This is a genomic window from Micromonospora sp. NPDC049203, from assembly GCF_043197215.1.
GTDB lineage: Bacteria > Actinomycetota > Actinomycetes > Mycobacteriales > Micromonosporaceae > Micromonospora.
This window is the reverse complement of record NZ_JBICSV010000002.1, coordinates 899,993-991,452: the sequence shown is the minus strand read 5'-3', so window position 1 is coordinate 991,452 and position 91,460 is coordinate 899,993. Positions and strand designations below refer to the sequence as shown.

Annotated in this window: 84 protein-coding genes, 1 tRNA gene and 1 pseudogene (1 of these 86 cut by a window edge); 62 read left to right on the top strand and 24 right to left on the bottom strand. The window is 73.3% G+C overall.

Annotated features, from left to right (window positions below; genetic code table 11):
* Positions 1-137 precede the first annotated feature (137 nt).
* The 9 genes from ACGFIA_RS08900 to ACGFIA_RS08860 all read left to right on the top strand — a co-directional run bounded on the left by ACGFIA_RS08900 (position 138) and on the right by ACGFIA_RS08860 (position 8,434).
* Complete coding sequence (locus tag ACGFIA_RS08900; RefSeq protein WP_393259305.1) at positions 138-872, top strand: hypothetical protein; 735 nt, start codon at positions 138-140, stop codon at positions 870-872.
* Positions 873-874: 2 nt separating this feature from the next.
* The gene (locus ACGFIA_RS08895) at positions 875-1,183 is read left to right on the top strand and encodes a DUF167 domain-containing protein (protein ID WP_357380801.1); all 309 of its coding nucleotides are present in this window, start codon (positions 875-877) and stop codon (positions 1,181-1,183) included.
* Between the two features lie 22 nt (positions 1,184-1,205).
* The gene (locus tag ACGFIA_RS08890; protein WP_393259303.1) at positions 1,206-2,711 is read left to right on the top strand and encodes a potassium/proton antiporter; all 1,506 of its coding nucleotides are present in this window, start codon (positions 1,206-1,208) and stop codon (positions 2,709-2,711) included.
* 224 nt (positions 2,712-2,935) lie between these two features.
* Positions 2,936-3,355, top strand: coding sequence for a TraR/DksA C4-type zinc finger protein (locus ACGFIA_RS08885; protein ID WP_091268039.1), 420 nt, complete (start codon positions 2,936-2,938; stop codon positions 3,353-3,355).
* Between the two features lie 67 nt (positions 3,356-3,422).
* The gene (gene lspA / locus ACGFIA_RS08880; RefSeq protein WP_393259301.1) at positions 3,423-4,046 is read left to right on the top strand and encodes a signal peptidase II; all 624 of its coding nucleotides are present in this window, start codon (positions 3,423-3,425) and stop codon (positions 4,044-4,046) included.
* Positions 4,043-4,987 carry an RluA family pseudouridine synthase gene (locus ACGFIA_RS08875; protein ID WP_393259299.1) on the top strand — a complete coding sequence of 315 codons (945 nt, stop codon included), beginning with the start codon at positions 4,043-4,045 and terminating at the stop codon, positions 4,985-4,987. Before lspA ends, ACGFIA_RS08875 begins: the two co-directional genes overlap by 4 nt.
* A 1-nt stretch (position 4,988) precedes the next feature.
* A complete protein-coding gene (locus ACGFIA_RS08870) occupies positions 4,989-5,834 on the top strand; it encodes a hypothetical protein (RefSeq protein WP_393259297.1) in 846 nt (281 codons plus the stop codon).
* A 140-nt stretch (positions 5,835-5,974) separates the two neighbouring features.
* The gene (locus ACGFIA_RS08865; protein WP_393259295.1) at positions 5,975-7,504 is read left to right on the top strand and encodes an ATPase; all 1,530 of its coding nucleotides are present in this window, start codon (positions 5,975-5,977) and stop codon (positions 7,502-7,504) included.
* A 162-nt stretch (positions 7,505-7,666) separates the two neighbouring features.
* Positions 7,667-8,434, top strand: coding sequence for a DUF2567 domain-containing protein (locus ACGFIA_RS08860; RefSeq protein ID WP_393259338.1), 768 nt, complete (start codon positions 7,667-7,669; stop codon positions 8,432-8,434).
* Here the strand turns inward: ACGFIA_RS08860 and ACGFIA_RS08855 are convergent.
* Entirely contained in the window at positions 8,400-9,104 is a 705-nt protein-coding gene (locus tag ACGFIA_RS08855) for an LON peptidase substrate-binding domain-containing protein (RefSeq protein WP_357476764.1), read from the bottom strand. The genes ACGFIA_RS08860 and ACGFIA_RS08855 overlap by 35 nt on opposite strands.
* A 108-nt stretch (positions 9,105-9,212) precedes the next feature.
* Between ACGFIA_RS08855 and hisD the strand changes: the two genes are divergently transcribed.
* The 12 genes from hisD to hisF all read left to right on the top strand — a co-directional run bounded on the left by hisD (position 9,213) and on the right by hisF (position 17,446).
* The gene (hisD, locus tag ACGFIA_RS08850) at positions 9,213-10,538 is read left to right on the top strand and encodes a histidinol dehydrogenase (RefSeq protein WP_393259293.1); all 1,326 of its coding nucleotides are present in this window, start codon (positions 9,213-9,215) and stop codon (positions 10,536-10,538) included.
* Positions 10,535-11,608: a histidinol-phosphate transaminase gene (locus ACGFIA_RS08845; protein ID WP_393259291.1), complete on the top strand. Its 1,074-nt coding sequence runs from the start codon at positions 10,535-10,537 to the stop codon at positions 11,606-11,608. The genes hisD and ACGFIA_RS08845 overlap by 4 nt, the downstream gene beginning before the upstream one ends.
* Entirely contained in the window at positions 11,605-12,216 is a 612-nt protein-coding gene (gene hisB / locus ACGFIA_RS08840) for an imidazoleglycerol-phosphate dehydratase HisB (protein WP_018785239.1), read from the top strand. Before ACGFIA_RS08845 ends, hisB begins: the two co-directional genes overlap by 4 nt.
* 58 nt (positions 12,217-12,274) lie before the next feature.
* Complete coding sequence (locus ACGFIA_RS08835) at positions 12,275-12,442, top strand: hypothetical protein (protein WP_393259289.1); 168 nt, start codon at positions 12,275-12,277, stop codon at positions 12,440-12,442.
* On the top strand, positions 12,442-13,062 hold the full coding sequence (hisH, locus tag ACGFIA_RS08830; protein WP_357380824.1) for an imidazole glycerol phosphate synthase subunit HisH: 621 nt from the start codon (positions 12,442-12,444) through the stop codon (positions 13,060-13,062). The genes ACGFIA_RS08835 and hisH overlap by 1 nt, the downstream gene beginning before the upstream one ends.
* Before the next feature lie 31 nt (positions 13,063-13,093).
* On the top strand, positions 13,094-13,414 hold the full coding sequence (locus tag ACGFIA_RS08825) for a hypothetical protein (protein ID WP_357380826.1): 321 nt from the start codon (positions 13,094-13,096) through the stop codon (positions 13,412-13,414).
* Between the two features lie 19 nt (positions 13,415-13,433).
* The gene (gene priA, locus ACGFIA_RS08820; protein WP_018785235.1) at positions 13,434-14,162 is read left to right on the top strand and encodes a bifunctional 1-(5-phosphoribosyl)-5-((5-phosphoribosylamino)methylideneamino)imidazole-4-carboxamide isomerase/phosphoribosylanthranilate isomerase PriA; all 729 of its coding nucleotides are present in this window, start codon (positions 13,434-13,436) and stop codon (positions 14,160-14,162) included.
* Entirely contained in the window at positions 14,159-14,575 is a 417-nt protein-coding gene (locus ACGFIA_RS08815; protein WP_393259287.1) for a Rid family hydrolase, read from the top strand. The genes priA and ACGFIA_RS08815 overlap by 4 nt, the downstream gene beginning before the upstream one ends.
* An 81-nt stretch (positions 14,576-14,656) precedes the next feature.
* The gene (locus ACGFIA_RS08810) at positions 14,657-15,103 is read left to right on the top strand and encodes a MarR family winged helix-turn-helix transcriptional regulator (protein WP_393259285.1); all 447 of its coding nucleotides are present in this window, start codon (positions 14,657-14,659) and stop codon (positions 15,101-15,103) included.
* Position 15,104: 1 nt separating this feature from the next.
* A complete protein-coding gene (locus tag ACGFIA_RS08805; RefSeq protein WP_091045350.1) occupies positions 15,105-15,530 on the top strand; it encodes an organic hydroperoxide resistance protein in 426 nt (141 codons plus the stop codon).
* A 52-nt stretch (positions 15,531-15,582) separates the two neighbouring features.
* Positions 15,583-16,590, top strand: a complete 1,008-nt coding sequence (locus ACGFIA_RS08800) for an NADP-dependent oxidoreductase (protein ID WP_393259283.1) — start codon at positions 15,583-15,585, stop codon at positions 16,588-16,590.
* Positions 16,591-16,678: 88 nt separating this feature from the next.
* Positions 16,679-17,446, top strand: a complete 768-nt coding sequence (gene hisF / locus ACGFIA_RS08795) for an imidazole glycerol phosphate synthase subunit HisF (protein WP_013287573.1) — start codon at positions 16,679-16,681, stop codon at positions 17,444-17,446.
* Between the two features lie 6 nt (positions 17,447-17,452).
* Here hisF and ACGFIA_RS08790 read toward each other — a convergent pair whose 3' ends face one another.
* Positions 17,453-17,914 (bottom strand): hypothetical protein, encoded by a 462-nt coding sequence (locus ACGFIA_RS08790; protein ID WP_393259281.1) that lies wholly within the window; start codon positions 17,912-17,914, stop codon positions 17,453-17,455.
* Positions 17,915-18,030: 116 nt separating this feature from the next.
* Positions 18,031-18,666: a YitT family protein gene (locus ACGFIA_RS08785; RefSeq protein WP_393259279.1), complete on the bottom strand. Its 636-nt coding sequence runs from the start codon at positions 18,664-18,666 to the stop codon at positions 18,031-18,033.
* Positions 18,667-18,725: 59 nt separating this feature from the next.
* Between ACGFIA_RS08785 and ACGFIA_RS08780 the strand changes: the two genes are divergently transcribed.
* Both ACGFIA_RS08780 and ACGFIA_RS08775 read left to right on the top strand, forming a co-directional pair.
* Positions 18,726-20,177 carry a PLP-dependent aminotransferase family protein gene (locus ACGFIA_RS08780; protein WP_357380840.1) on the top strand — a complete coding sequence of 484 codons (1,452 nt, stop codon included), beginning with the start codon at positions 18,726-18,728 and terminating at the stop codon, positions 20,175-20,177.
* A 108-nt stretch (positions 20,178-20,285) separates the two neighbouring features.
* Positions 20,286-21,560: a low temperature requirement protein A gene (locus tag ACGFIA_RS08775; RefSeq protein WP_393259336.1), complete on the top strand. Its 1,275-nt coding sequence runs from the start codon at positions 20,286-20,288 to the stop codon at positions 21,558-21,560.
* 53 nt (positions 21,561-21,613) lie between these two features.
* Here ACGFIA_RS08775 and ACGFIA_RS08770 read toward each other — a convergent pair whose 3' ends face one another.
* Both ACGFIA_RS08770 and ACGFIA_RS08765 read right to left on the bottom strand, forming a co-directional pair.
* Entirely contained in the window at positions 21,614-23,440 is a 1,827-nt protein-coding gene (locus ACGFIA_RS08770) for an AMP-dependent synthetase/ligase (protein WP_393259277.1), read from the bottom strand.
* Positions 23,441-23,706: 266 nt separating this feature from the next.
* Positions 23,707-24,336, bottom strand: a complete 630-nt coding sequence (locus ACGFIA_RS08765) for a TIGR03085 family metal-binding protein (protein WP_357476776.1) — start codon at positions 24,334-24,336, stop codon at positions 23,707-23,709.
* Positions 24,337-24,527: 191 nt separating this feature from the next.
* Here ACGFIA_RS08765 and ACGFIA_RS08760 point away from each other — a divergent pair, with 191 nt between their 5' ends.
* Complete coding sequence (locus ACGFIA_RS08760; protein ID WP_393259275.1) at positions 24,528-26,396, top strand: ABC transporter ATP-binding protein; 1,869 nt, start codon at positions 24,528-24,530, stop codon at positions 26,394-26,396.
* Positions 26,393-28,183 (top strand): ABC transporter ATP-binding protein, encoded by a 1,791-nt coding sequence (locus ACGFIA_RS08755; RefSeq protein WP_357380851.1) that lies wholly within the window; start codon positions 26,393-26,395, stop codon positions 28,181-28,183. The genes ACGFIA_RS08760 and ACGFIA_RS08755 overlap by 4 nt, the downstream gene beginning before the upstream one ends.
* A gap of 66 nt (positions 28,184-28,249) precedes the next feature.
* Here ACGFIA_RS08755 and rpsD read toward each other — a convergent pair whose 3' ends face one another.
* Positions 28,250-28,858 (bottom strand): 30S ribosomal protein S4, encoded by a 609-nt coding sequence (gene rpsD / locus ACGFIA_RS08750; protein WP_357380853.1) that lies wholly within the window; start codon positions 28,856-28,858, stop codon positions 28,250-28,252.
* Positions 28,859-28,925: 67 nt separating this feature from the next.
* On the opposite strand from rpsD, the gene ACGFIA_RS08745 reads away from it, so the two are divergent.
* Positions 28,926-29,657 carry a DUF2470 domain-containing protein gene (locus ACGFIA_RS08745; RefSeq protein WP_393259273.1) on the top strand — a complete coding sequence of 244 codons (732 nt, stop codon included), beginning with the start codon at positions 28,926-28,928 and terminating at the stop codon, positions 29,655-29,657.
* Positions 29,658-29,700: 43 nt separating this feature from the next.
* Here ACGFIA_RS08745 and ACGFIA_RS08740 read toward each other — a convergent pair whose 3' ends face one another.
* From ACGFIA_RS08740 to ACGFIA_RS08730, 3 genes are read right to left on the bottom strand one after another with little or no spacing between them, the layout of a single operon-like run.
* On the bottom strand, positions 29,701-30,297 hold the full coding sequence (locus ACGFIA_RS08740; RefSeq protein ID WP_357469518.1) for a TetR family transcriptional regulator: 597 nt from the start codon (positions 30,295-30,297) through the stop codon (positions 29,701-29,703).
* Positions 30,294-31,049, bottom strand: coding sequence for an ABC transporter permease (locus tag ACGFIA_RS08735; RefSeq protein WP_357380859.1), 756 nt, complete (start codon positions 31,047-31,049; stop codon positions 30,294-30,296). Before ACGFIA_RS08735 ends, ACGFIA_RS08740 begins: the two co-directional genes overlap by 4 nt.
* Positions 31,046-31,768 (bottom strand): ABC transporter ATP-binding protein, encoded by a 723-nt coding sequence (locus ACGFIA_RS08730; RefSeq protein WP_393259270.1) that lies wholly within the window; start codon positions 31,766-31,768, stop codon positions 31,046-31,048. The genes ACGFIA_RS08735 and ACGFIA_RS08730 overlap by 4 nt, the downstream gene beginning before the upstream one ends.
* Positions 31,769-31,878: 110 nt before the next feature.
* Between ACGFIA_RS08730 and ACGFIA_RS08725 the strand changes: the two genes are divergently transcribed.
* The 4 genes from ACGFIA_RS08725 (at position 31,879) to ACGFIA_RS08710 (ending at position 34,867) form a co-directional block, all read left to right on the top strand.
* Positions 31,879-32,268, top strand: coding sequence for a MerR family transcriptional regulator (locus ACGFIA_RS08725; protein ID WP_051611426.1), 390 nt, complete (start codon positions 31,879-31,881; stop codon positions 32,266-32,268).
* 81 nt (positions 32,269-32,349) lie between these two features.
* Positions 32,350-32,763: a phosphoribosyl-AMP cyclohydrolase gene (hisI, locus tag ACGFIA_RS08720; protein WP_357380864.1), complete on the top strand. Its 414-nt coding sequence runs from the start codon at positions 32,350-32,352 to the stop codon at positions 32,761-32,763.
* The gene (locus ACGFIA_RS08715; protein WP_357380866.1) at positions 32,760-34,313 is read left to right on the top strand and encodes an anthranilate synthase component I; all 1,554 of its coding nucleotides are present in this window, start codon (positions 32,760-32,762) and stop codon (positions 34,311-34,313) included. Before hisI ends, ACGFIA_RS08715 begins: the two co-directional genes overlap by 4 nt.
* Positions 34,310-34,867 carry a Trp biosynthesis-associated membrane protein gene (locus ACGFIA_RS08710; RefSeq protein ID WP_357380868.1) on the top strand — a complete coding sequence of 186 codons (558 nt, stop codon included), beginning with the start codon at positions 34,310-34,312 and terminating at the stop codon, positions 34,865-34,867. The genes ACGFIA_RS08715 and ACGFIA_RS08710 overlap by 4 nt, the downstream gene beginning before the upstream one ends.
* Here the strand turns inward: ACGFIA_RS08710 and ACGFIA_RS08705 are convergent.
* A complete protein-coding gene (locus tag ACGFIA_RS08705; RefSeq protein WP_357381168.1) occupies positions 34,860-35,135 on the bottom strand; it encodes a hypothetical protein in 276 nt (91 codons plus the stop codon). The two genes, ACGFIA_RS08710 and ACGFIA_RS08705, sit on opposite strands and share 8 nt — an antisense overlap.
* Before the next feature lie 444 nt (positions 35,136-35,579).
* On the opposite strand from ACGFIA_RS08705, the gene trpC reads away from it, so the two are divergent.
* The 3 genes from trpC to trpA are packed head-to-tail and all read left to right on the top strand — an operon-like array spanning position 35,580 to position 38,453.
* A complete protein-coding gene (gene trpC / locus ACGFIA_RS08700; protein ID WP_357381170.1) occupies positions 35,580-36,383 on the top strand; it encodes an indole-3-glycerol phosphate synthase TrpC in 804 nt (267 codons plus the stop codon).
* Positions 36,384-36,418: 35 nt separating this feature from the next.
* Positions 36,419-37,645 carry a tryptophan synthase subunit beta gene (gene trpB, locus ACGFIA_RS08695; protein ID WP_357380870.1) on the top strand — a complete coding sequence of 409 codons (1,227 nt, stop codon included), beginning with the start codon at positions 36,419-36,421 and terminating at the stop codon, positions 37,643-37,645.
* 4 nt (positions 37,646-37,649) lie between these two features.
* Positions 37,650-38,453: a tryptophan synthase subunit alpha gene (gene trpA, locus ACGFIA_RS08690; protein WP_013287551.1), complete on the top strand. Its 804-nt coding sequence runs from the start codon at positions 37,650-37,652 to the stop codon at positions 38,451-38,453.
* A gap of 110 nt (positions 38,454-38,563) precedes the next feature.
* Here trpA and ACGFIA_RS08685 read toward each other — a convergent pair whose 3' ends face one another.
* A complete protein-coding gene (locus ACGFIA_RS08685) occupies positions 38,564-39,100 on the bottom strand; it encodes an NUDIX hydrolase (RefSeq protein ID WP_357380873.1) in 537 nt (178 codons plus the stop codon).
* Between the two features lie 102 nt (positions 39,101-39,202).
* Here ACGFIA_RS08685 and lgt point away from each other — a divergent pair, with 102 nt between their 5' ends.
* Both lgt and ACGFIA_RS08675 read left to right on the top strand, forming a co-directional pair.
* The gene (gene lgt, locus ACGFIA_RS08680; protein WP_357469502.1) at positions 39,203-40,435 is read left to right on the top strand and encodes a prolipoprotein diacylglyceryl transferase; all 1,233 of its coding nucleotides are present in this window, start codon (positions 39,203-39,205) and stop codon (positions 40,433-40,435) included.
* An 11-nt stretch (positions 40,436-40,446) separates the two neighbouring features.
* Complete coding sequence (locus tag ACGFIA_RS08675; RefSeq protein ID WP_357380877.1) at positions 40,447-41,634, top strand: NAD(P)/FAD-dependent oxidoreductase; 1,188 nt, start codon at positions 40,447-40,449, stop codon at positions 41,632-41,634.
* A 28-nt stretch (positions 41,635-41,662) separates the two neighbouring features.
* On the opposite strand, the gene ACGFIA_RS08670 is transcribed toward ACGFIA_RS08675, so the two are convergent.
* Entirely contained in the window at positions 41,663-42,505 is an 843-nt protein-coding gene (locus tag ACGFIA_RS08670) for a GNAT family N-acetyltransferase (protein ID WP_393259266.1), read from the bottom strand.
* A gap of 145 nt (positions 42,506-42,650) precedes the next feature.
* On the opposite strand from ACGFIA_RS08670, the gene gltB reads away from it, so the two are divergent.
* From gltB to ACGFIA_RS08655, 3 genes are all read left to right on the top strand, one after another.
* Positions 42,651-47,315 carry a glutamate synthase large subunit gene (gltB, locus tag ACGFIA_RS08665; RefSeq protein ID WP_357380881.1) on the top strand — a complete coding sequence of 1,555 codons (4,665 nt, stop codon included), beginning with the start codon at positions 42,651-42,653 and terminating at the stop codon, positions 47,313-47,315.
* Positions 47,308-48,813 (top strand): glutamate synthase subunit beta, encoded by a 1,506-nt coding sequence (locus tag ACGFIA_RS08660; RefSeq protein ID WP_357380883.1) that lies wholly within the window; start codon positions 47,308-47,310, stop codon positions 48,811-48,813. Before gltB ends, ACGFIA_RS08660 begins: the two co-directional genes overlap by 8 nt.
* A 163-nt stretch (positions 48,814-48,976) precedes the next feature.
* On the top strand, positions 48,977-49,504 hold the full coding sequence (locus ACGFIA_RS08655; protein ID WP_357380885.1) for a hypothetical protein: 528 nt from the start codon (positions 48,977-48,979) through the stop codon (positions 49,502-49,504).
* Between the two features lie 52 nt (positions 49,505-49,556).
* Here the strand turns inward: ACGFIA_RS08655 and ACGFIA_RS08650 are convergent, their stop codons facing one another.
* On the bottom strand, positions 49,557-51,092 hold the full coding sequence (locus tag ACGFIA_RS08650; protein WP_393259264.1) for a M1 family metallopeptidase: 1,536 nt from the start codon (positions 51,090-51,092) through the stop codon (positions 49,557-49,559).
* A gap of 197 nt (positions 51,093-51,289) precedes the next feature.
* On the opposite strand from ACGFIA_RS08650, the gene ACGFIA_RS08645 reads away from it, so the two are divergent.
* The 5 genes from ACGFIA_RS08645 (at position 51,290) to ACGFIA_RS08625 (ending at position 61,563) form a co-directional block, all read left to right on the top strand.
* A complete protein-coding gene (locus tag ACGFIA_RS08645; RefSeq protein WP_393259262.1) occupies positions 51,290-52,075 on the top strand; it encodes an SGNH/GDSL hydrolase family protein in 786 nt (261 codons plus the stop codon).
* A gap of 113 nt (positions 52,076-52,188) precedes the next feature.
* The gene (locus tag ACGFIA_RS08640) at positions 52,189-54,867 is read left to right on the top strand and encodes a hypothetical protein (protein ID WP_393259260.1); all 2,679 of its coding nucleotides are present in this window, start codon (positions 52,189-52,191) and stop codon (positions 54,865-54,867) included.
* A gap of 176 nt (positions 54,868-55,043) precedes the next feature.
* On the top strand, positions 55,044-58,535 hold the full coding sequence (locus ACGFIA_RS08635) for a DEAD/DEAH box helicase family protein (RefSeq protein ID WP_393259258.1): 3,492 nt from the start codon (positions 55,044-55,046) through the stop codon (positions 58,533-58,535).
* Complete coding sequence (locus tag ACGFIA_RS08630; protein WP_393259256.1) at positions 58,532-60,064, top strand: restriction endonuclease subunit S; 1,533 nt, start codon at positions 58,532-58,534, stop codon at positions 60,062-60,064. Before ACGFIA_RS08635 ends, ACGFIA_RS08630 begins: the two co-directional genes overlap by 4 nt.
* Positions 60,061-61,563 (top strand): N-6 DNA methylase, encoded by a 1,503-nt coding sequence (locus tag ACGFIA_RS08625; protein WP_393259254.1) that lies wholly within the window; start codon positions 60,061-60,063, stop codon positions 61,561-61,563. Before ACGFIA_RS08630 ends, ACGFIA_RS08625 begins: the two co-directional genes overlap by 4 nt.
* Positions 61,564-61,574: 11 nt before the next feature.
* Here the strand turns inward: ACGFIA_RS08625 and ACGFIA_RS08620 are convergent, their stop codons facing one another.
* On the bottom strand, positions 61,575-61,814 hold the full coding sequence (locus ACGFIA_RS08620) for a hypothetical protein (RefSeq protein WP_393259334.1): 240 nt from the start codon (positions 61,812-61,814) through the stop codon (positions 61,575-61,577).
* A 26-nt stretch (positions 61,815-61,840) separates the two neighbouring features.
* Positions 61,841-62,203, bottom strand: coding sequence for a hypothetical protein (locus ACGFIA_RS08615; RefSeq protein WP_393259252.1), 363 nt, complete (start codon positions 62,201-62,203; stop codon positions 61,841-61,843).
* 207 nt (positions 62,204-62,410) lie between these two features.
* Here ACGFIA_RS08615 and ACGFIA_RS08610 point away from each other — a divergent pair, with 207 nt between their 5' ends.
* Complete coding sequence (locus ACGFIA_RS08610; protein ID WP_355096561.1) at positions 62,411-62,668, top strand: winged helix-turn-helix domain-containing protein; 258 nt, start codon at positions 62,411-62,413, stop codon at positions 62,666-62,668.
* A gap of 29 nt (positions 62,669-62,697) precedes the next feature.
* Here ACGFIA_RS08610 and ACGFIA_RS08605 read toward each other — a convergent pair whose 3' ends face one another.
* The 3 genes from ACGFIA_RS08605 to ACGFIA_RS08595 form a co-directional block, all read right to left on the bottom strand.
* Positions 62,698-63,279, bottom strand: coding sequence for a Fic/DOC family protein (locus ACGFIA_RS08605; RefSeq protein WP_393259250.1), 582 nt, complete (start codon positions 63,277-63,279; stop codon positions 62,698-62,700).
* Positions 63,276-63,863 (bottom strand): Panacea domain-containing protein, encoded by a 588-nt coding sequence (locus ACGFIA_RS08600; protein WP_393259248.1) that lies wholly within the window; start codon positions 63,861-63,863, stop codon positions 63,276-63,278. Before ACGFIA_RS08600 ends, ACGFIA_RS08605 begins: the two co-directional genes overlap by 4 nt.
* Positions 63,864-64,013: 150 nt before the next feature.
* Entirely contained in the window at positions 64,014-65,426 is a 1,413-nt protein-coding gene (locus ACGFIA_RS08595) for an alkaline phosphatase PhoX (RefSeq protein WP_393259246.1), read from the bottom strand.
* Between the two features lie 182 nt (positions 65,427-65,608).
* Here ACGFIA_RS08595 and ACGFIA_RS08590 point away from each other — a divergent pair, with 182 nt between their 5' ends.
* From ACGFIA_RS08590 to ACGFIA_RS08575, 4 genes are all read left to right on the top strand, one after another.
* Complete coding sequence (locus tag ACGFIA_RS08590; protein ID WP_357469463.1) at positions 65,609-68,128, top strand: FtsK/SpoIIIE domain-containing protein; 2,520 nt, start codon at positions 65,609-65,611, stop codon at positions 68,126-68,128.
* Between the two features lie 115 nt (positions 68,129-68,243).
* Entirely contained in the window at positions 68,244-69,020 is a 777-nt protein-coding gene (locus ACGFIA_RS08585; protein WP_357380909.1) for a hypothetical protein, read from the top strand.
* 148 nt (positions 69,021-69,168) lie between these two features.
* On the top strand, positions 69,169-69,432 hold the full coding sequence (locus ACGFIA_RS08580; protein ID WP_073830945.1) for a DUF6244 family protein: 264 nt from the start codon (positions 69,169-69,171) through the stop codon (positions 69,430-69,432).
* Between the two features lie 166 nt (positions 69,433-69,598).
* Positions 69,599-70,402, top strand: coding sequence for an alpha/beta fold hydrolase (locus ACGFIA_RS08575; protein ID WP_357469460.1), 804 nt, complete (start codon positions 69,599-69,601; stop codon positions 70,400-70,402).
* A gap of 114 nt (positions 70,403-70,516) precedes the next feature.
* Here ACGFIA_RS08575 and ACGFIA_RS08570 read toward each other — a convergent pair whose 3' ends face one another.
* Both ACGFIA_RS08570 and ACGFIA_RS08565 read right to left on the bottom strand, forming a co-directional pair.
* Positions 70,517-72,109, bottom strand: a complete 1,593-nt coding sequence (locus tag ACGFIA_RS08570; RefSeq protein WP_393259243.1) for a GMC family oxidoreductase — start codon at positions 72,107-72,109, stop codon at positions 70,517-70,519.
* Positions 72,110-72,199: 90 nt separating this feature from the next.
* The gene (locus ACGFIA_RS08565) at positions 72,200-73,066 is read right to left on the bottom strand and encodes an aldo/keto reductase (protein WP_357380915.1); all 867 of its coding nucleotides are present in this window, start codon (positions 73,064-73,066) and stop codon (positions 72,200-72,202) included.
* A 175-nt stretch (positions 73,067-73,241) separates the two neighbouring features.
* Between ACGFIA_RS08565 and ACGFIA_RS08560 the strand changes: the two genes are divergently transcribed.
* The 6 genes and pseudogenes from ACGFIA_RS08560 (at position 73,242) to ACGFIA_RS08535 (ending at position 80,690) form a co-directional block, all read left to right on the top strand.
* A complete protein-coding gene (locus ACGFIA_RS08560; protein ID WP_393259242.1) occupies positions 73,242-73,607 on the top strand; it encodes a YciI family protein in 366 nt (121 codons plus the stop codon).
* A gap of 278 nt (positions 73,608-73,885) precedes the next feature.
* Complete coding sequence (pyk, locus tag ACGFIA_RS08555) at positions 73,886-75,334, top strand: pyruvate kinase (RefSeq protein WP_357469450.1); 1,449 nt, start codon at positions 73,886-73,888, stop codon at positions 75,332-75,334.
* Positions 75,335-75,398: 64 nt separating this feature from the next.
* Positions 75,399-76,268, top strand: a complete 870-nt coding sequence (locus ACGFIA_RS08550) for an acyl-CoA thioesterase II (RefSeq protein WP_013287530.1) — start codon at positions 75,399-75,401, stop codon at positions 76,266-76,268.
* A 71-nt stretch (positions 76,269-76,339) separates the two neighbouring features.
* On the top strand, positions 76,340-76,810 hold the full coding sequence (locus ACGFIA_RS08545) for an Rrf2 family transcriptional regulator (RefSeq protein ID WP_357380921.1): 471 nt from the start codon (positions 76,340-76,342) through the stop codon (positions 76,808-76,810).
* Between the two features lie 132 nt (positions 76,811-76,942).
* Positions 76,943-77,899 (top strand): annotated as a pseudogene (locus ACGFIA_RS08540) (sulfite exporter TauE/SafE family protein); the annotation flags it as partial.
* A 523-nt stretch (positions 77,900-78,422) separates the two neighbouring features.
* Entirely contained in the window at positions 78,423-80,690 is a 2,268-nt protein-coding gene (locus ACGFIA_RS08535) for a cellulose binding domain-containing protein (protein ID WP_357469447.1), read from the top strand.
* 167 nt (positions 80,691-80,857) lie between these two features.
* Here ACGFIA_RS08535 and ACGFIA_RS08530 read toward each other — a convergent pair whose 3' ends face one another.
* Entirely contained in the window at positions 80,858-81,853 is a 996-nt protein-coding gene (locus ACGFIA_RS08530; RefSeq protein ID WP_357469443.1) for an LLM class flavin-dependent oxidoreductase, read from the bottom strand.
* A 61-nt stretch (positions 81,854-81,914) separates the two neighbouring features.
* Positions 81,915-82,394: an Lrp/AsnC family transcriptional regulator gene (locus tag ACGFIA_RS08525; RefSeq protein ID WP_357380927.1), complete on the bottom strand. Its 480-nt coding sequence runs from the start codon at positions 82,392-82,394 to the stop codon at positions 81,915-81,917.
* Positions 82,395-82,477: 83 nt separating this feature from the next.
* Here ACGFIA_RS08525 and ACGFIA_RS08520 point away from each other — a divergent pair, with 83 nt between their 5' ends.
* On the top strand, positions 82,478-83,653 hold the full coding sequence (locus tag ACGFIA_RS08520; protein WP_357380929.1) for a PLP-dependent aspartate aminotransferase family protein: 1,176 nt from the start codon (positions 82,478-82,480) through the stop codon (positions 83,651-83,653).
* 36 nt (positions 83,654-83,689) lie between these two features.
* On the opposite strand, the gene ACGFIA_RS08515 is transcribed toward ACGFIA_RS08520, so the two are convergent.
* Positions 83,690-84,373: a transcriptional regulator gene (locus ACGFIA_RS08515; protein ID WP_357380931.1), complete on the bottom strand. Its 684-nt coding sequence runs from the start codon at positions 84,371-84,373 to the stop codon at positions 83,690-83,692.
* Between the two features lie 98 nt (positions 84,374-84,471).
* A tRNA-Leu gene (locus ACGFIA_RS08510) sits at positions 84,472-84,554 on the bottom strand.
* Positions 84,555-84,635: 81 nt separating this feature from the next.
* Between ACGFIA_RS08510 and ACGFIA_RS08505 the strand changes: the two genes are divergently transcribed.
* The 7 genes from ACGFIA_RS08505 to ACGFIA_RS08475 all read left to right on the top strand — a co-directional run.
* Positions 84,636-85,256 (top strand): ANTAR domain-containing response regulator, encoded by a 621-nt coding sequence (locus ACGFIA_RS08505; RefSeq protein ID WP_013287522.1) that lies wholly within the window; start codon positions 84,636-84,638, stop codon positions 85,254-85,256.
* Between the two features lie 37 nt (positions 85,257-85,293).
* Entirely contained in the window at positions 85,294-86,505 is a 1,212-nt protein-coding gene (locus ACGFIA_RS08500; protein ID WP_357469440.1) for a hypothetical protein, read from the top strand.
* 257 nt (positions 86,506-86,762) lie between these two features.
* Positions 86,763-87,923 carry a branched-chain amino acid ABC transporter substrate-binding protein gene (locus ACGFIA_RS08495; RefSeq protein WP_357380935.1) on the top strand — a complete coding sequence of 387 codons (1,161 nt, stop codon included), beginning with the start codon at positions 86,763-86,765 and terminating at the stop codon, positions 87,921-87,923.
* Positions 87,924-88,028: 105 nt separating this feature from the next.
* A complete protein-coding gene (locus tag ACGFIA_RS08490; protein ID WP_135241219.1) occupies positions 88,029-88,979 on the top strand; it encodes a branched-chain amino acid ABC transporter permease in 951 nt (316 codons plus the stop codon).
* Positions 88,976-90,115: a branched-chain amino acid ABC transporter permease gene (locus ACGFIA_RS08485; protein WP_357380938.1), complete on the top strand. Its 1,140-nt coding sequence runs from the start codon at positions 88,976-88,978 to the stop codon at positions 90,113-90,115. Before ACGFIA_RS08490 ends, ACGFIA_RS08485 begins: the two co-directional genes overlap by 4 nt.
* Complete coding sequence (locus ACGFIA_RS08480; protein WP_393259241.1) at positions 90,108-90,953, top strand: ABC transporter ATP-binding protein; 846 nt, start codon at positions 90,108-90,110, stop codon at positions 90,951-90,953. Before ACGFIA_RS08485 ends, ACGFIA_RS08480 begins: the two co-directional genes overlap by 8 nt.
* On the top strand, positions 90,943-91,460 hold the 5' portion of the coding sequence (locus ACGFIA_RS08475; protein WP_393259239.1) for an ABC transporter ATP-binding protein. Its footprint extends 193 nt past the window's final position; the window shows 518 of its 711 coding nt (coding positions 1-518); its start codon is at positions 90,943-90,945; its stop codon lies beyond the right edge, outside the window. The genes ACGFIA_RS08480 and ACGFIA_RS08475 overlap by 11 nt, the downstream gene beginning before the upstream one ends.

The window sequence follows — 91,460 nt, the reverse complement described above, 5'->3', positions numbered from 1 at the left end:
CGGCCCGGGGCGCCGGCGCCCCGCGGCCGCGGCGCGGGGGGCGCGCGCCCGGCCCGCCCCCCCCCCCCCCCCCCCCCCCCCCCCCCCCCCCCCCCCCCCCCCCGCCCAGACCGACACGACGCGGCCGGGGGTGAGCCGTGGTAGCCGCCAGCATCCTGCTCATCCTCGTCGCGGTCGTGCTGCTGATCGCCGGCCTCGCCGGCGGATCCAGCCTCCTTCTCATCGTCTCGATCGCGGCCAGCCTGCTGTCCGCCGTCGCCTTCGTCGCGTTCGCCCGCCAGGCCGCCGCGGCGCGGGCCACGGCCGGCCGGGAGACCGGGCCGCGGCTGCGGACCCCGCACACCGTTCCGTCCCCTGACGAACCGGTGAGCCCGGTCCCGCACCACACGTCCACGGTCGGCGCCGGCGGACCCGGGTGGCGGCAACCGCCCGGGTCGCCGGTGACCGAGCCGGACGACCCACCGCCGCCGGCCGCGTACTCGCCGCCGTTCGACGCCGGGCCGGACGAGCGCGCCACCGCGCCGTACCCGCCGCCGTTCGACGCCGGGCCGGACGAGGAACCCGCGCCCTACTCGCCGCCCGGCCCACGCGTCCCGGAGGCCCCGCGCCCCACCTCGCCCGCACCCGGCGAGGCGTTCGACGGCGACCCGCCGGCCGAGTTCCTCTCCGCAGGGGAGGTCGCCCGGCTGGTCCGGCTGCCCGCCGACGTCCTGGTGGTGGACGGGCACCCCCGCTTCCATCTGCCCGACTGCCCGCACCTGGTGGGCCGGGACGACGAGCCACTGCCGGTGGCCGAGGCGGTCGGTCTGGGCTTCACCCCGTGCGCGCACTGCGCCGCCGCCACCACCCTGCTCGCCGAGGCTCCGCGCTGACCATGACGACCGCTGACGACACGCTCACCGTCGCGGTGCGGGTGAAGCCCGGGGCGGCCCGCGCCCGGGTGGGCGGCCGGTTCGACGGCCCGTACGGGCCCGCGCTCGTCGTCGCGGTGCACGCGCCGGCGGTGGACGGCCGCGCCACCGAGGCGGCCCGCCGGGCACTCGCCGACGCGCTCGGCGTCCGGCCGGCGACCGTGTCGCTGCGCTCCGGCGCGGCGAGCCGGGACAAGCTCTTCCTGGTGGAGCGCCCGCACGACGGGCTGCCGGAGGTGCTGCGCCGGCTGCGCGACGGCAGCACGGCGTGAGGTCCGGTCGGGCCGGCCGGCGATGACCCCGGGGCTCGACGTCGCGTTGCTCGTGGGCGCCGCCGTGCTGCTGGTCGCGGTGGGCGCGGTGCGGTTCTCCACCCGGCTCGGCGTACCGAGTCTCCTGGTCTACCTGGCACTGGGCGTGCTGCTCGGGGAGGCCGGTCTGGGCATCCGGTTCGACGACGTCGAGCTGACCCGGGTGCTCGGCTTCTGCGCGCTCATCGTGATCATCGCGGAGGGTGGTCTGACCGCGCGGTGGAGCACGTTACGGCCGGTGCTCGGCCTGGCCGCGGCGCTGTCCACTGTCGGTGTCGTGGTCAGCATCGTGGTCGTCGGCGTGGTGGTGCACCTGCTGCTCGGCCTGGACTGGCGGCTGGCGCTGCTCTACGGCGCGGTGCTCTCCTCCACCGACGCGGCGGCCGTGTTCGCCACGCTGCGCCGGCTGCGCCTGCCGCCCCGGCTGGTGGCCGCGCTGGAGGCCGAGTCCGGGGTGAACGACGCCCCGGTCGTGCTGCTGGTGCTGCTGCTGTCCCGCGCCGGGGCCGAGGCGGCCCACCCCTGGTGGTACGAGGTGCTGCTGCTCGGCTACGAGCTGAGCGCCGGCGCGGCGGTCGGGGTCGGCGCCGGGCTGGCCGGCCGGTACGCGCTGCGCCGGGCGGCGCTGCCGTCGGCCGGCCTGTACCCGATCGCTGTGGTCGGTTTCACCGTGCTGGCGTACGCGGCCGGGTCGGTGCTGCACGCCTCGGGTTTCCTCGCCGTCTACGTCGCGGGCGTGCTGCTCGGCAACTCCAGGCTGCCGCACCGGCAGGCCATTCTCGGCTTCGCCGACGGGCTGGCCTGGCTGGCCCAGATCGGCCTGTTCGTGCTGCTCGGCCTGCTGGTGTCGCCGAGCCGGCTGGATGCGGCGGTGCTGCCGGCCGTGATCACCGGGCTGGCGCTGCTGCTGCTCGCCCGGCCGTTGTCGGTGGCGATCTCCGCGCTGCCGTTCCGGGTGAACCTGCGCGAGCAGCTCTTCCTGTCCTGGGCCGGGCTGCGCGGCGCGGTGCCGGTGGTGCTGGCGACCATCCCGTTGTCGTTGCACGTGCCGGGGGCGGGCCGCCTGTTCGACGCGGTCTTCGTCCTGGTGGTGATCTTCACGTTGCTCCAGGCGGGCACGCTGGCGCCGGCGGCCCGCCGGCTGGGCGTGACCGCGCCGGCCGAGGCGAGCGAGATCCTGCTGGAGACCGCCCCGCTGGAACGGATGCGAGCCGACCTGCTCCAGCTCGAGGTGCCCGCCGGGTCGCGGATGGCCGGGGTGCACGTGGACGAGCTGCGCCTGCCGGTCGGGGCCGCCGTCACCCTGGTGCTGCGCGACGGTGTCGGTTTCGTGCCCGGCCCGGACACCCGGCTCAAGATCGGGGACAGCCTGCTCATCGTCGCCACGGCGGGCGTGCGGGACGAGACCGAGCGGCGGCTGCGTGCGGTGAGCCGCCGCGGCCGGCTGGCGAGGTGGTTCGGGGAGTACGGCGAGGAACCGGCCCGCTGATCTGCTACGGTTCCTTTTGCCCCGATTGATGGCAGTCCGGGGCGGATACGTGGGACGACGGTGCGGCACGTTGTCGGACGCCTGTACGTTCCGTATTCTTGCCAACCTCCGGAGTGCACGGCGGTCCCGTTCGCCGTGCACCCTTCCGTACGCGGAGACGCCGACGAGGGCGTCCCCGCCCACGTACCGCTGACCGCCGCGCCATGCGGCTGAGGGAGCTGACGATGGCGAAGCCAGCCGACACCAGGACCGCCGGTCGCAAGCCGGTGGCGAAGGCCACCCGCAGCGCGGCGGAGACCGAGAAGATCCGGGCCGCCCTGGCGGCGCGGCGGGACGAGCTCAACGCCGAGTACGATCAGACGCTGAGCGAGATCACCGAGCTGCAGCGCGACCGCTTGACCGACTCGGCCGGGGACGACCAGGCCGACACCGGGACCAAGACGTTCGAGCGCGAGCAGGAGATCTCACTCGCCAACAGCATCAAGGAGCGGATCACGCAGGTCGAGCGCGCGCTGGAGCGGCTCGACGAGGGTGGCTACGGCTGGTGCGAGCGGTGCGGCAACCCGATCCCGGTGGAGCGGCTCGCCGCGTTCCCGTCGGCCACCCTCTGCGTGAGCTGCAAGCAGCTGGAGGAGCGGCGCTGATCACCGCTCCCCGGCGGCCGAACGGCAGACGGTGACCGCCACCGTCGCGAGCGTCGATGGGGAGCAGATGACCGCAGCACCGCCCGCCGGGTCCGGCACCACCGAGACAGGCGCCGGCACGCCCCGCCGCAGGGCGGTCACGCTGCTGCTCGGCGTCTCCCTGTTCTCGCTCCTGGCGGACCTGGGCACCAAGCAGCTCGCGCTCAGCGAGCTGCCCGGCCGGGAGCCGGTGTCGGTGCTCGGCGGCGCCGTCTACTTCACGCTCACCCGCAACAGCGGCGCGGCCTGGAGCATCGGTTCCGACCACACCTGGGTCTTCCCGATCATCACGTTCGTGGTGATCGGGTGGATCGCCTGGATGGCGCTGCGGCTGCGCTCGCTGCCGTGGGCGGTGTCGCTGGGCCTGGTGCTGGGCGGCGCGCTGGGCAACCTGATCGACCGGATCTTCCGCGCGCCGGGGCACTTCGTCGGCCACGTCGTCGACATGATCAGCTTGTTCGGGCCGTACGGCGAGTACTACCCGGTGTTCAACCTGGCCGACAGTTCGCTGGTGTGCGGCGTGGTGCTCGCGGTCTTCCTGGAGCTGACCGGCCGCCAGCGCGACGGCTCCCGGCTGCGTGACCAGAAGCGCGACAAGCGCGATGACAAGCGCGACGACGCCGCCACGGCCGAGCAGCGGGAGAGCGCATGACCTCCGCCTTCGCCGCCGGCGGCGACACCCGCTCCCTGCCCGTGCCCGACGGCCTCGACGGCATGCGCCTGGACCAGGCCGTGTCCCGCCTGTTCGGGCTCTCCCGCACCGCCGCCGCCGGTCTGATCGACGCCGGCGACGCGTTCGTCGACGGCGTCGCCCGGCCCAACTCGCACAAGGTCAAGGCGGGCTCGTGGCTGGAGGTCACGCTGCCCGCGCCGCCCGCCCCGCCGACTGTGGTGCCGCAGGCGGTGCCCGGCCTGACCGTGGTGTACGCCGACGACGACATCGTGGTGGTGGACAAGCCGGTCGGGGTGGCGGCGCACCCGAGCCCGGGCTGGACCGGCCCCACCGTGATCGGCGGGCTGGCCGGCATCGGCCACCGGATCTCCACCAGCGGCGCCGCCGAGCGGCAGGGCGTGGTGCACCGGCTCGACGTGGGCACCACCGGGATCATGGTGGTGGCCAAGAGCGAGCGCGCGTACACCTCGCTGAAGCGGGCGTTCAAGTACCGCGAGGTGGAGAAGCGCTACCACGCCGTGGTGCAGGGCCACCCGGACCCGTCGAGCGGCACCATCGACGCGCCGATCGACAGGCACCCGCACCACGACTACCGCTGGGCGGTGGTCTCCGGCGGCAAGCCGAGCATCACCCACTACGACACGATCGAGGCGTTCCCGGCGGCCAGCCTGCTCGACGTGCGGCTGGAGACCGGGCGTACGCACCAGATCCGGGTGCACTTCTCCACGCTGCGGCACCCCTGCGTGGGCGACCTGACCTACGGCGCGGACCCGACGCTGTCGGCCCGGCTCGGGCTGTCCCGGCAGTGGCTGCACGCCCGCTCGCTGAGCTTCGCGCACCCGGGCACCGGCGACGCCGTGACGTTCGTCAGCGAGTACCCGGACGACTTGGCCCGGGCGCTGGAGATCCTGCGCGACTGATGTGAGCGACCATCCCGCGCCGCCGCGCCGGTCCCGGTCTGCCGCGCTGACCTGGCTCGCGCTGGCCTGCGCGCTCGTGGTGCTGGTGGTCGCCGTGGAGCAGCGGCGGGACCGTCCGGCGAGCGACCGCACGGTCGGCGAGGTCACGAGGGTGGGCGTGACCGGCGGCGCGAGCATCCCGGAGTACCTGCGCGCCGCCGGGGACGAACTGGCCCGCCTCGACACGCCCGACGGCTACGCGCTCGTCTCGTTCGCCGACTATCTGACCCCGGCGCGGGCGGCCGCCGCGCTGGACGGCACGCGGGTCTCGGCGGTGGTGGCGCGGGTGCCGCTGCCCGGCCGGCAGACCGAGATCGTCCGGATCGCGGCGCTGCGCCTGCCGCGGGACGTGGTGGCCGGGATGGCCGGCGTCGCCGGGCGCAAGGACCGGGAGGCCGCCGACTACCGCTCCCGCGCCGCCGCCACCGCCGATCCGGAACTGCGCCGGGTGTACGACAGTGGCGCCGACGTCGCCGTCCGCGAGGCGGCGGCGTACCGGACGGGCTGCGCCTGCGTCTACGCCGCGGTGGTGAGTGCCACGCCGGACGCCCTGCGGGCGCTCGCCGGCCGGCCCGGCGTCCGGGTGGTGGACCCGGCGCCGGAGGTGCGCCGCCTGGACCGGAGCGTGTTCACCCCGCCGCTGCCCGAGCAGCGTGACGTGGCCCGGCCACCGGCCGACACCTGGCACGCGGAGGCAGGCGGAATGGGCGATTCGTCGGAAGCCGCACGGACGGTGAGCGGACCTTCACCGACCGCCCCCGCGCCACCCGCCGGTTCCGGGGCACCCAATCCCGCTCCCACCTCCTGAGACGTCCAGGCACGCGGCGACCCGGCGGATCCCATCGTGCGGCGGGCCGACGGGCGATGTGCGGCGCGGGGAGTGGTCCGAATAGGGTTTCGTTCGTAGCCTGTCAGGCGGAGATCGATGGGCTGGGGGAGGGCGAATCCTTGGACGGCAGCGAGACCGGCTGGGGTCGGCAGGGCGAGCCGGCACCGCGGTGGCGGGCGCTGCTCGACCGGGCCCGGCTCGGCGGTCGCGGCGCGGAGCACGCCGACGCCGACCGGCACGTCGAGGAGCAACCGGCCCCGCCGCCCGACCCGCTGCCGCGTCGTGGCGCGGGCACCGGCTGGACCGGTCGCGCCGCAGCCGTCGGTCGCGCCCCCGACGGGTCGTACGGCGCCGAGCCCGGTTACCGGGCCGAGGCCACGTTCCGGGTCGACCCGGCCTTCCGCGCCGATCCCCGCCGCGACGGCGAGCCGGCCTACCGGGCCGACCCGGCTTACCGCAGCGACCCGGAGCCGTCCTGGCGTGCCGGGCAGCCCTACCCGCCCGACCCGCCCCGGCGTGCCGACCCGTCGCTCGCGCCCGAGCAGCCCTTCACCGCCGAGCCGCGCTCGGAGCCGTCCTGGCGGCCCGAGCCCGCCCGCCCGGAGCCGCTCGGCCGGGCCGAGGCGCCGGCCGAGTCCCGGTACTCCCTTCTCGACGGTGGCTACCGGCCCGCGCCGCCGCCGGCCGAGTCCCGCTACGCGCTGCTCGACCGGGGCCGCTACCGGCCCGACGCGCCGCCGGCCCCGGAGCCGGTGGTGCCCGCGCCACGCCGCCCGCTGGAGGGGCGCTCCGGCCGGGCCGAGGCGTCCCACGCGCAGTGGCGTGCCCCGGAGCCGGACCCGGAGGTGGAACGGGCGACCGGCGTGCTGCGCCGCGAGCTGGGCACCCCGAGGGTGCTCGCCTTCGCCAACCCCAAGGGCGGGGTGCACAAGACCACGGCGACGGTGCTCGCCGCCGCCACGGTGGGCAGCGTACGCGGGCGCGGCGTGCTCGCCTGGGACGACAACGAGCTGCGCGGCACGCTCGGTCTGCGGGCCGGCAGCGCCCGGCACGCCCGCACCATCCGCCACCTGATCCACGACCTGGCGCAGATCGAGATCCTCGAGGGCAACACGCTGCTGTCGCACCTCGACGACTACCTGCGGCACGCCTCCGACGGCTCGTACGACGTGCTGGCCGGTGAGGAGAGCCCGCGCTTCGCCCAGCGGCTCGACCAGTTCACCGTCAAGCGGGTGCTGGAGCTGCTGCGCCGCACCCACGAGGTGGTCTGCGTGGACACCGGCAACAACGTGGAGAGCCCCAACTGGCGCACCGTCATGCAGGCCGCCGACCAGCTCGTGGTGACCACCGTGCCGCGTGAGGACGCGGCGTTCAGCGCGGACTGGATGCTCGACCTGCTGCACGAGGTGGGCATGGGCGAGCTGGCCGACAACGCGGTCACGCTGATCTCCTGCCCGACGCCGGGGCGTACCTCGCTGCAGGACGACCTGGAGCGGCACTTCGCCACCCGTACCCGCGCGGTCGCCGTGGTGCCGTACGACCCGGCGCTGGAGACCGGCTCCTCGATCGAGTACCACCAGCTCCAGGCCGAGACCCGTGACGCCTGGCTCAAGGCGGCAGCGGTGATGCTGGAACCGTTCGCACGCTGAGCGCCGACCACCGCCCCGCGTCGTGCCCGGGCCTGAGAGGATCAACGCGTGAGTCCGGACACCAGTGAGCCCGAGCGGGCGCGCGAGCGCGGCGACGGCGACGCCCCGCAGCCGGGCGACGCCCCGCGTCCCGGCGAGGCCCCGCAGCCGGGCGAGGCCCCGCTGCCCGGCACCGCCCCGCGTCCCGGCGGCGACGTGTGGCCCGGGGCCGCTCAGCCGCCCGGCTGGCCCGGCGGCCTGCCGGTGCCGGCCGGCACACCGGTCACCGCCCCCGGCGCCGACCCGCTCGCCGGGCATCCGTTCGTGACGGCGGCGCTGCCCGGCGCCGACCGGTCGCGCCGCCCGCTGCTCACCGCGCTCGGCGTGGTCGGGCTGCTCACCGCGCTCGGCGTACCGCTCGGCCTGCTCTGGGCGTGGCTGGCGCCGGCCACCCCGGTACGCCAGACCCCGGCCGGCGCGGTCTACACCACGCCGCAGCCGGAGCAGCCGATCGCCGCGGACGGCTGGTTCAGCCTCCTGACGCTCGGCTTCGGCGTGCTCGCCGCCATCGCCCTGTGGGTGCTGCTGCGCCGCCGGCGTGGCCCGGCGGGCCTGCTCGCGGTGACGCTCGGCGGCATCGGCGCGGCGGTGGTGGCCTGGCAGGTCGGCCGCCGGATCGGGCTGTCGACGTTCCAGCGGCTGGTGGAGACCGCGCCGCCGGGCACCGCGTTCACCAAGCCGGTCGACCTGCGCGCCGGTGGCGTCGACTGGTACGGCCCGTTGCCGCTGCCGCACGGTAACCTGCTGCTCGCCGCGTTCGGCGCCGCGGTCACGTACACGCTGCTGGCGGGCTGGTCGCGGTGGCCGTCGCTGCGGCCGGAGCCCGACGCCGCCTGGCCGCCGCCCCCGCCCGGGTTCAGTTCGGCGCCGGGGGACCAGCCAGCTCGCTGAGCGGCACCGGCACCGCGCGCACCCGCCGCAGCAACGCCGTCTCCCGGTTGAGCAGGCGCAGCTCGGCGCGGAGCCGGCCGGCCGTGTCGTCGACGGCGAGCAGCCGCTGCCGGTCGGCGACGGTCAGCGCGGCGGTCGCCGCGACCAGGTGCGACAGGACCGTGGGATCCTCCGGCAGCTGCTCGGTGATCTCCTGCTGCTCGGGCCGGATCAGCCCGAGATACTGCCGGAACACCGAGATCACCCGGGCCGCGAGCAGGTCGGCGGTCTCGTCCGGGCCGTCCGGCTCCGGCAGCCACTCCACCTCGGCGGTGAGGTACGGCTCGGTGGAGGCGTCGACCTCGGCGACCCGGAACCGTCGCCGTCCCACAGTGACGATGTCGAAGCCGCCGTCGGCAAGCTCGGTGACCTGCCGCAGCTCGGCGGTGCAGCCGACCTCGTGCAGCGTGACCTCGCCACCGGCCGGCCCGGAAAGCCCCGGCGGCCCGGCCGGCGCCACCTCCCAGCCGGCCCGGATCGCCACCACGCCGAACTCGCGCGGCGCGCCCTCGGGCAGCCCGACGAGGTGGCGCACCAGCGCCTTGTAGCGCTCCTCGAAGATGTGCAGCGGAAGGACCAGCCCGGGGAAGAGGACGGTCCCGAGCGGGAACACCGGCAGCCGTGCGCTCACGTGATCGAGCGTATCGCCAACGCGCCCGCCCGCGCGTGTCCCGGCTCACCGTCCCGGCGTGCGGGCGGGCCCGGCCGGTGGCCCGGTCGGCGGCCTAGACTCGCAGGCGTGTTGAATCGGATCGACCTGCGCGGCGGGGTCCGTGACCCGCGCCGCCTGCTGCCCCGTGCCCAGCTCGACGTCTCCGTGGCGGTCGAGCGGATCCGCCCGCTCGTGGAGGCGGTCCGGGACCATGGGTACCCGGCGATCCGGGAGGCCAGCGAACGGTTCGACGGCGTCTCCCCGGAGCGGCTGCGGGTGCCGGTCGAGACGATCCGCGCCGCCGAGGGCGAGCTGGACCCGCAGGTCCGCGCCGCGCTGCTGGAGTCGATCACCAGGGCCCGCAAGGTGCACGCCGACCAGCGCCGCACCGACCACACCACGACTGTGGTGCCCGGCGGCACGGTGACCGAGCGGTGGGTGCCGGTCGACCGGGTCGGCCTCTACGTCCCGGGCGGCCTGGCCATGTACCCGTCGACGGTGGTGATGAACGTGGTCCCGGCCCAGGCGGCCGGGGTGCGCTCGCTGGTGGTGGTGAGCCCGCCGCAGAAGGACAACGACGGCCTGCCGGACCGCCGGGTCCTCGCAGCCTGCGCGCTGCTCGGCGTGGACGAGGTGTACGCGGTGGGCGGCGCCCAGGCGGTCGCCATGCTCGCCTACGGCGCGGGCGTCGACCCGACCGGCGACGAGCGCTGCGAGCCGGTCGACATGATCACCGGTCCGGGCAACATCTGGGTCACCGCCGCGAAGCGGCTGCTGCGCGGCGTGGTCGGCATCGACGCCGAGGCCGGCCCGACCGAGATCGCGATCCTGGCCGACGACACCGCCGACCCGGCGCACGTCGCCGCCGACCTGATCAGCCAGGCCGAGCACGACCCGCTGGCGGCGAGCGTGCTCGTCACCCCGTCCACCGCGCTGGCCGACGCGGTCGACGCCGAACTGGCCCGGCAGGCGCCGGCGGCCAAGCACGCCGAGCGGATCGGCACCGCGCTGCGCGGCGAGCAGAGCGGCGTCGTCCTGGTCGACGACCTGGAGGCCGGACTGCGGGTGGTCGACGCGTACGCGGCCGAGCACCTGGAGATCCAGACCGAGAACGCCCGCGAGTGGGCGCTGCGGGTCCGCAACGCCGGGGCGGTGTTCGTGGGCGCCTGGTCGCCGGTGTCGCTCGGCGACTACTGCGCGGGCTCCAACCACGTGCTCCCCACCGGCGGCTGCGCGCGGCACTCCTCGGGGCTGTCCGTGCAGTCGTTCCTGCGCGGCGTGCACCTGGTCGAATACACGCAGGACGCGCTGCGCGACGTGGCGCCGCACGTGGTGACGCTGGCGACGGTGGAGGACCTGCCCGCGCACGGCCAGGCGGTCAGCGTCCGGTTCCCCGAGGGCGGCGCGTCGTGACCACGCTCGACGAGCTGCCGATCCGCGACGACCTGCGCGGGCGTACGCCGTACGGGGCGCCGCAGCTCGACGTGGCGGTACGGCTGAACACGAACGAGAACTCCTACCCGGTGCCCGAGCCGGTGGTCGAGGCGATCGGCAAGGCGGTCGCCGCCGAGCTGCGTGACCTCAACCGCTACCCGGACCGGGACGCCGTGGCGCTGCGCGCCGACCTGGCCGCCTACCTCGGCCACGGGCTCACCGCCGAGAACGTGTGGGCGGCGAACGGCTCCAACGAGATCCAGCAGCAGCTGCTCCAGGCGTTCGGCGGTCCCGGGCGCACCGCGCTCGGCTTCATCCCGGCATACTCCATGCACCCCCTGCTGGCGCTCGGCACCGGCACCCGGTGGGTGCCCGCCCCGCGCGGCGCGGACTTCGGGCTCACCGCCGACGAGGCGGTGGCCCAGGTCCGCGAGCACCGGCCCGACGTGGTGTTCCTCTGCTCGCCGAACAACCCGACCGGCACCGCGCTGGACCCGGCGGTGGTCGCCGCCGTGCTGGACGAGGCACCAGGCATGGTGATCGTGGACGAGGCGTACGCCGAGTTCGCCCGCCCCGGCACGGTCAGCGCGCTCGCCGTGCTGCCCGGCCACCCGCGGCTGGTGGTGACCCGCACCATGAGCAAGGCGTTCGGCTTCGCCGGCGGCCGGCTCGGCTACCTGGCCGCCGACCCGGCGGTGGTGGACGCGGTGCAGCTGGTCCGGCTGCCCTACCACCTGTCCGCGCTCACCCAGGCCGCGGCCCGCGCGGCGCTGGCGCACCGGGGCGCCCTGCTCGGCACCGTGACCGCGATCAAGGAGCAGCGGGACCGGATTGTCGCCGAGCTGCGCGCCCGGGGCCACCGGGTGGCCGACAGCGACGCCAACTTCGTGCTGTTCGCCGTCGCGGGGGACCAGGCGGTGGCCTGGCGTACCCTGCTCGATGCCGGCGTCCTGGTACGCGACGTCGGCCTGCCCGGCTGGCTGCGCGTCACCGCCGGCACCCCGACCGAGACCGACGCCTTCCTCACCGCGATGGAGAGAGTTTCATGAGCCGGATCGCCCGGATCGAGCGGGTCACAAACGAGACGAAGGTGCTCGTCGAGATCGACCTCGACGGCACCGGCAAGGCCGACATCTCCACCGGCGTCGGCTTCTACGACCACATGCTCAACCAGATCGCCCGGCACGGGGGCTTCGACCTGACCGTGCACACCGTCGGCGACCTGGAGATCGACGCGCACCACACGATGGAGGACACGGCGCTCGCGCTGGGCGCCGCGTTCGACCGGGCGCTGGGCGACAAGGCCGGCATCCGGCGGTACGGATCGGCGACCGTCCCGATGGACGAGGTGCTGGTCCGGGCCGCCGTCGACCTGTCCGGCCGCCCGTACGTGGTGCACGACGAGCCGGCGCTGGCGCCGTACATCGGGCCGGTCTACCCGACGAGCATGACCCGGCACATCTGGGAGTCGTTCGGCCAGTCGGCCCGGATCACGCTGCACGTGGACGTGCTGCGCGCGGCCCGGCCCGGCGGCCACCCGGACGCCCACCACGTGGTCGAGGCGCAGTTCAAGGCCGTCTCCCGCGCGCTGCGGGAGGCCACCGCCCTGGACCCGCGGAACGCGGGTGTGGTGCCCTCCACGAAGGGCGCTCTCTGATGAGCGCGAGGAACGCAGCGCGGCGGAGTCCCGCAGTCGCGGATGGAAGGCGGCTCTGATGAAGGTGCTGCCCACTCTTCTGCTGATCCTGGCCGGCCTGCTGCTCGGCGGGACGTGGTCGCTGCTCAAGCAGGGCGCCCCCCGCGCCGCCGTGGTGATCACCGGCCTGCTGGCCGTGCTCGCCACCGCCGCCGGGGTGCTCTGGCTGCTGCCGGGGGAGAGCTGATGGCACGGGTGGTGGTGCTCGACTACGGCTCGGGCAACCTGCGTTCGGCCGAGCGCGCGGTGGCGCGGGCCGGCGCCGACGTGACAGTCACCGACGACCTGGACGCCGCCGCGTCGGCCGACGGCCTGGTGGTGCCGGGCGTCGGCGCGTTCGCCGCGTGCATGGCGGGGATCGAGGCGCTGGGCGCCGGGCCGGTCATCGCCGACCGGGTCGCCGCCGGGCGGCCGGTGCTGGGCATCTGCGTCGGCATGCAGATCCTCTTCGGGCACGGCGAGGAGCACGGCGTGGTCACCAAGGGGCTCGGGCTGCTGCCCGGGGGCGTGACCCGGCTGCCCGCGCGGCGGCTGCCGCACATGGGCTGGAACACCGTGCGGCCGCCGGCCGGCTCGGCGCTGTTCGCCGGCCTGCCGGAGGACACCCGGTTCTACTTCGTCCACTCCTACGGGGTGACCGACCCGGCGGCGCTGGCCGAGGCGGGCGCGACGGTGACGACCGCGCACCACGGCGCGGACTTCGTCGCGGCGGTGGAGCGGGGGCCGCTCTCGGCCGCGCAGTTCCACCCGGAGAAGTCGGCCGACGCCGGGGCCGCGCTGCTGCGCAACTGGCTCGGCACGTTGTGACCGGCCCGCTGGCGGGCACGCGGGCGTCGGCGTGAGCAAGGAGCGGGCCCGCCGCCGCGCGGAGCGCGAGGCCGAGCAGGAGCGGGCGCGCGCCGTCCGCGCCCGCCGGGTGGCACGCCGGGAGCGGCGTCGTTCTCTGGTACGCCGCCTGACGCCGTCGCTGCGGCGCGGGCGTACCGGCCGGCTGCGCCGGCACACCCGCCGCGAGCGGGCGACGATCCTGGTGCTCACCGCGACCGCGGTGGTCGCCATCTGGAGTCTGGTGGACGACCTCGCGCTGCGGCTGGTGCTGGTCGTGTTGTTGTTGCTGGTCCTGCCCGCGATCGTGGTGATCGCGCTGGACCGTCGTTGAGGACCCGAGGAGAGAAGCGTTGAGCCTCACCCTGTTGCCCGCCGTGGACGTCGCCGACGGCCAGGCCGTCCGGCTCGTGCAGGGCGCCGCCGGTAGCGAGACCGCGTACGGCGACCCGCTGGACGCGGCTCTGGCCTGGCAGTCCGACGGTGCGGAGTGGATCCACCTGGTCGACCTGGACGCCGCGTTCGGGCGGGGCTCCAACGCCGCGCTGCTCGCCGAGGTGGTCGGCAAGCTGGACGTGAAGGTGGAGCTGTCCGGCGGCATCCGCGACGACGAGTCGCTGCGGGCGGCGCTGGGCACCGGGGCGGCCCGGGTCAACATCGGCACCGCCGCGCTGGAGGACCCGCAGTGGTGCGACCGGATCTGCGGCGAGTACGGCGACCGGGTGGCGATCGGGCTGGACGTGCGCGGCCGTACCCTGTCGGCGCGCGGCTGGACCCGCGACGGCGGTGACCTGTACGAGGTGCTGGCCCGGCTCGACGCCGCGGGCGCGGCGCGGTACGTGGTCACCGACATCACCAAGGACGGCACCATGCGCGGGCCGAACCTGGACCTGCTGCGCGAGGTGTGCGCCCGCACCGACGCCCCGGTGATCGCCTCCGGCGGCGTGTCCACGCTGGACGACCTGCGGGCGCTGGCCACGCTGGAGCCGGTGGGCGTGGAGGGCGTGATCGCCGGCAAGGCGCTCTACGCGGGCGCGTTCACCGTCGCCGAGGCGCTGGCGACGCTGCGGGCCGGCGCGTGACGGCCGAGCCGCCCGCCGACGCCGGGGTGGTGACCCGGCTCGGTTCGGGCGGCCCGTGGGAGGCGCTGTACGGCTACTCCCGGGTGGTGCGGGCCGGCGCGCTGGCGATCACCGCCGGCTGCACCTCCACAGTGGACGGCCGGGTGGCGCACGCGGGTGACGCGGCGGCGCAGACCGCGCAGGCGATCCGGATCGGTCTGGACGCGCTGGCCGAGGTCGGCGCCGGGCCGGCGGACGTGGTGCGGACCCGGATGTACGTGACGGACCGGCTCTACGCCGACGAGGTGGGCCGGGCGCACAACGCGGTGTTCGGCCCGGTGCGCCCGGTGGCCACGATGGTGGTGGTGGCCGGGCTGATCGACCCGGATCTCCTGGTCGAGGTCGAGCTGGAGGCGTATCTCCCCGTCGGCTGACGGTGTTCCGGGGCGCGTCGCGCGCCCCGGACCACGCGCCGATCGGTTGTGCACAACTTAGTTGTGCGTTACGGTTTCACGGTGACCGATGATCTGGTGCTGCGCCGGCAGGTGTGCTTCGCGCTCTACGCGGCGTCGCGCGCCCTGACCGACGTCTACCGGCCCATCCTCGACGAGCACGGCCTGACCTACCCGCAGTACCTGGTGCTGCTGGTGCTCTGGGAGCGCGACGACGACGCCCCCACGGTCTCCGAGCTCGGCGGTCAGCTCCGGCTCGACTCCGGCACCCTCTCCCCGCTGCTCAAGCGGCTGGAGGCGGCCGGTCTGGTGGTGCGTACCCGATCGGCGGCGGACGAGCGCCGGGTCGAGGTGGGCCTCACCGGCCGGGGCCGGGCCCTGCGGGAGCGGATGGGTGACGTGCCGCGGCGGGTGGCCGCCGCCACCGGGCTCACCGAGGACGAGCTGGTCTTCCTCCACGGCATCCTCACCCGGGTCACCGAGACGATCCACCGACAGAAGGAGCAGTGACATGCAGGTGCTCTACACCGCCTCCGCCCGCGCCACCGGCGACGGCCGCGACGGTCACGTCCGGACCTCCGACGGCACGGTCGAGCTGGACCTCGCCGTACCGAAGGAGATGGGCGGCGCCGGCGGCGCGGCCAACCCGGAGCAGCTCTTCGCGGCCGGCTACGCGGCCTGCTTCCACTCCGCGCTGCGCGTGGTGGCCCGCCAGGCCAAGGCGGACGTCTCCGGCTCGGTCGTCGAGGCCGAGGTGGGCATCGGCCCGAACGGCAGCGGCGGTTACGGCCTCGCCGTGACGCTCGTGGTGGACCTGCCCGCGGTCGAGCGCGCGGCCGCCGAGCAGCTGGTCGACGCGGCCCACCAGGTCTGCCCCTACTCCAACGCGACCCGTGGCAACGTCGAGGTGACGCGCACGGTCCGCGAGGCCCGGTGAGCACGAGGAGCGCGGCGCAGCGGAGCCCCGCAGTGCGAACCGAGGAGGTCTGGTGAGCGAGGCGAGCGTCAACAGGGAGATCCACCTGGCGTCCCGGCCGGACGGCTGGCCGACCGCGGAGAACTTCCGGCTGGTCACCACCGAGGTGCCGACGCCGGGCCCGGGACAGGTGGTGGTCCGCAACCGGTTCATGTCCGTCGACCCGTACATGCGCGGGCGGATGAACGACGTCAAGTCGTACGTGCCGCCGTTCGCGCTCGACGCCCCACTGGAGGGCGGCGCGATCGGTGAGGTCGTGTCCGGTGAGGCCGGGGGCGTCAAGCCCGGTGACACGGTGCTGCACGGGCTCGGCTGGCGCGAGTACGCGCTCGTGGACGCCAAGGGCGTACGTACTGTCGATCCCGACCTGGCGCCGGTCACCGCGCACCTGAGCGTGCTCGGCATGACCGGGCTGACCGCGTACGCCGGGCTGCTCGACGTGGCCGCGATGAAGCCGGGGGAGACCGTGTTCGTCTCCGGCGCGGCCGGTGCGGTGGGCAGCATGGTCGGCCAGATCGCGAAGCTGCGCGGCGCCGGCCGGGTGATCGGCAGCGCCGGTTCGGCGGCGAAGGTCGAGCGGCTCACCGCGCTCGGCTTCGACGCCGCCTTCGACTACCACGACGGGCCGGTGTCAAAGCAGCTCAAGGCCGCCGCCCCGGACGGCGTCGACGTGTACTTCGACAACGTCGGCGGCGAGCACCTGGAGGCGGCGATCGGGGCGATGAACCCGCACGGCCGGGCCGCCATCTGCGGCATGATCGCGCAGTACAACGCCACCGAGCCGCCCGCCGCGCCGCGCAACCTGGCGCTGGTGATCGGCAAGCGGCTGACGCTGCGCGGCTTCCTCGTCAGTGACCACGGTCACCTGCGGGAGCAGTTCGTGCGGGAGGTGGCGGGCTGGCTGCGCGAGGGCCGGCTGTCGTACGACGAGACGATCGTCGACGGCATCGAGCAGGCCCCCGAGGCGTTCCTCGGCCTGCTGCGCGGCGAGAACCTCGGCAAGATGCTGGTCCGTCTCTGACCGGCGCGAACGCACACACCGCAGCGGGCGGTGGTGACCGGCCTCACCGGCGGGTCACCACCGCCCGCGCGTTCGTTAGGCTCGGGGCATGACGGTGGCGGTACGGGTCATCCCGTGTCTGGACGTGGACGCCGGGCGCGTGGTCAAGGGGGTCAACTTCCTCGATCTGCGCGACGCCGGCGACCCGGTGGAGCTGGCGGCGGCGTACGACCGGGCCGGCGCGGACGAGCTGACCTTCCTCGACGTCACCGCCTCGTCCAGCGACCGGGGGACCATGCTCGACGTGGTGCGGCGCACCGCCGAGTCGGTCTTCATCCCGCTCACCGTGGGCGGTGGTGTCCGCCGGGTCGCCGACGTCGACACGCTGCTGCGCGCCGGGGCGGACAAGGTCGGCGTGAACACCGCCGCCATCGCCCGGCCGGAGCTGATCGCCGAGATCGCCGACCGGTTCGGCCGGCAGGTGCTGGTGCTCTCGCTGGACGTGCGCCGCGCACCGGACGGCACGACGCCGAGCGGCTTCGAGGTGACCACGCACGGCGGACGGCGGGGCACCGGCCTGGACGCGGTCGAGTGGGCGGCGCGCGGCGCCGAGCTGGGCGCGGGCGAGATCCTGCTCAACTCGATGGACGCCGACGGCACCAAGGCCGGGTTCGACCTGCCGCTGATCCAGGCGGTCCGCGAGGTGGTCGACGTGCCGGTGATCGCCAGCGGCGGCGCGGGCGAGGTGGCCCACTTCCCGCCGGCCGTCGGCGCGGGTGCGGACGCGGTGCTCGCGGCGAGCGTCTTCCACTTCGGCGAACTCACCGTCGGCGAGGTCAAGGACGCGCTGCGCGGCGCCGGGCACCCGGTGCGCTGAGGCGGGTCACTGCCGGCCGGGGTGCCCCTCGGGGGAGCGGCGCGGCATCGGGATCGACCGGACCACGTACTCCTGCACGGCGGCGGCGTGGTCGTTCTCGTCGAGGTGCCACTCGCTCTCGGCGGGCGGGTGCCGCCGGGTCAGCACGCCCTGCACCGTGTCCACTGTGGTGCCGAGCCCGGCGCTGGGGCGGGTGCGCCAGAGCCGCTCACCGTCGGGGGTGACCCGGAACCAGCCGTCGGCGACGCTGACCAGACCCGCGCCGACCAGCCGCCGGACCGCGCCCTCCACCTCGTGCCGTTCGGGGATGGCCTGGTTGAGGTGGTCGGCGGTGGAGAGGACGTCGGCCAGGCGGACACCCTCCGGCCGGCGTGTCGCGGCGGCCCGCCGGTGCCGGCCGGCGCCACTGGCGATGACAAGCGCGACGAAGATCCAGGCGTCGCTCCAACGCCATCCGTTCTCCCCCATGCAGGAATGATGCCCGGCCGCGACGGCGGAGGAAACACCTGGTTTCCCGCTTGTGTGTCGCCGCAGCTCAACGCGTTGCGCGGCGTCCCGGACCGTGGCGGTCGGCCCGGTGATGATCACGTAGCGTAAGCACCGGCCGCCGGGCGTGGCGGCAGCGCGAAGACCGGGATGAAGAACTGGGCCAGCGAGCCGATGGTCAGCGCGTACGCCACGGTGCCGAGACCGACGGTGCCGCCGAGCAGCCAGCCGAGCGCCAGCACGGTGACCTCGATGACGGTGCGGACCAGCCGGACCGAGAAGCGGGGGTGGCGGGCGACGAAGCCGGTCATCAGCCCGTCGCGTGGGCCGGGGCCGAGCCCGGTGCCCAGGTAGAGCCCGGTGGCGGCGCCGTTGGCGACGATCCCGGCGACGAGCAGCGCGACGCGGGCCGGCAGGCCGTCGCCGGCCGGCAGCACGGCCAGGGCGGCGTCGACGACCAGGCCGATCACCACGACGTTGCTGACCGTGCCGAGGCCGGGTCGCTGCCGCAGCGGGATCCAGAGGACGAGCACGAGGGCGCCGACCGCGATGGTGACGGTCCCGAAGGACAGGCCGGTCTGCCGGGCGAGTCCCTGGTGGAACACGTCCCACGGGTCCAGTCCCAGCTCGGAGCGGATCATCAGCGCCATGCTCAGGCCGTAGAGGACCAGTCCGGCGTAGAGCTGGGCGAGCCGTCGTACCGGCCGGTGCCGGAGATTGCCAAGCTGTGCCATGCATGCCACCCTAGGTGCCAATCGTGGTTGTCGAGGGTGCCAATTTCGGGGGTGTGGCCATGACCAGCCAGGTGCGCGGCGTCCAATTGGCGCGACTCCTCGGTCAGTGGCACGCACTGCCAGGCCGTCGGCGCAGCCCCGACTACGCCGCGCTCGCCGGCGCCGTCCGCGGGTTGCTCGCCGACGGGCGGCTCCCCCTCGGGGTACGCCTGCCGGCCGAGCGGGAACTGGCCGAGGCGCTGCGGATCAGCCGGACCACTGTCACCGCCGCGTACCGGGAACTGCGGGAGAGCGGCCACCTGGCCAGCCGCCGGGGCGCGGGCAGCTGGACCATGCTGCCCGGCGGGCACCGGGTGGCCAGCACCGGGCTGTGGACGCCGCTCGACGACCGCGACATGATCGACCTCGGGGTGGCCGCGCTGTCCGCGCCCCCGCAGCTCGTCCCCGCCGCCCGGGCCGCGGCCGAGGACCTGCCCCGCTACCTCAGCGGCGCCGGCTACCACCCGACCGGCATCATCGAGCTGCGCGAGGCGGTGGCGCGCGGGTACACCGAGCGTGGCCTGCCCACCAGCCCGGAGCAGATCATGGTCACCAACGGCACCCAGCACGCGCTGGACCTGGTGCTGCGGCTGGCCCTGTCGCCCGGCGGCGCGGTGCTCGTCGAGTCGCCCACCTACCCCAACGCGCTGGCCGCGCTCTCCGCCCGGCGGGCCAGGATCGCCACGCACGGCCTGTCCGACGAGGGCTGGGACGCCGAACTGCTGCTCGGCAGCCTGCGGCAGACCCGGCCGAAGCTCGCGTACGTGATCCCTGAGTTCCAGAACCCGACCGGCCACCTGATGGCGGCCGACCTGCGCGAGCGGCTGGTCGGGACGGCCCACGCGGCCGGCACCGACCTGGTGGTCGACGAGTCCTTCGTCGACCTGCCGCTCGACGACACCACGCTGCCGCCCCCGGTGGCGGTCTTCGACAGGCACTCCCGGGTGATCAGCATCGGCGGCATGAGCAAGCCCTACTGGGGTGGGCTGCGGATCGGGTGGGTGCGCGCCTCCGCGCCCCAGGTGCAGCGGCTGGCCGCGGCCCGGGTCGGGGTGGACATGGCCAGCCCGGTGCTCGACCAGCTCGTCGCAGTGCACCTGCTCACCGAGGCGCCGGCCATCGTGGCCGCCCGCCGGGCCCAGCTCGTCACACAGCGGGACGCCCTGGTCGCGGCGCTCGCCGACCGGCTGCCCGACTGGCGGGTGCGGGTGCCCGGCGGCGGCGTCACGCTCTGGGCCGAGCTGGACGGTCCCATCTCCAGCGCGCTGGCCCGCGCGGCCGAGGAGGTCGGCGTACGACTGGCGCCCGGACCCCGGTTCGGCCTGGACGGGACGCTGGAGCGCTTCCTGCGGCTGCCCTTCACGCTTCCCGCCGCCGAGCTGGTGGAGGCGGTCGGGCGGCTCGCCGCGGTCCGTTACGACCTGGACCGGACCAGCCGCCCGCAGTGGCGGGAACCCAGCGTCATCGCCTGACCGCCCGCCCGATCCGGTGGTGATCCGCTCGAACCCCGGCTGAGGGCGGGCCGGTGCCCGCACACTGCCCGGGTGGGAGACGGGGACGCGGTCCGGTGGTCGCTGGCGGTGCGGCGCAGCGCGCCGGGTTCCCGGACCACCTCGGTGGAGCTCTTCTACGACCTGGTCTTCGTCTTCGCGTTCCTGAGCGTCACCACGCTCACCGCGTCGGTGTTCACGCCGGTCAACCTCTACCGGTTCCTGCTGGTGCTGGCGCTGCTCTGGTGGTCCTGGACCGGCTTCGCCCGGATGGGCAACGCGTTCCGCGCCGACCAGGGGATGCTGCCGCTGGTCGGCGTCGTCACCGTGGCGGCGACGTTCCTGCTCGTGCTCAGCACACCCAGCGCGTTCGCCACCAACCGCGAGGGCTGGCTGCCCGGGCCGCTCGTCTTCGCCGCGTGCTACTTCGTGATCCGGACCGCCCAGCTCACCGTCTTCGCCTGGGCCGACCGCGCCGACCCGGCCCGGCGCCGGGGACTGCGGATACGCTTCCTGGCCCCGACAGTGGCCACGGTGCTGCTGGTCGTCGCCGGCACCCTGCCCGGCCGGCTGGCGCACGGGCGGTTCGCGGTGGGGCTGCAACTGGCGCTCTGGACCCTGGCGCTGCTCGTCGAGTACATCGCCGGGGCGATCCTCGCCCGCCAGTGGTGGGTGGTGATCTCGGCCGGGCACTGGGCGGAGCGGCACGCGCTGATCGTGCTCGTCGCGCTCGGCGAGTCGCTCATCGCGCTCGGGCTCGGCCCGAAGCGCGGGCTGCCGCTCACCGGCCCGGTGGCGGTCGCCGCGTTGCTCGGCGTGGTGATCGTGGCGGCGCTGTGGTGGGCGTACTTCGACACGCTGAGGTTCGCGCTGGAACAGGCCCTGCACCAGGCCCGGGACCCCGCCGCACGGCTGCGGCTGGCCCGCACCGTCTACACGTTCCTGCACCTGCCGATGGTCGCCGGGATCATCTTCTTCGCCCTCGGCCTCAAGGATCTGCTGGCCGAGGCCGCCTCACCGACGACGCCCGCGTGGGGTCCGGAGCTGGGGGTCCTCTGGGCCGGGGTCCTGTTCGGCGGCGTCGGGATCTACCTGCTCAGCCTCGCCGGGTGCTGGTGGCTGGCGGAGCGCCGGGCACGGACGCCGCTGCTGGTGACGGTGCTGGTGCTCGCCGCAGCCGTCCCGGCCGTCGCCCGGCTCCACGAGCTGAACGCGCTCGCCGCGCTGGCGGTGCTCACCTGCGCCGGCGTCGCCTGGGAGACCCGGGGAAAGGACGACCGCCGGCGCCGGGTACGCCGGCTCGCGCTGGAGGAGCAGATCGCCGCCGAGGCCGAGCAGAGCCGGTGGCGGGAGGGGCACCTCTGAGAACGCACGCGGCCGTGCCCCGGGACGGTGGGGCACGGCCGGCGCGGTGCGGACTACAGCTCGGCGAGCGTCCCCTCGTACATCTTGTCGATCTCGAAGGCGAAGTTCGTCTCCACACTGCGGCGCTTGATCTTCAGCGACGGCGTGACCTCGCCGTCCTCGATGGTGAGGTCGCGGGGAAGGATCGTCACCTTCTTGATCGTCTCCCAGCGGTTGAGCTTGGCGTTCAGCTCGGCCACGTATCCCTCGATCATCTCCCGCGCCTGCGGCGAGGTGACGATCGTGGTGTAGTCGCTGCCCTCGAGCGGGGTGCCGGCGGCCCAGCCCTTGATCGCGTCCGGGTCGAGCGTGACGAGCATGGTGCAGTAGTTGCGGGCCTGCCCGATCACCACCGCCTGCGAGGTGTACGGGCACACCGCCTTGAACATGCCCTCGATGTGCGACGGCGCGACGTACTTGCCACCGGACGTCTTGACCAGGTCCTTCTTCCGGTCGGTGATGCGCAGGTAGCCGTCGGCGTCGAGCGTGCCGATGTCGCCGGTGCGGAAGAAGCCGTCATCGGTGAACGCGGCGGCGGTCTCCTCCGGCAGGTTGTGGTAGCCGCGCATGACCGGCTTGCCGCGCAGCAGGACCTCACCGTCGGTGTCGATCCGGCACTCCAGGTCGCCCATGGCCCGGCCCACGCTGCCGATCTTCAGCCCGTCGGGCGGGTTCACGAACGCGCCGGCGCTGGTCTCGGTCAGTCCGTAGCCCTCGGAGATGGGCAGGTTGGCGGCGGCGAAGAAGGTGGCGATCTCCTTGCTCAGCGGTGCCGCGCCGGAGACCAGCACCCGCATCCGGCCGCCGAGCCGTGCCTGGAGCTTGCTGAACACGAGCTTCTCGGCGAGCGCGTACTTCATCCGCAGCCCGGCCGGGACCGGCTTGCCGGCCTGCTCCAGCGCGACCTTCTCCTTGCCCACCGCGACGCCCCAGGCGAAGATCTTGGCCTTGGCGCCACCGGCGCCCTGCGCGGTAGTGACCGCCTTGTTGTAGACCTTCTCGAAGACCCGGGGCGCACCGCACATGAGCGTCGGCTGCACCACGCCGAGCAGGTCGACGAGCTTGTCCACCCGGCCGTCGACGTAGGTGGGCAGGCCGACGTGGGTGGCGCCGCAGAGAAGCGTCTTGCCGAACGAGTGCGACAGCGGCAGCCACAGGTATTGCAGGTCGTCGACGCGCAGCAGGCCCAGGTCGGCCTGCGCCACGCCCTCCCAGCACCAGCCGCCGTGCAGCAGCTCAACGCCCTTCGGGCGGCCGGTGGTGCCCGACGTGTAGATGAGAGTGGCCAGGTGGTCCGGGCCGATGCCGGCGACGAGCGTGTCGATCAGGTCCGGCTCGGCGCTCAGCGCCGCGGCGCCGCGCTCCTCCAGCTCGGCCAGGGTGAGCTGCGGGACGGCCGCCGCCGGGTCGGGGGTGCCGTCGAAGAGCACCACGTGGGTCAACGCGGGCAGGTCCGCCCCGGCGATCTTCGCCGCCTGCGCCTGGTTCTCCGCGAACAGCACCTTCGAGCCGGAGTCGGCGATGATGTAGACCGCGTCCTCGGGCTCGGTGGTGGGGTAGACGGTGGTGGTGGCACCACCGGCGCACATGATGCCGAAGTCGGCGAGCACCCAGTCCAGGCGCGTGTTGGCCAGAATCGCCACCGGGTTCTCCAGGCCGACACCGAGCCCGTGCAGCCCGGCGGCTATCGCCTTGGCGCGCTGCCCGACCTGCTCCCACGTCAGCCAGACCGGGCCCGAGTCGTCGGGTGCGGGGTGGGCGAAGGCGTGCCGGTCGGGGGAGTCCGCCACGCGCTTGAGGAACATGTCCGGTACGGAACGGTACGGTACATCGAGAGCCATCGCTGTAGCCGCCTTCAGGGGTGGAGGGACGTGACGGGGGTCACGTCGGTCTGCGGTTACCGAAGGGTATTGCCTGCACCCGGCCAGCGGCTAGCCCTGATCGGCCGCGTAGCCACCGGTCCCGCCTGCTGGAACCGGCTCAGGCGTGCCGGCCGGGCGGCACGGAACCGGTCGCCGGTGGCCCGGGCGCGGCGTCGCGCTGACAGGCGTCGATCTCCCGGCGTCCACCTCCGACAGCCGGCGGGCGAGCGGTCACCGCTCGTCGGTCACAGGCCCAGTGCGGCGGTACGCAGACGCTCGGCGCTCTCGGCCGGGCCGTCCACCTGCACCCGGGCCACCCGCTGCCGCCCGGTGAGGAACAGCACCAGCTCACCCGGCGCGCCCACCACCCGCAGTCGTTCGCCGCCACCGCCGGCCCGCAGTTCGCCGTGCCCCGGCGCCTGCACCAGGACCTCGGCCGGGAACCGCCGCAGCGCCATCCGGGCCAGCAGGGACGCCCGCTTCCACAGCACCGCCTGCTGCCCGGCCGGCAGCTCGCGCGGGTGCCAGCCGGGCCGGGCCCGTCGCACGTCCTCGTGGTGGATGAAGAACTCCATCCCGTTGGCGAGCTCGTCGGTGAGGGGGTTGCTCACCGGGCTCCACACCGGGGGGCGGCGTACCCGGGCGATCAGGTCGGCGTACGGCCCGGCGGCGATCCGCCGGCGCACCGACTCGCCGTAGCCACGCAGCGGCGGCAGCAGGATCCCGCCGGCCGCGTCCGGCCGGCGCTCCCGCACCAGCAGGTGCGCCGCCAGGTCACGGGTGGTCCACCCCTCGTTGACGGTCGGCGCGTCCGGTCCCAGTTCGAGCATCAGGTCGGCGAGCGCCTCGCGCTCCGTTCGGGCGTACCGCGGCATCCCCTGATCGTAGGCCCGTCCCGGCCGATCGGCGCGCCACGCCCGGCCGGACCCCGCCGCGCGATCGATCCGGCCGGTGTCCGCCCAGCTCCGTGCGAACGTGACGGCGGACATATCCCGGCCGGGTCGGCGTGAGCGCCGGGGAACGGTAAGGATGGGGGAGAAAACTGCGGCTTACGGCGGGGGACAGCGTGGCGAGCGGGACAAGTCGGGACGTGCTCGGCAGAGGGCTACGGGTGCTCGGCCGGGCCATCCGGGAACAGCCGCGGATCTTCGCGGTCGCGGTCAGCGGCAGCGTGCTGTTCGGCCTCCTGGTGATCGCCAGCGCGTACGTCGTCGGCGCGGTGGTCGGCGAGGTGGTCGTGCCGGCCGTGGAGCGCGGCGAGGTGGCCGGCGGAGGGCTGGCGCTCGCCGCCGCCGCGCTGTTCGGCATCAGCGTGCTGCGGGTCGTCGGCATCTTCGGCCGCCGCCTCGGCGCCGGCTACATGCAGTACCGGCTCCAGGCCGCCTACCGCCGCCGGGTCACCCGCCGCTACCTGGAACTGCCGCTTTCCTGGCACCACCGCAACTCCACCGGCACGCTGCTCTCGAACGCCAACTCCGACGTGGAGGCGGCCTGGTACCCGATCGCGCCGCTGCCGTTCGCGGTCGGCACGCTGGTGATGCTCGTCGGCGCGGTGGTCTCGCTGTTCTTCACCGACTGGGCGCTGGCTCTGGTCGGCCTCGCGGTGTTCCCCGCGCTGTTCGCGCTCAACGTGGTCTACTCCCGCCGGATGGCACCCCGCCAGGCCCGGGCGCAGCGGCTGCGGGCCGAGGTCAGCGGCATCGCGCACGAGAGCTTCGACGGCGCTCTGGTGGTCAAGACGATGGGCCGCGAGGCACAGGAGACGGCCCGCTTCGCCTCCCGCGCCGGCGAGCTGCGCGACGCGCTGATCTCGGTCGGCCGGCTGCGGGGCGTGTTCGACCCGATGCTGGAGACGCTGCCCAGCCTCGGCACGCTCGCCGTCCTGGTGGTCGGCGCGCTGCGGCTGCGGCAGGGCGCGCTCACGGTGACCGAGCTGGTCAGCGTCGCGTTCCTGTTCACCGTGCTGGCCTTCCCGGTCCGTGCCATCGGCTGGGTGCTGGCCGAGCTGCCGCGCAGCGTCGCGGGATGGGACCGGGTCCGCCGGGTGCTGGACGCGACCGGCGAGATGCCGTACGGCACGAGGACGCTCGACCGGTCCACCCGGGAGCCGGCCACCCTCGCCTTCGACGACGTGCACTTCGCGTACGAGCCGGCCGAGGCGCACCTGCCCGGCGCCCAGGTGCTCGGCGAGGTGACGTTCACCGTGCCGGCCGGGAAGACGGTCGCCCTGGTCGGCCCCACCGGCGCGGGCAAGTCCACGATCACCTCGCTGGCCGTGCGCCTGGTCGACCCGGGCGCCGGGCGGGTCATGCTGGACGGCGTAAACGTGCGGGAGCTGACCGCCGCGTCGCTGGCCGAGACGGTGGCGCTCGTGGCGCAGGTGCCGTTCGTCTTCGACGACACGGTCCGGGCCAACATCGCGCTGGACCGGGCCGGCATCGGCGACGACGAGGTGTGGGCGGCGCTGCGGCTGGCCGAGGCGGACGGCTTCGTGGCGGCGCTGCCGGACGGGCTGGACACCATGGTCGGCGAGCGGGGCACGTCGCTGTCCGGCGGGCAGCGCCAACGGCTGACGCTGGCCCGGGCGCTCGCCGGGCGACCCCGGCTGCTGGTGCTCGACGACGCCACGAGCGCCGTCGACCCACGGGTCGAGGCGGCCATCCTGGCCGGTCTGCGCGCCCCGGCCGACGGCGGCGCCCCGGCGTCCATCCTGGTGGTGGCGTACCGCCGGGCCACCATCGCCCTCGCCGACGAGGTGATCTACGTGGAGCAGGGCCGGGTGGTGGCGCGCGGCACCCACACCGAGCTGCTGGCCACCGTGCCCGGGTACGCCGACCTGGTCACCGCGTACGAGCAGGCCGAGCAGGAACGCGAGCAGAATCGGACGTACGACGAGGTCACCCCGTTGACCTCGGGCCTGGAGGTGGACCGGTGAGCGCGACGACGGCGGAGGCGGACCGGAACACCGAGGCCGCCGAGTCGACCTGGCGGACGCTGCGGCGCGGGCTGGCGCTCTCCCCGGAGCTGCGTACCGGCCTGGCCGGCACGCTGGCGCTGGCGCTGGTCTACATGGTCGGCCGGGTCGCGGTGCCGGTGGCGGTGCAGCGCGGTATCGACCACGGCATCGTCGGCGGCCTCGACCTGAACGTCATCTCGCTCACCGTGGCGATCACCGCCGGGGTGCTGGTGCTCACCACCGCGTGCGGCTACCTGATGATGCGCCGGTTGTTCACGGTGAGCGAGACCGCGCTGGCCGGGGTGCGTACCCGGGCGTTCCGGCACGTGCACGACCTGTCCATGCTGCACCAGCAGTCCGAGCGGCGCGGTTCGCTGGTCTCCCGGGTCACCAGCGACGTCGACCAGATCACCCAGTTCCTCCAGTGGGGCGGCGTGATCCTGATCGTCAACCTGGGTCAGTTGCTGGTGACCACCGCCGTGATGCTCGCGTACTCCTGGCAGTTGACGCTCGTGGTGCTCGTCGCGTTCGCGCCCGCGGTGCTGGTGATCCGGCAGTTGCAGCGCCGCCTCGCCGGAGCGTACGGGCTGGTGCGGCAGCGCACCGGCACGCTGCTCGGCGCGATCGGCGAGAGCGTGGTGGGCGCGCCGGTGATCCGGGCGTACGGCATCGCCGGGCGCACCGCGCGGCGGCTGGACACGGCCATCGACGGGCAGCGGGTGGCCCAGCAGCGGGCGATCCGGATCAGCATCATGGGCAGTTCGGTGGGGGAGCTGGCCGCCGGGCTGGCGCTGGCCGGCGTGGTGGTGGTCGGGGTCAGCCTCGGCGTGGACGGCACGCTCACTGTCGGCCAGCTCACCGCGTTCCTGTTCCTGGTCACGCTGTTCATCCAGCCGGTGCAGATCGCCACCGAGGTGTTGAACGAGGCGCAGAACGCGATCGCCGGCTGGCGCCGGGTGCTCGACGTGCTGGACGTCTCGCCGGACGTGGCAGACCCGGGCGAGCAGGGCCGGAAGCTGCCGCCCGGGCCGCTGGACGCCCGGTTCGCCGGTGTGACGTTCGCCTATCCCGGGGGGCCGCCGGTGCTGCACGGCGTGACGCTCGACATCCCGGCGAAGAGCCGGGTGGCGGTGGTGGGCGAGACCGGAAGCGGCAAGACCACGTTCGCCAAGCTGCTCACCCGGCTGATGGACCCGACCGAGGGGGCGGTGCTGCTGTCCGGGGTGGACCTGCGTCAGGTGCGCTTCGACTCGCTGCGTTCCCGGGTGGTGATGGTGCCGCAGGACGGTTTCCTGTTCGACGCCACGGTCGGGGAGAACGTCCGCTTCGCCCGCCCGGACCTGACCGACGAGCGGCTCACCGCCGCCTTCGCCGAGCTGGGCCTGTCGGACTGGCTGGACGGGCTGCCGTCCGGGCTGGACACGCCGGTCGGCGAGCGCGGGGAGGCGCTGAGCGTCGGCGAGCGGCAGCTCGTGGCGCTGGCCCGGGCGTACGTCGCGGACCCGGACCTGCTGGTGCTGGACGAGGCGACGAGCGCGGTCGACCCGGCCACCGAGGTCCGCCTGCAGCGGACGCTGGACGCGGTGACCCGGGGCCGGACCACGCTCGCCATCGCGCACCGGCTGTCCACCGCGCAGGCCGCCGACGAGGTGATCGTGGTGGACCGGGGCCGGATCGTGCAGCGCGGCCCGCACGAGGAGCTGGTCCGCGACCCGGACTCGGTGTACGCGCTGTTGTACGCGTCCTGGTTGGAGCAGACCCGCTGATTCTGGCGGGTCCACCAGGGTTGGAGCAGACCCGCTGATCCTGGCGGGTCTGCTCGGGAGCGGCGGTCAGCGGGAGTAGAACTCCACCACGAGCTGCTCGTCGCAGACCACCGGCACCTCGTGCCGGGCCGGTTCGCGCACCAGCGTGGCGCGCAGCTCGGCCGGCTGCGCCGACAGGTACGGCCGGGGCTGCGCGTCGGCGTGCGCACCGGTGGCGGCGAGCTGGAACGGCGGCAGCGCGCGGCTGCGCTCGCGTACGCCGACCACCTGGCCGGGCCGCAGCCGGTACGACGGCCGGTCGACCTTGCGCCCGTCGACGGTGATGTGGCCGTGTGCGACGAGCTGGCGGGCCTGGTAGACGCTGCGCGCGAGCCCGGCCCGCAGCACCACCGCGTCGAGGCGCCGCTCCAGAAGCGCGACGAGCGTCTCGCCGGTCTTGCCGGCGCCCCGGGCCGCCTCGTCGAACAGCCGGCGGAGCTGGGCCTCGCTGACGTTGTACTGGTGGCGCAGCCGCTGCTTCTCCAGCAGCCGTACCTGGTAGTCGGAGGTGGTGCGGCGGGAGCGGCCGTGCACACCCGGCGGGTAGGGGCGTCGCTCGAAGTACCGCACGCACTTGCGGGTCAGCGGAATGCCGAGGGCGCGGGAGAGCCGGGCCTTGGGCCGGGGGTGGTTCACGCGGAGGTCTCCGATCGTCTAGCCTTCTACTTAGGCAAGCCTAACCTATGTTGAGGAGGTCGGGATCATGCGACCCAGCCCGGCGGAGATCGTGCGAACCCTGGTCGCGGGCCGGTTGCCCGCCCTCATCCACCTGGCCCGGCAGCCCGGCCCGCACCAGGCCCGGCACGCCGTCGACGCCGACGGGCGGGTCCTACTGCTCGTGCCCGTCGTCAGTGACCTCGCCGCGGCGCTCGTGCCGCTGTCCGGTGACACCGACGTGGCCACCGTGCTCGACGTGCTCGACCTGCCGCCCGCCGCCGGGGCGCCCTCGCTCGGCCGGGCCTGGGTGTCCGGCTGGGCGACGCGGCTGGACGGGGACGAGGCGCGCGACGCGGCGGTCGACTTCGCCACCACCGACCCGGTCGGTGACCTGCTCGACGTGGGCAGCCGGTTCCACCTGCACCGATTCGAGGTGGCCGAGGCCCGCTGGGAACGCGCCGGGCGCGTGCGCCGGATCGACCCCGAGGCGTACGCGGAGGCCGAACCGGACCCGCTGCACCCGGTCGAGGCCGAGCTGCTGGCCGACCTGACCGATCACCACGGCGAACAGGTCGGCGACTACCTGCGGCGGCGGCTGGCCCTGACCGGCGACCGCACGCCCCGGGTGGTCCGGATCGACAGGTACGGGCTGGTGGTCGCGCACGGGCGGCCCGGGGCGACCCGGCGGGCCCGGCTCGCCTTTGCCCGGCCCGTCGCCGACGTGGCGGAGCTGTCCCGCCTGCTCCACCCGATGCTCTGCCCCCGGGCCGCGGCCTGAGCCGGCCGGACCGGCCGTCGGCGCCGCACGGCACGGGGGCGGCTCAGGCGATGTCGCCGGTGAGGTAACGCTGGACCGTCGGGCCGACGGCGGCCACCAGCGTCGCCGGCTCGGCGCCGGCCACCGCGTCGAGGCGGAGCACGTACCGCATCATGGCCAGCCCGGCGAGCTGGGTGGCGACCAGCCCGCCGCGCAGCGCGCGCTGCGCCGGGTCGACGTCGAGATGGTCGAGCACCCGGCGCAGCACCTGCGTGACCAGGAACTCGCGCAGCAGCCGGGCGGTCCAGTCGTTGCTCACCGCCGAACGCAGCAGCGCCACCCCGGCGGTGCCGGCGGGGGAGTCCCAGACCTCCAGGAACACCCGGACCATCCGCTCGCCCACCGCTTCCGGGCTGCCGTCGAGCACCACAGGCAGCAGCCGCCCCGGGTCGGCCGGGAACGCCGTCGCGGCCCGGAACAGCTCCTCCTTGCCGCCGAAGTAGTGGTGCACGAGCGCCGGGTCCACGCCGGACGCGGTGGCGACGGCCCGGATCGACGTGGCGTCGAAGCCGCGCTCGGCGAAGGCCTCCCGCGCCGCGGTGAGGATGGCCTCGCGGGTGTCCGGGTTGCCGGGCCGCCGCCCGGTGCGCCGCGCGTTCACCCGCTGCGCCGGCGCAGCGTCGCGGCGGCAAGCACCAGCGCCGCCACCGCCGCCCCGGCCACGATCGCCACGTCCCGCCACATCGTCCCGGTCGGCTCGGCGTGCGCGCCGACCTCCTGCAACGCCTCGACCGCGTACGACAGCGGCAGCGCGTCGCTGACCGCCTGGAGCCAGCCGGCCATCTCGCCGCGCGGCACGAACAGGCCGCACAACAGCAGCTGCGGGGCCACCACCACCGGCATGAACTGGACCGCCTGGAACTCGGTGCGGGCGAACGCCGAGCAGAACAGGCCGAGCGCCACCGCCAGGACCGCGTTCACCCCGGCGATCAGCACGACCAGCCACGCGCTGCCCGCGGTCTCCAGGCCGAACACCCGGTACGCGACCACCGATGCCACTGTGGACTGGAGCACCCCGGCCAGGCCGAACGCGATGCCGTACCCGAAGAGCAGGTCGAGCTTTCCCAGCGGCGTGGTGAGCAGGCGCTCCAGCGTGCCGGTGGTGCGCTCGCGCAGCATGGCGATGCTTGTCACCAGGAACATGATGATGAACGGGAAGAAGCCCAGCATGATCAGGGCCACCCGGTCGAACGTGCTGGGCGCGCCGGGCGGGGCGGGCTGGTCGACGTACATGAAGTAGACGAGCGTGAGCAGCACCGACGGCACCACCACGAGCAGCGCCACGGTCCGCCGGTCGTGCCGGAGCTGGCGCAGGATGCGCCCGGTGGTGGCGGCCAGGATGCGTCCGTTCATCGCGCCTCTCCCTCGGCGTCGCGGATCAGGCGCAGGAACGCCTCCTCCAGGTCGTCGGTCCCGGTGGTGGCGCGGACCGCCGCCGGGGTGTCGTCGGCGATCAGCCGGCCCTCGCGGATCAGCAGCAGCCGGTCGCAGCGGGCGGCCTCGTCCATCACGTGGCTGGAGACCAGCAGCGTGGTGCCGTTCGCGGCCATGGCGTGGAACCGGGCCCACAGGTCGGCCCGCAGCACCGGGTCCTGGCCCACTGTGGGTTCGTCGAGGACGACAAGCTCCGGTTCGCCGACGAGCGCGCAGGCCAGCGAGGCGCGGCTGCGCTGGCCGCCGGAGAGCGTGCCGACGAGCTGGTCGGCGGCGGTCGCCAGGCCGACGTCGGCGACCGCGCGGTCGGCCTCGGCGCGGCCCCGGCCCTGGAGCACCGCGAAGTAGCGGGCGTTCTCCCGCACCGTCAGGTCGGCGTAGACGCTCGGCGCCTGGGTCAGGTAACCCACCCGGCGGCGCAGGTCGGCCGAGCCGGCCGGGCGGCCGAGCACGTCGACGGCGCCGGTGCCGATCGTCTGCACGCCGACCACCGCGCGCATCAGCGTGGTCTTGCCGCTGCCGCTGGGCCCGAGCAGTCCGGTGACGCTGCCCCGGGGCACCGCGCAGGTGATGCCGTGCAGCACCCGCCGTCCGCCCCGGTCGACCACCAGCTCGCGGACCGACACCGTGTCGTCCATGCTCGCCTCCGTCAATTCATCACCCGTTGAACTCAACGGTAGGTGAATTCCCCGTCCCTGGCAATGAGGGACTTGACTTCGAGTGCGCTCGAACTGGAAGCCTGAAGGGCGTGGACATCAGCACGCGGGAGATGAGCCTCACCGTGGGTGAGGCGGCGGAACGGGTCGGCCTGACCACCTACACGCTGCGCTGGTACGAGCAGGAGGGCCTGGTGGGCCGCGTCGGGCGGGACTCGTCCGGCCGCCGGCGCTACACCGAGTCCGACGTCAACTGGCTGTTCCTGCTCACCCGGCTGCGGCGCACCGGGATGCCGGTGCGCGACATGCGCCGCTACGCCGAACTGGCCCGGCACGGGGACAGCACGCTCGGCGCGCGGCGGGCGCTGTTCGAGGCGCACCGGGCCCGGGTGCTGGCCCGGATGGCCGAGCTGGAGGAGGACCTGAAGGTTCTCGAATACAAGATCGACGCGTACCGCCGGGCGGAGGAGGAATCCGGCTGAACGCCCCGCCGGAGGCGCGAGCCGCCCGTCTCCCGGGACACGTCGGCGCGGCCCGGGCCGCGTGCGGGAGAATGGTCAACCGTGCCCGCTCCTGACGCGCCGCTGACCGGCGCCCCCACTCCCGGACCGGCCCGCCCGTCCCGGCTCGACCCGGCCATCGCCGCGAAGCTCCGCCGCACCCCGGACGGCCTGGTCGCCGCCGTGGTCCGCGCCCACGACACGGGCGAGGTGCTGATGGTCGCCTGGATGGACGACGAGGCGCTGCACCGCACGCTCACCACCGGGCGGGCCACCTACTGGTCGCGCAGCCGCGGCGAGTACTGGGTCAAGGGCGCCACCTCGGGCAACCACCAGTACGTGCGCTCGGTGGCGCTGGACTGCGACGGCGACGCGCTGCTGGTCGGCGTGGAACAGGTCGGCGCGGCCTGCCACACCGGGCAGCGCACCTGCTTCTTCACCGAACTGCCGGTCAGCTCCCCGGAGGCGACCCCGTGACCGACGGCACGGTCCACCCGGACCGGTCCACCTTCGCCGACCTGGCCGCCCGCTGGCGGGTCGTACCGGTGACCCGGCGGCTGCTCGCCGACGCGGAAACACCGGTCGGGGTCTACCGCAAGCTGGCCGGCGGCCCCGGCACGTTCCTGCTGGAGTCCGCCGAACAGGGCGTCGGCTCGGCGGGCACGGCCTGGTCGCGCTACTCGTTCATCGGCGTACGCAGCAGCGCCACGCTCACCGAGCGCGACGGCGCGGCGAGCTGGACCGGCACCCCGCCGGCCGGCGTGCCCACCTCCGGCGACCCGGTCACCGTGCTGCGCGAGTCGGTCGCGGCGCTGGCCGGGCCGGCCTGGGACCCGGCCGGCGACATGCCGCCGCTGACCGGCGGCCTGGTCGGCTACCTCGCGTACGACCTGGTCCGCCGCTTCGAGCGCCTGCCCGAGCTGACCGAGGACGAGCTGGACGTGCCCGAGCTGGGCATGATGCTCGCGACCGATCTGGTGGTCCTTGACCACTACGAGGGTTCGGCGATCCTGGTCGCCAACGCGGTGCTGCCGCCGCTGGACACCCCCGGGCGGGACGAGCGGGTCGAGGCCGCGTACCACCACGCCGTCGGTCGCCTCGACGCGATGACCACAGCGCTGTCCCGACCGATTCCGCCCATGGTCTCGACGGTGGGCCGGCCCGGCGTCGGCGAGGTGGTCAGCCGTACCCCCGAGGGCGGCTACCCGAAGGCGGTGGAGACGGCCAAGGAGGCGATCCGGGCCGGCGAGTGCTTCCAGATCGTGCTCAGCCAGCGCTTCGAGCGCCCCACCGACGCCGACCCGCTCGACGTCTACCGGGTGCTGCGCACCACGAACCCCAGCCCGTACATGTACCTGCTGCGCTTCGACGGCTTCGACATCGTCGGCTCGTCGCCGGAGGCGCACCTCAAGGTCAGCGCCGGCCCGGACGGGCGGCGACGGGCGCTGCTGCACCCGATCGCCGGCACCCGTCCGCGCGGCGGCTCCCCGGACGGCGACGCCCGGCTCGCCGCCGAGCTGCTCGCCGACCCCAAGGAGCGCGCCGAGCACGTGATGCTCGTCGACCTGGGCCGCAACGACCTGGGCCGGGTGTGCCGGCCGGGCACCGTCGAGGTGCCCGAGTTCGCCACCATCGAGCGCTACAGCCACGTCATGCACATCGTCTCCACTGTCGTGGGCGAGCTGCGCGACGACCGCACCGCGTTCGACGCGCTGGCCGCGACGTTCCCCGCCGGGACGCTCAGCGGGGCGCCCAAGGTGCGTGCCATGGAGATCATCGAGGAGCTGGAGCCGGTCCGGCGCGGTGTCTACGGCGGCACCGTCGGCTACTTCGCCTTCGGCGGCGACCTCGACATGGCCATCGCGATCCGTACCGCGCTGATCCGCGACGGCCGCGCCTACGTCCAGGCCGGGGCCGGCATCGTGGCCGATTCCGACCCCGCCGCCGAGGACCGGGAGACGCGCAGCAAGGCCGCCGCCGTGCTCGCCGCCATCGCGGCCGCCGAGACGCTGCGGGCGGCCCGGTGAGCGCGCCCGGCGCCACCGCGCCACCGGCCCGCGGCCGGCGCGAACTGGCGTACGCGGTGCTGCTCTGCCTGGCCGGCGCCGGCCTGGCCTGCTGGGCGGTGACCCGGACCTGGGCGGTGGAGGTGACCGCCCGGGGGTCGCTGCCGTCCGGGCGGGCCGAGCGCACCGGTACGGAGCTGCTGCCGTGGGTGCTGGCGCTGACCTACGTGGGGCTGGCAGGTGGTGGCGCGGTGCTCGCCACCCGGGGACGGCTGCGCCGCCTGCTGGGGGTGCTGCTGGCCGGCATCGGCGTGGCCGTGGCGGTCGGCGGCGGGATCGGCCTGACCGAGGGCGGGGTGAGCCGGCAGTGGCCGGCACTTGTGCTGGCCGGCGGCCTCGCCCTGGCGGCCGGCGGCGCGTTCACCGCGCTGCGCGGCGACGGCTGGCCGGCGATGGGCGCCCGGTACGAGCGGCGGCCCGCTCCGGCGGACGAGCCCGGCCGGCCAGCGGTCGAGCGCGGCACCCGGGACGCGTGGGACGCGCTGGACCGGGGCGAGGACCCGACGGTCAGCTGACCGGCTGCGCCTCGCGCGCGTCGCGGCGCCTCCGGGCCGCGGCGCGCGCGGCGGTCAGCTCGGCCACCAGCCGCTCCAGCTCGCGGCGCTGCTCGGCGCGGGCCCGGTCGGCGCACACCGCCTCCCAGGCGTTGCCCCGGGCGGTACGCGTCCGGCCGTCCCCGGCCACCGCGCGCTCCAGCGTGTCCACCACGCCGACGGCGAGGGAGGCGACGGTACGGGAGATGGTGGTCAAGCCGATGCCCTGGGTCGGCCCGTTGGCGTTCATGGTCACCCCACACGAGATCGTTTGCGACGGTCGGCAGCCGCCGGCGTCGAGTGTGCCCGACGACGATGCTTCCGGGCACACGTTTCGCCGTCGTGAAGCACAGGTCAACGGTGTCGCACCGGGTACTACCTGGGCAGGGCCGGAGGTCCTTGACCTTGGTCACAGCCGCCCGCCGGAGCCCGTCCTGCGGGCCCGGAACGATCGTGGTGAGATAGGGATGGGTGACGGTCGATGCCAGTGGTGGCGCTGCGTGACATGGCGTTCACCGCAAGTCGGCCATCATGCCACAGCCCATGTCGTGAGGTGCGCCATACCCCCCGGCACTCGTCGCCAGGTGGCGCCCCCTAGCATCGGCCCATGACGCCCGGAGAGGGGAGTCCGTTGGTGACTGCTGAGCATGCGCACGCGGAGGGGGACGACGCCGGAGCGGCGCCGTCCGCAGGGGTGCTCGACGAGATCCTGGCCGGCGTACGTGAGGACGTGGCCCGGCGCCAGGAGCAGGTTCCGCTGGAGCGGATCCGTGAACTGGCCGCCGCGGCGCCACCACCGCTCGACGCGTACGCGGCCCTGCGCCGGGCCGGCGTGGCCGTGATCGCCGAGGTGAAGCGCTCGTCGCCGTCCAAGGGGCGGCTGGCCGAAATCGCCGACCCGGCCGACCTGGCCGGGGACTACGCGGCAGGTGGCGCGCGGGCGATCAGCGTGCTGACCGAGGGCCGCTGGTTCGGCGGGTCGCTCGACGACCTGGCGGCGGTGCGGGCCGCGGTGAACGTGCCGGTGCTGCGCAAGGACTTCGTCGTCTCCAGCTACCAGGTGCACGAGGCCCGCGCGCACGGCGCCGACATGGTGCTGCTGATCGTCGCCGCGCTGGAGCAGAACGCGCTTGTCGGCCTGCTGGAGCGGATCGAGTCGCTGGGCATGACCGCGCTGGTCGAGGTGCACACCGAGGAGGAGGCGGACCGCGCCCTGGAGGCCGGCGCGCAGGTCATCGGCGTGAACGCCCGCGACCTGCGTACGCTTGAGGTCGACCGCTCGGTGTTCGAGCGGATCGCGCCCGGCCTGCCCAGCAGCGTCGTCAAGATCGCCGAGTCCGGGGTGCGCGGTCCGCACGACCTGATCCGGTACGCCTCCGCCGGCGCCGACGCCGTGCTGGTGGGCGAGGGCCTGGTCACCCAGAAGAGCCCACGCGAAGCCGTCGCCGAGCTGGTAAACGCCGGTAACCACCCGGCCACGCCCCGCCCGGTGCGCTGAGCCGCCGGGCCACCCGATCCGAGAGGACGCCCGCGATGAGCGCCGCACCCGCAGCCGGCCAGGTCCCCGACGCCGCCGGTCACTTCGGCCGGTTCGGCGGCCGGTTCGTCCCCGAGGCGCTCGTCGCCGCGCTCGACGAGCTGGACGCGGCGTACCGCAAGGCGATGGGCGACGAGGAGTTCCTCGCCGAGTTCGACGCGCTGCTGCGCGACTACGCCGGCACGCCCTCGCTGCTCTACGAGGCCCGGCGGTTCTCCGCGCAGATCGGCGCGCGGGTGCTGCTCAAGCGGGAGGACCTCAACCACACCGGTGCGCACAAGGTCCGCAACGTGCTGGGCCAGGCGCTGCTCACCAGGCGGATGGGCAAGCGGCGGGTGATCGCGGAGACCGGCGCCGGGCAGCACGGCGTGGCCACCGCCACCGCCGCCGCGCTGTTCGACCTGGAGTGCGTCGTCTACATGGGCCAGGTGGACACCGAGCGGCAGGCGCTGAACGTGGCGCGGATGCGGATGCTCGGCGCCACTGTCGTCCCGGTGACCACCGGCTCGCGCACGCTCAAGGACGCGATGAACGAGGCGATGCGGGACTGGGTCGCCAACGTCGAGGACACCCACTACCTGATCGGCACCGCCGCCGGGCCGCACCCGTTCCCGGAGATGGTCCGCGACTTCGTGCGCGGCATCGGCGTGGAGGCCCGCCAGCAGTGCCTGGACCTGACCGGCACGCTGCCGGACGCGGTAGCGGCCTGCGTCGGCGGCGGCTCCAACGCGCTGGGCATCTTCCACGCGTTCGTGCCGGACGCCGGGGTCCGTCTCTACGGCTTCGAGGCCGGTGGCGAGGGCGTCGACACCGGCCGGCACGCGGCCAGCATCACCGGCGGGTCGTCCGGCGTGCTGCACGGCACCCGCACGTACGTCCTCCAGGACGCCGACGGGCAGACCATCGAGTCGCACTCGATCTCGGCCGGTCTGGACTACCCGGGCGTCGGGCCGGAGCACGCCTGGCTGCACGACGCCGGCCGGGCCACCTACCTGCCGGTCGACGACGCCGACGCGATGGCCGCGTTCGAGCTGCTCTGCCGCACCGAGGGCGTGATCCCGGCGATCGAGAGCGCGCACGCGCTCGCCGGCGCCCGCGCCATCGCCCCCCGGCTCGCCGAGGAACTGGGCCGGGAACCGTTGATCGTGGTGAACCTGTCCGGCCGGGGTGACAAGGACGTGCACACCGCCGGCGCGTACTTCGGCATCCTCGACAAGGAGTGACAGCGTGAGCCGCATCGGGGTCGCCTTCGACAAGGCGCGGGCGGACGGACGGGCCGTCCTGGTCGGCTGCATGCCGGCCGGCTTCCCGACCGTCGAGGGCAGCATCGCCGCCATGAAGGCGATGGTCGAGGCGGGCGTGGACGTCATCGAGGTGGAGATCCCGTACTCCGACCCGGTGATGGACGGCCCGGTCATCCAGAAGGCCAGCGACATCGCGCTCGCCGGCGGGGTCCGCGTCGCGGACGCGCTGCGCGTCGTCGAGGCGGTCGCCGCGACCGGGGCGAGCGTGGTCACCATGACCTACTGGAACCCGATCGAGCAGTACGGCGTGGACGCGTTCGCCCGCGACATGGCCGCCGCCGGAGGCACCGGCCTGATCACGCCGGACCTGATCCCGGACGAGGCCGCCGAGTGGCTGGCCGCCTCCGACGCGCACGGCCTGGACCGCACGTTCCTGGTCTCGCCGTCCTCGACCGACGCGCGGCTGCGGATGACTGTCGAGCACTGCCGCGGCTTCGTCTACGCCACCGCGATCATGGGTGTCACCGGCGCCCGGGCGCAGACCTCCGAGGCGGCCCCGATCCTGGTCTCCCGGCTGCGCGAGGTCACCGACATCCCGGTCGGTGTCGGGCTGGGCGTGGGCACGGGCGCGCAGGCCGCCACCGTCGCCGGGTACGCCGACGCGGTGATCGTGGGCAGCGCGCTGGTCCGCTGCGTGCTGGACGCCCCGGACCAGGCCGCCGGCCTGACCGCCCTGCGCAAGCTCAGCGCCGAGCTGGCCGAGGGCGTCCGCAACCCCGCTCGCTGACGGCCGGTCCGCTCCACCCGCTCCCGGCGAGACCGGGACACCGCCCACCGCGCCGGGGGCCGAAACCTACCAAGATCTTGAGAGAGTCCCGCGTCGAGCGGGAAGGACGGTCAGCGGCTGCTGCTGTCGGCCTGCTCGGACGCGCGCTGGCCGGGCGGGGCGGGCTGCCCGTCGCCGGGTGGCGTGAGCGGGTCGGCGGCCGTGGTGTGGCGGAGCACGCCGGAGCGGCCGGCCAGCGCGTCCGCGACCGCCGCGCGCGTGGTGGGGGTCAGCGCGCCGGGCATCCCCTCCGCGGACCACCACTCCACCAGGCATCCGGCCACCGGATCGCCCGTGGGCCCGACGCCGGCCGGCGCGGCGCGGAACACGTGCACCAGCACGTCCGGTCGCCCGCCGCACCGCCCGGCCGGCGGCGGAGGCGCCTGCGGATCGGTGACCCGGTAGAGGCCGACCAGGTCGGCCGGCGCCACCGCCCAGCCGGTCTCGGCGCGGACCGCCCGGACGACGGCGTCCGCCGGACTCTCGTCGTGACGCAGCCGCCCGCCCGGCAGGCCCCAGCGCCGGGCTCCCTCGGACCGGCGGCAGAGCAGCAGCCGGCCGGAGCCGTCGGTGACGACAGCGGCGACCGCCCAGGTGAGCGGGGTCATGGACAAAGAGCCTACGACCGTGCAAACCAGATGTCATCCGACCCGCGCGGCAGGCGGCCCGGGGTGCCGCGCACACAGTCCGCACCGGTACCGTGTGCACCCGTGACCCTCGCCCCGATGACCCCACTGGCGGCCATGCCCAGCCCCAGCACCGCCGTCTGGCAGCTCGGTCCGGTTCCGATCCGGGCGTACGCGCTCTGCATCATCCTCGGCATCGTGGTGGCCTGCGTGGTCACCGAGTACCGGCTGCGCCGCCGCGGTGTGGCGCCGGGCGCGGTGCTCGACATCGCCGTCTGGGCCGTGCCGGCGGGCATCATCGGCGCGCGGATCTACCACGTGATCACCTCGCCGGAGAAATACTTCGGCGCCGGCGGTGAGCCGATCAAGGCGCTCTACATCTGGGAGGGCGGGCTCGGCATCTGGGGTGCGGTGGCCGGTGGCGCGGTCGGCGCGTGGCTCGCCGCCCGGCAGCTCGGCATCCCGCTGACGGTGATCGCCGACGCGCTGGCGCCGGGGCTGCCGCTGGCGCAGGCGGTGGGCCGCCTGGGCAACTGGTTCAACAACGAGCTGTACGGCGGGCGGACCACGCTGCCGTGGGGCCTGGAAGTGCACGTGATGGACCCGGACAATCCGGGTCACGCGCTGCGTGACGACGCCGGCAACCCGGTGCTCCAGCCCGGGCTCTACCACCCGACGTTCCTCTACGAGGCGCTGTGGAACGTCGGCGTCGCCGCGCTGGTGCTGTTCCTCGACCGGCGCCTGCGGCTCGGTCGCGGCCGGGCGTTCGCGCTGTACGTGATGGGCTACACGGCGGGCCGGTTCTGGATCGAGCTGATGCGCACCGACGAGGCGAACCTGATCCTCGGCGTACGGCTCAACGTCTGGACCGCCGTGCTGGTCTTCCTCGGCGCGCTCGCCTACTTCATCCGGGTCCGCGGGCCCCGCGAATACCTGGTGCCGGTGGGCGAGCCCGCTCCCGTGGCCGCCCCGGCCGGCGACGTGTCCCAGGTCGACCTCTCCGCCCGGGAGGCCGGCGCGCAGCCGGTCGCGCCGGAGGGCTACCGGGTGGTGACCGAGGAACAGTTCGACGCGTACCGGGAGACCGGCGTGCTGCCACCGGCGGAGCCGGCCGCCGACGACGAACGCCCGGACGCCTCCGACGACGTCACGAAGGCCGACGACGACGCCACTGGCGACGCCGGACGCGCGACTACCGACGCCGCCACCACCGGGAGTGCGGACGAGGCCGACGAAAGCCCGGAACGGGCGGACGCCGGGCGCACGAACGCCGGCCGGGCCGACGGCGGCGGGCGCCCGGCGGACCGGGACAGCTGAGCGGGGGAGTCATGCGCAGCGCGGTGGTGGTCGGCGCCGGCCTCGGCGGAATGGCGGCGGCCGGTGTGCTGGCCCGGTCGGGCTGGCAGGTCACGCTGCTGGAACGCGCCGACCGGGTCCGCCCGGAGCCGACCGCCGTGGTGCTCTGGCCCAACGGGGTACGCGCGTTGCGCGCCCTCGGGCTGGGCGACGGGCTGGACGCGATCGCCACCCCGCTGCCCGACGGCGGCGTGCGCCGCCCGGACGGCCACTGGCTGGTGCAGCCCCGGTCCACACCGGCCGAGCGGATGCCGGTGGTGGTGCACCGGGAGGATCTGCACGACGCGCTCATCGCCGGCCTGGGCGAGCGGGTCGAGCTGCGTACCGGCGTGGCGGTGCGGACGGTGCGCGCGGCCTCCGGTGAGCGTCCGGCGGTGGGCGACGGCCGGCACACCTACGAGGCGGACCTGGTGGTGGCCGCCGACGGCACGGACAGCGAGATCCGCCGGCACCTCGCCCCGGAGACCGCAGTGGTCAGCTCGGGGTGCGCCGCGTGGCGGGCGGTCATCCCCTGGTACCGGGCCCCCCAGCTACCCGATGACCAGCCGGTGCACGGCGAGACGCTCGGCGCCGGATACCGCTTCCTGGCCGCCTCGCTCGGCGAGCGGGGCACCGCCGGCGCCTCCCGCCGGGGTGGCGTCTACTGGGTCGCCACCGCAGCCGGCGCGCCCCGCCCGGAGCCGCCGGAGATCCAGCTCGCGCTGCTCAAACGCTGGTTCGCGGGCTGGCCCGCGCCGATCGGCACGCTGCTGGAGGCGACCGACCCGGAGGACGTGGTCCAGCAGGAGATCCGCGAGCTGCGCCCGCTGCCGAAGGCGTACGGCTTCCCGGCCGGCCCGGGCGGCGTGGTGCTGCTCGGCGACGCGGCGCACGCCATGCCGCCGCACCTCGGGCAGGGCGCCTGCCTGGCGTTCGAGGACGCGGCGACGCTGGCCGGGCTGCTGCGGGAGTCGCGGCTGCCGGACGCGGTGGCCGCGTACGACAGGTTGCGCCGTCCCCGCGCGGCCACCATGGTCCGGCAGACCCGGCGGATGTCGGCGGTCCTGCAGGCCCGGGGCCGGCTGGCGTTGCGGGCGCGGGACGCCGCCCTGGGGACGATCAGCCCGCGACTGCGCAACACCGCCGCCGCAGCCGCCGCCGCCTGGCAGCCGCCGTCCTGACCGTCCGCGTGCGGCGTCGGGTCGGTGCTCAGATGACGGCGGCGGGCTCGGCGACGCAGGCGGTGCCCACCCGGCGGAACCCGACCCGCAGATACACGCGGGCGATGTCCTCGCTGCCGGCGCTCAGGAAGATCAGGCCGGTGCCGGCGGCGAGCAGTTCCCGCGCCAGGGTGGCGGTCACCGCCGCGCCCAGCCCGCGCTGGCGGGCGGACGGCAGCGTGGCCACGCCGGCGATCTCCGCCACGTCGTCCACCCGCATGGCCATCCCGCTGGCGACCGCGCCCTCCTCGGACAGCTCGGCGAGCACCGAGACGCGCCGTCCGTCGGCGACCCGGGTCGCCTCCTCCTCCAGCGCCGCCATGTCCAGTTGGGCGAGGGCGGCGTCCCGCTCGGCCGGTCCGGCGTCGCCGCGCGCGGTGCCGCCGTTGGCGAAGCCGACCGCGGCGACCGCCCGCCGCAGCGCGATGTCGGTCGCGAAGCCGGGGTCGCCGGGGTCCAGCACCCGCACCGGTACGTCACTGAACGTCCCCGGCTCGGGCAGCCGCTCCGGCTCCAGCAGCATCAGCGGCGCCTCCAGCACGCCGAGCCCGGCCGAGCGGGCCACCGCCAGCAGGTCCGGCTGGTGCTCGTGCACCCATTCGAACGCCTCCGGCAGGCCCAGCTCCCGCTGCCGGGCGCGGACGGCTGTCACGTCGGCGAGCGTCGGCGGCTCGGTGGCGTCGGGGCGGGGGCGGGCGTAGAACGGCCATCCGGCGCCGTCCCGGACGAACAGCACCAGGGCACCGTGTTCCTCGGTTCGCGCCCCGTCGCGGGGCACCGCGTCGTAGAACCGCTCCAACCGGGCGAGTACGTCAGCGCGTGCGAGATCCACCGCGCGAGACTACACGTCCCAGCATCTGGAAGTGTGATCAATCTGAACTGGCCTTGCGCCGGAAGCCCTAACGTAGACTCAATAAACCGCAGAGGGCCGACGTCGTCCCCGTCATGATCCATCCTGAGTGACGACAGGAGGCCCGGTGGCCTTTCCGTACCCTCACAGCCCGCAGTCGGCCCCGCAGACCGGGCTCTACGACCCCGCGTACGAGCACGACGCCTGTGGCGTGGCCTTCGTGGCCGACCTGCACGGGCGGCGCTCGCACCAGGTCGTCGCGAACGGCCTCGGGGCGCTGTGCCGGCTGGACCACCGGGGCGCCCGGGGCGCGGAGCACAACACCGGCGACGGCGCCGGCATCATGATCCAGGTGCCGGACGCGTTCCTGCGCGCCACCGTCGACTTCCCGCTGCCCCCGGCCGGCCAGTACGCCACCGGTCTGGTGTTCCTGCCCGACGACGACGCGGCCGAGGCCCGCGCCCGCCGGGTGGTCGACAAGTACGCGCTGGTCGAGGGCGCCGACGTGCTCGGCTGGCGGGAGGTGCCGACCGACGCGTCCGGCCTGGGGGAGACCGCGCTCGCGGCGATGCCCCGGGTCCGGCAGCTGTTCGTGGCCGCGCGCCGGCTGACCGATTCGCCGGCCGGCCCGGCCGGCTCCCCGCTGACCGGGCTCGACCTGGACCGGGTGGCGTTCTGCCTGCGCAAGCAGGTCGAGCGGGAGACCGCCGAGCGGGGCGTGCCGGCCTACTTCCCGTCGCTGTCCGGCCGCACCATGGTGTGGAAGGGCATGCTCACCCCGGACCAGCTCCCGGCGTTCTACCCGGAGCTGACCGACGAGCGGGTGGTCAGCGCCATCGCGCTGGTGCACTCGCGCTTCTCCACGAACACGTTCCCGTCCTGGCCGCTGGCGCACCCGTACCGGTTCATCGCGCACAACGGCGAGATCAACACGATCCGGGGCAACCGGAACTGGATGCAGGCCCGCGAGGCGCTGCTGCGCAGCCCGAGCATCCCGGGCAACATCCGCCGGGTCTTCCCGGTGTGCACCCCGGCGGCGTCCGACTCGGCCAACTTCGACGAGGTGCTGGAACTGCTGCACCTGGCCGGACGGAGCCTGCCGCACGCGGTGCTCATGATGATCCCCGAGGCGTGGGAGAACGACCCGGACATGCGCGCCGACAAGCGCGCGTTCTACCGCTTCCACGCCAGCCTGATGGAGCCGTGGGACGGCCCGGCGTCCGTCGCGTTCACCGACGGCGAGATCGTCGGCGCGGTGCTGGACCGCAACGGCCTGCGCCCGGGCCGCTGGTGGCACACCGCCGACGGCCTGGTGGTGCTGGGCAGCGAGGCGGGTGTGCTCGACCTGGACCCGGCCAGCGTGGTCGCGAAGGGCCGGCTCCAGCCGGGCAAGATGTTCCTGGTCGACACCGTCAACGGCCGGATCGTCTCCGACGACGAGATCAAGACCGAGCTGGCCGCCGAGCAGCCGTACCAGGAGTGGCTGCACGCCGGCCTGATCGAGCTGGACGACCTTCCGCCGCGCGAGCACACCGTCTACACCCACGACTCGGTACGCCGCCGCCAGCAGACGTTCGGCTACACCGAGGAGGAGCTGAAGATCCTGCTCGGCCCGATGGCCCGCAGCGGCGCGGAGCCGATCGGCTCGATGGGCACCGACACGCCGATCGCCCCGCTGTCGACCCGGCCGCGGCTGCTCTACGACTACTTCCACCAGCTCTTCGCCCAGGTCACCAACCCGCCGCTGGACGCCATCCGGGAGGAGCTGGTGACCAGCCTGGCGTCCACGATCGGGCCGGAGGGAAACCTGCTCGACCCGGGGCCGGCGAGCTGCCGGCAGATCGTGCTGCCGTACCCGGTGATCGACAACGACGAGCTGGCCAAGATCCTGTCCATCGACGAGGACGGCGACCTGCCCGGCTTCAAGGCGGTCCGGGTGTCCGGCCTGTACCGGATCCGTGACGGCGGCGCCGGCATCAAGGCCCGGCTGACCGAGATCTGCCGGCACGTCTCCGAGGCGATCGAGGACGGCGTGCGCATCCTGGTGCTCTCCGACCGGGACTCCAACGCCGACCTGGCGCCGATCCCGTCGCTGCTGCTCACCGCCGCGGTGCACCAGCACCTGGTCCGCGAGCAGACCCGCACCCAGGTGGCGCTGATCGTCGAGTCCGGCGACTGCCGCGAGGTGCACCACGCGGCGGTGCTGATCGGGTACGGCGCGGCGGCGGTCAACCCGTACCTGGCCTTCGAGTCGGTCGAGGACATGATCTCCACCGGCGTCCTGGCCGGCGTCGATCGGGTGAAGGCCGTCCGCAACTACGTCAAGGCGCTCGGCAAGGGCGTCCTGAAGATCATGTCCAAGATGGGCATCTCGACCGTGTCGTCCTACTGCGGCGCGCAGGTCTTCGAGGCCGTCGGCCTGGACACCCGCCTGGTCGACAGATACTTCCGGGGCACGCCGAGCACCATCGGCGGCATCGGCCTGGCCGAGATCCACGCCGAGGTCGCGGCCCGGCACGCGCGGGCCTGGCCGGCGCCGGGCGCGCAGGCCACCGACCGGCTGGAGGTCGGCGGCGAGTACCAGTGGCGCCGCGAGGGTGAGCTGCACCTGTTCAACCCGGAGACGGTCTTCCTGCTCCAGCACGCCACCCGCAGCCGCCAGTACGACGTGTTCCGGCAGTACACCGCCAAGGTCGACGAGCTGGCCGCGCGGGCGGGCTCGCTGCGCGGGCTGTTCACGCTGCGCACCGGCGTACGCCCGGCGGTGCCGCTGGACGAGGTCGAGCCGGCCACCGAGATCGTCAAGCGCTTCGCCACCGGCGCCATGTCGTACGGGTCGATCTCGGCGGAGGCGCACGAGACGCTCGCCATCGCGATGAACCGGCTCGGCGGCAAGTCCAACACCGGTGAGGGCGGCGAGGACGTCGAGCGGCTGCACGACCCGGCGCGGCGCTCGGCGGTCAAGCAGATCGCCAGCGGCCGGTTCGGCGTGACGAGCGAATACCTCGTCAACGCCGACGACCTCCAGATCAAGATGGCGCAGGGCGCGAAGCCCGGCGAGGGCGGGCAGCTGCCCGGCAACAAGGTCTGGCCGTGGATCGCCCGGACCCGGCACGCCACCCCCGGCGTGGGCCTGATCTCCCCGCCGCCGCACCACGACATCTACTCGATCGAGGACCTGGCCCAGCTCGTCCACGACCTGAAGTGCGTCAACCCGGCCGCCCGGGTGCACGTCAAGCTGGTCAGCGAGGTGGGCGTGGGCACCGTCGCGGCGGGCGTGGCCAAGCTCAAGGCCGACGTCATCCTGATCTCCGGACACGACGGCGGCACCGGCGCGTCCCCGCTCAACTCGCTCAAGCACGCCGGCACCCCGTGGGAGCTGGGCCTGGCCGAGGCGCAGCAGACGCTGCTGCTGAACAAGCTGCGTGACCGGGTGACGGTGCAGGTCGACGGTCAGCTCAAGACCGGCCGGGACGTGCTGATCGCGGCGCTGCTCGGCGCCGAGGAGTTCGGCTTCGCCACCGCGCCGCTGATCGTCGAGGGCTGCGTGATGATGCGCGTGTGCCACCTGGACACCTGTCCGGTCGGCATCGCCACCCAGAACCCGGTGCTGCGCGAGCGCTTCACCGGCAAGCCGGAGTTCGTGGAGAACTTCTTCCTGTTCCTCGCCGAGGAGGTCCGCGGCTACCTGGCCGAGCTGGGCTTCCGCAGCATCGACGAGGCGATCGGCCACACCGAGCTGCTCGACGTGGCCGGCGCGATCGACCACTGGAAGGGCCACGGGCTCGATCTGAGCCGCGTGCTGCACCTGCCGGAGCTGCCCGAGGGGGCGTCCCGCCGGGGCGTACGCGCGCAGGACCACGGCCTCGACGCGGCGCTGGACAACCGGCTCATCGAGCTGGCCGGGCCGGCGCTGCGCGACCGTACCCCGGTCCGGGTCGAGGTCGAGGTCCGCAACGAGCACCGCAGCGTCGGCGCGATGCTCGGCGGCGAGGTGACCCGCCGCTTCGGCGGCGCCGGCCTGCCCGACGACACAGTCGAGTTCCGGCTGCGCGGCACCGCCGGCCAGTCGTTCGGCGCGTTCCTGCCGCGCGGGGTCACGCTGCGCCTGTACGGCGACGCCAACGACTACGTCGGCAAGGGCCTGTCCGGCGGGCGGATCGTGGTGCGCCCGGACGCCGCCGCGCCGTTCGTCGGCGTGGACGCCACGCCGGGCCGCCGCGCCGAGGACCAGATCATCGCCGGCAACACCATCCTGTACGGCGCCACCGGCGGCGAGGTGTTCCTGCGCGGCCGGGTGGGGGAGCGGTTCGCGGTGCGCAACTCCGGCGCGGTGGCGGTGGTCGAGGGCCTCGGCGACCACGGCTGCGAGTACATGACCGGCGGCACCGTCGTGGTGCTCGGGCCGACCGGGCGCAACTTCGCCGCCGGCATGTCCGGCGGCACCGCGTTCGTGCACCGGCTCGACGAGCGGCTGGTGAACGCGGAGCTGGTCGACCTGTCGCCGCTGCGCGACGAGGAGCGCGACCGGCTGCACGAGCTGGTGCAGCGGCACTTCGCCGAGACGGACTCGGCGGTCGCCGAGGACCTGCTCAAGCGCTGGCCGCAGGCGGTGGAGGAGTTCACCGCCGTGGTGCCCCGGGACTACCGCCGGGTCATGGAGATCATGCGGGCCGCCGAAGCCGCCGGCCGAGACGTCGACGACGCGGTGATGAGCGCGCTCAGCGTGCCGTCGGCCGCGCCGGTACCGCCCGCGCCCCGGGCGGTCGCCCAGGAGGTGGCTCGTGCCTGACCCGAACGGTTTCCTGCGCTACGACCGGCGGCTGCCGGCCCGCCGTCCGGTGCCGGTGCGCATCTCCGACTGGCGGGAGGTCTACCCGCCGGCCGGTGAGGAGCTGATCCGCGAGCAGGCCACCCGGTGCATGGACTGCGGCATCCCGTTCTGCCACGACGGCTGCCCGCTGGGCAACCGCATCCCGGACTGGAACGACCTGGTCCGTACCGGCAACTGGGACGCCGCTGTGGAGTCGCTGCACGCCACTAACAACTTCCCCGAGTTCACCGGGCGGCTCTGCCCGGCGCCGTGCGAGGCGGCGTGCGTGCTCGGCCTGGGTGGCCAGCAGCCGGTCACCATCAAGCAGGTCGAGGTGGAGATCGCCGACGCGGCGGTGGCCCGCGACGGCCTGCGGCCCCGGCCCGCCTCCGCCCCGACCGGCCGGTCGGTGGCGGTCGTCGGCTCCGGCCCGGCCGGGCTGGCCGCCGCGCAGCAGCTGGCCCGCGCCGGTCACACGGTCACCGTGTACGAGCGCGACGACGCGATCGGCGGCCTGCTCCGCTACGGCATCCCCGACTTCAAGCTGGAGAAGCAGCACATCGACAGGCGGCTGGCCCAGCTCACCGCCGAGGGTGTGCGGTTCCGGACCGGCGTCGAGGTCGGCGTCGACGTGACCGCCGAGCAGATGCGCGCCGAGCACGACGCGGTGCTGCTCGCCTGCGGCGCGTTGCAGGGCCGGGACACCCCGGAGACGGCGGGCCGGGCCCTGCGCGGCGTGCACCAGGCGATGTCGCACCTGGTCGCCGCGAACCGGGTGGTGGCCGCTGCCGGGGACGGGCGGCCCGCGCTCGCCACGCTGCCCGACGGTACGCCGATCGACGCCGCCGGCAAGCACGTGGTGATCATCGGTGGTGGCGACACCGCCGCGGACTGCCTCGGCGTGGCGCACCGGCAGGGCGCGGCCGGCGTACACCAGCTCGACCTCTACCCGCAGCCGCCCACGGAGCGCGACGCGGAGCGCGACCCGTGGCCGACCTGGCCGTGGCTGCTGCGCAACTACCCGGCGCACGAGGAGGGCGGCGAGCGCGTCTTCGCGGTCGCCGTGCAGGAGTTCGTGGACGACGGCACCGGCCAGGTCCGCGCGGTCCGGATCGCCGAGGTGACAGTGGAGAAGGTGGACGGCCGGCGCATCGTCACGCCGCTGCCCGGCTCCGAGCGGGAGATCCCGGCCGACCTGGTGCTGCTCGCCATCGGCTTCGAGGGCACCGAGGAGCAGCCGCTGCTGGCCCAGTTCGGGGTGACCCGCAACGGCCGGGGCGCGATCGACTCCGGCCCCGACTGGCAGGCCGCCGACGGTGTCTTCGTCGCCGGTGACATGCACCGGGGCGCGTCGCTGATCGTCTGGGCGATCGCCGAGGGACGCGCCGCCGCGGCGGCGATCCACTCCTACCTGGGTGGGGTGGGCGACTTGCCCGCCCCGGTCGACCCGGCCCGCCAGCCGCTCGCCGCCAGGTGAAAGGAAGGGCCCCCTTTTAACGCCTCAGGTAGAGGAGGGGGCCCTTCTTAACACCCGCCGCCACCGCCGCGCGGCGCGGCGCCCGCGCGGCCGTCCGGGAGGGTGGCCCAGGTCATGCCGAACGGGGTCCCGACGGCACGACGACCGTCATTAGGCTGCGGCCATGGACGTCGAGGTACGCCTGCGGCGCATCCGCCGCTGGCTCTGGCTGGTGGTGGCGGGGCTCTTCCTCAGCGGGGTGACCGCGTTCCCGCTGGAGGTCGAGGTGCGCTGGCTGCTGGCGGCGACCGATCCGCTCGCCGGGCAGTTCCCGGCGCTTGTCGACTGGATCGAGCGGGTCCACGTCGGACTGGTGGCGGCCGGTGACGACTACCCGTTCCTGCGGTACGGCACCGACTGGCTGGCCTTCGCGCACCTGGTGCTCGCGGTGGCGTTCTGGGGGCCGCTGCGTGACCCGGTCCGCAACGTGTGGGTGGTCCAGGTCGGCATGATCGCCTGCGCCGGCATCGTGCCTCTGGCGGTGATCTGCGGCCCGATCCGGGACATCCCCTGGTTCTGGACGCTTGTCGACCTCTCGTTCGCGGTCGGCGCGTTCCCGCCGCTCTGGTTCGCCTACCGACACATCCGCGCGGTCGAGGCGGCGCAGCCCTGGACGGCGTCGGCCGCTGCACCGCTACCGACCGCCCGTTGACCGGCCGGCCGGGTCGCTCCCGCGATGGCAGAGCGGCCCGGCCGGCGCCCGGTCAGCGGCCGAGCAGGTCTTGCGCCGCGCGGATCTTCGTCCACGAGGCCGGCTGCGCCGGCGCGGCGCTCGTCCGCGCGGCGGTGGCCACGGTGGGCCGACCCGGCGTGAACAGCCAGGTGGTGAACACCGCGTCGAGATCCCGCCCGGAGATCCGCTCGGCGAGCGCCTGGAACTGCGCGACGGTGCCGTTGCCGTACTGCCGCTTGGCGGTCCAGGTACGCAGGATGCGGAAGAACGCGGCGTCGCCCACGGTGAGCCGGATCTGGTGCAGTGCCATCGCGCCCCGGTCGTATACCGCGTCGTCGAAGATCCCGCTCGGGCCCGGGTCGCCGGGGCGCACCTGCCAGAACTCGGAATCGGCCGGGTAGCTGTCGTAGGTGAAGTCGAACAGCTCCTGCGCGGTGCCCTCGCCCTGCTCCTCGGACCAGAGCCACTCGGCGTACGAGGCGAAGCCCTCGTTGAGCCAGATGTGCCGCCAGTCCGCCACCGACACCGAGTCGCCGAACCACTGGTGGGCGTTCTCGTGCACCACCACGTACGGGTTGGCGCCGCGTCGCCAGAAGCCGGGGCCGTACACCGGGCGGGTCTGCGTCTCCAGCGCGAAGCCGATGCCGTCGACCGGCCCGGCCACGCCGCCCTGCGCCTCGAACGGGTACGGGCCGAACAGCCCGCTCTCCCAGTCGACGATCTCGGCGGTGCGCTCGATGCTGGCCCGGGCGGCCGGCAGGCGCTCGCCGAGCGTGGTGCTGTACGCGTTCACCACCGGCTGCCCGTTCGGCGCGGTGTCGGTGACGATGTCGTACTGGCCGATGGCCAGGAACGCCTGGTACGTGGCGCCGGGCTTGACGCTGCGCCAGCTCCACCGGGTGCGGTTGCCGGCCTCGGGCAGCGGGTCGCGCGGCTGCACGCCGTTGCTGATCACCTCGACGCCGGTCGGCACCGAGACGGAGATGTCCCAGGTGGCCTTGTCCTTCGGGTGGTCGTTGCTCGGGAACCACCACCAGGCCGACTCGGGTTCGTTGACGGCGAGCGCCCCGTCGGCGGTACGGGTCCAGCCGGTGTAGCCGTAGACGGTGGTCTGCGACGGCACGCCGGCGTACTTCACCACGACGGTGAGCTGCTGGCCGGTGGTCAGCGGCCGGGCCGGGGTGATCACCAGCTCGTGGTCGCCGGCCCTGGTGAAGCCGGCGACCCACCCGTTCACCCGCACCGACTCGACGGCGAGCGCGAAGTCCAGGTTGAACCGGGACAGGTCCTTCGTGGCGGTGGCGAGGATCGTCGTGGTGCCGCTGAGCCGGTCGGTGGCCGGCTCGTAGCGCAGCCGGATGTCGTAGTGGCCGACGTCGTAGCCGCCGTTGCCGTAGTCGGGGAAGTAGCTGTCGCCCAGGCCGGGGCCGCCGGGCGTCGGGGTGGCCGCCGCGGTCTGCGGCCGGCCCCAGCCGGTGGGTGCGGCCTGGCCGGGTGCGCCGGTCACTGTGGTGCCGGCCGCGGTGAGGGTCAGGGCGGCGATGGCCGCCGTGAGTGCGCGTCGCACTGTGGGACTCCCTCCGTCGGGTGTCGTCACCGCCAACCTAATCGACAGATGTGAACATATCGCTCCCGTCCGGCCGATCTCGGCTATTCAATTTCGGCAAATGTTTCGATAGCATTACCGCCCAGTAACACCACCGATCCCTCGGCCACGCGCGCGGTCAACGGGCTCCACCACCCCCTGCCCCGTGGAGGTTCTGCATGTCCCGTCGCGTCCATACCGTGCTCGCCGCCGTCCTGGCGGCCGTGCTCGGCGCCGTGCTCCTGCCCGGCGCCGCCCGCGCGGCCACCGTCAACTACGTCGCCCTCGGCGACTCCTACTCCTCCGGCGTCGGCGCCGCCCCGTACGACCTGTCCACCTGCCTGCGCAGCCAGAAGTCGTACGCCCCGCTCTGGGCCGCCGCCCACTCGGTGACCAGCTTCAAGTTCCCGGCCTGCGGCGGCGCGGTCACCGCCGACGTGCTGAACAACCAGGTCGGCCAGCTCAGCAGCAGCACCACGCTGGTCACCATCACCATCGGCGGCAACGACGCCGGTTTCGCCGACGTGATGACCAGTTGCCGCTTCGGCAGCACGTCGAGCTGCGAGAGCGCCGTCAACGAGTCCAAGGCGTTCACCACCGCCACGCTGCCCGCCCGGCTCGACGCCACGTACACCGCGATCCGCAACCGGGCCCCGAACGCCCGGCTGGTGGTGCTCGGCTACCCGCGGCTGTTCGAGACCGGCTCCTGCGGCCTGCTCGCGATGAGCAGCTACAAGCGCACCATCCTCAACCAGGCCGCCGACACGCTCAACGGCGTCATCTCCGGCCGGGTCGCCGCCGCCGGGGGCACCTTCGTCGACGCGCGGCCGTTCTTCGCCGGGCACGGCGTGTGCGCCGCCGAGCCCTGGATCCGCGACGTCAGCGGCGTCATCGAGGCATACCACCCGAACGCCGACGGCTACCGCTACGGCTACCTGGCCGCGCTGACCGCCGCCATCGGCTGATCGGCGTGTGAGCAGAGGGCCCCGCTCGACATCCGTCCGTCGAGCGGGGCCCTCTGCCGGGTTGCGTCGAACGTCGACAATGGTGCGACACCGCATGTGACCCGGAGGTGACCATGCGTGAACCGGCGACCCGGCCGCGGCCGGTCCGTGAGCAACTCCCGGCCGGCGGCCCGGAACTGCTCACCCTGCTGGCCCGGCTGCTGCGGCGCCCCCGCCGCGGCGACCGCCGGCTTCCGCTGCTCTGGCTGGTCCGGCCCGCCGGGGACGGCGCCGTCGCGGCCCTGCTACGGCGTTTCGCGGCACGCCGGGCCGGGCGGCGGGTACCGCACGCGGTGCTGGACCTGACCGCCCGGCCCGACGGCGACGACGTCGCGGCCGTGCTGCGCGAGCTGCACCGGCAGCTCTCCGTGGAGGCGTTCGGCGCGCCCCGGCTGCGGTTCCGGCACTACCCGCTGGCCGACTGGCTGATGCACCAGACGCTCGCCGTGGACCTGGACGCGGCCGACAGCGGCCGGGCCGCGCTGGTCCGCCGGCTGCGGGACTGGCGAGGACGGCGGACCGGTGACGACCCCCAGGTCGGCGGTGACTCCGGCCTCGGCACCGCACTGCACCTGCTGCTCTGGCTGCTCTGGCGGGCCGTGCCCAGCGTCCTGTTCCGGATCGCCGTCTCCGGCCGGGTGCCGCTGGTGGGACGGCAGTACCGCTGGTTCATGCGTCAGCAGTACCTGGCGCCCCGGCAGTCGGTGACGTTCCTCGGCTTCGCCGAGCGGCTCACCGCCGGCTGGCGCGACGGCGAACACCCGGCCCAGGTGGAGAAGCTGCTGCTGCACGCGTTCCTGGAGGATTTGCGCCTGGCGTACCGGCGGCGGTTCTGGCGGCCCGGGGACTGGCGCCGCACCGCCTATCCGGTGCTGGTGCTCGACGGCGCGCGGCCGGACAACGTCGGGCACACGCTGGTCCGGCTCGTCGACGAGGTACGCAACGAGACCGGCCGCAACGACCCGCTGCTCGTCGTCGCGGTCGCCGCCGGCCCGCCGCCGGAACCGGCAGCGACCCGGCCGCTGGCCCAGGCCGAGGAGGCGTACGAGGAGTGGGCCGAGGCGCTGCCGGAGAACCGAAGGCTACGCCGCCCCGGCGCCTGGCTGATGCTGCTGGAGGCGGACGACCGGGACGTCGACGTCCCGGTGGGAGGCGTCCCGCCCGCCCTGGTCGCGCCCGACCCGCCCTGGTGGGCGCGGCGGTTCCTGCCCGCTGCGGTGGCCCTGGCGCTCGTCGCCGGGCTGGGCGTGTGGGCGCACGGGCGGTGGGCGCCGGACTGCCGCCCCTGGCCCGCCGACCGGGTCGCCGTCCGGCTCGTGGGCGGGGAGTGCGTCGGCTACAGCGACACCGCCGGGCAGGTCTTCAACAGCGAACCCGGGCAGGACCGGCTGCGCGCCGTGCAGCGGCGCATCTTCGCCCAGAACCGGGCCGCCGAGGAGGTGTGGCGGCGCAGCGAGCACCGCCGCCCCTACCTGACGCTTGTCTACCTGGGCAGCCTCACCGGCAACCGGACCCGCGCGGACGAGGAGTCCTACGTCTCCGAGCGGGAGGAGCTGGAGGGCATGGCCACCGCCCAGTACGCCCTGCTCCAGGAGTCGGCGGCGGCGGACGACGCGGCGCTGCTGCACATCGTGGTGGCGAACGCCGGGCGGCAGATGCGGCACGCCGACGACGCGGTACGGATGCTGGAGGGGCTGGCCCGCGACGACCCCACAGTGCTCGGCGTGGTCGGGCTGGTGGACAGCCGCACCAGCACGGCGGCGGCGCTGCGCGAACTCAACCGGGTCGGCCTGCCGGTGCTCGCCCCCACGCTGTCGGCCGACCGGATGGACGCCAACTCCAGCCTCTACCTGGCCATGTCGGCGCCGAACCGGGACCAGGCCCGGATGGTCGAGGCGTACGCCCGGCAGGTGCTGCGGGTGGGGGAGGCGCACGTCTACTGGACCACCGGCGAGGGCAGCTCGCTCACCGACGACCTCTACGTCGCCACCCTCGTCGACGGCCTGCGGGAGCGCTTCGGCGACCGGATCACCCGGCTCGACGAGTGGCGCAGCGGGCGGCGGCTCACCCAGGAGTGCGGCTACCCGGGGATGCTCTTCTTCGCCGGCCGCTGGTCGGAGTTCGACGGGTTCATGCGCGCGCTCAAGGAGTGCGGCGCGAACCCGCCCCGGCACCTGGTCGCCGACGACTCGGTGAACCGCTTCATGGCCAACCCGGGGCTGCGCGCCAGCGCGCCGGGCAACCTGCCGGTCACGTACGTGTCGAAGGCAGCGCTGGCCACGTGCGCGTCGCTGCGGACCGCGCAGGCCGGGCGCGACGACGCCCGGGGCAGTTTCCTCACCTGGATCGGCGCGGACGGCCTGCTCGACCCGCCCCGCTGCCGCGCCGGGGCCGGCCCGCCGGTCGGCGAGCGGGTCAGCCTGTCCTACGACGCCACGATGATGACGGTACGCGCGCTGGAGAGCCTCGCCGCCCGTCTGCGCCACGCCGACACCGGCCGCCGCTGGGAACCCCGCTCGGTCAACCCGGTCGGGGTGCACGCCGAGGTGTTGCGGCAGAACGCCGCCGGCGGCTACCCGGGGGTCAGCGGCCTCATCCGGTACGCCCCGGACTCCGGTGAACCGGTCGCGAAGCGGCTGGCGCTGCTCACCGTCGCGAAGGTGCCCGACGTGGACGCCGCCCCGGTCGAGGTGTTCCACTGCGGTGTCGCCGACACCGGCCCCGACCCCGGCTGCCGGGTCGCACCACGCTAGGACAGATCTTGGTACGCGCACGCCCCGCAAGGGGCGTCCCCGTACCAAGATCCACGGGAACGAAGGGTTCAGCGGATTCTGTCGGATACCTGATTCCGGCGCTCGACTGTGCTGCGTGAAGCATCGATCGTTCCTATCCTGACGTGTTCATTCCCCGGCGACGCGCGTGGAGAGCTGTGGATCAGCGACAGGTACGACGGCTGGCGGAGCAGTCCGCCAACTTCGGATTCCTCAAGGATCATCCGCTCCTGGTCTGGTACGGCGCCGGCGCCGAACTGCTCGTGTATGCCGACGCGCAGGCGGCGATGTTCAAGCTCCGCGCCTTCGGCGACGAGCTGGCGAAGGACCTGGTGCGCCGCACCGACGCACGGCCGCAGTCGGAGAAGTTCTTCCACCGGGTGCAGGCGCTCCAGGCCAACGGCACTCTCGTCCCGGAGATCTACCGCGCGTTCGACCGGCTGCGTGACCAGGGCAACCGCGCCGTACACGATCATCTGGGTGAGGTGCGCGCGGCGCTGGAGCTGCTGCGGACCTGCTTCGAGTTGGGCGTCTGGTTCCACCGCGCGCTGACCGGCGACCGCTCGCCGATCGGCTTCGTCCCGCCCACGCCGCCTCCCCAACAGGTGCCCCAGAGCGTCGCCGACGCGCTCGCGGCCGAGCTTGAGCGCTACAAGAACGAGCTGGCGCAGACCAAGCTGTTGCTCGACGGCAAGCTGTCCCTGGTGCAGGCCCAGGCCGACGCGCAGGCGGCGGCGGAACAGGCGGTGCGCGCGGCGAGCGCCCGCCAGGGCGAGGCCGCCGCCCTGGTGGCGAGCCTGGAGCCGGCGGCGCACGAGGCGCAGCGGGCCGCCGAGCAGCGGAAGCCGGAACGGGTCTCCGCCGCCCGGCGGGAGGAGTTCATCGCCCGTGCCCGCCGCGCCTCCCGCGAACCACTAAACGAGGTGCAGACCCGGGCCGAGATCGACAGGCAGTTGCGGGCCGCCGGTTGGGTGGTGCAGGACGAGAACCAGATCAACCTGTTCGCGGCCACCGGCGTCGCCGTCCGCGAGGTGACGCTCGCCAGCGGGCGAGCCGACTACCTGCTCTACGTCGACCAGCGGCTGGTCGGGGTGATCGAGGCGAAGCGGGAGGGTACCGCCCCGCGCGGAGTGGAGGCGCAGCTCGACCGCTACCTGAACGGGCTGACCCCGGCGCAGAAGCTCAGCGCCTGGCGGCGGGACGAGCCGTTGCCGTTCGGGTACGTCGCCACCGGCACGGAGACCGCCTTCGTCAACCGGCTGGACCCGTTTCCGCGTACCCGGGAGGTCTTCGCCTTCCACCAGCCGACGACCCTCGCCCGGTGGATGCGGGAGGCCGACGACCACCGAGCCGCGCCGACGCTGCGGGCCCGGTTGCGGCGGATGCCGGCGCTGGACCGGCTCGGTCTGCGACCGGCCCAGGTCGACGCCGTCGCAGGACTGGAGCGATCGCTTGCCGAGGACCGCCCGCGGTCGCTGATCCAGATGGCGACCGGTGCGGGCAAGACCTTCACCGCGGTGACCGCCAGCTACCGGCTCCTCAAGCACGCCCGCGCCGCCCGGATCCTCTTCCTGGTCGACCGCAACAACCTCGGCAAGCAGACGCTGCGGGAGTACGCCGGTTATCAGGCTCCCGACGACGGGCGTAAGTTCACCGACCTCTACAACGTCGACCGGCTCTCCGGCACCGGCATGCTCGACTCGTCCGCCGTGGTCATCTCCACCATCCAGCGCCTCTACGGCGCGCTGCGTGGCGTCGAGCTGCCCGATGTCGACCTGGACGACCGCGACTACGACAGCTACGACCTGGACGAGCCGGCCGAGGTGGCCTACAACCCGCAGCTCCCGCCGGAGACGTTCGACCTGATCGTGGTGGACGAGTGCCACCGCTCGATCTACGGCAAGTGGCGGGCGGTCATCGAATACTTCGACGCGTTCGTGGTCGGGCTGACCGCCACGCCGGTCAAGCAGACACTCGGCTTCTTCCAGCAGAACCTGGTGTCCGAGTACACATACGAGCAGGCCGTCGCCGACGGGGTCAATGTCGACTTCGACGTCTACCGGATCAAGACGGAGATCACCGAGAGCGGTGCGGACATCGAGGCCGGCACCGTCGTGCCGCTGCGGGACCGGCGGACCCGCGCCGAGCGCTACCAGGAGCTGGAGGACGACTTCACGTACGGCGGCAGCCAGGTCGGCCGGTCGGTGATCTCGAAGGGCCAGCTCAAGCTGGTGCTGGAGACGTTCCGAGACAAGCTCTTCGAGGAGATCTTCCCGGGTCGCTCGACGGTGCCGAAGACGCTGATCTTCGCGCGGGACGACAACCACGCCGAGGAGATCGTGCAGATGGTCCGGCTCGTGTTCGGCCGGGGCAACGACTTCGTCAAGAAGATCACGTACGCCTCGCGCCGCGAGGGCGACAACCCGGACACGCTGATCCAGGCGTTCCGCAACAGCCCGGAGCTGCGGATCGCGGTGACCGTGGACATGATCGCCACCGGCACCGACGTCCGGCCCCTGGAGTGCGTCTTCTTCCTGCGCCCGGTGCGCAGCTCCACCTACTTCGAGCAGATGAAGGGGCGCGGCGCCCGGACCATCGATGCCGCCGACTTCCAGGCCGTCACGCCGGACGCCGAGGTCAAGGACCGGTTCGTCATCGTCGACGCGGTCGGCGTCACCGAGGCCGACCTGGACGAGGCGGTCCCGCTGCAACGCCACACCGAACGGCAGATCTCGCTGCGCGACCTGCTCCGCAAGGCCGGCACGCTGACCGCCGACGCCGACGAGGTGGCCACGCTCGCCTCGCGGCTGTCCCGGCTCAACCACCAGCTCACCGACGACGAACGCGCCGAACTGGCCGACCTCGCCGGTCAGCCGCTCAAGGACATCGTGCGCGGCCTCACCGACGCGGTGGCCCCGGAACAGCTCAACCCGGCCACCCAGGCCGGCCCGGCTGCGGTGCGGGACCTGCTGGCCGGCGCGCTGCGCCCGCTCGCCGCGAACCCGCCGCTGCGGGAACGCATCCTGGAGATCCGCCGGGCACACGACATCACCATCGACGAGGTGAACACCGACCGCCTCATCTCGGCACAGGGCGTGCCGGCCGAGGAACGCGCCCAGGTCACCGTGAAGAGCTGGCACGACTACCTGGAGGAGCACCGCGACGAGATCACCGCGTTGCAGGTCTTCTACGAGGGCCGGGGCCGGGTGGGCTACGAGCAGCTCAAGGAGCTGGCCGCGCGGATCGCCCGGCCGCCGCAGGCGTGGACGCCCGAGTCGCTGTGGAAGTCGTACGTGCTGCTCGGGCGTACCGCCGAGGCCCCCGGCAACCGGGGCATCACCGACCTTGTCAGCCTCGTGCGGTATGAGTTGGGGCTGGACCAGGAGCTGCGCCCGTACCGCAGCCTGGTCGAGGAACGCTTCCGTGGGTGGCTGCTGCGACAGGAGCAGGCGGGCGCTACGTTCACTGCCGATCAGGCGTGGTGGCTGGAGAGGATCAAGGACGTGATAGTGGTCAGCGTGGAGATCAGCCCAGACGACCTGGAGGGCGCGCCGTTCACGGAGCGAGGCGGCATCGACGGGTACGCGGGCGCATTCGGTGAGCGCGCCGAACCACTGCTGACGGAGCTGAACGAGGAGCTGTCAGCATGACCGACCTGCCAGTCGGCTGGACCGCTGCAAGACTCGGCGATTTGGTAGCGATCAATCCGCGCAAATTCGACCAACAGCCAGGCGATGATGATCTCATCTCGTTGGTGCCGATGGCTGCTGTCGAGGCGGAGACGGGCCGCATGGACGTGTCTCAGGTAGTGGCATATGGCGAGGCCAAGAAGCGCTCGTTGACGCCATTTCAAGATGGCGATGTGCTGTTCGCTAAGGTAACCCCCTGCATGGAGAACGGCAAGGTTGCTGTGGCTCAGCACCTTGAGTCCGGTCGAGCCCTTGGAAGCACGGAACTTTTCGCTCTTCGCTCGGAGGGTGGGATTGACCCCCACTTCCTTGCGTACTACCTCCTGTGGCCGTCGTTTCGCAAAACCGCACAGAATTCCATGACCGGTGCGGTCGGGTTGCGAAGAGTCCCTAGGCGGTATCTAGAAAATTACTTGCTACCAGTTCCGCCTCTGTTGGAGCAGCGCCGCATTGTCGCCGTCCTTGAAGGTCACCTGCTTCGGCTTGCTTGTGCCGAGCAGGCGCTAACACAAGCAATGGCTCGCCAAACCCAATTCGTGCGGTCGGTGCACACCTTCGCGGTGCAGGGATCAGGCTTCGGGGATGCGCTCAGCGGGGAACTGTTCGCCGAGCAACTTCGGCGACGTCGACGAGAGGTCTGGTTGCAGGCCAATCCCTCCGGCGATTATAGAGACCCAGTTCTGCCTGACCTTTCGCTTTCGCCTCCATGTCCACCAGGTTGGTCAATATTGAGCCTGGAGGCAGTCACTGACCCTGTTAGGGTTATCCGTTATGGCATTCTTAAGCCCCGAGTGAGATCGCTCGGAGTGGTTCCCTACGTCGAGGTGAAGGATCTCGCGGGGGGATCGCTGAGTGGAAAGTCTTTGCACCTCACCAGCAGGGAGTTGGACGAAGCGTTTTCGGGTGCAAGAATTAAGCCCGGCGACATTGTCATGGCAGTGCGCGGTTCCTATGAACGCTCAGCTATTGTCCCGGCGGAAATTCCCTCCGCGAATATTAGCCGGGACGTGGCAAGGATTGCGCCACTCGACGGGGTTGATGCGGGGTACTTGCACAATTATCTACAGAGTGCATTCTCGCAGAATTACTTCAAGCGGCACGCGCGTGGCGTGGCCGTGAAGGGAGTGAATATCTCGACGTTGCGTCAGCTTCCTGTCGTTGTGCCTCCGCCGGAGAGGCAGGCGGCGCTGGTGGAAGATGCCGCAGGTCAACTCTTGGCTATCGAGCGCCTTGCGGTATCGCTTCGAGTCGCCAAGAAGCGCTCGCGAGCCCTGCGCGACTCACTGATGGCGCAGGCCTTCGCTGGGCGGCTCGTGCCGCAGGATCCAGACGACGAGCCGGCGACAGAGTTGCTTGGCCGGATTCGGGCCGAACGGGCAACCGCCGCGCCGAAGCAGAAAGCACGCGCCGCGCGTACCCGCAAAGAGCTGGCGGCACCGCCGACCAGGGTGACCGGCGACAACTATCAGCAGGAGGCGCTGCCGCTGTGAGCACTGTGGATTCGCGCCGTCTGGTGCGGAAGCTGTGGAACTACTGCGACGTGCTGCGCGACGACGGCGTCTCGACCATCGACTACGTGGAGCAGTTGACCTACCTGCTGTTCCTCAAGATGGCCGACGAGCGGGCACGTCGGCCCATGCGGCCCGAGAAGATCGTGCCCGACGAGTTGAGCTGGCAGACCCTCCTCGATGCCGAGGGCGACGCGCTGGAGGTGCAGTACCGGCACATCCTGACCGGGCTGGGCAAGGAGGGCGGCACCCTCGGCACCATCTTCCGCAAGGCGCAGAACAAGATTCAGGACCCGGCGAAGCTCAAGCGGCTGATCGTGGACCTGATCGGCAAGGAGTCCTGGTCGGGCACCGGCGTCGACGTCAAGGGCGACGCCTACGAGGAGTTGCTGGCCAAGGGCGCCGAGGACGCGAAGTCCGGCGCGGGCCAGTACTTCACGCCCCGCGCACTGACCGCCGCGATGGTCGACTGCATGTTGCCCACGCCGGACGACACAATCACCGACCCGGCCTGCGGCACCGGCGGCTTCCTGCTCGCCGCCTACGAGCACATTCAGCGGCACTACGGCGGCGCACTGACCCCCGACCAGCGGCGGCGGCTCGCCAATGGCGCGATCACCGGCACCGAGCTGGTCGACGGCACGGCCCGCCTGGCCGCCATGAACATGCTGCTGCACGGCATCGGCACGCCGAACGGGCCGTCGCTCATCACTGTCGGGGACGCACTCGGCAAGGAACCTGCCAGGCGGGTGAGCCTGGTGCTGGCCAACCCGCCGTTCGGTCGCAGCTCCTCGATTCGGGTCGTCGGTGAGGACGGCCGGTCCAGCCGCGAAGAACGCGAGATCGAGCGGGGCGACTTCTGGGCCACCACCGCCAACAAGCAGCTCAACTTCGTCCAGCACATTGCCTCGCTGCTGGAGATCGACGGTCGGGCAGCCGTCGTCCTGCCCGACAACGTGCTCTTCGAGGGCGGCGCGGGGGAGACGATCCGCCGCCGGCTGCTCAAGCAGTACGACCTGCACACCCTGCTGCGCCTGCCCACGGGCATCTTCTACGCGGGCGGTGTGAAGGCCAACGTGCTCTTCTTCGAGCGCAAGCGTGCCCGTGAACAGCCGTGGACCCAAAAGCTCTGGGTGTACGACTTCCGCACCAACCAGCACTTCACGCTGAAGCAGAACCCGCTGCGGCGCGAACACCTTCAAGACTTCGTCGACTGCTACCTGCCCGGCAAGGACCGCGCCGAGCGGGTAGAGACCGAGCGCTTCCGCGCGTTCTCGTACGACGAGTTGATCGCCCGGGACAAGGTCAACCTCGACATCACCTGGCTCAAGGACGCCTCGCTGGAGGATGCCGACTCGCTGCTGCCCCCCGAGGTGATCGCCCAGGAGATCGTCGACGACCTGCAAGCAGCTCTTGCGGAGTTCGCCGCCATCGTCGAAGCGCTCGGGTCGAGGTCGAAGGATCGAGCCGTGGAGGCGTAGCGCATCCGTCCTCAGGAGAGCGGCGGCGAGCGCAACGGAGCCCAGCCGACGAAGCGGGCGAACAGCGCCTGCGGGCTTGGGGCCTCGTGCGGGTTGAGGCGATGCAGCTCCTGAGCTGCGTCGTACAGTTGCCCGCACAGATAGACCGACAGGGCAAGCCGGTCACTCGCGTACTCGGCGAGCAGCGCCAGCCGGGCTTCCGCGCACGGCCACGGGTGAGCGCAGCGCCTGCAGATCCAGAGCGGTCGCATCGGTAGATGTGGACGGGTGCCGGTGCTCACGCCGGCACCCGTGTCCGCGTGGCCGTCCGAACACGGCGGCCGACGACCGCGCCTTCACTTGCCCCGCTGTCCAGCCAGCGCAGCCCGGCCGGCTGCACGAACAGCTCCCGCTTGGCGACCGCGTCGCCCTTGGTGTTCAGCTGGTACGCCTCGATCCACGTCCAGCCGTCGTACGTGTGGCGATCTCCGATCTCCCGGATCACGCGAACGGTGATCGGGCGACAGAACTGCACGCTCGCTGTGCGGTCGAGGCGGAGGAGATCTCCTGCCGTGATCGGACGAGCGCTCGGTGACGTCCTCGATGTCCCGCATCGAGGCGAAGGCTCATCGGCGGCTGCGGCGTCGGTGCGCTCGCCCATCGGGTCTCCCGTCGGTGCGACGTGCGGGTGACGAGTGCGCACGCTCGGCCGTCCGGGATGGTCGGCCGAGCGCTCTGCGCGGTGGGAACAGACCAGCTCCGGGTTTGCAGACCTGGGAGCCAGCCGTGCATGACCTTATATAACAGGTATCGATCATGCAAGGGTCGGACCGAACATTGCTTGCTATATAAAGTTTCACGTGATCGAATGGCCGGGCAGACCTGGGAGTTGTCCATGCCCGCCAAAGCGAAGTGGGCGCAGATCGCCGATGGCATCCGCGCCGATATTCAGTCCGGTGCGCTCGCGCCGGGCGACAAGTTGCCGTCGACCTCCGAGCTGTGTCATCAGCACGGCGTATCGGCCATTGTGGTGCGCCAAGCGATCAACGCCCTGAAGATTGAAGGCTTACTGGAAGGGGTGGGCGGCGTCGGTGTGTTCGTCGCGGAGCGCTCGACGTCTCATTGATTAGCGGGATGGTTCGGGTACCGGGGCCGTCAGCTGATCCGCCGGACGACCGGATCGAGCGCTGCCGTCAGGAGGTGCGTCTCGCCGGTGTTCAGGTGCTGGACGCAAGCGGCGATGTTGTCCGCCGCGTCGAGTTCCGACCAGTCGAGCAGGTAGCCGGCCGCGGCGCCGAGCTGGCGCAGGAAGGCGCGCAGGGTCCGTCCGTTGCCCTCCCGGAACGGATGGCAGACGTTCAGCTCCCCGTAGTAGTGGGCGAGCGACTCGACGAACGCCTCGCGCCTCAACCCGAGCAGGAAACCGTCCTCGGACAGTCCGGTGAGGACGGTACTCACCTGGTCGTCGATGAACCGCCAGTGGCAGAAACGGGCCCCGGGCTTGCTGATGTCGACCGTACGGGTCTGGCCCGCCCACTTATACAGGTCACCGAAGAGATGGCGGTGGAACGCCTGGAGGTGACCCAAACCGTAGTTGCCAGGGATGATGGTACGAGCGGCCTGCACGTCCCGGATCGAGACGAGGCGGAACTCGGCGTCGCGTAGGGCGGCGGCATCCCTCAGGCCCAACTTGTTGGCCAGGCAATCCGTACCCGGCCAGCAGTACGGATCGGTCATCCGCGCAGGCGGGCGATCTCTTCGGCGATCAGGTCCTCGGCGCTCACCAGACCTGAGGCCACATCGCGAAGGCGCTCCTGCCAGTCCTCGTCGAACTCCTCGCCCTCGATCGCGGCGTTCGCAGTGGCCAGGGCGACCGCTGTCTCCGTGCTCGCCATCTGCCTCGCGTAGTAGGTACGCATCAGGTCGACGTCGAGATGTTCGGAGGAACTGGCGGACTCGGGCAGCGCCCCCCGAGCGGCTCGCCAGGGCAACTCGTTGTGCGTCATGGTCGACAACTCAGCCGCCGAGAATTTTCCGTACTCGCGGGTGACCCAGCGGACACAGTCGAGCTGGGATTCGGTGAGCCGGGAGGCATCCCCGAGCGGCCAGTCCGACACGTAGAGCTGCTGGCGGTGCTGCCGGTAGAGCAGGGGGACGACAGGGCCTTCCCGCCAGGCCTCGATCGGCTCGGCGAACAGCGGTGCTCCGGTGCGGGCCAGGTGCCACCCCTGGCAGTAGTAGACGAGCTTCTCCAGCTTCATCGCCGTGACGCGACCAACCTCGGCGAGCACTGCCGCAGCGACGTCGTGTGCGTTGGCCATCGGGGGACACCTCCTTCATCGGCCCTGCTCAGAGCCTACCGACGATCCGCACGGCCAGGCGACCCGCAGAGCTGTGTCGAATGGGACGCCTTTCGCATACCGGCACTCCTCGGCCGGCGGTTCGCCCGGGAACCGCCGGCCGCCGCCGTCTCAGCGGTGCGCGTTACCCGGCCGCCCCCACGGTCCGATGATCGCGAACACGTACCCCGGCGACTGGATGTTGGCGAACAGCGTCCTCCCGTCCGCGCTGAACGTCGGCCCGGTGAACTCGCTGTCGTTCAGTTCGTTGCGCGCCAGCGGGTACGCCTTGCCCTGCTCGGTGACGCCGACCAGGTGCGACACGCCCTCGCCGTCCTCGGCCAGGATCACCCCGCCGTACGGCGAGACGGTGATGTTGTCCGGCCCGTCGTAGTTGCCGTGGTCGGCCTCCGGGTCGGTGTTCACCCCGAAGATGGTCTTCAGCGTGACGGTCTGCCGGCGCGGGTCGTAGAACCACACCTGCCCGTCGTGCTCGTTGGCGCTGCCGTCGTCGTGCCGCGCGTAGCTCGCCACGAAGTACGCGCCGCCGTCGCCCCACCAGGCACCCTCCAGCTTGCGGCTGCGGGTCACCTCGGCGTCGGTGAACTGCTTGCGTACCGACACGGTGCGGGCGTCCCGGTCGGGCACCTCCACCCACTCGACGCGGTAGCGGGTGCCCGGGGTGGTGGCCTCGGACAGGTCGGCCACGTGCGTGTCGCCGCGCAGGCAGCGCATCGCGGCGAGGCTGCCGGCGGTGCCGCCGTCGGGCCGCTGGGCCAGCGCCCGCAGCGCGCCCTTGCCGGCCCGGAAACCGGGCGGCGGCGTCCACCGGAAGTACAGGCCGTTCGGCCCGCTCGCGTCCTCGGTCAGGTAGATCGAGTGGGTGTACGGGTCGACGGCGACCGCCTCGTGGGAGTACCGCCCGAGGAACGTCAGCGGCACCGGGTCGGTGTTGGCGGACCGGTCGTGCGGGTCGACCTCGAAGACGTACCCGTGGTCCTTGAGGTATCGCCCACCGGCCCGCTGCTCGGTCTCCTCGCAGGTCAGCCACGTGCCCCACGGGGTGATGCCACCGGCGCAGTTGTTGTGCGTGCCGGCGACGCTCACGTACTCGCGCAGCCGCCGCCCGTGCCGGTCCACCTCGATGGTGGTGGTGCCGCCGCGGGCGCCCGGGTCGTAGGTGAGACCGGGCAGCGCCGGCACCGGGTACGGCTCGTCGCCGCCGATCTCGTGGTTGTTCACCAGCACCGAGCCGTGCGGGCCGCGGAAGCAGCCGGTGCCGTCCGCGTCGCTCGGCGTGGGCTGCCCGGACTCCAGCAGCGTCGCACCCGCCCGCGCGACGACCGTGTACGAGAACCCGGGCGGCAGCGCCAGCAGGCCGGCCGGGTCCGGCACCAGGTCGCCGTAGCCGACGGCGGGGCGGCACGCGGGCCGGGCCGCCGCCGGTCCGGCGATCGCCTCCAGACTGCCGGCCACCACGATGCCGAGTCCGCCGGCCACGCCGCCGCGCAGCAGGGACCGCCGGGGGAGAGGTGAGGAGGTCACGTCGTCGCCTTCCTGTGCGCACGGATGCCTGAGGGAAGGCAAGCCGGGCCGGGGGAACGGCGGGCGGCGCGGCCGTCCGCCGCCGGGTGAACAGTGGACGAATCCCCGGTGCGGAGCGCCACGTGCCGCCGTGGCGCGCGTCCGTTAGGGTTCCCTCGATCGCAAACGTCGGAGGGCGGACGGTGGGCAGACTCGCGGCGGCGTACCGGCAGGCGGTCGATCGGCATCGACGGGCGGTGCGGCACTGGGAGGCGGCCCGGCGGCTGCTCGGCGCCGCCGGCCCGGCGCCCGTGGGGAGCCCCGAGCTGGTCGCGCGGCTGGCCCGCCTCGGCGGTGAGCTGGCCGCCGCGGTGCCTGGCACCGCCCGCGTCGCGACCCACCCCGTTCCGGTACGCCTCGGCGCGGCGACCACAGTCGACGGCACGTTCCCAGTGCTCGTGCCGGTGGGGGCGGGCGCGCACCTGGCGGTCGACGTGGACGCCCGTGACCCGCGCGTCGGCGAGCTGCTGCGTGCGGTGGTGGTACGGCTGCTGACCGCCGCCCCGGCCGGCGCGATCCGGGTGGCCGGCATCGACCAGGCCGCCTTCGGCGCGGCGTTCCTGCCGCTGCGCCCGCTGCAGGACGCCGGGGTGCTCGCCGCGGCGGCCACCACCGAGGCGGAGACGACAGCCCTGCTCGACCTGGCCGAGCGGCACGCGCGTACCGCCCAGCGATCCGCGCCGGAGGACCGCGAACTGCTCGTGGTGGTCGCCGCGTCCGCGCCGCCGCCCCGGGAGCTGGCCCGGCTGGCGGCGCTCACCCACGCCGGACCGGCCGCCGCCGTCTGCGTGCTGCTCGCCGGCCACCCGCCGGCCGGGCCGACCGCCGCGCCGCCGCTCGGCGCCACCACCCAGCTTCGCGTCACCGAGCGCTACACCCTCGTCGGAGACCCGCCCGGCCGCCCGTTCAGCGCCGACGGCAGCGGGCTGGCCGCACCGGTGGTGCTCGACGGCGACCCGTCGCACGCCACTGTGACCGCGCTGGCCCGCCGGTACGCCGAGGCCGCCGGCCAGGACGGCGTCACGTTCGCCGACCTGCTGCCCGCGCAGCGCTGGGCCGGGTCCGCCGCCTCCGGGCTGCGTACCGTGCTCGGCCGGGCCGGCCGCCGGCCGCTGACTGTGGCGTTCGACGACGCCACCCCGCACTGGCTTGTCGGCGGGCGCACCGGCGCCGGCAAGACGGTCCTGCTGCTCGACGTGCTCTACGGGCTGGCCGCCCGCTACTCCCCGGCCGAGCTGCGGCTGATGCTGCTCGACTTCAAGGAGGGCGTCAGCTTCACCGAGTTCGTGCCCACCGACCGCGACCCGTCCTGGCTGCCGCACGCCGACGCGGTGGGCATCGAGTCGGACCGCGAGTACGGCGTGGCGGTGCTGCGCGAGCTGCGCGCCGAACTGGGCCGCCGCGCCGACCTGCTCAAGCGGCACGGCGTCAGCCGGCTCGCCGACGTGCCGCCCAACGCCCGGCCGCCCCGGATCGTCACGGTGGTCGACGAGTTCCACGTGCTGTTCGCCGGCAACGACGCGCTGGCCCGGCAGGCGGTCGACCTGATCGAGGAGCTGGCCCGCAAGGGCCGCTCGTACGGCCTGCACCTGGTCCTGGCGAGCCAGAGCACCACCGGCGTCGAGGCGCTCTACGGCCGGGCCGAGGCGATCTTCGGGCAGTTCCCGCTGCGGATCGCGCTACCAGGCGGCGACGCCGTGCTGGACCCGCGCAACGACGCCGCGCGCGGGCTCACCGTCGGCGTCGCGGTGGTGAACACCGGCGCGGGCGCGCCCGGCGCGGACGTCGAGGTGCGGTTCCCGGACGCGCACGCCGCCTCGGCCGACCTGGCGGCGCTGCGCCACGAGCTGCACGCCGCCCGCCCGGCCGGTTCGCGCCCGCCGGCCGTCTTCCGGGGGCACGAGACGCCCCGGCTCACCGACGACCCCGCCTGGGCGGCGCTGACGCCCGGCGCCGACCCGCCGTACGCGCTCGTCGGCCGCGTGGTCGACGTGGCCGGCAGCCCGGCGGGGTTCGCGCTCGACGCCAGTCCGGGCCGGCACCTGGCGGTGGTCGGCACCGCCGCGGCCGGCGCCGACGTGCTCCGCTCGGCCGCCCTGTCCCTGGCCCGCCAGCACGCCCCCGGCACCGCCCGGTTCCTGTTCGCGCCGCTGGCGCCGGGCACCACCGAAGCCGCCGACGACCTGGCCATGACGCTCGCCGCCGCCGGGCACCCGGTCCGGCGCCTCGACGCCGCCGCGCTGCGCGCCCAGCTCGCCGAGGCCGCCTCCGGCGACGCCCCGGCGGCCGGGCGCACCTACCTGGTGGTGTTCGGGATGGACGCCGCCGCCACGACGCTCGCCGCCTCCGACCCGGCCACGTTCCGATCCGGGTACGACGACCTGCGCGCCGTGCTGCGCCAGGGGCCCGCGCGCGGTGTGCACGTGCTCGGCTGGTGGCGCGGGCTGCGCCGGCTCGCCGACGACCTGGGCGGCAGCGGGCACCGTGACGACGTGACCGGCCTTGTCGCGCTGAACGTGCCCGCCGCCGACCTGGGCCTGCACCTCGGCGCGCACGACCTGGCGTACGTCCCGCGCGAGGGCCGCGCCCTGCTCGTCGACCGGCACGAGCACCGCACCGCGCTGATCGTGCCGTTCGCCGCCGGGGGAGAGGTCACCCCGTGAGCGCGAGGAGTGAGCCGGGTTTGCGAGCCCCGCAGTCGCGAACGGAAGACGGCCTTGTGAGCGCGAGGAGTGAGCCGGGTTTGCGAGCCCCGCAGTCGCGAACGAAAGACATCACATGAGCGGATTCGACGAGTACGCGGCGCTGCTGCGGGAGCTGTCCACCCGGCAGCGGGGCGGGGAGCGGGAGATCGCCGCCGAGGCGGAGCGCCGCCGTGGCCTCCAGGCCGCTGTCGACTCGCTCGGGCAGCGGCTCTCCGCCCAGGGGCAGCACCTGGACCGGCTCGGGCAGGCGATCGGCGTGCCGATGACCTCGGTCCCGGCCGAGGCGCCGGTGCCGGCGGCGGTGGCCGCCGGGGGAGCGCCGGATCCCGCGCCCGTTCCGGGGGACGGGGTGACCGGCGGCGCAGCCGACGCCCCGGGGCGGCCGGAGGTCGGGGCGTACCCCTCGGGTGGTGTGCCCGCGCCGCGAGCGGGTGACCCGGCGGCGGAGCTGGCGGCGGCGGGCCGGCTCGCCGAGGAGGCCGACGGGTACGGCCGGCAGGCCGACGCGCTGGCCCGCACGCCGGTGCTGCTGCCCACCTGGTCCGCGCCGGCTCGGGCGGTGGTGGTGTACGCGGGCTGCGCGCTCGTCGGCTCGCTGCTGATGCTGATCGCGATCATCGGTTCGTCGCTGCCGGTGGCCGGGCTGGACCTGGTGGCGGCGCTGTCCTGCGCGGGCGTCCCGTTGATGTCCTTCGTGGCCGGTCAGGTGGTACTCGCCCGCTGGGGCCGCCCGGCGGTGGAGGGCGACGCGCCGCCCGGGCGGTACGTGCCGCTCGGTTTCGTGATCTGCGCCCTGGTCTCCCCGTCCTTCTTCTGCCTCTATCTCCTCCTCTTCCGCCTCCTCCGCTGACCTTCTACCCGCTCCGTCGATCATGGAGTTTCGGCCCCGGGGGCGCGGCAATTGTGGCTTTCGGGCGGGCGGAAAGTGCAAGATCGCGAAGGCGGTGGGGTGGGGCGGGGCGGTAGGCTCGCGGGGTCGGTGAGCTGGGGGAGGGCGTGTGAGCGCGGCGGAGATCATCGCCAGGCTGGCGGCGGCGGCACAGAAGCTGGACGAGGCCAAGGCGCGCACCGCCGCCGCCGCGCAGGACGCGGCCGAGGCGCGGGCGCTGGTGGCGGGCGCGCTGGAGGGGGCCACGGCGGGGCCGCTTATCGGCGCCATCGACTCCTACCGGCAGGCGCTGGCGCAGGCCGCGCAGGGCGGGGAGCCGGCCCGGCAGCACGTGCAGGAGACAATCGCGAAGGTCCAGGCGCTGGGCAACTGAGCCCGGCCCGGCATGCCGGTTTGCGCGCAGGGCGCGACAAGGGTTACCGACGCGTAACTTTTCATTGACGTGCGTAAATCGGACACGCATCATCGTGTCCACGATCGATCGGATCCCACCCGTCCCCCCGGGTACGCCCGGGTGCCTCCCCCCGGAGGTGCAGCCCATGCTGCTCCGAACGATCCTGGCCGCCACCACCGCCGCCACCGTCCTGCTCGTCCCGGCCGCCGCCCAGGCCGCCACCGCCGAACCCGCCGCCCCGTCGAACGCGGCCACCGTCGCCACCGCCGCGCAACGGGCCGCCGCCGCTGCCGCCGACCCGGTGATCGTGGTCGGCGGCCTGAGTGGAATCTCCATCGCGTACGAGCCGATCGCCGCCCGGCTGCGCGCCGACGGCTACCGGGTCTCGATCTTCCAGTTGCCGAACCTCGGTCTCGGCGACATCCGCGAGTCCGCCCGGACGTTGTCGTCCTACGTGGACCGGGTGCGCGCCAGCACCGGCGCGGCCCGTGTCGACCTGGTCGGCCACTCCGAGGGTGGCCTGGTCAGCCGCTGGTACGTCAAGTACCTCGGCGGCGCGGCCACCGTCGACCAGTACGTCAGCCTGGGCAGCCCGCAGTACGGCACCTACGTCGCCAACCTGGTCGCCGTCCTCGGGCTGGGCAGCTGCGCCGGGGTGATCGCCTGCCAGCAGATGACCATCGGGTCGAGCTTCCTCGCCGACCTCAACGCCGGGGACGACACCCCCGGCCCGGTGCGCTGGGCAACGGTGCGCACGTGGCAGGACGAACTGGTCCGGCCGGTCGACAACGCCGTGCTCGCCGACGGCGCGACGAACATCCTGGTGCAGGCGTGGTGCCCGCTGCGGGTCGTCGGCCACCTCGGGCTGGTGCTGGACGGCACCACCTACACGGCGGTGCGCCAGGTGCTCGCCGGTGCCCCGGTCCAGCCGAACTGCTTCGCGGTCTGAGCCACGTGCCGGGCCCGCCGTTCGCGCGGGTCCGGCACGTCCCGCCGTTCGCGCGCGGGCCCGGCATGTCCCGCCGGGCGTCGGCGCGGGCGCAACCCGGCCCGGGCCGGTCGCTCAGCCCGCGTCCCGTCCCGTGATCAGGTCGGCGGCCCGCCAGGCCAGCGCGGTCACCGGGGCGCTGGTCCAGCCGGCCACCATCACCGGCAGCACCGACGCGTCGACCACCCGCAGCCCGTCCACGCCGCGTACCCGCAACTCCGGGTCGACCACGTGGTCGTCGCCGGCGCCCATCGCGCAGGTGCCGATCGCGTGGTAACCGCAGTAGCCGCGCGCCACGGCCGCCTCGACGATCTCCGCGTCGGTGGTGGTCGCCGCTCCGGGCACCGTCTCGGCCTGGATCCGCCGCGCGATCGGCCCGGTGCGGAAGAACTCCCGCATCCGGCGGAACAGGTCCACCGCCACCCGCTGGTCGTGCTCGGTGGCGAGGTAGTTCGCCACGATGCCCGGCGGCGTACGCGGGTCCGCGTCGGTGATCGTCAGGCTGCCCTCGCTGTCCGGCCGGGTGACAGTGCCCAGGCACATCACGCCCGGCTCCCGTTCGAGTTCCAGCGCCCTGCCGGGCCGCGGCGGGGCGGCTGAGAACGGCGCCATCAGCAGGTGCGCGTCCGGGCGGTCCAGATCCGGGCGGGACTTGAGGTGGGCGGCCACGTCCAGCACCGGCAGGGCGAGCGGCCCGCCCCGGGTGAGCAGCCAGCGCAGCGTCGCCCGGGCCTGCCCGAGCGGGCTGCCGATGGTCATGTTGTGGCCGCCGGGCTCGGCGAGGCGGTATTGAAGCACCATCGACCGGTGCTCGCGCAGCCCCGCGCCGACCCGGGGCCGGTCGAGCAGCACCGGCACCCCGGCGGCGCGCAGCGTGTCCGCCGGGCCGATGCCGGAGACCTGCAACAGGTGCGGGGTGGCCAGGGCGCCCGCGGCGAGGATCACCTCACCCGCCGCCCGGTGCTCGGCCTCCCGGCCGCCGTGCGCCACCCGTACGCCTGTGGCCCGGCCGCCCTCGACCAGCACCCGCAGGGCGACGGCACCGACCTCGACGGTCAGGTTGGGCCGGCGCCGGACCGGGTGCAGGAACGCGTCGGCGGCGCTGACCCGGCGTCCGCCGTGGATGGTGGCGGTGGGGTAGCCGATCCGCTCGTCGTCGTGGGCGTCCAGGTCGTCGGCGTGGCGCCAGCCCAGCTCGGCGCCGGTGGCCACCATCTCCTCGGCGAGCGGGTCGGTGCCGGTGGCGACGGACAGCCGCACCGGGCCGCCCGTGCCCCGGTGCGGCGCGGGCCCGAGGGGGTGGTCCTCCAACCGCTGGAACACGGGCCGCATGGTCGACCAGCCCCAGCCCAGCGGTCCGAGGGCGTCCCAGTCCCGGGCCGCGCCGCGGCTCCAGATCATGCCGTTCACCGACGTCGAGCCGCCGACCATCCGCCCGCGCTGCCAGATCTCCCGGCGGCCCGGCCCGGTGGTGGCCGGGTAGTGCCAGGCGGTGCGCTCGTCGTCCATCAGCCGGGAGAACGCCTTCGGTACGCGCACGTACGGGCTGCGGTCCCAGCCGCCCGCCTCCAGCAGCAGCACCCGGGTGCCCGGATCCTCGGTGAGCCGGTTGGCCAGCACGCACCCCGCCGCCCCGGCGCCCACGATGACGTAGTCGAACTCCTCCACAGCGGACCCCCACTCGCGAGAATCCTTCTGACGGTAGTTGTTCGATCACATTCCGCGAAAGGGGCCGGTCGGGGGAGGTGCGTGACCCGCTCAGGCAGCCTTTGCCAGCGCCTCGAACTCGTCGTCGGTCAGCACCACCTCGGCCGCCGCCACGTTCTCCTCCAGGTGCGCCACCGACGACGTGCCCGGAATCGGCAGCATCACCGGCGACCGGCGCAGCAACCAGGCCAGCGCGAGTTGCGCCGGGGTGGCGCCGTGCGCGGTCGAGATCGCGTCGAGCGGGCCGCCGGGCCGGGCCAGGCTGCCGGTGGCGATCGGGAACCACGGGATGAACGCCAGGTCGTGGCGCTCGCAGTGCTCCAGCACGTCCTCCGCGCCGCGGTCGGCCAGGTTGTAGAGGTTCTGCACGGACACGATCGGCGCGATCGCCTGTGCCGCCTCGATCTCCTCGACACTGACCTGGGACAGCCCGATGTGCCGGATCTTGCCCTCCTGCCGCAGCAGCGCCAGCTCGCCGAGCTGGTCGGCCAGCGGGACCTTCGCGTCGATGCGGTGCAGCTGGTAGAGCGGGATGCAGTCCAGGCCCAGGTGGCGCAGGCTCAGCTCGCACTGCTGGCGCAGGTACTCCGGGCGGCCCACCGGCCGCCAGTCGTCCGGACCGGAGCGGGTCAGCCCGGCCTTCGTCGCGATGACCAGGTCGTCGGCGTACGGGTGCAGCGCCTCGCGGATCAGCAGCTCGCTGACGAACGGCCCGTACGAGTCGGCGGTGTCGATGAACGTGACGCCCATCTCGTACGCGCGGCGCAGCACCCGTACCGCCTCGGCCGGATCCTTCGGGTCACCCCACACCCCCGGACCGGTGAGCTGCATCGCCCCGTAGCCGAGGCGGTCGACCGGCAGGTCGCCACCGATCCGGTAGGTACCCGACGCCTTGGCGGGCTGGGTGCTGGTGGCCATTCGTGCTCCTCCTGTGCTCGTTCTGTGCTCGTTCGTGCCTCGCGGGGTGGTGCAGCGCCCCGACCCCTGGACATTCCCCGAATCGGGGCGGTGAAGCACTGGCAGTTGCGCCGAGCTGCCCCGGCACGCCGGGCCGCCGTGGGAGGCTGGGCGGAACGGTGGTCAGGAGGTGCGCATGGCCGCGACGCCACGGCTCGACTTCGCGCTCGACACGTACGAGTGCATCGTGCTCTACCCGGGGCCCTCGGGGCGGGCCCTGCCGGACGAGACCGTGCAGCGGTTGCAGGCCGAGCACCTTCAGCACATGCGGGCGCTGCAGCGGCGCGGCCTCGTGCTCGTGGACGGGTCGGTGGACGGCCCGGCCCGGGAACCCGACCCGCCGATCGGCTTCGGGCTGGCCCGGACCGGCTCGGTGGACGACGTCCGCAGCGTCATGGAGGCCGACCCGGCGGTGCAGGCCGGGCTCTACCGCGTCGAGGTGCTCACCTTCCTGTGCCCGGCCGGCTCGCTGGAGTTCCCGCTGGTCAAGACGGAGAGCTGAGACTCCGCGCGCGTACCTTCGACGGCCCCGCCGGCCGCCGCGTACCCACGGCCCGCCCACGGCCCCAGCGGCCGGGCGCGGCCGTGCCACAGTGCCCCCGGCCGGCCGGTGACGGGGAGCGGTACGATTTCTCACCGCGCGGTCGCTGATGCCCGCCACACGACGTTCCGGTGCGGTACGCCTACGCCCGCCCAGCGGTTGACGCGCGTCGTTGGACAGATGTTCCACAGTCCGCAAGGGGTCGGCCGGGAGGCCGACCCGGAGGAGAGACTAGCCTGATGGGCGTGACACGCCGCGCGAAGATCGTCTGCACCCTCGGCCCCGCAACCGCGTCCCCGGAGCGTATCCGCGGCCTCGTCGAAGCGGGCATGAACGTGGCGAGGCTCAACTTCAGCCACGGCAGTCACGCCGACCACGAGTCGGTCTACCGGCTGGTCCGCGAGGCGGCCGAGGCGGCCGGCAAGCCGGTCGCGGTGCTCGCCGACCTCCAGGGCCCCAAGATCCGCCTGGGCCGGTTCGCCGACGGACCGCACGAGTGGCGCACCGGCGACTCGGTGGTGATCACCGGGGACGAGGTGGAGGGCACCAAGGAGCGGGTCTCCTGCACCTACCGCAAGCTGCCCCAGGAGGTGAAGCCGGGCGACCGGCTGCTGATCGACGACGGCCGGGTCGCGGTCGAGGTCAGCGACGTCACCGGCAACGACATCCGGTGCCTGGTCACCGAGGGCGGCCCGGTCTCCAACAACAAGGGCGTCTCGCTGCCGAACGTCGCGGTGAGCGTCCCGGCCCTGTCCGACAAGGACGCGCAGGACCTGCGCTTCGCCCTCGGTCTCGGCGTCGACCTGGTGGCGCTCTCCTTCGTCCGCTCGCCCGACGACATCAAGCTCGTCCACTCGATCATGGACGAGGAGGGCGTGCGCCGCCCGGTCCTGGCCAAGGTCGAGAAGCCGGAGGCGGTCGACCACCTGGAGGCGATCGTGCTCGCCTTCGACGGGGTCATGGTCGCCCGCGGCGACCTCGGCGTCGAACTGCCACTGGACCAGGTGCCGCTGGTGCAGAAGCGCGCCGTGCAGCTGTGCCGGGAGAACGCCAAGCCGGTCATCGTGGCCACCCAGATGCTCGACTCGATGATCGAGAACTCGCGCCCGACCCGCGCCGAGGCGTCCGACGTGGCGAACGCGGTGCTCGACGGCGCGGACGCGGTGATGCTCTCCGGCGAGACGAGCGTCGGCAAGTACCCGGTGCTCACCGTCAGCACCATGGCCAAGATCGTCACCACCACCGAGGCCGGGTCCATCGCCGTCCCCCGGTTGCAGCACGATCCGCGTACGCACGGCGGCGCGCTCACCGTCGCCGCCTCGTCGATCGCCCGGGCCATCGGCGCCAAGGCCATGGTCGCGTTCTCGCAGACCGGTGACACCGTCAAGCGGCTGGCCCGGCTGCACTGCGACCTGCCGCTGCTGGCGTTCACGCCGGTGCCGGAGGTGCGCAACCAGCTCGCGCTGTCCTGGGGCGTGGAGACGTTCCTGATGCCGTTCGTCCAGCACACCGACGACATGTTCCGCCAGGTCGACCAGGCGCTGCTCGGCCTCAACCGGGCCAACCCGGGCGACTACGTGGTGATCGTGGCGGGCAGCCCGCCCGGCACGCCCGGCTCCACCAACACCCTGCGCGTGCACCAGCTGGGTTCGCTGGTCGACGCGGCCTCGGCACGAGCCCTCCAGTGAGCGCGAGGAGTGAGCCGGGTTTGCGAGCCCCGCAGTCGCGAACGAAGGTGACACAGTGAGTGGTGTGGCGACCGGGCAGGCGGCTGTCGACCAGCTACTGGAGGTGCTCGACCTCGCCCGTACCGGGGAGATGACCTTCCGGGGGATGAGCCCGCAGGTGGGCCCGCAGCGGGTCTACGGTGGCCAGGTCGCCGGCCAGGCCCTGGTGGCGGCCGGCCGCACCGTCGACGCGGAGCGGGCCGTGCACTCCCTGCACGGCTACTTCGTGCGCCCCGGCGACCCGGCCGAGCCGATCGAGTACCAGGTGGAGAACGTCCGCGACGGCCGCTCCTTCTCGGTGCGCCGTTCGGTGGCGTTGCAGCACGACAAGCCGATCTTCTTCATGTCGGCGTCGTTCCAGCGCCAGGAGGAGGGGCTGGACCACCATGCCCCGCTCCCGCCGGACGTGCCTGGTCCGGACGACGTGCCGACCATGACCGACCGGCTCTCCCGCTACCCGGAGCGCCTGGGCATCTGGGGGATGATCCCGCGCCCGATCGACGTGCGCTACGTCGGCGAGCCCGGCTGGGTGCGCCCCGGCGACCGCCCGGCCGAGCCGCACCAGCGGGTGTGGATGCGCCTGGACGGCAAACTGCCGGACGATCCGCTGCTGCACGCGTGCGCGCTCACGTACGCCTCCGACCTGACGCTGCTGGACTCGGTGCTCTCGGTGCACGGCGAGGTGTGGGGGCCGGGCGGCGTGGTCGGCGCGAGCCTCGACCACGCGCTGTGGTTCCACAGGTCGTTCCGCGCCGACGAGTGGTTCCTGTACGACTGCTGGAGCCCGTCCGCGTCCGGTGCGCGTGGCCTGGCCACGGGCCGGATGTTCACCACCGACGGCCGGCACATCGCCAGCGCCGTGCAGGAGGGTCTGCTGCGGCGCGTGGGCGGCTGAACGCCCGGCCCGGTGACCCGCCCGCACGGGTCGGCGGGCCAGCTCCCGGCACAGCGGACTAACCTGGCCGTATGCGTCTCTCCGCCCGGGTCGACTATGCCCTCCGCGCGGCTGCCGAGCTGGCCTCGGTAGCGGACGAGGAGGCCACCGGGCGGAGCCGGCCGGTGACCGCCGAACAGATCGCCCGCGCGCAGGACATCCCGCCGAAGTTCTTGGAGAGCATCCTGCTGCAACTGCGCCGCGGCGGCATCGTGCACGCCCAGCGTGGCCCCGAGGGCGGCTACTGGCTGGCCCGGCCGGCCGGGGAGATCTCCCTGGCCGAGGTGATCCGGGTCATCGACGGTCCGCTCGCGCACGTGCGCGGGCAGCGGCCGGAACAGCTCGGCTACCAGGGCGCGGCCCGCGCGTTGCAGGACGTCTGGATCGCGCTGCGGGCCAGCGAGCGGGAGATCCTCGATCTGGTCACCATCGCCGACGTGGCCACGGGGGCGCTGCCCGGCCGGGTCAACGAGCTGGCCGCCGACCCGCGCGCCTGGAGCTGACGGGCGCCTCCGCACGCTCCGGCACACCGTCCGGCGTCTCCTACCAACCGGATGGGGGACTTGACCCGGGGCGCCCTCGTGCCGCATTGTCGACCAAGTCGATAGGAGATACCGAAAAGTCAGGGGGCGCTCGTGCGCAAGCTGCTGGTCCTCGCCCTCGTCGGGCTCGCCGCGCAACTCGTCGACGGCGCGCTCGGCATGGCCTACGGGCTGACCTCCTCGACCCTGCTCCTGTTCGCCGGTGTCGCGCCCGCTGCCGCGTCCGCCTCGGTGCACCTGGCCGAGATCGGCACCACGCTGGCGGCGGGTGTGTCGCACTGGCGGTTCGGCAACGTCGACTGGCGGGTGGTCGGCCGTATCGCGCTCCCCGGCGCCATCGGCGCGTTCGCCGGGGCGACGTTCCTCAGCTCCATCTCCACCGAGGCGGCGGCGCCCTGGATGGCCGCCATCCTGTTCACGCTCGGCGCGTACCTGCTGGTGCGGTTCTCCCGGCCGCTGCGCGCCAACCGGGCCGCCGGCCGCTTGCGCAGCCGGTTCCTCGCCCCGCTCGGCCTGGTTGCCGGCTTCGTCGACGCCACCGGCGGCGGGGGCTGGGGCCCGGTCGCCACCCCGGCGCTGCTGGTCTCCGGCCGGATGGAACCCCGCAAGGTCATCGGCTCGGTGGACACCTCCGAGTTCGTGGTGGCCGGCGCGGCGAGCATCGGCTTCCTGATCGGCCTGGGCTCCGAGGGCTTCCTGCTGCCCACTGTTGCCGCCCTTCTGATCGGCGGCCTGATCGCCGCCCCGATCGCGGCGTGGCTGGTCCGCATCGTGCCCGCCCAGCTGCTCGGCGCCGTGATCGGCGGCGTGATCGTGCTGACCAACGCCCGCACGCTGCTGAGCGCCGGCGGCGTGGGCGGCTCGCTGCCGGTGGTGGTGTACGTGCTGCTCGGCGGCGCCTGGCTGGTCGCCGTCGGGCTGGCGGTGCGCGCGCTGCGCCGTACCCGCCGGGCCCGCGCCACTGTCGACGCCGCACTCGCCGCCACGTCGCCCGCCGAGGCGGGGGAACCCGAGCTCGCCACGTCGGCGGAGCCGGGGGAGTCCGTCAAGCCGGCGGAAGCCGTCAAGCCAGCGGGAGCCGTCGAGCCGGCGGAGGTCGTCAAGCCGGTGGAGGCGGTCGAGCCGGCGGAGGCCGTGAGGCCGGGGCGGGCCCCGGAGCCGGAGGCCGCCACCGAGAGCGCCGAGGCCGCGGAGTCGCGGAAGCTCGCCGCCGCCGTCGAAGGCTGAGCCGCTCGCGGTTTCCCGGCCGCGCCTCCTCCCGGGAGGGCGCGGCCCGGGACAAAGGTCGCCGGTCGCCGGTCGCCGCTCCGCCAGCCGTCGCCCTGTTGACGGCCGCGCCGCCGCCCGCCGGGCGCCAACCGCGCGACCGGGGTGAAGGGCGCGCGACGTCCTCGGTGGGCCCGGCGAGGGGCGGCGCTTGTGGGGGTGTCCGGCGGTGACCTAGGCTGACGGGGCGCGGAGCCTAATCACCGACGTCGATGTGTTGGCGTCGCCCCTCGCGTCAGGGCACGTATCCGCCGGTCCGGGCAGACCGGCGTCGCCGCGTGCCTGACCTCCGCGAAAGGCATTTCCCGTGCACCTCACCACCCCACGCCACCGGCTTGCGCTGCTCGCCGCGGCCTCTGCGGTCACCCTGTCGGCGGGCGCGCTCACCACGATGACGGCCGCCGCGGCGGCCGTCGCCTGCCGGGTCGACTACCGGATCACCAACCAGTGGAGCGGCGGCTTCGGCGCCGACGTGACAGTCACCAACCTCGGCGACCCGGTCAACGGCTGGACCCTCGGCTGGAGCTTCGCCGCCGGCCAGCAGGTCGTCCAGGCGTGGAACGCGACGGTCAGCCAGTCCGGCACGCAGGTGAGCGCCCGCGACGCCGGCTACAACGCGGCCCTCGGCACCGGCGGCGCCGCCAACTTCGGCTTCAACGGCTCGTGGAACAACGCGTCGAATCCGGTCCCGGCCGCGTTCACGCTCAACGGCACCGCCTGCACCGGCGCGCCGTCCACCACGCCACCGCCGACCACGCCACCACCCACCACCCCGCCGCCGACCACGCCGCCACCCACCACACCCCCGCCGACCACCCCGCCGGCCGGGGCGAAGCAGATGGAGGACCTCGACCGAGGGCTGGTCAGCGTCCGCTCCGGAAACGGGAACCTGGTCTCCTGGCGGCTGCTCGGCACCGAGATCACAGGGGTTTCGTTCAACCTCTACCGGGGCGGCACCAAGGTCAACGGAAGCCCGATCACCGGCGCCACCACGTACCTGGACAGCGGCGCGGCGGCCGGCTCGGCGTACACCGTGCGGGCCGTGGTGAACGGCGCCGAGCAGGCGGCGTCCGCCCCGGCGCTCCAGTTCGCCAACGGTTACCTGGACGTGCCGATCCAGCCGCCGCCCGGTGGCACCACCCCGGCCGGGGAGGGCTACAGCTACTCGGCGAACGACGCGAGCGTTGGCGACCTCGACGGTGACGGCCGCTACGAGTTCGTGCTCAAGTGGGACCCGTCGAACGCCAAGGACAACTCGCAGTCCGGCTACACCGGCAACGTCTACGTCGACGCGTACACGCTCACCGGCACTCGGCTGTGGCGCGTCGACCTGGGCCGCAACATCCGCGCCGGCGCCCACTACACCCAGTTCCAGGTGTACGACTACGACGGCGACGGGGACGCCGAGGTGGCCATGAAGACCGCCGACGGCACCCGCTCCGGCACCGGCCAGGTGATCGGCAACGGCTCGGCCGATTACCGCAACTCCAGCGGTTACGTGCTCGCCGGCCCGGAGTACCTGACGATGTTCGACGGCCGCACCGGCGCGGCGCTGTCCACAGTCGACTACGACCCGCCGCGCGGCACCGTCTCGTCCTGGGGCGACTCGTACGGCAACCGGGTCGACCGGTTCCTCGCCGGCACCGCGTACCTGGACGGGCAGCGTCCCTCGCTGATCATGGCGCGCGGCTACTACACCCGGGCCGTCATCGCGGCCTGGGACTTCCGCGACGGCACGCTGCGCAAGCGCTGGACGTTCGACTCGAACGCCTCCGGCAACGGCGCCGCCGCCGGGCAGGGCAACCACCAGCTCTCCGTGGCCGACGTGGACAACGACGGCCGCCAGGAGATCGTGTACGGCGCCGCCACCATCGACGACAACGGCCGGCTGCTCTACTCCACCGGCAACGGCCACGGCGACGCGCTGCACGTCGGCGACCTCGACCCGGCCCGCGCGGGCCTGGAGGTGTTCAAGGTCGACGAGGACGGCAGCAAGCCCAGCTCCTGGATGGCCGACGCGCGGACCGGGCAGATCATCTGGCAGACCGCACCGAACGGCGACAACGGCCGCGGCGTCTCCGGCGACATCTGGGCGGGCAGCCCGGGTGCGGAGTCCTGGTCGTCGGCTGTCGACGGGCTACTGAACACCAGGGGGCAGAACGTCGGGCGTAAGCCGTCGTCGGCGAACTTCCTGATCTGGTGGGACGGCGACCCGGTCCGCGAGCTGCTCGACGCCACGAAGATCGACAAGTACGGCACCGGCGGGGAGACCCGGCTGCTCACCGGCAGCGGCGTCGCCTCGAACAACGGCACCAAGTCCACCCCGGCGCTCTCGGCCGACCTGCTCGGTGACTGGCGCGAGGAGGTGGTCTGGCGCACCTCCGACAGCACCGCGCTGCGGATCTACAGCACGCCCGTCACCACCGGCCTGCGCCTGCCCACGCTGATGCACGACCCGCAGTACCGCGTGGCAGTGGCCTGGCAGAACACCGCCTACAACCAGCCGCCGCACCCGGGCTTCCAGCTGGGCGACGGCATGAGCACACCGCCCGCCCCGAACATCTACCTGCGCTGAAACGGCAGGCACCGGGTCGCCGGCCGCGGAATCCGCTCCGCCGGCGACCCGGTGCACCACACCGCAGCATTCCCGACCCGTCCCGACCGGGAATGCCGTACCACCACCGGGGACAAAGTTATGCGTCCCACGCGACGGTGCGGTGACGTGGCTATGAAGAGCGTGTTTCAGGCGTCCCGGCGCAGCCCGCCGGCCACCTTCTCGGCGATCAGCTCGAACGAGCGGATCCGGTCGGCCACGTCGTACACCATCGTGGTGAGCATCAGCTCGTCCGCGCCGGTGCGCTCCAGCAACTCACCGAGCTGCCGGGCCACCGTCTCCGGCGAGCCGGTCGCCTGGCCGTCGCGGCGCTGGGCGACGAACTCCCGCTCGAACTCCGAGTACGGGTACGCCGCCGCCTCCTCCGGCGTGACCAGCGGTTCCGGCCGCCCCGACCGCAGCTTCAGGAACGACAGCCCGGCCGGTCCGGCCAGCCACTCGGCCCGCTCGTCGGTCTCGGCGCAGACCGCGTTCACCGCCACCATCGCGTACGGCCGGTCCAGCCACTGCGACGGCCGGAAGTGCTGCCGGTAGAGCCGCAACGCGGGGATCGTGTTCTGCGAGCTGAAGTGGTGCGCGAACGAGAACGGCAACCCGAGCAGGCCGGCCAGCTGCGCGCTGAAGCCACTGGACCCGAGCAGCCACACCTGCGGCGACTGGCCCCGCCCCGGCGTCGCGGTGATCGGGCCGGGCTCGGCGCCGGAGAAGTAGTTCATCAGGTCGGCCAGCTCACGCGGGAAGTGCTCGGCGGACAGGCCCTCCATGGTGCGGCGCAGCGCCAGCGCGGTCACCTGGTCGGTGCCCGGGGCGCGGCCGATGCCCAGGTCGATCCGGCCCGGATGCAGCGCCTCCAGGGTGCCGAACTGCTCGGCCACCACCAGCGGCGCGTGGTTGGGCAGCATCACCCCGCCCGAGCCGAGCCGGATCGTGCTGGTGTTCGCCGCCAGGTGCGCCAGCAGCACGGCCGGCGCGGAGCTGGCGATGGCGGGCATGTTGTGGTGCTCGGCCACCCAGAACCGGCGGTAGCCCAGCTCCTCGGTGCGGCGGGCCAGCTCCGTGGTGTGCCGCAGCGCCTCACCGGCACTGCCGGTCGCCGCCACCGGGGCAAGATCAAGAACAGACATGGGTACGTCGATCACAGCGTGGTGCAACAGGCCACGTGCCGGAATTGTTCCGCCGGGTGCGCTACCCCATACCCCGGGCCTGCTCGAAGATCAGGCTGGTCTGCGTGTGCTGCACCGCCGGGTCGACTGCGAGATGATCGAGGACGAAGTCCCGCAGGGCGTCCCCGGAGGCCGCCCGTACGTGCAGCACGTAGTCGTCCGCGCCGGCCACGTGGAACACCGACACCACCCCCGGCAGCCGTACCGAACGGGCCCGGAACGCGTCCACGGCGGCCCGCTCGTGCGCGGTCAGCCGCACCGAGACCAGCGCCTGCAACGGCAGGCCCACCGCAGCCGGGTCCACCTCCGCGTGGAACCCGCGGATCGCCCCGCACTCGCGCAGCGCCCGGGTGCGGGTCAGGCACGTCGACGGCGCCACCCCCACCCGCTCGGCCAGCGCGTTGTTCGGCAGCCGGCCGTCGGCCGCCAGCTCGGTGAGGATCGCGCGGTCGGTGTCGTCCAGGCCGGCGAACGGCCGTAGATCATTCGGTGCGGCAGGCATGTGACCATCCTTCACCGAATCACTCCCGGGCGAAAGCGTGATCGTCAGAATCTTCTTCGCTGGTATTGCCTTGTGCCGTCGTCATGTTCGACGCTTCCGGCATGACTTCCGTGGACACCGCAGCCGTACACGCCGGGCGCGCCGACCTCGCCGGGCTCGGCGTCCACGTCCCGCCGATCGACCTGTCCACCACCAACCCGCTGCCCTCGGTCGCGGGCGGCGGCGACGACTACGAGACACTCGCCACCGGCGGCACCCTCCCGGCCGGCGGCAGCGCCGTCTACCAGCGCCTCTGGAACCCCACTGTGGCCCGGTTCGAGACCGCGCTCGCCCAGCTCGAAGGCACCGCCGAGGCGGTCGCGTTCGCCAGCGGCATGGCCGCGCTCACCGCCACCCTGCTCGCCGCCACCCGCGACGGCAAGCGGCACGTCGTCGCCGTCCGCCCCCTCTACGGCGGCACCGACCACGTCCTCGCCACCGGCCTGCTCGGCACGGAGGTCACCTGGGCCACCACCGCCGACGTGGCCGCCGCGATCCGGCCCGACACCGCAGTGGTCGTGGTCGAGACCCCGGCGAACCCCAGCCTCGACCTGGTCGACATCGCCGCGCTCGCCGCCGCCGCCGGTGACGTCCCGCTGCTCGTCGACAACACCGTCGCCACCCCGGTGCTCCAACAGCCCGCCCGCCACGGCGCCGCGCTCGTGCTGCACAGCGCCACCAAGAGCATCGGCGGCCACGGCGACGTCCTCGCCGGCGTCGTCGCCTGCGCACCGGAGTGGGCCGCCCGGCTGCGCCAGGTCCGCGCCGTCACCGGTGCCGTCCTGCACCCGCTCGGCGCGTACCTGCTGCACCGCGGTATCCAGACCCTCCCGCTGCGCGTCCGCGCACAGCAGGCCGGCGCGGAGAAGCTCGCCGCCTGGCTCGCCGGGCACCCCGCCGTCGAGCGCGTCCACCACCCGTCGCTGCACGACCCGGCCGGGCTGGTCGGCCGGCAGATGTCCGGCACCGGCAGCCTGCTCGCCTTCGAGGTACGCGGCGGTGCTCCCGCCGCGGCCGAGGTCGCCGGCGCCTGCGAGCTGATCACCCACGCGGTGTCGCTCGGCGGCGTCGACACGCTGATCCAGCACCCGGCCTCGCTCACCCACCGGCCGGTCGAGGGCGACGCGAAGCCCTGCGGCGGGCTGCTGCGCGTCTCGGTGGGCCTGGAGGACCCGGAGGACCTGCGGGCGGACCTCGCGCGGGCACTGTCGCGGATCTGACGTCGCCCGGCAGGGCGCGTCCGCGGTGTCGTCCGGTCACGACTTCGGGCCCACGTGCCGGTCGAGGGCGGCGACCGCCTCCCGGCGGGCGACTGACAGGGACCACGGCAGATTCATCCGCCACGCGATGCCGAGCAGGTCGAGGGACCACTGGCACAGCGCCATGATGTCGGTGGAGCGGTTGGAGAACATGTAGCGGGGATAGACGTACTGCTTCCCGCGAACGACGACCCGGTTGGTGAAGCGGCAGCCGTCGGAGTGGAAGAGTCCCCGCAGGAAGTCGCCCGGGTGGGCCTCGACGATGCTCCGCTGCCAGGCGGCCAGGACGATCGGGCGCTCGTGTTTCTTGCCCGGTCCGTGCTGGGGGAACAGGCACGGCCAATGGAGTGCTGTGCTCTGTATGGCGACACAGCCGCGCTTCTGGATGCGCTGCACCTTGTTGGCCAACACCGCCCGCATCGCTGCGTCGCACTTCTCGATCAGGCTCGGCCAGGCGTCGGCACAGTAGATGCGGAGCACCGGCGTCCGGTCCGTGGTGACCAGGTGTCCGTCACCAAGATAGAGCCCGAGCAGGTAGGCGTAGGAGGCATGGTCGGGTGGAGCGTCCGGATTGGGGCGGCACCGGAAGCAGCGGACGGCGCTTCCGAAGATCGCCGGCTCTGGTCGGTCGACGCACCAGTGCCAGACCGTGGTGTAGGGCAGGGAGAGGCTGCGGGCCACCGAACGGATGTTGTGACCCTGGGCGCGAAGGGCGCGGGCTCGTGCCCGCATTTCGGGAGGATGCACGGCAACATCCTCGAACACCTGTATGACAAGAGTGCCGGGAGCGGGATTCGAACCCGCAAGCCCTTTCGGGCAGAAGTGTTTGAGACTTCCGTGTATGCCGTTCCACCATCCCGGCGGGGTGCGGTAACTGTACCCGACTAGGCTCATGCGGGAGCATGGGTGGTGACCGTGCCGGGATCGATGGTGGGAGTGGCTCGTGGGCGAGATGCAGGCGGACGCCGAGCGCAAGCGCGTTCTGATCGCCGAGGACGAGGCGCTCATCCGGCTGGACCTGGCCGAGATGCTCGTCGAAGAGGGCTACGAGGTGGTCGGCGAGGCCGGCGACGGCGAGACCGCCGTCAAGCTCGCCGAGGAACTCAAGCCCGACCTGGTCATCCTCGACATCAAGATGCCGATCATGGACGGGCTGGCCGCCGCCGAGCGGATCGCCGGCGCGCGCATCGCCCCGGTCATCATCCTGACCGCGTTCAGCCAGCGTGACCTGGTGGAGCGGGCACGGGCGGCGGGCGCGATGGCGTACCTGGTCAAGCCGTTCCAGAAGAGCGACCTGGTGCCGGCGGTGGAGATCGCGCTGTCCCGCTACTCGGAGATCGCCGCCCTGGAGTCGGAGGTCGCCGGCCTCACCGACCGGCTGGAGATCCGCAAGACCGTCGAGCGCGCCAAGGGCGCGCTGATGACCACGTACGGCATGACCGAGCCGCAGGCGTTCAAGTGGATCCAGCGCACCGCGATGGACCACCGGATGACCATGAAGGAGGTCGCCGAGCGGATCCTCGCCGAGACCGCCGGCGGCGAGGTGGAGCAGCCCGCCTCCTGACCTCCCCGGGAGGCGTCCGATCGATAGGATCGGATCCATGCTTTCCGCGCGCGTCCGGCCGGTCCTCGTCGCCGCCGCGCTGCTCCTGGCGGCCTGCCACGCCACCCCGCGTCCGCTGCCCGGGCCCGAGCCCGTGCGCCCGCTGTGGCAGCCGGTCGAGCTGGTCCTTCCCGCCGGTGGCGTGGGCCGTTCGGTGCCGCGCGACGTCGCGCGGTGCGCCGGCCGGTGGTACGTCGTGGGCGGGCTGGTCGATCCGGCGGGGGAGACCCGGCCGGCGGCGTGGTCCTCACCGGACGGCGTGACCTGGTCGCCGATTCCGGTGCGCGGGCAGACGTTCTACGGCCGGCAGCATGTGCTCTACGCGGTGGCGTGCCGCGCCGACGGGATGGCGGCCCTGGGCGCGAAGACCGGTGGCGTGCACGGCAATCCGCGTACCGGAACGTGGGTGTGGCGCCCGGGCGGGCCGTTGCGGGAGGTGCCGGCGGCGTTCGAGTTGTTCGGCGGCCCGCGCGCGGTGAGCGCGTCGCGGCTGGCGGCGGGGCCGGCCGGTTGGCTGGTCGCCGGTGCCCGCGCGGACGGTGCGGCCGTGTGGACGTCGCCGGACGCCGAGGGGTTCGCCCTGCGTGCGGGGGTCGCGGAGCTCGCCGGTGACGGCCGGGGCCGGACGGCGGCGTACGACGTGACAGCGGTGGGGCCGGGTTGGCTGGTGGTGGGGTCGTTGCTACCGCCCGGCGGGGCGGCCCGGACGCCGCTGGTGTGGTCCTCGGTGGACGGCCGGGTGTGGCGGCGGGTGCTCCTGCCGGTGCCGGCGGGGGCGGCCGGGGCGGCGGAGCGGGTGGCGTCGGCCGACGGCGGGCCGGTGGTCCTCGGCCCGGTGGGGGACCGCTTCGCGGTGTGGCGGGCGTGCGACGACTGTGGTTCGCGCTCCGCCGGGCCGGCGGGTGTGGGGCAGGGGTGGCGGCGGGTCGGCGGGTTCGGCACGCCGGGCCCGGGGGTTTCGTCGGTGGACGCGCTCGCGGCGTCGGCCGGCCGGCTGGTCGCGGTGACCGGTGACGGGGCCGAGCGACGGCTCTGGATGTCGCGTGACGGGGGCGCGTCGTGGCTTCCGGTGATCACGCCGGTGCCGGTGCCGGACGGGGGCGACGCCGCGCTGGCGGTGGCCGTCCGCGACGACGGGCTGCTCGTGGTCGCCGACGACGGGAAATCATCCCGTGCCTGGTGGGGGGCGTTGCCAGCCGTCGATCGGTAGCGGGTGAAGTGATGTTGGCCCGTTACCAAGGAATAGTCGGTAAAAGCCTTGCCGCGCCTACGGTTCTTACGGCGATCGGCTTGAATCCGCCACCGCGTGTAACGGTTCGGTCAACCCCGCTTTCCAGGTCTTACGCCACCGCCCACGGTGGGATAACGTCCCGGCCCAGACCGGCGACGACGGTCTTGGTTCGTCCACCCCGCAAGGGCCAATCAGCGGCGGGTGGTTCGGATCATGGACGGAGGAGGGTTCGGGCCTTGAGGCAGAAGCTCGCACGCGTGATCGGCGGGGTCGCCATGCTGGCGCTCGTCGCCGGCGGTACCGCTTGTTCCAGCGGCAGCGACGATGAGGGTTCCGGGGGCAGCGCCTGCGGGAGCAAGATCGCTTTCTTCGGCGCGCTGACCGGTAGCTCGGCCGCGCTGGGCATCAATGAGAAGAACGGCGTCAAGGTGGCCGTCGACAAGTACAACAAGGAGAACCCGGACTGCAAGGTCGAGCTGGCCGAGCTCGACTCGCAGGGCAGCCCGGACCAGGCGCCGGGTCTGGCCCAGAAGGCGATCGACGACCCCAAGATCCTCGGCGTCGTGGGCCCGGCCTACTCGGGCGAGTCCGAGGCCGCGGGCCCGCTGTTCAACGAGGCCGGCCTGGTCACCATCACCCCCTCCGCGACCCGTCCGAGCCTCGCCGAGCAGGGCTGGAAGACGTTCTTCCGCGCGGTCGGCAACGACCTGAGCCAGGGTCCCGGCGCCGGCAACTACATCAAGAACGTGATCAAGGCCGACCGGGTCTACGTCATCGACGACCAGTCCGCGTACGGCGCCGGCCTGGCCGACGAGGTCAAGAAGGTTCTCGGCTCCTCGGTCGTGGGCAGCGACAAGGTCCAGGGCGAGGGCAAGCAGACCGAGTTCTCCGGCGTGGTCACCAAGGTCAAGGCCGCCAACGTCAAGGCGATCTTCTACGGCGGCTACTACCAGGAGGCCGGCCTGATCCGCAAGCAGCTCACCGCTGCCGGCGTCACCGCCCCGCTGGTCGCCGGTGACGGCGTGAACGACGGCGCCTACATCACCTCCGCCGGTGCCGCCGCAGCCGAGGGCACCATCCTCACCTGCCCCTGCGCTCCGTCCACCGAGGCGCGTGGCACCTTCATCGCCGACTACAAGGCGCTCAACGGCACCGACCCGGGCACCTACAGCGACACCGCCTACGACGCGGCGAGCATCCTGCTGGCGGGCATCAAGGCCGGCAAGACCACCCGTCCCGGCCTGCTGGAGTTCGTGAAGGGCTACAGCGGCGAGGGCGTTGCCGCCAGCTACAAGTTCGTCGAGGGTGGCGAGCTCGACCCGGCGCAGGTCAAGGTCTGGGCGTTCAAGGTGCAGGGCGGCAAGGTCGTCCCGGACCAGGAGATCCCCAAGTCCTGATCGTTCGATCGCTGGACTGGCGATTGAGTAGTGATCGCGGGTGCGGCCGGGAGCTGGCTCCCGGCCGCACCCTCTTTTTCTCTTGAGCGACGGAGCGTCCCTCCCTTGGACTTCGACGGACTGTTCTCCAACTTCGGGGAACTCACCACGACCGGCTTGACGCAGGGCGCCATCTACGCCCTGGTCGCGCTCGGCTACACGCTTGTGTACGGCGTGCTAAGGCTCATCAACTTCGCCCACTCCGAGGTCTTCATCGCCGGTGCGTTCGCCGCGATCTGGACCTGGAACGGCTTCGGACTCGACCAGAACTCCCAGGTCAGCGGCATCGGCTCGATCCTGTTCTACCTGCTGGTGGCGATGATCGTGGCGGCCATCGCCTCGGCGGGCACCGCGACGGTGATCGAACGGGTGGCGTACCGGCCACTGCGTAAGCGCAACGCGCCGCCGCTGGCGTTCCTCATCACCGCCATCGGCGCCTCGATCGCCATCTCCGAGGCGTTCGGCGTCTACACCCGGCGCCGTCCGGAGGGCGCACCCATCCTGGTCAGCTCGGAGCCGCTGTTCCACGTCGCCGGGGTGCCGATCGACGCGGTGCAGCTGCTCACGATCGGTTCCGCGCTGGTGATGATGTTCGCGCTGGACCAGTTCATCAACCGCAGCCGTACCGGCCGCGGCATCCGGGCGGTGGCCCAGGACGCCAACACGGCGGCGCTGATGGGCGTCAACAAGGACCGCATCATCCTGATGGTCTTCATCGCCGGTGGCACCATGGCCGGCGTCGCGGGCCTGCTCTACGACGTGCGGATCCAGACGCTCACCTACAGCGTCGGCTTCCTGCTGGGCCTCAAGGCGTTCACCGCGGCGGTGCTCGGCGGTATCGGCAACCTGCGCGGCGCGCTCGTCGGCGGGTTGCTGCTCGGCGTCGTGGAGAACTACGCCGCGGGCCTGTTCGGCAGTCAGTGGAAGGACTTCGCCGCGTTCGCGGTGCTCGTCGTGCTGCTGATGTTCCGGCCGACCGGTCTGCTCGGCGAATCACTGGGGAGGGCACGCGCATGACGACCACCATCGACCCGCCGGAGCGGCGGGAGACGGCGGCGGACAAGCTGCGGCAGGGCCGGCACGCGATCTCGGAGCGCTGGCACCACGCGCCCCGCTGGGTGCGCTGGGTGCTGCTCGCGGCGGTGATCGCGTTCTTCTACGCGCTGCCGAACAAGGAGTTCTACCAGTACCTCGGGCCGATCCCGACCCCGGGAGCGAACTTCACCCAGGTGATGTTCACGGTCTCGATCTACGTGCTGCTGGCGGTCGGGCTCAACATCGTGGTCGGCTTCGCCGGCCTGCTCGACCTGGGCTACTTCGGCTTCTTCGCCGTCGGCGCGTACACGGTAGCGGTGCTGACCTCGCCGAGCAGCGACCTCAAGACGCTGTGGCCGTGGCTGGCGGTGGTGCCGATCGCGATCGGCCTGACCATGGTCTCCGGCGTCATGCTCGGCACGCCGACGCTGCGCCTGCGCGGCGACTACCTGGCGCTGGTGACGCTCGGCTTCGCCGAGATGATCCGGATCGCGGCGGTCAGCTCCGAGTTCCTCAAGGGACAGCGCGGCTTCAACCAGATCCCGCACCCGCCCGGCGAGTACGCCGACGGCCGGCCGTGGTTCGGCGTGCTCGACGCCCGCCCGTACTACTGGCTGGTGCTCACGCTGATCATCCTGGTGGTGATCGGGGTGCGGAACCTGACCCACAGCCGGGTCGGCCGGGCCTGGATCTCGATCCGCGAGGACGAGGACGCGGCCCAGCTCATGGGCGTGCCGACGTTCAAGTTCAAGCTGTGGGCGTTCGCCTCCGGCGCGGCCATCGCCGGCCTGGCCGGCGCGCTGTTCGCCGGTAAGCAGAACTTCGTCAACTCGCAGAACTTCGAGCTGCTCAACTCGATCATCATCCTGGCCGCTGTCATCTTCGGCGGCTCGGGCAACATCGTCGGCGCGATCGTCGGCGGTGGCCTGGTGGCGTACATGATCGAGCGGTTCCGTGGCATCGAGCTGTTCGGTATCGAGCTGTACGAGTACCGGTTCCTCTTCTTCGGCCTGGTGCTCGTGGTGATGATGATCTTCCGGCCCCAGGGCCTGATCCCGAACCGGCGACGAGCGGCGGAGTTCAAGGACCGCCGCAAGGAGGTGATCGTCGGTGAGTGACACCGAGCAGAACCCGAAGGTTCCCGTCCAGGCGGCGGCCCCCGCCGTCGAGGCGGTCGACAAGCGGGAGCCGTTGCTGGAGGTCGACCACGTCACGCTGCGCTTCGGCGGCGTGGTGGCCCTCAACGACGTGGACTTCACCCTCTACAAGGGGGAGATCCTCGGTCTGATCGGCCCGAACGGCGCCGGCAAGACCACCTGCTTCAACGCGATGACCGGCATCTACCAGCCCACCGAGGGGCAGATCCGGTTCCTGGGCGAGAAGATCAGTGGCAAGAAGCGCCACCAGATCACCCGGATGGGCATGGCCCGTACGTTCCAGAACATCCGTCTCTTCCCGGAGATGACCGCGCTGGAGAACGTCCAGGTCGGCGCGGACGCGCACCACAAGACCAGCGTGATCTCCGCACTGCTGCGCCTGCCGCGGCACTGGAAGGAGGAGCGCGAGGGCCGGGAGAAGGCCGAGCGCCTGCTGGACTTCGTCGGGATCCGCAACCGCAGGCACGAGTTCGCCCGCAACCTGTCCTACGGCGAGCAGCGACGGTTGGAGATCGCCCGCGCGCTGGCCACCGACCCGAAGCTGCTCTGCCTGGACGAGCCGGCCGCCGGCTTCAACCCGGCGGAGAAGGAGGAGCTGCTCCAGCTCATCCGGCAGATCCGGGACCAGGGCGTGACGGTGCTGCTGATCGAGCACGACATGCGCCTGGTGATGGGCGTGACCGACCGGATCGTGGTCCTGGAGTTCGGAAAGAAGATCGCCGAAGGGCTGCCCGCCGAGGTGCGGGACAACCCGAAGGTGGTCGCGGCGTACCTGGGGGTGCCGGACGATGCTGCTTGAGATCGAGGACGTGAGCCTGCTCTACGGGCGGATCCAGGCGCTGCACGGCATCAGCCTGACCGTGGACGAGGGGGAGATCGTCGCGCTGATCGGCGCGAACGGCGCCGGAAAGTCCACCACCATGCGGGCGATCTCCGGCATCCGGCCGGTCGCCTCCGGCACGATCAAGTTCGCCGGTGAGGACATCACCAAGCTGCGGGCCGACCTGCGGGTGCGGCGCGGCCTGTGCCAGGCGCCCGAGGGCCGGGGCATCTTCCCCGGCATGTCGGTGCTGGAGAACCTGGACATGGGCGCGTACACCCGGCGGGACAAGGCCGGCATCGCGCAGGACCTGGCCCGGGTGCTGGAGTTGTTCCCGCGCCTGGCCGAGCGGCGCAAGCAGCCCGGCGGCACGCTCTCCGGCGGCGAGCAGCAGATGCTCGCCGTCGGCCGGGCGCTGATGAGCCGGCCGAAGCTGCTGCTCCTCGACGAGCCGTCGATGGGTCTCGCGCCGATGCTGATCCAGCA

What these genes read in the sequence shown, in the direction of transcription:
- ACGFIA_RS08520 (WP_357380929.1), top strand. Translation starts at nt 82,478, where the DNA reads ATGTTCGACGCTTCCGGCATGACTTCCGTGGACACCGCAGCCGTACAC.
- ACGFIA_RS08730 (WP_393259270.1), bottom strand. Translation starts at nt 31,768, where the DNA reads ATGGACGACACGGTGTCGGTCCGCGAGCTGGTGGTCGACCGGGGCGGA.
- ACGFIA_RS08620 (WP_393259334.1), bottom strand. Translation starts at nt 61,814, where the DNA reads ATGCGACCGCTCTGGATCTGCAGGCGCTGCGCTCACCCGTGGCCGTGC.
- ACGFIA_RS08530 (WP_357469443.1), bottom strand. Translation starts at nt 81,853, where the DNA reads ATGTCTGTTCTTGATCTTGCCCCGGTGGCGGCGACCGGCAGTGCCGGT.
- ACGFIA_RS08790 (WP_393259281.1), bottom strand. Translation starts at nt 17,914, where the DNA reads ATGGGGGAGAACGGATGGCGTTGGAGCGACGCCTGGATCTTCGTCGCG.
- ACGFIA_RS08675 (WP_357380877.1), top strand. Translation starts at nt 40,447, where the DNA reads ATGCGCAGCGCGGTGGTGGTCGGCGCCGGCCTCGGCGGAATGGCGGCG.
- ACGFIA_RS08485 (WP_357380938.1), top strand. Translation starts at nt 88,976, where the DNA reads ATGACGACCACCATCGACCCGCCGGAGCGGCGGGAGACGGCGGCGGAC.
- ACGFIA_RS08610 (WP_355096561.1), top strand. Translation starts at nt 62,411, where the DNA reads ATGGCCGGGCAGACCTGGGAGTTGTCCATGCCCGCCAAAGCGAAGTGG.
- ACGFIA_RS08745 (WP_393259273.1), top strand. Translation starts at nt 28,926, where the DNA reads ATGCGACCCAGCCCGGCGGAGATCGTGCGAACCCTGGTCGCGGGCCGG.
- ACGFIA_RS08835 (WP_393259289.1), top strand. Translation starts at nt 12,275, where the DNA reads ATGAAGGTGCTGCCCACTCTTCTGCTGATCCTGGCCGGCCTGCTGCTC.
- ACGFIA_RS08705 (WP_357381168.1), bottom strand. Translation starts at nt 35,135, where the DNA reads ATGAACGCCAACGGGCCGACCCAGGGCATCGGCTTGACCACCATCTCC.
- ACGFIA_RS08770 (WP_393259277.1), bottom strand. Translation starts at nt 23,440, where the DNA reads ATGGCTCTCGATGTACCGTACCGTTCCGTACCGGACATGTTCCTCAAG.
- ACGFIA_RS08525 (WP_357380927.1), bottom strand. Translation starts at nt 82,394, where the DNA reads ATGCCTGCCGCACCGAATGATCTACGGCCGTTCGCCGGCCTGGACGAC.
- ACGFIA_RS08875 (WP_393259299.1), top strand. Translation starts at nt 4,043, where the DNA reads ATGACCTCCGCCTTCGCCGCCGGCGGCGACACCCGCTCCCTGCCCGTG.
- ACGFIA_RS08615 (WP_393259252.1), bottom strand. Translation starts at nt 62,203, where the DNA reads ATGGGCGAGCGCACCGACGCCGCAGCCGCCGATGAGCCTTCGCCTCGA.
- trpB (WP_357380870.1), top strand. Translation starts at nt 36,419, where the DNA reads ATGAGCGCCGCACCCGCAGCCGGCCAGGTCCCCGACGCCGCCGGTCAC.
- ACGFIA_RS08645 (WP_393259262.1), top strand. Translation starts at nt 51,290, where the DNA reads ATGTCCCGTCGCGTCCATACCGTGCTCGCCGCCGTCCTGGCGGCCGTG.
- ACGFIA_RS08890 (WP_393259303.1), top strand. Translation starts at nt 1,206, where the DNA reads ATGACCCCGGGGCTCGACGTCGCGTTGCTCGTGGGCGCCGCCGTGCTG.
- hisH (WP_357380824.1), top strand. Translation starts at nt 12,442, where the DNA reads ATGGCACGGGTGGTGGTGCTCGACTACGGCTCGGGCAACCTGCGTTCG.
- ACGFIA_RS08630 (WP_393259256.1), top strand. Translation starts at nt 58,532, where the DNA reads ATGACCGACCTGCCAGTCGGCTGGACCGCTGCAAGACTCGGCGATTTG.
- ACGFIA_RS08735 (WP_357380859.1), bottom strand. Translation starts at nt 31,049, where the DNA reads ATGAACGGACGCATCCTGGCCGCCACCACCGGGCGCATCCTGCGCCAG.
- hisF (WP_013287573.1), top strand. Translation starts at nt 16,679, where the DNA reads ATGACGGTGGCGGTACGGGTCATCCCGTGTCTGGACGTGGACGCCGGG.
- ACGFIA_RS08655 (WP_357380885.1), top strand. Translation starts at nt 48,977, where the DNA reads ATGGACGTCGAGGTACGCCTGCGGCGCATCCGCCGCTGGCTCTGGCTG.
- ACGFIA_RS08895 (WP_357380801.1), top strand. Translation starts at nt 875, where the DNA reads ATGACGACCGCTGACGACACGCTCACCGTCGCGGTGCGGGTGAAGCCC.
- hisB (WP_018785239.1), top strand. Translation starts at nt 11,605, where the DNA reads ATGAGCCGGATCGCCCGGATCGAGCGGGTCACAAACGAGACGAAGGTG.
- ACGFIA_RS08560 (WP_393259242.1), top strand. Translation starts at nt 73,242, where the DNA reads ATGGCCGCGACGCCACGGCTCGACTTCGCGCTCGACACGTACGAGTGC.
- ACGFIA_RS08885 (WP_091268039.1), top strand. Translation starts at nt 2,936, where the DNA reads ATGGCGAAGCCAGCCGACACCAGGACCGCCGGTCGCAAGCCGGTGGCG.
- ACGFIA_RS08575 (WP_357469460.1), top strand. Translation starts at nt 69,599, where the DNA reads ATGCTGCTCCGAACGATCCTGGCCGCCACCACCGCCGCCACCGTCCTG.
- ACGFIA_RS08780 (WP_357380840.1), top strand. Translation starts at nt 18,726, where the DNA reads ATGACCAGCCAGGTGCGCGGCGTCCAATTGGCGCGACTCCTCGGTCAG.
- ACGFIA_RS08785 (WP_393259279.1), bottom strand. Translation starts at nt 18,666, where the DNA reads ATGGCACAGCTTGGCAATCTCCGGCACCGGCCGGTACGACGGCTCGCC.
- ACGFIA_RS08605 (WP_393259250.1), bottom strand. Translation starts at nt 63,279, where the DNA reads ATGACCGATCCGTACTGCTGGCCGGGTACGGATTGCCTGGCCAACAAG.
- ACGFIA_RS08600 (WP_393259248.1), bottom strand. Translation starts at nt 63,863, where the DNA reads ATGGCCAACGCACACGACGTCGCTGCGGCAGTGCTCGCCGAGGTTGGT.
- ACGFIA_RS08765 (WP_357476776.1), bottom strand. Translation starts at nt 24,336, where the DNA reads ATGCCGCGGTACGCCCGAACGGAGCGCGAGGCGCTCGCCGACCTGATG.
- ACGFIA_RS08545 (WP_357380921.1), top strand. Translation starts at nt 76,340, where the DNA reads ATGCGTCTCTCCGCCCGGGTCGACTATGCCCTCCGCGCGGCTGCCGAG.
- ACGFIA_RS08685 (WP_357380873.1), bottom strand. Translation starts at nt 39,100, where the DNA reads ATGACCCCGCTCACCTGGGCGGTCGCCGCTGTCGTCACCGACGGCTCC.
- lspA (WP_393259301.1), top strand. Translation starts at nt 3,423, where the DNA reads ATGACCGCAGCACCGCCCGCCGGGTCCGGCACCACCGAGACAGGCGCC.
- ACGFIA_RS08500 (WP_357469440.1), top strand. Translation starts at nt 85,294, where the DNA reads ATGCTTTCCGCGCGCGTCCGGCCGGTCCTCGTCGCCGCCGCGCTGCTC.
- ACGFIA_RS08640 (WP_393259260.1), top strand. Translation starts at nt 52,189, where the DNA reads ATGCGTGAACCGGCGACCCGGCCGCGGCCGGTCCGTGAGCAACTCCCG.
- ACGFIA_RS08565 (WP_357380915.1), bottom strand. Translation starts at nt 73,066, where the DNA reads ATGGCCACCAGCACCCAGCCCGCCAAGGCGTCGGGTACCTACCGGATC.
- pyk (WP_357469450.1), top strand. Translation starts at nt 73,886, where the DNA reads ATGGGCGTGACACGCCGCGCGAAGATCGTCTGCACCCTCGGCCCCGCA.
- ACGFIA_RS08585 (WP_357380909.1), top strand. Translation starts at nt 68,244, where the DNA reads ATGAGCGGATTCGACGAGTACGCGGCGCTGCTGCGGGAGCTGTCCACC.
- ACGFIA_RS08805 (WP_091045350.1), top strand. Translation starts at nt 15,105, where the DNA reads ATGCAGGTGCTCTACACCGCCTCCGCCCGCGCCACCGGCGACGGCCGC.